153 protein-coding genes and 1 pseudogene (2 of these 154 only partly in view) are annotated in these 105,555 nt (G+C 54.8%); 125 read left to right on the top strand and 29 right to left on the bottom strand.

The genetic code is table 11. The features are described 5' to 3' along the window. The 25 genes from DKB71_RS36875 to DKB71_RS36995 all read left to right on the top strand — a co-directional run. On the top strand, positions 1-91 hold the end of the coding sequence (locus DKB71_RS36875; RefSeq protein WP_408601559.1) for a hypothetical protein. Its footprint begins 266 nt before the window's first position; the window shows 91 of its 357 coding nt (coding positions 267-357); the start codon falls outside the window, past its left edge; it ends in the stop codon at positions 89-91. A 42-nt stretch (positions 92-133) separates the two neighbouring features. Beyond that, on the top strand, positions 134-643 hold the full coding sequence (locus DKB71_RS36880) for a hypothetical protein (RefSeq protein WP_408601560.1): 510 nt from the start codon (positions 134-136) through the stop codon (positions 641-643). A gap of 59 nt (positions 644-702) precedes the next feature. Then, entirely contained in the window at positions 703-966 is a 264-nt protein-coding gene (locus DKB71_RS36885; RefSeq protein WP_408601561.1) for a hypothetical protein, read from the top strand. Then, positions 950-2,167, top strand: a complete 1,218-nt coding sequence (locus DKB71_RS36890; protein WP_408601563.1) for a hypothetical protein — start codon at positions 950-952, stop codon at positions 2,165-2,167. The genes DKB71_RS36885 and DKB71_RS36890 overlap by 17 nt, the downstream gene beginning before the upstream one ends. Further along, the gene (locus DKB71_RS36895; RefSeq protein ID WP_408601564.1) at positions 2,160-3,191 is read left to right on the top strand and encodes a hypothetical protein; all 1,032 of its coding nucleotides are present in this window, start codon (positions 2,160-2,162) and stop codon (positions 3,189-3,191) included. Before DKB71_RS36890 ends, DKB71_RS36895 begins: the two co-directional genes overlap by 8 nt. Continuing rightward, complete coding sequence (locus tag DKB71_RS36900; protein WP_408601565.1) at positions 3,181-4,053, top strand: hypothetical protein; 873 nt, start codon at positions 3,181-3,183, stop codon at positions 4,051-4,053. The genes DKB71_RS36895 and DKB71_RS36900 overlap by 11 nt, the downstream gene beginning before the upstream one ends. Then, the gene (locus tag DKB71_RS36905; RefSeq protein ID WP_408601566.1) at positions 4,050-4,217 is read left to right on the top strand and encodes a hypothetical protein; all 168 of its coding nucleotides are present in this window, start codon (positions 4,050-4,052) and stop codon (positions 4,215-4,217) included. The genes DKB71_RS36900 and DKB71_RS36905 overlap by 4 nt, the downstream gene beginning before the upstream one ends. After that, on the top strand, positions 4,214-4,999 hold the full coding sequence (locus tag DKB71_RS36910; protein ID WP_408601567.1) for a hypothetical protein: 786 nt from the start codon (positions 4,214-4,216) through the stop codon (positions 4,997-4,999). Before DKB71_RS36905 ends, DKB71_RS36910 begins: the two co-directional genes overlap by 4 nt. A 3-nt stretch (positions 5,000-5,002) precedes the next feature. Then, the gene (locus tag DKB71_RS36915) at positions 5,003-6,031 is read left to right on the top strand and encodes a hypothetical protein (RefSeq protein ID WP_408601568.1); all 1,029 of its coding nucleotides are present in this window, start codon (positions 5,003-5,005) and stop codon (positions 6,029-6,031) included. Further along, a complete protein-coding gene (locus tag DKB71_RS36920) occupies positions 6,024-6,770 on the top strand; it encodes a hypothetical protein (RefSeq protein ID WP_408601569.1) in 747 nt (248 codons plus the stop codon). The genes DKB71_RS36915 and DKB71_RS36920 overlap by 8 nt, the downstream gene beginning before the upstream one ends. 110 nt (positions 6,771-6,880) lie before the next feature. Next, positions 6,881-7,174: a type II toxin-antitoxin system RelB/DinJ family antitoxin gene (locus tag DKB71_RS36925; protein ID WP_408601570.1), complete on the top strand. Its 294-nt coding sequence runs from the start codon at positions 6,881-6,883 to the stop codon at positions 7,172-7,174. Positions 7,175-7,401: 227 nt separating this feature from the next. Next, positions 7,402-7,863, top strand: coding sequence for a hypothetical protein (locus tag DKB71_RS36930; protein ID WP_408601571.1), 462 nt, complete (start codon positions 7,402-7,404; stop codon positions 7,861-7,863). Next, on the top strand, positions 7,860-8,354 hold the full coding sequence (locus DKB71_RS36935; protein ID WP_408601572.1) for a DUF1643 domain-containing protein: 495 nt from the start codon (positions 7,860-7,862) through the stop codon (positions 8,352-8,354). Before DKB71_RS36930 ends, DKB71_RS36935 begins: the two co-directional genes overlap by 4 nt. Further along, on the top strand, positions 8,354-9,103 hold the full coding sequence (locus tag DKB71_RS36940) for a hypothetical protein (protein ID WP_408601573.1): 750 nt from the start codon (positions 8,354-8,356) through the stop codon (positions 9,101-9,103). Before DKB71_RS36935 ends, DKB71_RS36940 begins: the two co-directional genes overlap by 1 nt. Further along, the gene (locus DKB71_RS36945) at positions 9,100-9,312 is read left to right on the top strand and encodes a hypothetical protein (protein ID WP_408601574.1); all 213 of its coding nucleotides are present in this window, start codon (positions 9,100-9,102) and stop codon (positions 9,310-9,312) included. The genes DKB71_RS36940 and DKB71_RS36945 overlap by 4 nt, the downstream gene beginning before the upstream one ends. Next, positions 9,305-9,970 carry a hypothetical protein gene (locus DKB71_RS36950; protein WP_408601575.1) on the top strand — a complete coding sequence of 222 codons (666 nt, stop codon included), beginning with the start codon at positions 9,305-9,307 and terminating at the stop codon, positions 9,968-9,970. Before DKB71_RS36945 ends, DKB71_RS36950 begins: the two co-directional genes overlap by 8 nt. Before the next feature lie 48 nt (positions 9,971-10,018). Next, positions 10,019-10,258, top strand: coding sequence for a hypothetical protein (locus DKB71_RS36955; protein WP_408601576.1), 240 nt, complete (start codon positions 10,019-10,021; stop codon positions 10,256-10,258). A 92-nt stretch (positions 10,259-10,350) separates the two neighbouring features. Beyond that, on the top strand, positions 10,351-10,695 hold the full coding sequence (locus tag DKB71_RS36960; RefSeq protein WP_408601577.1) for a hypothetical protein: 345 nt from the start codon (positions 10,351-10,353) through the stop codon (positions 10,693-10,695). 21 nt (positions 10,696-10,716) lie between these two features. Further along, the gene (locus DKB71_RS36965) at positions 10,717-11,202 is read left to right on the top strand and encodes an RNase H1/viroplasmin domain-containing protein (RefSeq protein WP_408601578.1); all 486 of its coding nucleotides are present in this window, start codon (positions 10,717-10,719) and stop codon (positions 11,200-11,202) included. Between the two features lie 120 nt (positions 11,203-11,322). Next, positions 11,323-11,547, top strand: a complete 225-nt coding sequence (locus DKB71_RS36970; RefSeq protein ID WP_408601579.1) for a hypothetical protein — start codon at positions 11,323-11,325, stop codon at positions 11,545-11,547. Positions 11,548-11,662: 115 nt separating this feature from the next. Then, on the top strand, positions 11,663-12,913 hold the full coding sequence (locus DKB71_RS36975; protein ID WP_408601580.1) for a hypothetical protein: 1,251 nt from the start codon (positions 11,663-11,665) through the stop codon (positions 12,911-12,913). 83 nt (positions 12,914-12,996) lie between these two features. After that, entirely contained in the window at positions 12,997-13,302 is a 306-nt protein-coding gene (locus DKB71_RS36980; protein ID WP_408601582.1) for a hypothetical protein, read from the top strand. 46 nt (positions 13,303-13,348) lie between these two features. Beyond that, complete coding sequence (locus DKB71_RS36985; protein WP_408601583.1) at positions 13,349-13,567, top strand: hypothetical protein; 219 nt, start codon at positions 13,349-13,351, stop codon at positions 13,565-13,567. Next, positions 13,567-13,794 (top strand): hypothetical protein, encoded by a 228-nt coding sequence (locus DKB71_RS36990; RefSeq protein ID WP_408601584.1) that lies wholly within the window; start codon positions 13,567-13,569, stop codon positions 13,792-13,794. Before DKB71_RS36985 ends, DKB71_RS36990 begins: the two co-directional genes overlap by 1 nt. Next, positions 13,791-13,994, top strand: a complete 204-nt coding sequence (locus tag DKB71_RS36995) for a hypothetical protein (RefSeq protein ID WP_408601585.1) — start codon at positions 13,791-13,793, stop codon at positions 13,992-13,994. Before DKB71_RS36990 ends, DKB71_RS36995 begins: the two co-directional genes overlap by 4 nt. Before the next feature lie 48 nt (positions 13,995-14,042). Here DKB71_RS36995 and minE read toward each other — a convergent pair whose 3' ends face one another. From minE to minC, 3 genes are all read right to left on the bottom strand, one after another. Further along, positions 14,043-14,300, bottom strand: a complete 258-nt coding sequence (gene minE, locus DKB71_RS37000) for a cell division topological specificity factor MinE (protein ID WP_408601586.1) — start codon at positions 14,298-14,300, stop codon at positions 14,043-14,045. A gap of 3 nt (positions 14,301-14,303) precedes the next feature. Beyond that, the gene (gene minD / locus DKB71_RS37005; protein WP_408601587.1) at positions 14,304-15,116 is read right to left on the bottom strand and encodes a septum site-determining protein MinD; all 813 of its coding nucleotides are present in this window, start codon (positions 15,114-15,116) and stop codon (positions 14,304-14,306) included. Positions 15,117-15,317: 201 nt separating this feature from the next. Continuing rightward, positions 15,318-16,055, bottom strand: coding sequence for a septum site-determining protein MinC (minC, locus tag DKB71_RS37010; RefSeq protein ID WP_408601588.1), 738 nt, complete (start codon positions 16,053-16,055; stop codon positions 15,318-15,320). A gap of 155 nt (positions 16,056-16,210) precedes the next feature. Between minC and DKB71_RS37015 the strand changes: the two genes are divergently transcribed. The 20 genes from DKB71_RS37015 to DKB71_RS37110 all read left to right on the top strand — a co-directional run bounded on the left by DKB71_RS37015 (position 16,211) and on the right by DKB71_RS37110 (position 24,921). Beyond that, positions 16,211-16,555: a hypothetical protein gene (locus DKB71_RS37015; RefSeq protein WP_408601590.1), complete on the top strand. Its 345-nt coding sequence runs from the start codon at positions 16,211-16,213 to the stop codon at positions 16,553-16,555. Positions 16,556-16,587: 32 nt separating this feature from the next. Next, positions 16,588-16,992, top strand: coding sequence for a hypothetical protein (locus tag DKB71_RS37020; RefSeq protein WP_408601591.1), 405 nt, complete (start codon positions 16,588-16,590; stop codon positions 16,990-16,992). Next, on the top strand, positions 16,952-17,332 hold the full coding sequence (locus tag DKB71_RS37025; protein ID WP_408601592.1) for a hypothetical protein: 381 nt from the start codon (positions 16,952-16,954) through the stop codon (positions 17,330-17,332). The genes DKB71_RS37020 and DKB71_RS37025 overlap by 41 nt, the downstream gene beginning before the upstream one ends. After that, positions 17,332-17,715, top strand: a complete 384-nt coding sequence (locus DKB71_RS37030; RefSeq protein WP_408601593.1) for a hypothetical protein — start codon at positions 17,332-17,334, stop codon at positions 17,713-17,715. The genes DKB71_RS37025 and DKB71_RS37030 overlap by 1 nt, the downstream gene beginning before the upstream one ends. A gap of 119 nt (positions 17,716-17,834) precedes the next feature. After that, on the top strand, positions 17,835-18,299 hold the full coding sequence (locus tag DKB71_RS37035) for a hypothetical protein (protein ID WP_408601594.1): 465 nt from the start codon (positions 17,835-17,837) through the stop codon (positions 18,297-18,299). 66 nt (positions 18,300-18,365) lie between these two features. Further along, positions 18,366-18,593: a hypothetical protein gene (locus DKB71_RS37040; protein ID WP_408601595.1), complete on the top strand. Its 228-nt coding sequence runs from the start codon at positions 18,366-18,368 to the stop codon at positions 18,591-18,593. Then, positions 18,590-18,859, top strand: a complete 270-nt coding sequence (locus tag DKB71_RS37045) for a hypothetical protein (RefSeq protein ID WP_408601596.1) — start codon at positions 18,590-18,592, stop codon at positions 18,857-18,859. The genes DKB71_RS37040 and DKB71_RS37045 overlap by 4 nt, the downstream gene beginning before the upstream one ends. A gap of 106 nt (positions 18,860-18,965) precedes the next feature. Beyond that, entirely contained in the window at positions 18,966-19,136 is a 171-nt protein-coding gene (locus DKB71_RS37050; RefSeq protein ID WP_408601597.1) for a hypothetical protein, read from the top strand. A 299-nt stretch (positions 19,137-19,435) separates the two neighbouring features. After that, the gene (locus DKB71_RS37055; RefSeq protein WP_408601598.1) at positions 19,436-19,771 is read left to right on the top strand and encodes a hypothetical protein; all 336 of its coding nucleotides are present in this window, start codon (positions 19,436-19,438) and stop codon (positions 19,769-19,771) included. 188 nt (positions 19,772-19,959) lie between these two features. Next, positions 19,960-20,139, top strand: coding sequence for a hypothetical protein (locus tag DKB71_RS37060; RefSeq protein WP_408601599.1), 180 nt, complete (start codon positions 19,960-19,962; stop codon positions 20,137-20,139). Next, positions 20,139-20,822 carry a hypothetical protein gene (locus DKB71_RS37065; protein ID WP_408601600.1) on the top strand — a complete coding sequence of 228 codons (684 nt, stop codon included), beginning with the start codon at positions 20,139-20,141 and terminating at the stop codon, positions 20,820-20,822. Before DKB71_RS37060 ends, DKB71_RS37065 begins: the two co-directional genes overlap by 1 nt. A gap of 229 nt (positions 20,823-21,051) precedes the next feature. After that, a complete protein-coding gene (locus DKB71_RS37070) occupies positions 21,052-21,303 on the top strand; it encodes a hypothetical protein (protein ID WP_408601601.1) in 252 nt (83 codons plus the stop codon). A 17-nt stretch (positions 21,304-21,320) separates the two neighbouring features. Further along, positions 21,321-21,578 carry a hypothetical protein gene (locus DKB71_RS37075; protein WP_408601602.1) on the top strand — a complete coding sequence of 86 codons (258 nt, stop codon included), beginning with the start codon at positions 21,321-21,323 and terminating at the stop codon, positions 21,576-21,578. After that, a complete protein-coding gene (locus DKB71_RS37080; protein WP_408601603.1) occupies positions 21,575-21,889 on the top strand; it encodes a hypothetical protein in 315 nt (104 codons plus the stop codon). Before DKB71_RS37075 ends, DKB71_RS37080 begins: the two co-directional genes overlap by 4 nt. Positions 21,890-21,962: 73 nt before the next feature. Then, positions 21,963-22,490 (top strand): hypothetical protein, encoded by a 528-nt coding sequence (locus tag DKB71_RS37085; RefSeq protein WP_408601604.1) that lies wholly within the window; start codon positions 21,963-21,965, stop codon positions 22,488-22,490. Beyond that, the gene (locus tag DKB71_RS37090; RefSeq protein WP_408601605.1) at positions 22,487-22,795 is read left to right on the top strand and encodes a hypothetical protein; all 309 of its coding nucleotides are present in this window, start codon (positions 22,487-22,489) and stop codon (positions 22,793-22,795) included. Before DKB71_RS37085 ends, DKB71_RS37090 begins: the two co-directional genes overlap by 4 nt. Next, the gene (locus DKB71_RS37095) at positions 22,792-23,091 is read left to right on the top strand and encodes a hypothetical protein (RefSeq protein WP_408601606.1); all 300 of its coding nucleotides are present in this window, start codon (positions 22,792-22,794) and stop codon (positions 23,089-23,091) included. Before DKB71_RS37090 ends, DKB71_RS37095 begins: the two co-directional genes overlap by 4 nt. 84 nt (positions 23,092-23,175) lie before the next feature. Then, the gene (locus tag DKB71_RS37100; RefSeq protein ID WP_408601607.1) at positions 23,176-24,240 is read left to right on the top strand and encodes a hypothetical protein; all 1,065 of its coding nucleotides are present in this window, start codon (positions 23,176-23,178) and stop codon (positions 24,238-24,240) included. 64 nt (positions 24,241-24,304) lie between these two features. Then, the gene (locus DKB71_RS37105; protein ID WP_408601608.1) at positions 24,305-24,589 is read left to right on the top strand and encodes a hypothetical protein; all 285 of its coding nucleotides are present in this window, start codon (positions 24,305-24,307) and stop codon (positions 24,587-24,589) included. Beyond that, positions 24,586-24,921, top strand: a complete 336-nt coding sequence (locus DKB71_RS37110; protein WP_408601609.1) for a hypothetical protein — start codon at positions 24,586-24,588, stop codon at positions 24,919-24,921. The genes DKB71_RS37105 and DKB71_RS37110 overlap by 4 nt, the downstream gene beginning before the upstream one ends. Before the next feature lie 82 nt (positions 24,922-25,003). Here the strand turns inward: DKB71_RS37110 and DKB71_RS37115 are convergent, their stop codons facing one another. The 3 genes from DKB71_RS37115 to DKB71_RS37125 are packed head-to-tail and all read right to left on the bottom strand — an operon-like array spanning position 25,004 to position 25,949. After that, positions 25,004-25,378, bottom strand: a complete 375-nt coding sequence (locus DKB71_RS37115; RefSeq protein ID WP_408601610.1) for a hypothetical protein — start codon at positions 25,376-25,378, stop codon at positions 25,004-25,006. 10 nt (positions 25,379-25,388) lie between these two features. After that, on the bottom strand, positions 25,389-25,616 hold the full coding sequence (locus tag DKB71_RS37120; protein WP_408601611.1) for a DUF1778 domain-containing protein: 228 nt from the start codon (positions 25,614-25,616) through the stop codon (positions 25,389-25,391). 24 nt (positions 25,617-25,640) lie between these two features. Further along, positions 25,641-25,949 (bottom strand): hypothetical protein, encoded by a 309-nt coding sequence (locus DKB71_RS37125; RefSeq protein WP_408601612.1) that lies wholly within the window; start codon positions 25,947-25,949, stop codon positions 25,641-25,643. A gap of 127 nt (positions 25,950-26,076) precedes the next feature. On the opposite strand from DKB71_RS37125, the gene DKB71_RS37130 reads away from it, so the two are divergent. The 3 genes from DKB71_RS37130 (at position 26,077) to DKB71_RS37140 (ending at position 27,900) form a co-directional block, all read left to right on the top strand. Next, on the top strand, positions 26,077-26,877 hold the full coding sequence (locus tag DKB71_RS37130; protein ID WP_408602311.1) for a DsbC family protein: 801 nt from the start codon (positions 26,077-26,079) through the stop codon (positions 26,875-26,877). 70 nt (positions 26,878-26,947) lie between these two features. Further along, a complete protein-coding gene (locus tag DKB71_RS37135) occupies positions 26,948-27,283 on the top strand; it encodes a hypothetical protein (RefSeq protein ID WP_408601613.1) in 336 nt (111 codons plus the stop codon). A 233-nt stretch (positions 27,284-27,516) separates the two neighbouring features. Beyond that, positions 27,517-27,900 carry a hypothetical protein gene (locus DKB71_RS37140; protein ID WP_408601614.1) on the top strand — a complete coding sequence of 128 codons (384 nt, stop codon included), beginning with the start codon at positions 27,517-27,519 and terminating at the stop codon, positions 27,898-27,900. Positions 27,901-27,933: 33 nt separating this feature from the next. Here the strand turns inward: DKB71_RS37140 and DKB71_RS37145 are convergent, their stop codons facing one another. After that, the gene (locus tag DKB71_RS37145) at positions 27,934-29,154 is read right to left on the bottom strand and encodes a GYF domain-containing protein (protein ID WP_408601615.1); all 1,221 of its coding nucleotides are present in this window, start codon (positions 29,152-29,154) and stop codon (positions 27,934-27,936) included. A 334-nt stretch (positions 29,155-29,488) separates the two neighbouring features. On the opposite strand from DKB71_RS37145, the gene DKB71_RS37150 reads away from it, so the two are divergent. From DKB71_RS37150 to DKB71_RS37290, 29 genes and pseudogenes are all read left to right on the top strand, one after another. Next, entirely contained in the window at positions 29,489-29,650 is a 162-nt protein-coding gene (locus tag DKB71_RS37150) for a hypothetical protein (protein ID WP_408601616.1), read from the top strand. Positions 29,651-29,674: 24 nt separating this feature from the next. Beyond that, positions 29,675-30,220 carry a hypothetical protein gene (locus tag DKB71_RS37155; RefSeq protein WP_408601617.1) on the top strand — a complete coding sequence of 182 codons (546 nt, stop codon included), beginning with the start codon at positions 29,675-29,677 and terminating at the stop codon, positions 30,218-30,220. Positions 30,221-30,241: 21 nt separating this feature from the next. Continuing rightward, positions 30,242-30,775 (top strand): hypothetical protein, encoded by a 534-nt coding sequence (locus tag DKB71_RS37160; protein ID WP_408601618.1) that lies wholly within the window; start codon positions 30,242-30,244, stop codon positions 30,773-30,775. Between the two features lie 11 nt (positions 30,776-30,786). Beyond that, entirely contained in the window at positions 30,787-31,218 is a 432-nt protein-coding gene (locus DKB71_RS37165) for a hypothetical protein (protein WP_408601619.1), read from the top strand. Next, entirely contained in the window at positions 31,215-31,466 is a 252-nt protein-coding gene (locus tag DKB71_RS37170; RefSeq protein ID WP_408601620.1) for a hypothetical protein, read from the top strand. Before DKB71_RS37165 ends, DKB71_RS37170 begins: the two co-directional genes overlap by 4 nt. A gap of 108 nt (positions 31,467-31,574) precedes the next feature. Continuing rightward, positions 31,575-32,324 carry a DUF262 domain-containing protein gene (locus DKB71_RS37175; protein WP_408601621.1) on the top strand — a complete coding sequence of 250 codons (750 nt, stop codon included), beginning with the start codon at positions 31,575-31,577 and terminating at the stop codon, positions 32,322-32,324. Positions 32,325-32,364: 40 nt separating this feature from the next. Further along, positions 32,365-32,688, top strand: coding sequence for a hypothetical protein (locus tag DKB71_RS37180; RefSeq protein WP_408601622.1), 324 nt, complete (start codon positions 32,365-32,367; stop codon positions 32,686-32,688). A 55-nt stretch (positions 32,689-32,743) separates the two neighbouring features. Next, positions 32,744-33,058 (top strand): hypothetical protein, encoded by a 315-nt coding sequence (locus tag DKB71_RS37185; protein ID WP_408601623.1) that lies wholly within the window; start codon positions 32,744-32,746, stop codon positions 33,056-33,058. A gap of 114 nt (positions 33,059-33,172) precedes the next feature. Next, positions 33,173-33,436, top strand: coding sequence for a hypothetical protein (locus tag DKB71_RS37190; RefSeq protein WP_408601624.1), 264 nt, complete (start codon positions 33,173-33,175; stop codon positions 33,434-33,436). A gap of 82 nt (positions 33,437-33,518) precedes the next feature. Next, positions 33,519-35,015, top strand: a complete 1,497-nt coding sequence (locus DKB71_RS37195; protein ID WP_408601626.1) for a hypothetical protein — start codon at positions 33,519-33,521, stop codon at positions 35,013-35,015. Between the two features lie 32 nt (positions 35,016-35,047). Continuing rightward, the gene (locus tag DKB71_RS37200; protein ID WP_408601627.1) at positions 35,048-35,329 is read left to right on the top strand and encodes a hypothetical protein; all 282 of its coding nucleotides are present in this window, start codon (positions 35,048-35,050) and stop codon (positions 35,327-35,329) included. A gap of 145 nt (positions 35,330-35,474) precedes the next feature. Beyond that, the gene (locus DKB71_RS37205; RefSeq protein ID WP_408601628.1) at positions 35,475-35,807 is read left to right on the top strand and encodes a hypothetical protein; all 333 of its coding nucleotides are present in this window, start codon (positions 35,475-35,477) and stop codon (positions 35,805-35,807) included. A 109-nt stretch (positions 35,808-35,916) separates the two neighbouring features. Then, the gene (locus tag DKB71_RS37210; RefSeq protein ID WP_408601629.1) at positions 35,917-36,747 is read left to right on the top strand and encodes a hypothetical protein; all 831 of its coding nucleotides are present in this window, start codon (positions 35,917-35,919) and stop codon (positions 36,745-36,747) included. A 45-nt stretch (positions 36,748-36,792) separates the two neighbouring features. Then, the gene (locus DKB71_RS37215) at positions 36,793-37,734 is read left to right on the top strand and encodes a hypothetical protein (RefSeq protein ID WP_408601630.1); all 942 of its coding nucleotides are present in this window, start codon (positions 36,793-36,795) and stop codon (positions 37,732-37,734) included. After that, positions 37,731-37,961, top strand: a complete 231-nt coding sequence (locus DKB71_RS37220) for a hypothetical protein (RefSeq protein ID WP_408601631.1) — start codon at positions 37,731-37,733, stop codon at positions 37,959-37,961. The genes DKB71_RS37215 and DKB71_RS37220 overlap by 4 nt, the downstream gene beginning before the upstream one ends. After that, entirely contained in the window at positions 37,954-38,205 is a 252-nt protein-coding gene (locus DKB71_RS37225; RefSeq protein ID WP_408601632.1) for a hypothetical protein, read from the top strand. Before DKB71_RS37220 ends, DKB71_RS37225 begins: the two co-directional genes overlap by 8 nt. Before the next feature lie 312 nt (positions 38,206-38,517). Continuing rightward, the gene (locus DKB71_RS37230) at positions 38,518-39,408 is read left to right on the top strand and encodes a hypothetical protein (RefSeq protein WP_408601633.1); all 891 of its coding nucleotides are present in this window, start codon (positions 38,518-38,520) and stop codon (positions 39,406-39,408) included. Positions 39,409-39,647: 239 nt separating this feature from the next. After that, positions 39,648-40,160: a hypothetical protein gene (locus tag DKB71_RS37235; RefSeq protein WP_408601634.1), complete on the top strand. Its 513-nt coding sequence runs from the start codon at positions 39,648-39,650 to the stop codon at positions 40,158-40,160. A gap of 215 nt (positions 40,161-40,375) precedes the next feature. Next, on the top strand, positions 40,376-40,600 hold the full coding sequence (locus tag DKB71_RS37240; RefSeq protein WP_408601635.1) for a hypothetical protein: 225 nt from the start codon (positions 40,376-40,378) through the stop codon (positions 40,598-40,600). Then, entirely contained in the window at positions 40,600-41,142 is a 543-nt protein-coding gene (locus DKB71_RS37245; RefSeq protein ID WP_408601636.1) for a hypothetical protein, read from the top strand. Before DKB71_RS37240 ends, DKB71_RS37245 begins: the two co-directional genes overlap by 1 nt. A gap of 144 nt (positions 41,143-41,286) precedes the next feature. Continuing rightward, positions 41,287-41,745 (top strand): hypothetical protein, encoded by a 459-nt coding sequence (locus DKB71_RS37250; RefSeq protein ID WP_408601637.1) that lies wholly within the window; start codon positions 41,287-41,289, stop codon positions 41,743-41,745. 38 nt (positions 41,746-41,783) lie between these two features. Beyond that, entirely contained in the window at positions 41,784-42,065 is a 282-nt protein-coding gene (locus tag DKB71_RS37255) for a hypothetical protein (RefSeq protein ID WP_408601638.1), read from the top strand. Between the two features lie 41 nt (positions 42,066-42,106). Further along, a complete protein-coding gene (locus DKB71_RS37260) occupies positions 42,107-42,370 on the top strand; it encodes a hypothetical protein (RefSeq protein WP_408601639.1) in 264 nt (87 codons plus the stop codon). 127 nt (positions 42,371-42,497) lie between these two features. Beyond that, a complete protein-coding gene (locus DKB71_RS37265) occupies positions 42,498-43,049 on the top strand; it encodes a hypothetical protein (protein WP_408601640.1) in 552 nt (183 codons plus the stop codon). Further along, a pseudogene (locus DKB71_RS37270) lies at positions 43,037-43,135 on the top strand (IS607 family transposase); the annotation flags it as partial. The gene DKB71_RS37265 and the pseudogene DKB71_RS37270, both read left to right, overlap by 13 nt. 101 nt (positions 43,136-43,236) lie before the next feature. After that, entirely contained in the window at positions 43,237-44,823 is a 1,587-nt protein-coding gene (locus tag DKB71_RS37275) for an IS200/IS605 family accessory protein TnpB-related protein (protein ID WP_408601641.1), read from the top strand. Positions 44,824-45,241: 418 nt separating this feature from the next. Then, the gene (locus DKB71_RS37280; RefSeq protein ID WP_408601642.1) at positions 45,242-45,427 is read left to right on the top strand and encodes a hypothetical protein; all 186 of its coding nucleotides are present in this window, start codon (positions 45,242-45,244) and stop codon (positions 45,425-45,427) included. Position 45,428: 1 nt separating this feature from the next. Then, entirely contained in the window at positions 45,429-45,761 is a 333-nt protein-coding gene (locus DKB71_RS37285) for a hypothetical protein (protein ID WP_408601643.1), read from the top strand. Next, the gene (locus DKB71_RS37290) at positions 45,761-46,522 is read left to right on the top strand and encodes a hypothetical protein (protein WP_408601644.1); all 762 of its coding nucleotides are present in this window, start codon (positions 45,761-45,763) and stop codon (positions 46,520-46,522) included. The genes DKB71_RS37285 and DKB71_RS37290 overlap by 1 nt, the downstream gene beginning before the upstream one ends. Here DKB71_RS37290 and DKB71_RS37295 read toward each other — a convergent pair. The 6 genes from DKB71_RS37295 to DKB71_RS37320 all read right to left on the bottom strand — a co-directional run bounded on the left by DKB71_RS37295 (position 46,516) and on the right by DKB71_RS37320 (position 49,700). Next, positions 46,516-46,845: a hypothetical protein gene (locus tag DKB71_RS37295; protein ID WP_408601645.1), complete on the bottom strand. Its 330-nt coding sequence runs from the start codon at positions 46,843-46,845 to the stop codon at positions 46,516-46,518. The two genes, DKB71_RS37290 and DKB71_RS37295, sit on opposite strands and share 7 nt — an antisense overlap. 37 nt (positions 46,846-46,882) lie before the next feature. Continuing rightward, positions 46,883-47,065: a hypothetical protein gene (locus tag DKB71_RS37300; RefSeq protein WP_408601646.1), complete on the bottom strand. Its 183-nt coding sequence runs from the start codon at positions 47,063-47,065 to the stop codon at positions 46,883-46,885. Positions 47,066-47,180: 115 nt separating this feature from the next. Further along, positions 47,181-47,450: a hypothetical protein gene (locus DKB71_RS37305; protein ID WP_408601647.1), complete on the bottom strand. Its 270-nt coding sequence runs from the start codon at positions 47,448-47,450 to the stop codon at positions 47,181-47,183. Between the two features lie 102 nt (positions 47,451-47,552). Beyond that, positions 47,553-47,939, bottom strand: a complete 387-nt coding sequence (locus tag DKB71_RS37310; protein WP_408601648.1) for a hypothetical protein — start codon at positions 47,937-47,939, stop codon at positions 47,553-47,555. 352 nt (positions 47,940-48,291) lie between these two features. Continuing rightward, entirely contained in the window at positions 48,292-48,591 is a 300-nt protein-coding gene (locus tag DKB71_RS37315; protein WP_408601649.1) for a hypothetical protein, read from the bottom strand. Between the two features lie 41 nt (positions 48,592-48,632). Then, positions 48,633-49,700 (bottom strand): hypothetical protein, encoded by a 1,068-nt coding sequence (locus DKB71_RS37320; protein ID WP_408601650.1) that lies wholly within the window; start codon positions 49,698-49,700, stop codon positions 48,633-48,635. Between the two features lie 679 nt (positions 49,701-50,379). Here DKB71_RS37320 and DKB71_RS37325 point away from each other — a divergent pair. From DKB71_RS37325 to DKB71_RS37350, 6 genes are all read left to right on the top strand, one after another. After that, the gene (locus DKB71_RS37325) at positions 50,380-50,970 is read left to right on the top strand and encodes a hypothetical protein (RefSeq protein ID WP_408601651.1); all 591 of its coding nucleotides are present in this window, start codon (positions 50,380-50,382) and stop codon (positions 50,968-50,970) included. Between the two features lie 337 nt (positions 50,971-51,307). Next, entirely contained in the window at positions 51,308-51,724 is a 417-nt protein-coding gene (locus DKB71_RS37330) for a hypothetical protein (RefSeq protein ID WP_408601652.1), read from the top strand. A 68-nt stretch (positions 51,725-51,792) separates the two neighbouring features. Next, the gene (locus tag DKB71_RS37335; protein ID WP_408601653.1) at positions 51,793-52,425 is read left to right on the top strand and encodes a hypothetical protein; all 633 of its coding nucleotides are present in this window, start codon (positions 51,793-51,795) and stop codon (positions 52,423-52,425) included. Positions 52,426-52,534: 109 nt separating this feature from the next. Then, on the top strand, positions 52,535-53,371 hold the full coding sequence (locus tag DKB71_RS37340; protein ID WP_408602312.1) for a VWA domain-containing protein: 837 nt from the start codon (positions 52,535-52,537) through the stop codon (positions 53,369-53,371). Positions 53,372-53,442: 71 nt separating this feature from the next. After that, positions 53,443-54,222, top strand: a complete 780-nt coding sequence (locus DKB71_RS37345; protein WP_408601654.1) for a hypothetical protein — start codon at positions 53,443-53,445, stop codon at positions 54,220-54,222. After that, positions 54,219-55,334 (top strand): hypothetical protein, encoded by a 1,116-nt coding sequence (locus DKB71_RS37350; protein ID WP_408601655.1) that lies wholly within the window; start codon positions 54,219-54,221, stop codon positions 55,332-55,334. Before DKB71_RS37345 ends, DKB71_RS37350 begins: the two co-directional genes overlap by 4 nt. Before the next feature lie 6 nt (positions 55,335-55,340). On the opposite strand, the gene DKB71_RS37355 is transcribed toward DKB71_RS37350, so the two are convergent. Next, positions 55,341-55,655, bottom strand: a complete 315-nt coding sequence (locus DKB71_RS37355) for a hypothetical protein (protein WP_408601656.1) — start codon at positions 55,653-55,655, stop codon at positions 55,341-55,343. A 121-nt stretch (positions 55,656-55,776) separates the two neighbouring features. Here DKB71_RS37355 and DKB71_RS37360 point away from each other — a divergent pair, with 121 nt between their 5' ends. From DKB71_RS37360 to DKB71_RS37370, 3 genes are read left to right on the top strand one after another with little or no spacing between them, the layout of a single operon-like run. Continuing rightward, on the top strand, positions 55,777-56,901 hold the full coding sequence (locus DKB71_RS37360; RefSeq protein WP_408601657.1) for a hypothetical protein: 1,125 nt from the start codon (positions 55,777-55,779) through the stop codon (positions 56,899-56,901). Position 56,902: 1 nt separating this feature from the next. Then, positions 56,903-58,024: a hypothetical protein gene (locus DKB71_RS37365; protein ID WP_408601658.1), complete on the top strand. Its 1,122-nt coding sequence runs from the start codon at positions 56,903-56,905 to the stop codon at positions 58,022-58,024. A gap of 6 nt (positions 58,025-58,030) precedes the next feature. Continuing rightward, positions 58,031-59,197: a hypothetical protein gene (locus tag DKB71_RS37370; protein WP_408601660.1), complete on the top strand. Its 1,167-nt coding sequence runs from the start codon at positions 58,031-58,033 to the stop codon at positions 59,195-59,197. A gap of 39 nt (positions 59,198-59,236) precedes the next feature. Here the strand turns inward: DKB71_RS37370 and DKB71_RS37375 are convergent, their stop codons facing one another. After that, positions 59,237-59,572 carry a hypothetical protein gene (locus tag DKB71_RS37375; protein ID WP_408601662.1) on the bottom strand — a complete coding sequence of 112 codons (336 nt, stop codon included), beginning with the start codon at positions 59,570-59,572 and terminating at the stop codon, positions 59,237-59,239. Positions 59,573-59,941: 369 nt separating this feature from the next. On the opposite strand from DKB71_RS37375, the gene DKB71_RS37380 reads away from it, so the two are divergent. From DKB71_RS37380 to DKB71_RS37390, 3 genes are all read left to right on the top strand, one after another. Continuing rightward, positions 59,942-60,112: a hypothetical protein gene (locus tag DKB71_RS37380; RefSeq protein ID WP_408601663.1), complete on the top strand. Its 171-nt coding sequence runs from the start codon at positions 59,942-59,944 to the stop codon at positions 60,110-60,112. 772 nt (positions 60,113-60,884) lie between these two features. Continuing rightward, positions 60,885-61,601: a hypothetical protein gene (locus tag DKB71_RS37385; RefSeq protein ID WP_408601664.1), complete on the top strand. Its 717-nt coding sequence runs from the start codon at positions 60,885-60,887 to the stop codon at positions 61,599-61,601. A gap of 26 nt (positions 61,602-61,627) precedes the next feature. Further along, positions 61,628-62,065 (top strand): hypothetical protein, encoded by a 438-nt coding sequence (locus DKB71_RS37390; protein WP_408601665.1) that lies wholly within the window; start codon positions 61,628-61,630, stop codon positions 62,063-62,065. Here the strand turns inward: DKB71_RS37390 and DKB71_RS37395 are convergent. The 3 genes from DKB71_RS37395 to DKB71_RS37405 form a co-directional block, all read right to left on the bottom strand. Beyond that, positions 62,024-63,652: a hypothetical protein gene (locus tag DKB71_RS37395; RefSeq protein WP_408601666.1), complete on the bottom strand. Its 1,629-nt coding sequence runs from the start codon at positions 63,650-63,652 to the stop codon at positions 62,024-62,026. The genes DKB71_RS37390 and DKB71_RS37395 overlap by 42 nt on opposite strands. Before the next feature lie 27 nt (positions 63,653-63,679). After that, entirely contained in the window at positions 63,680-65,257 is a 1,578-nt protein-coding gene (locus DKB71_RS37400; RefSeq protein ID WP_408601667.1) for a hypothetical protein, read from the bottom strand. Between the two features lie 179 nt (positions 65,258-65,436). Next, complete coding sequence (locus DKB71_RS37405) at positions 65,437-67,002, bottom strand: prepilin-type N-terminal cleavage/methylation domain-containing protein (RefSeq protein WP_408601668.1); 1,566 nt, start codon at positions 67,000-67,002, stop codon at positions 65,437-65,439. A gap of 317 nt (positions 67,003-67,319) precedes the next feature. On the opposite strand from DKB71_RS37405, the gene DKB71_RS37410 reads away from it, so the two are divergent. The 18 genes from DKB71_RS37410 (at position 67,320) to DKB71_RS37495 (ending at position 80,220) form a co-directional block, all read left to right on the top strand. Then, positions 67,320-68,198: an SIR2 family NAD-dependent protein deacylase gene (locus DKB71_RS37410; RefSeq protein WP_408601669.1), complete on the top strand. Its 879-nt coding sequence runs from the start codon at positions 67,320-67,322 to the stop codon at positions 68,196-68,198. Positions 68,199-68,448: 250 nt separating this feature from the next. Continuing rightward, positions 68,449-68,721 carry a hypothetical protein gene (locus tag DKB71_RS37415; protein ID WP_408601670.1) on the top strand — a complete coding sequence of 91 codons (273 nt, stop codon included), beginning with the start codon at positions 68,449-68,451 and terminating at the stop codon, positions 68,719-68,721. A 31-nt stretch (positions 68,722-68,752) separates the two neighbouring features. Beyond that, positions 68,753-69,133 (top strand): hypothetical protein, encoded by a 381-nt coding sequence (locus DKB71_RS37420; RefSeq protein ID WP_408601671.1) that lies wholly within the window; start codon positions 68,753-68,755, stop codon positions 69,131-69,133. A 10-nt stretch (positions 69,134-69,143) separates the two neighbouring features. Further along, positions 69,144-69,467, top strand: coding sequence for a hypothetical protein (locus tag DKB71_RS37425; RefSeq protein WP_408601672.1), 324 nt, complete (start codon positions 69,144-69,146; stop codon positions 69,465-69,467). Then, entirely contained in the window at positions 69,464-70,363 is a 900-nt protein-coding gene (locus tag DKB71_RS37430; RefSeq protein ID WP_408601673.1) for an SIR2 family NAD-dependent protein deacylase, read from the top strand. The genes DKB71_RS37425 and DKB71_RS37430 overlap by 4 nt, the downstream gene beginning before the upstream one ends. Before the next feature lie 129 nt (positions 70,364-70,492). Beyond that, positions 70,493-70,984 (top strand): hypothetical protein, encoded by a 492-nt coding sequence (locus DKB71_RS37435; RefSeq protein ID WP_408601674.1) that lies wholly within the window; start codon positions 70,493-70,495, stop codon positions 70,982-70,984. A gap of 201 nt (positions 70,985-71,185) precedes the next feature. Further along, positions 71,186-72,385, top strand: a complete 1,200-nt coding sequence (locus tag DKB71_RS37440; protein WP_408601675.1) for a hypothetical protein — start codon at positions 71,186-71,188, stop codon at positions 72,383-72,385. 12 nt (positions 72,386-72,397) lie between these two features. After that, positions 72,398-72,595 carry a hypothetical protein gene (locus DKB71_RS37445; RefSeq protein ID WP_408601676.1) on the top strand — a complete coding sequence of 66 codons (198 nt, stop codon included), beginning with the start codon at positions 72,398-72,400 and terminating at the stop codon, positions 72,593-72,595. Positions 72,596-72,608: 13 nt separating this feature from the next. Then, positions 72,609-74,081 (top strand): DUF6384 family protein, encoded by a 1,473-nt coding sequence (locus DKB71_RS37450; RefSeq protein ID WP_408601677.1) that lies wholly within the window; start codon positions 72,609-72,611, stop codon positions 74,079-74,081. Further along, complete coding sequence (locus DKB71_RS37455) at positions 74,082-75,485, top strand: hypothetical protein (protein WP_408601678.1); 1,404 nt, start codon at positions 74,082-74,084, stop codon at positions 75,483-75,485. It begins immediately after the preceding gene. A 49-nt stretch (positions 75,486-75,534) separates the two neighbouring features. Next, positions 75,535-75,825, top strand: a complete 291-nt coding sequence (locus tag DKB71_RS37460) for a hypothetical protein (RefSeq protein ID WP_408601679.1) — start codon at positions 75,535-75,537, stop codon at positions 75,823-75,825. 127 nt (positions 75,826-75,952) lie between these two features. Beyond that, positions 75,953-76,738 (top strand): hypothetical protein, encoded by a 786-nt coding sequence (locus DKB71_RS37465; RefSeq protein ID WP_408601680.1) that lies wholly within the window; start codon positions 75,953-75,955, stop codon positions 76,736-76,738. Then, positions 76,738-77,682, top strand: coding sequence for a hypothetical protein (locus DKB71_RS37470; protein WP_408601681.1), 945 nt, complete (start codon positions 76,738-76,740; stop codon positions 77,680-77,682). The genes DKB71_RS37465 and DKB71_RS37470 overlap by 1 nt, the downstream gene beginning before the upstream one ends. 112 nt (positions 77,683-77,794) lie before the next feature. Then, entirely contained in the window at positions 77,795-78,610 is an 816-nt protein-coding gene (locus DKB71_RS37475; RefSeq protein ID WP_408601682.1) for a hypothetical protein, read from the top strand. A gap of 10 nt (positions 78,611-78,620) precedes the next feature. After that, positions 78,621-79,241 (top strand): hypothetical protein, encoded by a 621-nt coding sequence (locus tag DKB71_RS37480; RefSeq protein WP_408601683.1) that lies wholly within the window; start codon positions 78,621-78,623, stop codon positions 79,239-79,241. Positions 79,242-79,253: 12 nt separating this feature from the next. After that, positions 79,254-79,514: a hypothetical protein gene (locus DKB71_RS37485; RefSeq protein ID WP_408601684.1), complete on the top strand. Its 261-nt coding sequence runs from the start codon at positions 79,254-79,256 to the stop codon at positions 79,512-79,514. Between the two features lie 58 nt (positions 79,515-79,572). Beyond that, positions 79,573-79,839 carry a hypothetical protein gene (locus tag DKB71_RS37490; protein WP_408601685.1) on the top strand — a complete coding sequence of 89 codons (267 nt, stop codon included), beginning with the start codon at positions 79,573-79,575 and terminating at the stop codon, positions 79,837-79,839. 87 nt (positions 79,840-79,926) lie between these two features. After that, positions 79,927-80,220 carry a hypothetical protein gene (locus DKB71_RS37495; protein ID WP_408601686.1) on the top strand — a complete coding sequence of 98 codons (294 nt, stop codon included), beginning with the start codon at positions 79,927-79,929 and terminating at the stop codon, positions 80,218-80,220. A 47-nt stretch (positions 80,221-80,267) separates the two neighbouring features. Here the strand turns inward: DKB71_RS37495 and DKB71_RS37500 are convergent, their stop codons facing one another. Then, complete coding sequence (locus tag DKB71_RS37500) at positions 80,268-81,338, bottom strand: hypothetical protein (protein ID WP_408601687.1); 1,071 nt, start codon at positions 81,336-81,338, stop codon at positions 80,268-80,270. A gap of 149 nt (positions 81,339-81,487) precedes the next feature. On the opposite strand from DKB71_RS37500, the gene DKB71_RS37505 reads away from it, so the two are divergent. Beyond that, the gene (locus tag DKB71_RS37505) at positions 81,488-81,790 is read left to right on the top strand and encodes a HigA family addiction module antitoxin (RefSeq protein ID WP_408601688.1); all 303 of its coding nucleotides are present in this window, start codon (positions 81,488-81,490) and stop codon (positions 81,788-81,790) included. Between the two features lie 521 nt (positions 81,791-82,311). Beyond that, on the top strand, positions 82,312-83,022 hold the full coding sequence (locus DKB71_RS37510) for a J domain-containing protein (RefSeq protein WP_408601689.1): 711 nt from the start codon (positions 82,312-82,314) through the stop codon (positions 83,020-83,022). 109 nt (positions 83,023-83,131) lie between these two features. On the opposite strand, the gene DKB71_RS37515 is transcribed toward DKB71_RS37510, so the two are convergent. After that, complete coding sequence (locus DKB71_RS37515; protein ID WP_408601690.1) at positions 83,132-83,506, bottom strand: hypothetical protein; 375 nt, start codon at positions 83,504-83,506, stop codon at positions 83,132-83,134. A 138-nt stretch (positions 83,507-83,644) separates the two neighbouring features. Between DKB71_RS37515 and DKB71_RS37520 the strand changes: the two genes are divergently transcribed. The 8 genes from DKB71_RS37520 to DKB71_RS37555 all read left to right on the top strand — a co-directional run bounded on the left by DKB71_RS37520 (position 83,645) and on the right by DKB71_RS37555 (position 89,409). Beyond that, complete coding sequence (locus DKB71_RS37520) at positions 83,645-85,408, top strand: ATP-binding protein (protein WP_408601692.1); 1,764 nt, start codon at positions 83,645-83,647, stop codon at positions 85,406-85,408. A 138-nt stretch (positions 85,409-85,546) separates the two neighbouring features. After that, positions 85,547-85,897, top strand: coding sequence for a hypothetical protein (locus DKB71_RS37525; protein ID WP_408601693.1), 351 nt, complete (start codon positions 85,547-85,549; stop codon positions 85,895-85,897). A gap of 362 nt (positions 85,898-86,259) precedes the next feature. Continuing rightward, a complete protein-coding gene (locus DKB71_RS37530; protein ID WP_408601694.1) occupies positions 86,260-86,688 on the top strand; it encodes a hypothetical protein in 429 nt (142 codons plus the stop codon). Between the two features lie 169 nt (positions 86,689-86,857). Continuing rightward, positions 86,858-87,526 (top strand): hypothetical protein, encoded by a 669-nt coding sequence (locus tag DKB71_RS37535; RefSeq protein ID WP_408601695.1) that lies wholly within the window; start codon positions 86,858-86,860, stop codon positions 87,524-87,526. A gap of 130 nt (positions 87,527-87,656) precedes the next feature. Beyond that, positions 87,657-88,019 (top strand): hypothetical protein, encoded by a 363-nt coding sequence (locus DKB71_RS37540; protein ID WP_408601696.1) that lies wholly within the window; start codon positions 87,657-87,659, stop codon positions 88,017-88,019. Positions 88,020-88,026: 7 nt separating this feature from the next. Then, positions 88,027-88,590 carry a hypothetical protein gene (locus DKB71_RS37545; RefSeq protein ID WP_408601697.1) on the top strand — a complete coding sequence of 188 codons (564 nt, stop codon included), beginning with the start codon at positions 88,027-88,029 and terminating at the stop codon, positions 88,588-88,590. Between the two features lie 41 nt (positions 88,591-88,631). After that, positions 88,632-89,054: a phage protein NinX family protein gene (locus DKB71_RS37550; protein WP_408601699.1), complete on the top strand. Its 423-nt coding sequence runs from the start codon at positions 88,632-88,634 to the stop codon at positions 89,052-89,054. 76 nt (positions 89,055-89,130) lie between these two features. Next, complete coding sequence (locus DKB71_RS37555) at positions 89,131-89,409, top strand: hypothetical protein (protein ID WP_408601700.1); 279 nt, start codon at positions 89,131-89,133, stop codon at positions 89,407-89,409. Positions 89,410-89,487: 78 nt separating this feature from the next. Here DKB71_RS37555 and DKB71_RS37560 read toward each other — a convergent pair whose 3' ends face one another. Both DKB71_RS37560 and DKB71_RS37565 read right to left on the bottom strand, forming a co-directional pair. After that, positions 89,488-89,784 (bottom strand): hypothetical protein, encoded by a 297-nt coding sequence (locus DKB71_RS37560; protein ID WP_408601702.1) that lies wholly within the window; start codon positions 89,782-89,784, stop codon positions 89,488-89,490. A gap of 151 nt (positions 89,785-89,935) precedes the next feature. Next, complete coding sequence (locus DKB71_RS37565; protein ID WP_408601703.1) at positions 89,936-91,105, bottom strand: hypothetical protein; 1,170 nt, start codon at positions 91,103-91,105, stop codon at positions 89,936-89,938. 451 nt (positions 91,106-91,556) lie between these two features. Here DKB71_RS37565 and DKB71_RS37570 point away from each other — a divergent pair, with 451 nt between their 5' ends. Together DKB71_RS37570 and DKB71_RS37575 are read left to right on the top strand one after the other, a co-directional pair. Beyond that, on the top strand, positions 91,557-91,844 hold the full coding sequence (locus DKB71_RS37570) for a helix-turn-helix domain-containing protein (RefSeq protein WP_408601704.1): 288 nt from the start codon (positions 91,557-91,559) through the stop codon (positions 91,842-91,844). A 23-nt stretch (positions 91,845-91,867) separates the two neighbouring features. After that, complete coding sequence (locus DKB71_RS37575; protein WP_408601705.1) at positions 91,868-92,260, top strand: hypothetical protein; 393 nt, start codon at positions 91,868-91,870, stop codon at positions 92,258-92,260. Here DKB71_RS37575 and DKB71_RS37580 read toward each other — a convergent pair. From DKB71_RS37580 to DKB71_RS37590, 3 genes are read right to left on the bottom strand one after another with little or no spacing between them, the layout of a single operon-like run. Beyond that, positions 92,257-92,607, bottom strand: coding sequence for a hypothetical protein (locus tag DKB71_RS37580; protein WP_408601706.1), 351 nt, complete (start codon positions 92,605-92,607; stop codon positions 92,257-92,259). The two genes, DKB71_RS37575 and DKB71_RS37580, sit on opposite strands and share 4 nt — an antisense overlap. Continuing rightward, positions 92,604-92,894, bottom strand: coding sequence for a hypothetical protein (locus DKB71_RS37585; protein WP_408601707.1), 291 nt, complete (start codon positions 92,892-92,894; stop codon positions 92,604-92,606). Before DKB71_RS37585 ends, DKB71_RS37580 begins: the two co-directional genes overlap by 4 nt. Before the next feature lie 58 nt (positions 92,895-92,952). Further along, positions 92,953-93,375: an Hsp20 family protein gene (locus tag DKB71_RS37590; RefSeq protein ID WP_408601708.1), complete on the bottom strand. Its 423-nt coding sequence runs from the start codon at positions 93,373-93,375 to the stop codon at positions 92,953-92,955. 281 nt (positions 93,376-93,656) lie between these two features. Here DKB71_RS37590 and DKB71_RS37595 point away from each other — a divergent pair, with 281 nt between their 5' ends. Beyond that, positions 93,657-93,941, top strand: coding sequence for a hypothetical protein (locus DKB71_RS37595; protein WP_408601709.1), 285 nt, complete (start codon positions 93,657-93,659; stop codon positions 93,939-93,941). A gap of 509 nt (positions 93,942-94,450) precedes the next feature. Here the strand turns inward: DKB71_RS37595 and DKB71_RS37600 are convergent. The 4 genes from DKB71_RS37600 to DKB71_RS37615 form a co-directional block, all read right to left on the bottom strand. Further along, positions 94,451-95,029, bottom strand: a complete 579-nt coding sequence (locus DKB71_RS37600; RefSeq protein ID WP_408601710.1) for a hypothetical protein — start codon at positions 95,027-95,029, stop codon at positions 94,451-94,453. A gap of 71 nt (positions 95,030-95,100) precedes the next feature. Then, positions 95,101-95,592, bottom strand: a complete 492-nt coding sequence (locus DKB71_RS37605; protein ID WP_408601711.1) for a hypothetical protein — start codon at positions 95,590-95,592, stop codon at positions 95,101-95,103. Positions 95,593-95,678: 86 nt separating this feature from the next. Next, complete coding sequence (locus DKB71_RS37610) at positions 95,679-96,236, bottom strand: hypothetical protein (RefSeq protein WP_408601712.1); 558 nt, start codon at positions 96,234-96,236, stop codon at positions 95,679-95,681. A gap of 19 nt (positions 96,237-96,255) precedes the next feature. Further along, positions 96,256-96,867 carry a hypothetical protein gene (locus tag DKB71_RS37615; RefSeq protein ID WP_408601713.1) on the bottom strand — a complete coding sequence of 204 codons (612 nt, stop codon included), beginning with the start codon at positions 96,865-96,867 and terminating at the stop codon, positions 96,256-96,258. A 311-nt stretch (positions 96,868-97,178) separates the two neighbouring features. Here DKB71_RS37615 and DKB71_RS37620 point away from each other — a divergent pair, with 311 nt between their 5' ends. The 5 genes from DKB71_RS37620 to DKB71_RS37640 all read left to right on the top strand — a co-directional run. Next, positions 97,179-98,921, top strand: coding sequence for a hypothetical protein (locus DKB71_RS37620; RefSeq protein ID WP_408601715.1), 1,743 nt, complete (start codon positions 97,179-97,181; stop codon positions 98,919-98,921). Positions 98,922-99,072: 151 nt separating this feature from the next. After that, the gene (locus DKB71_RS37625) at positions 99,073-100,812 is read left to right on the top strand and encodes a hypothetical protein (RefSeq protein WP_408601716.1); all 1,740 of its coding nucleotides are present in this window, start codon (positions 99,073-99,075) and stop codon (positions 100,810-100,812) included. 184 nt (positions 100,813-100,996) lie between these two features. After that, a complete protein-coding gene (locus DKB71_RS37630) occupies positions 100,997-102,892 on the top strand; it encodes a hypothetical protein (protein WP_408601717.1) in 1,896 nt (631 codons plus the stop codon). A gap of 95 nt (positions 102,893-102,987) precedes the next feature. Further along, complete coding sequence (locus DKB71_RS37635; RefSeq protein WP_408601719.1) at positions 102,988-104,859, top strand: hypothetical protein; 1,872 nt, start codon at positions 102,988-102,990, stop codon at positions 104,857-104,859. Between the two features lie 14 nt (positions 104,860-104,873). Continuing rightward, on the top strand, positions 104,874-105,555 hold the start of the coding sequence (locus tag DKB71_RS37640; protein WP_408601720.1) for a hypothetical protein. 1,052 nt of this gene lie beyond the right edge of the window; the window shows 682 of its 1,734 coding nt (coding positions 1-682); the start codon lies at positions 104,874-104,876; its stop codon lies beyond the right edge, outside the window.

The following is a 105,555-nucleotide window of genomic DNA, read 5'->3' on the forward strand; positions in this document are numbered from 1 at the left end:
GGTGATCAGCGTCGAAGGTGGTAACCCGATCATCAAGACTGGCCCGATCTATGAAGTTTCAGCGTTCATGGCCAAGAAGCCGCAAAACTAAACCGGCTCGCCGCCATCCACCCCACAATACGAGAAAAATGACATGGATTCCTCGCAGCAAACCCCAGTCGCCACCAAGCCAGTCGTGAAAGAGCGCTGGGTACTGGTTCCCGTGGACTGTGATGACAGCATCGCTGAAGCCATTGCCGGCCCGGCTCGCTGCTGCGGGGGCATTGCCGACGACATCTGGAATGCAGCACTTCACGCTGCACCAGTCCACCCGATTTCTCAAAACCCCCACAACGTGGAGCGTATGCGCGTTTGCGCCCCTGGGTACATCGGCCCGTCCAACCTCGATGTTGTGCACGCCGGTGATTACGACGCACTGCTGACGCTACTCGATGACCCTGAGTACGCCCCGAAGCATGCTCGCAGGCTGATTGCGGAGTTGAAGGCTAAGGTTGCTGAGCTGGAAGTCGAAAAGAAGCGCATGGATCATATGGAGAAAGTCTGGTTCTACCAGAACTCTGCAGGTGGAATCGAATTCATGGGTGACGAGCGTTGGGTGAGCAAATATCCAACCCTTCGTGAAGCTGTCGACGCCGACATCTAACAGCAACCGGCAGAAAGGATGATCAAAAATTGACGACTCGGTGGCCTTTGGCGGGCAAATTGAAAACCCTACTTGCTTTCGACATCCATGACCTCGGCGTCATGATCGGCGGAGGATTTTTTTGTAATGCCGCCGCGAATGTACTCTCTAAATGGGTTTTCGGTGCACCACCAAGCCATCACCTGTCGCTCCTGATCGCATTTTTTGGATTCCTGGCCGGTGGCCTGCTATCTCAGCACGTAAGACGTAAACAGCAACTCAGCAAAACTACTCCTCCACAAACCCCCGACAAGGAAGCGACTGACCATGCCGCACGAAAATAACGGCTCACCCATCCACCCTGGCTCTCACTTTGCAAGCTCGGCACCAATGGGCGGCATGGGTAAAACCACGATCCTGCAAGACGTCAATGTGAGGGCGTCGGCGTCCACTGAAGCCAAGTTCCCCGGCCAGGCGGCTAATCCTTCTTCCGGCCTGTTCAAGGTAGTACACGGGCCGCTGGGTACCGATGGCCTGCCGGTTCACGTCCGGTTGGAGTCGCTGGGGGAGTGGGATATCGAAAATCTGCCAGCGGGGATGATCCTATCCGCTGATGCCAGGCTACCGAAGGGTACTGATCTTCACGAGCGAGCTGCTTTCGAGCGGGAATTCCCGCCTCATGAGTACGTTGAGTATTCGGACAAGCACAGCCGCTACATCTCGACCCGTAGCGATGCGCACTTCGACAAGGCCGCAGAGATGCACACGGCACGCTGGGAGGTATGGCAATCCCGTACCGCCACAGCTCAACGCCAGAGTGCCCGTGAACAAGACAGCTGGAAGATCCTCCACGGTGCGATTCAGCTACAACGAAATCACCACCGAAGTGTCGCCGATATGCTTCGCCTGAGCCTCAGCCAGCTCAACAGCCTGATGATCGAGTCGGTCGGGATGGTTCGCGGTGTCGTGGGCAACTGCGATGACGAATTGGCAGATCGTATTGATGCAGCCCTGGTGACCAGCGCCAGCGTCCTGAAGTCCAGCGATGCCGCTGCCGCCATGGCCAGGGTTGGCGTTGTATTGCCAGAGTTCGCCGGCCAGCCTGAAAACACGGTCAAGCGCTACGAATTCGACCGTTTTGGCGACAAAAAGCTCTCCGACACCGGCCAGTATGTGTTGGCCACTGATTTTGACAAGCTCGCTGCCCAGGTGATTGTCCAGGGCAAGGTACCGCCAGCGGACGCCATTCTGTACCACGGTCAGCCAGGCAATGTTGCCCTGTTGTTCCCGGATCAGCCGGCGCCATCTGGTTTTGGCTGGAGTGTTGTGCGTAAGTGGGAGCTTCGCCGTAGCGCCTACTCGTTTGAGGCAATGACCGCCAAGATGGCAGCGCTGGAAGGCTTGGTGGCGCGGGGCGAGAAGCTCGTTGCCTACTACTTGAGCTTCGAGAAGATGAATGGCCCACGCTACGACATGTCTATGAGATTTGTTAAAGACTGCCAGGCTGCCAAGCTGCCGGTTGATGGAGTATCAATTCATGAGTAATCAATCGGCTCAGGTAGAACCTACCGTCGACCGGCCAGCCGCCTACATCGAGCAATACGAGCTCGATCAGTTTCAAGGTGGTCATTCCCTGTGGACTACGGCTTGGCGGGAGGGTGGTACAAGCCCTAATGGTCAGGAGCGTATCGCAGTTTTCACGCGCCCTGATGCCGAGCTTGCCCGCCTGCGCAGCCGCGTGGCCATGCTTGAAAAGTACGAGGGTGAGTGCCTTCGTCTGGTGCGTGATGCTGAGGGCGAGCGTGACGCCCTGAAGCTTCTTAACGCGAAGTTTGTAGACCTGCTGGAAACCAGCTCCCATTTCTTGTACGACTATGGCCGAACCGATGCGATGGCGGCTGCCGAGGAGATCGATGCAGCGCTCAAGGAAGCGAAAACGGTTGTAGCAGTCAGTGAGCCTACTGATAACGAACTTCTTATCGCGCATCTCGCCAGCAAGATCGAAGGCAAAACGGTCAGTCTGGATATCTCGACGGGCGATCATGACGCCGGAAATCGACTTTTCTGCACTATCGCTGAGGTGATGCGCGAGGGTGACAGCTTCACCATTCTGGCTGTCGATCCAGAGCCGAACTACATGCACGAGGTTAACGCCCAGCCAGTGGCCAGGGTTGTGGACTTCGGCAACAAAGAAGGCTGGGTTGCCCAAGGGATCACGCTTCAGTGGTGCTCGGACGTTAACAAAGAAGCCCATGTCGGCGCCAAGCTCTTCGCCAATGAGGATGCCATGGAGTTGCTCCGCCTCCAGGTCGGCACCCTGAAGCTGCAGAACCGAGGGTTGATGAGGAAGCGTCACACCTTGCGGGCCCAGGTCGACGAACTGGTCAGCGCCGTTCGGTCGATCAATCACGGTCGTCACCATGAAATTCGATGGGGAGGCGCTGACGAGCCTTGGTATGTGCAGCGTAAGGAATGGGTGGAGTGGGTGCTGGAGCTTTGTGAAGGTCTGAGCCCAATGAATAGTCACCCGGTCGCAGTAACCACCATGAAGGTGTCCAATGATGCGTAAGGAATGGAAGCTGGTACCGGTTGAGCCAACCGAAGCAATGATCAAGGGAAGTGATTTCATCTCGCGCCGCTCGGCCATTGAAACCTGGGCCGGTTATTTGGGCGCCGTCCCTGAGGCCCCGAAAGCCTGCCTGGATAATTCACTGGCTCTGATGCAAGGCCTGCTGGATTGGAACCGTGCACAGCCTCAGCCGCCAATCGCTGTTGGCTATGAGTACGGCGTGGCCACGGCTTTGGCCGGGATGATGCCGCAGTATGACGGTCAGCCCATGGGTGTGGTCGAGGTTTGGAATCAGGGCACATCTGCCGAATACACCACAGTTGATCTCATCGGGCCCCCACTTGCGCACGGGACGAAGCTTTATCAGCAGTCCAATGCAAGTGAAGTGGATGTCCTGAAGAACATTGCCGAGAGCGCTGCTGAGCGTCTTCGGATAGTCGAGCAAGAGCGCGACAGCCTTCTTGCCCTGGTGGCTGCTCAGGCTGAGCGTTTGCGCCAGTACGAAACCAACCCTGATGCTCCCAAAGCTGATGTGGCGGTTACCGGTTGCGAGCCTGCTGGGGAATCAAAGCTGGCTGAAGTGGCGGTGACCTTACAGCGTGTTGCGACCTTTCTGGAGGACACCAGCCTTAAGCGCCGGGAGACCCTGAATCGCAATCCAAGTGGCAGGTATGTGGCTGCCAATATCGCGAGCGTGGCCCAAATTGCCGCCCGGTTCCTTCCGGATATTCAATCGGCGAATGCTGTTGTGTCTGAGGAGATCCGTCGTTTGTCGTTTCGTGGCGATCCTGCTGGTTCGGGGGGAGTCGTTACTTCAGCGCCAGGCGCTGCCTCGGTTGTGTCTGAAGGTAAACATTCATGAGCAAGCGCATCGTGCATGTAGGTGTGCCCTACAAGACTGAAGTTGCCTGCGGTATGCAGGGGGCTTCCGAGAACGGCTCCGTACGTGAGTCGATCACCTGCCGGTTGTGCAAGAAAACCGAGCACTACAAAAATTTGGGTAACGCCAGGAAGGTTAAGCGATGAGCGTTGAAGAGCAGATCAAGAAAGCCCAGGACGTTTCTGATGAAATCGACCTGGTGAAAGCTGTTCTGAATGGCTATCCGCAGTCGATGGCGCGTTCTGACGCCCTGCGTGCGCTGCGTGTAATCGCTGACTCTCACACCAAGAGCACAGCCATCCTAGGGGCGCTGCCAAGTTCTGACGTGCAGACAAAGCCGGAGCAGGTCGCTCCCACTGGTGGGGTGGCGGATCCTAAGCCTGATATGGCGGAAAGCCTGGTTGAAGTCGCTTGCACGCTCCAAGAGTTGATGAGGTTCCTGGAGGACACGAGCCATAAGCGCCGGCCCGACAAGGATTTTGATCTCCTTGGAAACTACACAACCGCGAATATCGCCAGCGTGGCGAAGATGGCGGCTTGGCACCTTAAGAGCATACAGGGGGCCCATGGGCGCCTACATGACGTGATCCTGGAATTAAGCCCTGGCATCGACTTGTCTGAGATCGATCTCCTGCGCCAGCAAAGCGCAGAAGAGGTAGTTAAGCTCAAGCGCCGCATTGCAGAGCTGGAAAGCGTGCCGCCACTCTACGCTGCGGTCGAAGAGGCTGCTGGCGCTCTCCCGAATGGTTGGGAGATACGCCTTTGCGTTGAGCTGGGCGCCGGCACCGTCGAGCTGTTCGATCCGGATGGCGTTGAAAGCGACTTTGCGACCAACAACGAGCGCCTGGATTTCACAGTGAAAGACGCACTCGATGCGGCCCAGTCGATACACCGCGCCCAGCAACCCGCGCCAGCCCAGGGGGAATAGGACATGGAGCAGAACACCCAAATTGAATACATGTCCTTTCCGGTTGAGTTGGCCAAGCGGCTGATGGGGGATCTTGCCGAAGAAAGCGAGAATAGAATCGAGCTGAGAAAGCATCTCTCCTGTTGGAGCGAGCGCAGGGTGACGAGCGTTCGGGTGCCGGCTTATCGTTACGCCAGTACCGAAGACACTGAGGGTGAGTTCTTTGCTCGGGGCTGGAATGCTTGCCTCGAGAAGGTCAAAAGCCTTAACACGCTTCAGAATATCTGCACTTTGCAAGGTGACGGCACTGAGCCTGAGGTGTTTCTGCATGTGCACGAACTGCTGTCCAATGGAGGCGGCGTATGGCTCGGCAACAGCAGTGAGGAAATTGTTCGCAAGTGTCACGATGACGGTGAAACAGGCCCCGATGTCATCGCGGTGGTGCGCCTCTCGGATCACCGTGAACATGTAGCTCCGCTGGTGGCAGAGATTGCCTCCCTGCGATCCGAGCTTGAGGATGAGCGATCCATTCGATCCCGGTCGATGACTGAGGAGGAGCTTGCCAGCCTGTCGAGTCTGGAAGTGGTCGGCCACGGGGTGTTCCTGGTCGAGAATGGTCAGAAGATCTCACATCTCAGCACTGAGGGGCCTAGAGCCCTTAAATTCGGTCATGATTGCGCCTTGGGCTTGTCAAACATCCCAAGCTCCGGAGTGACTGAGGTTTCGGACGTCGAGCCATTGGTTCGTCTTTCGGGCGTTCGTCGTCTGGTGGCTGCTATGAGAGCCTCTGCTGGCGCGGACTTCGAGCCGGACGCGTTGCGCTGGCGGGCGGTGATCGGTTGCGCCAGGCTCCGGGCCTTGGGTTCATCTGGGCTTACCTCTGATTTCGACTTCTACGGGAATCCCCACGGTAACAACGCCCACATTGGCCTGGAGCTATGGACGATGCACGACGCCGGCACTGAAGAGCTTGGCGTCCGGTGGTTCAACAAATTAGCAGATAAGGCCGTGGCCGTCATGCTGGCCAAGGCAGAAGGTAAAGTTCATGATTAATCAGTTCCCGCATCACTTTCTTTCCGTACCGGCGCCAGCGATGTCGCACCTGGAGCTGAGCCTTGGTGGCTCGGTGGCCAAAGCGGCGACTGAACTGCTGAACAGCATGGATTCCGACACCTGCTACGAAGTCGGCCCGCTGCAAGAAGCCCTGGAAGCCTGGTCGATGGGTAAACCCGCTGCCGATGCGCCGGAGCTGTTCAAGACCTGGTACCGCAGCACCCAGACCCATGGGCGTCAGTGGTACAACGGCGCCACCGGCAAAGTCGAGCCTCTGTCTGAGATCCCGGACTTATTCGCATTCGACAAGCGCGGTGATTACGCTCGCGACGACGTCCAGAAGGCATGGGAGGCGTTCTCGGCTGCCTTGAGCCTGACTCATGGTGAGGCAAGTATTGATCTTCGCCGCGACCTGGAGGGGCTTCGTGCACAAGTTGATGCCCTACAGGATCCTGAGGTGGTGCTGGTAAACATGCTCCGGGGGAACATCGCCAAGCTCTCGGCGCGTTCAATCAGCAAGCTCTATGGCGACGTGATCAACGGCGACGAGGCCCAGCTGGCTGAAATTGCGAGTCTGCGTGCCTTGCTGGCTGAAGAAACCCTTCGAGCGGATACCGCAGAAAAGGATCTTGAGAGCGCCCGTGATTGGATTGGCGGGGCTGAGGAGCTGATGAGCGAGCTGAGGAACGAAGTTGACGACGGACATCAGGCAAGAATTGACGAATTCGTCGAAGGATAAGACACCTACCGGACAATGCTGTCAATTTAATGCATATAAGTGCTGTCGAGGCTGTGATATTGTGGCTCAATAGATGCCACAATGTGGCTACACATGTCGAGATCAGCACCATGGCAAAGACTGCAACCGTACGCGCACGTATTGACGATGAACTGAAGGAACAGGCCGAAGCTGTCCTAGCGAGCTATGGCTTCACGATGTCTCACGCGATCATCATGATGATTCGCCAACTCGTGATTCAGCAGAAAATCCCTTTCAGCCTGGAAGGTGTGATGCAGCCGAATGCCAGGACTTTGGCAGTCATGGAGGCAATTGATAACTGCGAGATGCCAACGACCTCTTACGACTCACCACAGGATTTGTACAGGGCGCTTGGTATCAGCGGGCAGGGGAGTCAGTCATGAGAAAGTGTGCAAACAACTGTCCAAACGAGGCCTGCAGGCCGAGCGGGGGCGGTCGCGTCGGCAAGCTTTGCAGAGAATGCAACGCCAAGCGCCGGGTAAAGCAAGCCAACAGTGCGGCTCAACCGAAGTGCGCGTGCGGGAACTGCTTGCCGATGGGTGAAACCCAATGCGGAGGCTGTTCCAGTATTACGCGCCAGCGAGTGATTCAGTTGCGACATGATCTTCGGATGATCAATGAGCCAGTAGAACCTTCGGAGCATTCCGAACCGCCTACTGTGTCGACGTTAAACGAGTGGTTCCTGTCCCTGGAGGATGGCCGGCAGGCTGTGCTGCGCGAGGACAAGTGGATGTTCGCGGACAACGCGTTCGAGGCCGGCAAAGCGCTTTCAGCGGCTGAAGTGGCGCGTTTGAACGGTGCCCTGCAGATCAACGTGGATCGGATCAACGACCTGGAGGCTCGCATCGCTGAGCTCGTAGAGGAGCGAGATCTCGCGTTGAGATCCTCACCGACTGGCCAATACCGGCTACTGAGGGATGGTGAACTGGTGGGTGCAGAAGACGAGTTTCTTCATCAGGATGCTCAGGTTTGGAGCGTTAACGGGCCAAAAAGCTCGTGGCTTGGCGCCGTCTTCAACTCCGGCTTTCACATGCCGATGCGCCGTCGTGAGTTGTCTGGGGATCCCTCATGAGCGCCATAATTAGCCCCTGCGGGCTTTACCGGCACCGCCTGGATCGTGAATGTTGCGATCCATTCCCTGGAAGCAAAGTATTTGCCTACTTCGGAGTGAATCCTTCGACGGCTGATGCCAGCAGGGACGATCCCACCGTACGCAAATGGCGTGGCTTTACCCAGCGAAACAATGGACACAAATTTATCGTTGGTAATCTCTTCAGCTACCGGGCGACTGATGTCCGCGAATTGGTTAATGATTCCGGGGATTGTGAGGCTGTCCATTGGGCGCATATTCATCAGATAATCGCCGAGGCTGACATCCTGGTGCCTTGTTGGGGGAATAGCGCGAAAATCCCGCGTGCCAAGCGCCATGCTACGAGCGAGTTGATGCAGGTGCTGCTGGCGTCCGGCAAACCTGTATTGCACTTCGGCACCACTAAATCCGGTGACCCATTGCATCCGCAGATGCTTGGTTACGCCACTCCATTGATTCCATGGGCTTCATGATGAACGAAATCACCAAATTACCTCGAGAGTACGTTGAAGCAATGGCCCTGGGGTTTGTTTCTCTGGCTAAAATACAACCTGCCAGCGCAGAGGGTCGCATGCTGGCGCGTGGATACGAGGTCAAATCCAAGAGACTGATCAAATATCTACAAACCCCAGAGGCAGAGATAGATCTGGAGGATTGCCCATGGCCGAGACTGCTTAAGCCGGCCAAGGTTGGCGGTGGTCGTTTCCAGTCGGGGGTATCGACTCGCTTGGTGGTTGAGGCTGCCCAGCGTCTGTACGAACACGAAGTCACCCCTGAGAAAGAGGCCGAGCGTGTTGCTCGATGCACCGCTTTCGGCGACAGCATCCATCCTCAGGAGGGTTCTCAGGAATCCACCACGGAATGCCAGCCCCTTGATGCCAAGCCACCAGCAGACCAGGCCCAGCCACCCTATAAGCCGGTGAAAGAGATGCGGGCCGCTGATTGGGCAGCCTCCTTGCCTTCAAGTGGCATGTCCGCATCCGATTTGTTGGCCATCCATGAAAACCAGCCTCCGGTACCATCTGGCGACCTCGCTTTCGGCAGGCTCAAAGAGCTGGAGACTTTCGAACGTCGATACATGCTGCTGCATCATGCAGTCGCTGGCGACAAGTTGACCATCTCGATTGACCACGGCGACTACACCCAGTACATCGACTCCGGTGCCGAACTGGATAGCTCGCTGGACAATCCAAAATCGGTTCTGCGAGGCGTTCAGTCATGAGTACATACGCGAGCGCCTATGTGGACGCAATCGCTCCTGAGCACGAGCGTACGTCCTGTGACGACGACAACCTGCACAACGCTGCCTACGGCATGGATGATCATGGTGGCCATGGACGCTGCCGGCGCTGCACGCTCTTGGCTGCCGCCCACAGTGGCCGCGAAGGAACTGAATTTCTGTCAAAGGATAAGGAAAAAGACGATGAGTAATACGATGATCTGCCTACCTCGGATGTGGGCGCAGCGAGCTATCAGTGATTTCGAGTTGCCTGGAGATGCTCAGATCATGGAATCCATTCAGGGCTTGCTCAAAGAGCCTGGTGAACTCGTTGATCCGGAAGTCGTTGCCTGGCTTTACCCGAGCGGGGAGACCCTCGGTAAGGCCGATATGCCTGAAAGCACTGCGGCGATGATGAGCGACCCGACATTTAACGGAAATGTTGAGAAGCTGATTCGCCTGAAGGAATTCCTCAAGCTCCAGGCTCAGATGCAGCAGCTCAGGGTTGAGCTGGAAGCCGAATCGAAAGGCGCGGACACCGTCGCTGAGGATGTTCTGCGTCTCCAGCGTGAAAACACCGAGCTGCGGGCGACTATTGCGAGGCTGACGCCCCCTGTCAGGCATATCTCGCCTGGTAATGGCCCAAGGCTTGGAACGGTTCAGCGGGCGCTGATGAAGTGGATTACCGAAACCGGATACACCTTCATTGGTGGTGGTACGACCGATCATCAACGGTATGGCCTGGGCGGTCGTGATCTGAATGAAATCAAGCGTAGCCTTGACGCGATGATAGAGCGAGGCCTGATAAAGGAGCACAAGCCAGGCTTTTACTCCCTGCCAGACTGGGTTCGTCCTGCGGAGCATGTGTAAATGGCCGAATTGAAATCATGCCCGTTCTGCCTGGTTGAGGACTGAGATATGGAAGAAGCAAAGATCTGGTTGGTGTTTTTGGGCTGCATGGCCTTGCTCATCGGCGCCGCCCTTGCCGTGGTTGCCATTATCGTGGGTTGGTTGCTAGGTATCAGCGACTATTACGAGAAAAAGGCTTTCAGCAGAGCAGTAATCGCCTTTGTTATTCCACCTTACGGGATTCTAAATGGCCTTATGTTCGTGCTCAAAAAACGCTGCAGGCCCGTATGCTGTGGGAATTACGCGTAGCCGGGCCGACCTGATAAAACGATGTCTGATCAAGGAGCAGAAGCCCAGCTTTTACTCTCTGCCAGACTTGGTAAGACCTGAGGAAGAAAATGATGTCAGTAGAATTGAAGGCGTGCCCGTTCTGCCAATGTGCCATGCAGGTTAAATCGAGCTACGGTGCCTACAGGATCGACGGTGATCACGCCGAAACCTGCATTTTCTTCGGTGAAAATGGTGCTTCATCCTGCCGTCCGAGCGAGGAAGAGCTCAATAGGATGGTTGAACGCTGGAACACCCGCGCACCTGATCCACAGGTTCTGTCGGCTCGCGGTAATGTGTCCAATGCACTCAATCTCGTCGGCCAGATCCGCCAAGGCTCCAACATCCCGGCTCAGGAGCTGTGGGATGCCTGCGAATACCTCGACAAGGCGCTCGTGGCCCTGCCGAGGCCGGCGTAACGGCGCCGATAAGGACGAATGATGGGACACAAGTTTTACGCGGTAGTGAAGGGCTTTGAAGTCGGGATCTATGAATCCTGGTGGGGCGGGGCTGCTGAACAGGTCACCGGCTTCCCGAATGCGATCCACCGGCGCTTTACCAACCGGCCTGATGCCGAGAAGTGGTACAAGTGGATGACCAAGCCGTCGCTCTCGCCCAAACGCGAGCTGACTGTCGCCGAGCGTCTAAGGCGCGGTTATGCGGTTATGGTAATGCTGCAACCCACCGGCGCTGGCGCTGAAGCCATGGTTTCTTTGGGCTCAAACTTCTTCGAAGGTGTGTCTGAGCAGGTGGCGGAGGAGCGCGGGCTGGCCCAGTTTTGGTCGGACGAGCATGCCCAGAAGGGCGCACCCGTGGTGCACACCGTATTCCTGGAAGGTCATGACGTGATTTTCTTCGAGGAGGGTGGGTATTCGATGGATAACGTCCCGATGTGCCGGCCTGTTAAGGGGCGCTGGGTTTGTTGAGACATCGGGGGAGTCGTGATTTCTCGCGAATGCGAGGCTGAGAGTTACGTTTGTCGGCTTGCCTTGATTTCTGGATCGGGTAAGCCATATTTCATCGAGCACGAACCTGTGGAGCCCGCCATGTCGAACGCGATGGACAGAAAAGCGCCGCTATACACCATCAAAAAGTCAGGGAAATTCCTCAGGGGATCCTCTTACGCCACGGGATACGGACATTCGTTCTGCTGGACGAATGACCCCGAGAAGGCCCGGCACTATCAGCCGGACAATCCAAAGCGCAGTGATGCTGGCGCCCTGGAGTCGCATCGTCAGTTGACCGGTGGCAAGGTCATTCGACTGAACTGAGCCGCGTTGCGTCGTGGATCTGCGTCACTCTCCATCGGTAACATGGGGAATAGTCGGTAGATGGCTTGTAACAGCTTGCGCCGACGTTTCCTGTGCACCCTGGAGAAAGTCCGCAATGAGTCCTGGCATCGATTACGCCCAAAAATTCCTGGCCGGCGAGCTGACGGCCTTCGAGCGACCAATCGAGGACACCGAGGCTTTCGCCAAACTCTCCCAGGCCTACAGCGAGAGAAACGCCTCGATTGAGTCAGCAGTGATGGAGCTGGCGCATGGCTCGTGCCACGACCTGACTATCGGACTGGCTGATGCGCTGAGTCAGCAGACGGTGCTTGCCATTGTCGATGAAGCGGGGATGCCGGTGCACAGCGCCTTGTACAACAGCACTGCCCAGCTGCTGCTCGATGCCAATGGCGTGCACACCGTAGAAGGGGCGGTGGCGTTCTGGAGCGGGATCACGCGCCAGCAGTGCAGTGCACGGCAAATGGAGGTGGAGCAGGTGTATTTCATCTCCGGGTGCGATGAATCAGCAGCAGAAGTCGCGCTTGAGGATTTCTCGCTGATTGCCGAGTTCATCGAGGAAGAGCTGATGCCGGCAGCCGAGCCCGCTCCGGAAGCTTCAACGCCAGGCATTTCAAAACTACCAACGCGCAAAGTCGATGCCCTGTGGCACTGGGGATCCCTCGATGCCGCCCAGAAGTTTGAGCGGGGCCCGAGCTATGAGGGAAACCTGTTCTCCATGTCGGCCTGCCCGGAAGCTTGGCGACAGATCTGCAGGTTTGGTGGCAAACAGCTTCACGCCAAGGCGGATAGCACCACGCTCCTGGATATGCACTCGATCCTTCATGGGAAAACCAAGGCTGCTAAGGCCCTAAAGCAGGAAATCTCTGACTGGGGTATTGCCCAGGGCCTGCTGGAAGAGAGGGCGATTTTTAAGGTCACCTGGTACGACGACGAGTTGGAGGATCACCTCAGCAGTGACTTCCTCTCTCGAGCTGAAGCGGAGGCGGAGTTGTATGAGGATGAGGAGGGCGGGAGGACGCTGACCGAATCACTCAATTTTGTCGGTACCCGAAGCCTGTTGTCCAAGCATGGCTTCAGGGGACACGAGATCATAGGTGTGGAATTCGCAGTGATTGAATGGGCCCAGGCGAAGTTTCCCGGCGTCCTGGACGGCGTGTATTGGGCTGAAATACATGATCCGGATATCTACAGTGCACCGCGTGCCGGCCTGTTTCCATTCAACTTGGCCAGCCTTACCGAGGCTGAGTTTGTGCCTGATGATGACGAAGCGCTGGAGGGGGTTTCCAAGCCGAAATGGGTCGATTACGGCAGCAAGAATCGCGGGCTAGACGCTCCGTCACCGTAACATTGGACGATTATTGCCGGCCAGCTTGACGATAAATCTCTAGAGGCATACACTCGAATCTACATTCAGATCGGTGTTGCCTCATGTCGTCGAAGCGTTCCTCCTCCAGCGAGCAAAAGCCAGTTTTCACTGGTCGATTGACCCTCAAAGCAGTCAACCAGGCCCTGGCCGACGCCGGCGCCAAAGAGATCCTTGCGCGAGGTAATGGCTACCACTATTTCGCAGAAGGCGGTGCTGCTCGCTGGCCAACCTCGATGGTGTTGAAACCAAGACTCTCCGATTACACGCTGGAGCAATGGGTCATCGTTTGGCGCAACATGCGATCCGACCACGCCCGGAATCTCGAAATGTCCTATTTGGGTGATCCAAGCGGGTTCCGCTCGTACTAAGCCTAAGCTAGTATTCCTGCACTCATCGACCAATACGGAAATAAAAATGTCGACCCACGCCAAGACCCTGCCTCAGCACAAGATCCACAAACCAGCCCCGGCTGACTGTACAGAAGGCTATCTGGCTGGCTGGGAGTATGCCGACTGGTACGTATCCAATGGCGGTGCCTTGCCCGCTGATACTCCGGACAGCTGGCCAGACGAGAAGAACAACGGCTTCTGCGACTACCTCGCTCAGGCGCTGCGCGAAAAGGCGACTGCATAATGGCTGAGAATGTGCGTGAGGCCGGCTATTACTGGATTCTTCCGGAGGGCTCGGAGGAGTGGGTGATTGGCTTCTGGTATGAAGGCCCGGTGGACGCCAGTGGCAGAAAGGGCCAAGGCCACTTCGACTGCTCAAACCACTGGAATTCAGACTTCGCCATCGTTTACTCGACGACCGAAGTAGGGGAGCGGCTGGTGCGCAAGACCTCAAAAAAGGCCAAGGCATGACGACTGCCACCACAATCACCTCGACCGGGGCTGACAAGTCCGCTGCCAGGAGCTTCCTGGACTGCTGCTACGACGAGTCACGTCAAATGCCAAACGCTGACAGCCTGGAGCGGCTTGTGCAGCTTGGCTGGCTGGAGAGGCTGCCCAACGGCTACTTCGCCGAGACGGACACGCTCAAGAATCTCGATCTGTACGCATAAAAAAGCCCCGGAGCTGACTGCTACCGGGGCTTTTACGTCCTGCTGACCTTAACGATCCGGCAGGGTGATGTTCAACTCCAGGATCGAGCAGCTACCCTGGTTCTCAAGCCCAACCTGGACTTGATCGGAGTCGATGTTGACGTACTTGCGGATTACCTCAACCAGTTCCTTTTGCAGGGCTGGCAGGTAGTCCGGGCTGTCACGTTGACCGCGTTCGTGCGCCACAATGATCTGCAGACGCTCTTTCGCTACCGACGCGGTGGCAGTGGTCTTTTTGTTGGTGCGAAAGAAGTCGAAAAGGTTCATGGATCAGTTCCCTCCGAATAGGCGCTCGAAGAAGCCTTTCTTCTGCACATCAAGGAACCGATGCTCCACGGTTTTACCCAGCAGGCGGTCAACGGCATCGCTGTAGGCCTGGCCGGCGTTGCTCTGGTCGTCGAGGATCACTGGAACGCCCTGGTTGGAAGCCTTCAGAACGGCCTGGGATTCCGGGATCACGCCAAGCAGAGCCACCGACAGGATCTCTTTGACGTCTTCGACGCCGAGCATTTCGCCCTTGGTGACACGCTCAGGGTTGTAGCGGGTCAGCAGCAGGTGTTCTTTGATCGGGTCTTCGCCACGTTCGGCGCGACGGGACTTGCTGGCCAGTAGGCCGAGCATGCGGTCGGAGTCACGAACCGAGGACACTTCCGGGTTGGTAACAACAACAGCTTCATCGGCGAAGTACATGGCCAGGTGCGCACCGGTCTCGATGCCGGCAGGGGAGTCGCAGACCACGAACTCGAAGGTCTCTTTAAGCTCCATCAGAACTTTTTCGACGCCTTCTTTGGTCAGGGCTTCCTTGTCACGGGTTTGGCTTGCCGCCAGCACGTACAGGTTGTCCAGGCGCTTGTCTTTGATCAGCGCTTGTTGCAGGTTCGCTTCGCCGTTGACCACGTTAACGAAGTCGTACACCACGCGGCGCTCACAACCCATGATCAGGTCGAGGTTGCGCAGGCCAACGTCGAAGTCGACGATGACGGTTTTGTGGCCGCGCAGAGCGAGCCCGGTACCGATGGCGGCGCTGGTAGTGGTTTTACCAACACCACCTTTGCCGGAAGTAACCACGAGAATCTTGGCCAACGTGTTTTAACCCCTAAGGAATAGGGCTTTTCAGCCCCAAAATTACATCGCTCTGTACGAATGCAGGTGAACAGCCTTGGTGGGCGATCTTCTGAAGTCAGGCTTTACTTCCTGCAAACACTGACTGATTGATGATTTCCGAACAGGTTTAGTCTGTTTTCGTGCGCGTTGAGGATGATTGGAAAGTCGCGTGAGTATCCGTTAAAGCCGGTTGATGTTCAACATCTCTCCGGACAAGCTGATCTGCACGCTTGAGCCCCACAAAGGATCGCGGCGCAGGTCTTCGGCGACCTTGTACTTACCCGCGATGGAGATCAGTTCGGCGGTCAACTGCTGACAGAAAACTCGAGCCTGGGTGTTCCCCTTGTGGCCAGCAAGCGCCCGGCCACGCATAGGCCCGTAAACATGGATGTTGCCGTCAGCCATAAGCTCCGCACCGGGGCTCACGGGGGCAATTACCACCAGGTCGCAGCCTTCGGCATAGATGGTCTGGCCACCGCGCACGGGGGTGGTGATGATCTTGGTTGGCTTAATCGTTGGCTCAGATGGCGCCTCAGGTTTCTGTGGGGCGACAGCTTCTACTGGTTCAACCGGACGCTCGCGGGCGCCGGACGGTGGCAGCACGGGCAGGTCGATGGCGATGGCTGCGGCAATATCTTCGATACGTTTTGCGCGGATTGCCAGGGTACGCAGACCATGTCGGCGGCACAAACGGATCAGGCCCGGCAGATCTACCAGTCCTTCGGTGGGCGGGAGTTTGTCCAGCGCCAGCACCAGCGGCGCGTTGCTGAAGAAATTCGGCGCCTGGGCAACCTTGGCAGCCAGCTGCACGTCGAGGCCTTCAGGGTCGTTACGAGTCAGCTCCAGTGTCGTAATGGCGAGCATGCTGCCCTTCAGCTGGAACACTGGATCGTGGTTTGGCGATTCGTTTTGGCTCATGGTCGGTTCGACTTCATTGAACGGCGAGGAGGGGGATGATCACACGACAAACATTCGACGTAAATTGACTGAATCCTTGACGCTCGATTCCCAGGAACCTATTTTGGCAGATTGTGCGGAAAACCACGAACATCTACACGCCTGAGAAATCCGAGATGCTGACCAAAACGAAAAAGATCCTGGACAAGATATTCGACATCGTTCCGCCAGGTGAACTGGCGTTGCTTACGATTCCAATCGGTGCCGCGATCTTCAGCGAGCCCCCTTGGTACGTTTTCTTCGTGTTCAGCCTTGCCTTGTGGATTTTGTACGGCACCGTCACCTTTCTGCTTGGCCTTTTGTTGCCGGCCAAGTTCCGATTCTCGTTACGCGAGTGCGCCACCAAGCCTCTTTCCAGTTTGCTGGAGCTTCTTGCGCTGAGAATAGCGATGTCCATCTTCGAAACCTATGGGTGCGATGACACCGGCCACCCAGCTGAAACGGGCCCACGCAAGGATTAAGGCGGCAATGTCGAAAAAAGCCCTGGTGGCTCATGATTGAGCCCTGGATTGCGATCATGGTGCTGGTCGTTGGGAGCATTCTGGCTTGTGCCGTATCGCACTTCCATGGGCTTTATCAGCAACGCCAACAGTGTCGCGATTCCTCTGTCCTGGGGCTACGAGAAGGAATGCCAGAAATGAAGCTCTATCAGGAAGGCGACAAAAGCAGGGCCATCTGCGGTCACTGCGAAACAGTGGTCGCAACGACTTTCATGTGCCGGGATGTCCCCTTCAGCGACGGCAAGGGCATCGCCAAAGCGATTTTGGTGGGTGTTTGCGATACCTGTAGCCAAGTCGTCTCGATCCCGGCGCAATCCACGCCCGCGATCCAACAATTACTAAGCCCAGGAGGCCATTTTGAACAACAGATCCAAACCAACGACCTCGGTCGAGTATAAAAAACCCAGCTTTCTCAGCATTGTGCTCAAACAGCCGGCGCTCCCGCTGTTGTTAGGTATCGGCGCCTACATGCTGACTCATGCCTACAGTACAGGCTTGGAAGGCTCCAAAATTCGGGAGCAGGTCGACACCTGGGAGACTCAGGCAGCAGCTCAGACCGAACCATTGTCCATCGAGGTAGTGGCTGCTGATGCAAAGCGCTGCGAAGAGACCATGATGTTGATGGCAAAACGCGGTTTGGAGATCGCAATCGCTGGTGAGCCGGCCACGATGGGGAAAATAGCCAAGGCATGCGAAGGCGGCAAGGCCCAGGTGACGATTCTCAAAGGTGGCAATTGATGTTCAACGTTAAGAAAGCATCTGTCACAGGTCTGATTGCTATGCTGGCGCTGGTCTCTCTGCCGGCGATGGCCAAAGAGACGGTTCTCGGGCTGATCAAGCAGGACGCCCGCCACAGTGGGATGAATGTAGCTTGGGAGCTTGATGTCGACTGGCTGCTTGAGAGTGACCAGGTTAAAGCGCTTGAGGTCGTTCCTGAGGGAGATACGGGCTACCTGGCTGGAAAGGCAATCGACCTGGTGCGAAAGGGCAGCTTCGTCAGCCAGCTTGACCCGAGCGCCCGGCCTGTCGTGTTTGAGTGCCCAACGTTTACTGTGGTTGTCACCACGGCGGCGGCAGGCAAGTCGCTCAAGAAAAACTGTACTCAGGTCAGCAACCTGTAGTTGCAAGTAAAGCCCTAGAAGCATACAATCATCACACAAATGCCCCGCGCCCACAGAATGGCTGGCGCTACTATGCTTAGGTTATGCTGCCTGAAAGGGAATTCAAAAGGATGGGCCGGATGAAGAAGATGAGTGATTTTACCAGGTTGCGGATCGGCAATATCGAACAGACGATTGAGCAGTGCAAAGACCAGGACACCCGGCTTAAATCCTTTGCATTCCTTGGTGCCTACTACATGGCGTCTGACTGCTATCACTTCATGGTGAGGAACAAGCCAGAAGAAACTGAGGCCATCGAGAAACTGCATTCGGTGTACAAAGCAGCTGAAAAGTTGCCATTCAGTAATGAATTTAAGTTTACGCCCGATACCCTCAAAGAGACCCTCAAGGAAACCGTGAATCTAAGGGACACGGTCAGCGATTTTGCCTACAAGTTCGCGTATCGCAAGCTTGAGGATTTTGTGGCCTGGGCCAAAATCAACAAGCGAGGCCCAGAGGTTATCAAGCAGTACGCCGATCACCTCAAGGGCTTCAACAAGGATCGCACGCAGAATCAGAGTGAGCCGACAGGCCCTTCGATGTAGCTGTCCGGAAGGGCTGTAGCCTCTCGTACGACCAATTTAAATTGTTGCTTATCGTTAAGGATGACCATGTCTACCAATCCAGTTACCGAGATGGACGCTATCCAACGCAGGGATGCAGCGCTCGCACTCGCTTTCGAGCACGGCCTTACCGATGGTCTTCACCACAAAACCTGGTTGCTCGATCAGATGTGCCAGATCCTGCTCGGTGATGAGTACCAGGAGTGGGTCGCGAAGATCGAGACCAATGAGAATGGGGAGCGCACGCGTAAGTGGGAACAGGGGCTTGTCCCTTGAGCCCGGTGTCCTCCGATCCCACCAAGTGGAAACCGATTGATGCCACCCGCGCTGTGCGCTCGGTTAAGGCCGGCGCAACGGTGTGGAAGCTTTTCACGCCGTTCTTCTCTGGCGGGGCCACTTATGCCCATGGGCTGAAGACTGCCCGTGGCACCTGCTATGTGGTTAGCAACTGGGTGATGTCGTCGGTAGAGGCTGCCCAGGCTGAAATGGCAAAACAGGCGCCCGTTGTCAGAACAACCGAAACACAGAGCCCGGAGCTCTAGGAGAATCATGGCAAGCGTATATTCGATCAGCTGTCCCGAACTGATGCTCAACCTCCGTGTAGGCACGTACAGGTTGTGGAGAGGCAAGGATGCAGGCGTAGACCGTATGGACATCCTTGAGGAGTTCCTGCGCGTTATCCAGGGCAATGCACTGGTGTACCACAGCGAGTGCGATTCAACGCCTTCGATGCTGGATGATGTCTACCTTGAAGAATTCGAGATGGGCCGGGATTATCGGAACAACCCAGTGGTGCCTTCGAACGAAGACGCAGACTAAGCCTCTTGCCGAGAGCAACAGGAGATGATGTTGGACACGCTTTTTTGGATTTCTCTCTGGTCGGTTGTTGCCGGAGTCTGCTGCTTAGCCATTTGGCTGGCCATGAACGCCTGGGAAAAAAGGCGTATCAAGCGGGCGATGATTCACCTGAAAGGGATGAACCGAGGTCTCATGGATAGCCCAGACTGGTTTAAACAGAGATGGCAGCATGACGCCGGGGAGGGCACGCGGCGAGCGTTAGCGATATCCGGCCAAATCGAAGAGTTCGCCGGTGTTAAATCAATCGGGAGACTTTCCTAATGGCCACAAAAACTAAGCCTCTCGCACAGATGACTCCATCGGAGATTGCCGAGATGGAAAAGGACTTTCGCGACTGGGTGGACAGCCATCCGGCGCCAGGGTCATTTGAAGCGGCAATTGAACATCTGTGCCAGCAGCATTTTGCTGAACCGCAGCAGATGGAAATCCAGATTTCGTCAGCGGTGATGAACGTCCAGTCGAAGGAATGGATCGTTGAAGGCGTTTTCGAGAGTCAGGAGCAGTTCATTGGCTCGCCGGCTGACCTGGGTCTTACCCCGCCCGCGTCACGATGTAAGTCTTGGGCCCTGAATTCGGCCCGCTGGAGGCAAATATAGTGATTTATAACCGGTTATAGCCTCATCAAGCTATAACCCCCTATACATGGCTATATTTCGCTATCTTTCGCTATACATCGATATCAAATCCAGCATCGCTGATGAGCAAAATTGACTTGCGTATAAAGCCCTAGAGGCATACAATCTCTCCATTCCCTGCAGACCGCAGGAACCACTTGGAGAGCGTCATGACACCGAAGTCATTCGAGATTCTTTACCACCGCGAAGGCGCCAACTGGGATTGCGAAGTCCACACCTGCGACAAAGCCGTGCGCGACGGCGATGGCTACGATGAAGTCAAAGCTCGTTTCCTGGAAGAGAATCCTGACGTGACTGTTTGGTCGATTGATGAAGTCGAGGCTGCCTGATGCCATTCGGAATTTTTGAGCCGGCCTCCACGCCGCCAGTCTTAGTCGAAGTCTATACCGGCTACCCGCGCTCAGTTGACGTACTGGGGCTGACCAAGCAGGGCGAGCAGATCGTTGTCGTCTACTGCCAAACCGATGATGAACCGGATCTGTACGGCTGGCGGACGACCTGTCGCAATGCCTGGGACGTGACTGACGAAATCGTTGGTTGGATGTCCCTGCCTGCGCGTATCGTGCGCGGCGGCGAGATGGATGACTCCACCAGGGTTGAGCAATCGAAGCAGCTCCAACAGCTCATAGCTTCACTCACAGAGGCGCGGGATAAGATCATCCTCCCGTTGATGCGCGATCTCCGGAGTTACGCTCCCGAGCAGCTCGAAGAACTCCTCCACGGGCTCTCGGCAGGTTTTCTCTTCTCGGAAACACGTTCGACGTTGTCCAGATGCTCCTCGCCATATTCGAGCCTCATGCACCTACCGGATTGGCTGAGGCAGGAATGCCGGGACGAAATCCGCAAGCATGGCTGGCCGAATGAGGGCAGGGTGGCATTCGTTAAAAATCAGGCCAAAGAGTTCGGATACCGCTACGACTTCGCCACAAACGGCTTTATGTACGTCGGCCCCGAGCCTGAGCCAGTCACCGATCCGCGCAAGACCATCAGCGAAACGGGTTCCAAGTCGTGAACCTCCCTGACTGGGTGAGGGCGGAGTGCCGTAAAGAAATCAACAAGCCCACCCCCTCGATGGCGGATCGGGTCTCCCGCGTGAGGGAAGCCGCCTACAGGTGCGGCTACCTCTACGACTATGAGGAAAAGGCTTACGTGTACGTCGGCCCAGAGCCTGAGCCCATCTCAGATCCTCGACGGGCCAAATAACCGTTATGCTTAGCGATCAACAACCCCAGGACGGAAAGATGAGCAACCAATCCCCAGCAACCGCACTCGCAGCCCTGAAAATGGCTACTCTCGCGATAGAGGAAGTTATTTCCTGTGGCGGGCTTCCTGCTGGTGATGAAGAAGCTGACATCGGCGGCGAGGCTCAGGTTGAATCCGTGCTGGCGCTCGCAAAGCAATACGCGGGTAAGAGGGTATCCGAAGAGGCTCTGGTGGCAGCCATCGATGCGATGTCTCCACTGTTCCCAGCACTGGCAGTAAGCTGGAAATAACTGATAAGGAATCGAACATGCCGTACACCGAACTTAAAGACTACCCAGCCGGCACCCGGATCAGTATCGGGGAGCGCTTCTTCGTGCGGGCAAATTACAGCACCTTCTGGACGGAGGAGCACGAGATCCCTGGGAACTGTAACTCCAGGCCCTCGGCAAGCCTCCAGAACTTGGAAATCTCTTTGAACACCCGGCATATCGTTGTGCTTGGTGATCTTGTTGACCGGCACGACCCTGACCTCGAACAGACCCAAAGCGAAAGGAATCCAGCATGAGCATGCTCGCAAGATTGAAGTCGCTGTTTCGGCGCCAGCCGGCTGCGGTAGATCGTCAGTACGAACCCTACGCCAGCGTGATCGAATCGGCGTTGTCCAAGCGTGGCCAGCCGGGCAATATGGCTCAAGACCCTGTGTACCGGGTGCCGGTGTATGTGGTGCGCATGTGCGAAGCTTTGGCTACAAAGATCGGCGAAGCGGGTAACGCCAAGGTCGGCGTCCAGGATGTGCTCAACATCGAGCGAACCGCCTGCGGCCACGTCGATTACTTCAACAAGTTCGCCATGCGTTGTGCGCAGCTGGCCCGGTAATTTGTGCCTTTGGGGTTGCAAATAAAGCCCTAGAGGCATACACTCGGATGCATATGAACAAGGATGCTGAGCGATGAACCTACCACCCAATGCTGTCGAAGTATCTCGTGAAGCGCTTCAAGCAACCGCGCACATCATGGGAGCGCAATCTGCGGCAGCTCTTGCACTGAGCGATGCAATGGCTCGCGAAAACGCAGGGGAGGCTGTCGCCTTTTACAAGGCTGGCAACACCATCCTTGTAGGCCCTGCGCGTGCTGCTGAGCCGGTCAAGACGGTTACCAACGAAATGCTGGTCAAGGCCGGCTTTGTTGAGGGAGCTCCATCCGACCTGGCCACAGGCTGCGCGTTCGTGAAGCGTACTGTCGTTGGTGAAATGCCTTATCTGAACGAGCACGTGGCCGGCGACCTGGACGTCACTGAGCTCAGCATTGTTGTGCTGACCATTTCGGATGACCGTGAAGTGTCCTTCCGGATCTACTCGGCTCACATGAACCCTGAAACCCGCACGATGCTCGGCGCCCTTTACAGCGAAGGCCCGGTCTCCATCGACAGCGAAGAAGGCCTGGGCATTATTCGAGACGCGGGTGTGGTGCTCCAGTGAACGGCAAAGAAGCCAAAGCCATTGCGCAGATCCTCGCGGTCAACGTTGCCGACGATGACTTCTGCCAGGGGATGTTCAAGATCGATGATCGGATCGAGGAGCACTACCTCGAAATGAGGGAGGTGGTGGGCGACCTGCGTAAGGTTAATGCACACTACCACCGCCAGATGCGCGATCAGCATGGGCCTGACTGGGAGTCGACAGCGACTGAAGCTGAGAAGGCTGCCGGGCTTGAGGTGAGTCGCAAGCTGATCTACGGCGAGAGCTATGATCCCAGCTTGTTCAGCGAGGAGGGCGCCCGATGAACGCGCAAGATTGCGACAGCATTGGTTACGTCCTGGCTGAGCACGAAGCCTCCGAGTCCGTGCGTAAGCAGTTCTACACTCTGGATCCGCGTATCGAAGGCGAATACGAGGCCTACAGGAAGGTCTTCGACCGTGATAACCAGGTTATGGCTGCTCATGAGCGCCGGCTGGTCGAACGCTTTGGGCCCGATTGGTGTATCAAAAAGGCGTGTACCCCCGAGATTCAGCGTGAATCCATGGAAGAGGCGCGTAAAGAAGTTTACGGCGAGGACTACAGTCCTTCGCTTTTTCGATAGCATCATACCAACGTCGTTGTTAGTGCTGGTAAAGTGAAAAGTGCGGGTCTTCCGCCTTCACAGATTAAAGGGAAGAGGTAGCAAATGGGCGGAAATGCACTGGCTCCGTATGGCGCCAAGAGAGTATCGAAAGAAGTGGCGGGGTCGATGCTTCAAGGCCTGCAAAGCAATCTTGCCCTGTTGTCGGCGGCGCACGGCATCACTGCTCGATGCGAACCGATCCGTGCCTATCGGGATAAACCAGACTTTGGTGATCTCGATGTCCTTGTCGAAAATACGCTGTTCAAGGTCTTGCCGTCCGAGAAGATCGTTGCGGCACTTCAAGGTTTTTACGATGCGGAAATCCCGTGGATCAAGAACGGCCCGGTATTGAGCATCGGTCTGCCGTTGGAAGAGGGCGGGTGCCTTCAAGCTGACCTCATCAGCACTCCAGCTGTATCGTTCGACTTCTCTGCAGGATATTTTGCGTGGAACGACCTGGGTAACCTGGTTGGCCGTGTAGCTCACAAGCTGGGTGTTAAGCTTGGTCATGATGGTCTCTGGCTGCCAATGCGCGATGGGACAAATCTGTTTGATGAGATCCTGATCACCCATGACTTTGAGGAGGCAATCGGCTTTTTGGGCTTCGACTCCGAGGCCTGGGCGCGAGGTTTCGATTCGCTGGATCAGATCTACGCGTTTGTGGTTGAAGGCAGCCGCTTCAATGCTGATATCTACAAGCTGGAAAACAGGAACCACACCGCCAGGGTGCGAGATCGTAAGCGTCCTGTGTACATGGGATTCCTCCAGTGGGTTGAGCAAAAATCGAATCTCAATGCCTTCGAGTGGAACGCTGACAAATCCGTTTACCTGAAAGATATCTTCGCTGCGTTCCCTGAGACCGAAAAGCTGCACAAAGCCAGCCTGGAACGACTCGCGAAAACGCAGGCCATGAAGGGTCGGTTCAATGGTCAGATCGTGTCTGATCTCACAGGACTGTCTGGCAAGGATCTGGGGCATTTCATGGGTCGGTTTAAAACAGACCATGCCGCCCTGCTGGGAAGCCTGGAAACAGTGTCTGACGCCGAGCTGGCAGCTGCCATCAAAACTGCATTCCAAGATGGCGACTTCAAACAATCGCCCAAAATTGATGACTCGCCGTCACCGTGATTGGGTTGCGAGTACCGGGGCGAAGGCTAAACACCTTCGCCATGTTGGATAAGGTGGCAGGAACATGAGCAACGAAGAAAAGCAGAAACAACTCAAGGCAGATATCGACGCCTTCATCCAGAAACACCTTGCGAAGCTCTGCGGAGAGATCCTGCATTGGCGCAAGAGAGGCTTACTGCCAAAAGACAGTGCGTTTGCTGTCCTCGCTGAAATGCACAGCCAGACGCTGCCTGAGGACGCCAGGCATGATGATTCGTTCCAGATGATAGAGCTACTGGTCACGCTCGCGGCCTTAGAAGCTGCAGCTGCGACAAAACCCAATGAACCGGAACAGCCGAGGGGCATGTGACACACCATTTTGACATCGACGAAGGATTCGTTCTGATCCTGGAAGAGATATCCGGCGAGGGAATGCCCTCCGACGTGACGACGGCCCTGATCGGCTGTCGCGATCAACTGACCGAGCTGGCTGAAGCCTGCCGGCAAACGGATGCGTACCTCGGTGCAGTGGGGGAGGTTGAGGCTGCCCGTGCTGAGATCGCGGACGAGTGGGAGCCGAAAGACCACCTGTACCGTGCCTGGATGATGCTCCTGGAGCATTTCGCTGGGTCGTCTGGTGACAAGCATCAGGCAGTTGTGCGGCGATACGTTCCGATGGTGGCCGGCTTTCTGCCTGCGTAACCACCGTCAAAATGAAAATGGCGCCTACCCGGCGCCATTTTTAGTTCTGAGCATCAGCCCCAGTTGTATTCTTCTTCAATTTTCATGATACCTCCTTGGGTTTGATCTCGATAAGTCCAGGCCATTGCTCGTCAGCACGGGGCTTTGACGGGATATCTGCAAACACAATGTCCCCCTCAAAAGTGAATGCTGGGCCTTCCGGGTACTCCCCAGCAGGCGCAATTTCGATTGGCCCTGTAAATGGTTTCAGCGGGTATGTTGGGGAAGGGGTTGCGGGCTCGCAATCATCAGGGTCGGCACGTCGAAGCGTCTTCATCACCTGCTCGAATTCTTCCTGACCTGGATGACCTTCAGGGCCATACCTTCTCAGGGGCCCCTGAGTCACACCTTTGATTATGAGCTCCCCGATTGGTGCAGGGTCGATGGCGCTCGAAACAGCAGGATCACCGCTGCTCATACAGCATCCATCAGCACGGGGAATACGAATCCAGGGCATCCTCAAAGGCCTTGGCACGCTTCAGCCGTGTTTCTTCGTCAGGGCCGTGCAGAAGGACTTCCTCGGCCCGCTTTGTGGCCGCCCCCGTGATGAATTGCGTACGGTTCACGCCTTCAAGGTCGGCGGCGATGTCGATCAGGCGAACTTTGTCCGGATGGACGCGCATGTTGATCGGGACTTGCGTGTTTTCAGGGGGCATCGGTACTTCTCGAAGAGGCTGGTTTTACGGTCGCTGGTCGTAAGGGCGCAGGGCGTCGACCTGATCGCCGACCTCGTCCGGAGTTTTTCCATTGAGCATCTGGATGTACTCCTTCTGAGCGTCCTCGACCTTCTGACCCTTGTAGATCCGGCGCTGGAAGTAGCTGTTCAGCCAGGCCATGTCCTGACGAAGCTTCTCGCCCTCATTCGGGGTCAGCGTTTGGTAGAGCGAGTTGAGCGAGGTATTGAGCGCTTCATCCGTTGTGGCATCGATGGTGGGGCCTTTAGAGCAGGCAGCCAGGAATACCAGAGAACCGAACAGAACAGACTTCACAAGCGGGCGCATGGATCACCGAAAGCGTTAGTTTTTTACAAATCTGGGTGTCAATATATACCGTTCATCAGTGCCAACATAGAGCGTCAATTGCTCATTTGGTTCCAACCTCGATGCTGGAGTGTTTATGTCCCGTTCTTTTTTCCGCAAAGGTCTCTTGGCTTGCTCTATCGGCATGCTGTTCACTGGTAACGCTATGGCTGCTGCGACAAGTTCCGGCCCGGCGACTCCGTTGGCGCCAGCAGCCCAGGTGAGCCAGCTCCCCAATGCCGACAAGATCATCAAGACCATGGAGGCCATCCAGACCCAGATCAAGATCGTCAGCATTATCAACTCACCATCACCTGATCTGTATACGCTGAAGCTGGAGGATGGGAGCGAGGTCTACGCAACCAAGGACGGAAACTTCATCGTGGCCGGTCAGCTGTGGTGGGGCGTCGGTGGAAAAGCTGAGAACCTAACAGAGCTGGCCCAGAAGAAAGTTTCGCTGGAAAAGCTGGCCAGCGTGAAAGAAAGCGACATGATCATCTACCCGGCTGAGAAGAAGAAAACCGTCATCACGGTGTTCACTGACGTGGACTGCCCTTACTGCCAGGTACTGCACAAAGACGTGCCGAAGCTGAACGCAGCAGGCATCGAAATCCGCTACCTGGCCTACCCGCGCATGGGGCTCAATACCGAGACCTACAAGAAGATGGAGCAGGTCTGGTGCTCCAAAGATCGCCGCCAAGCGCTGGACATCGCCAAGTCCTCTGATTTGACTGCAACCGACACCTGCGAGAACCCTGTTGCCGACCAGTACCACCTCGCCGGGAAGATGGGTATCCGAGGTACGCCGACAATCTTCCTGGAAAACGGTGAAAGGGTTGGCGGTTACGCGCCACCTGAGCGACTGATCAAGATGGCGCTCGACGCACAAGCTAAGTAAGTCGACAGATCTGCAGGCTCTCCAGGGCCTGCAGTTCGCTGCACATAACAATAAGAATTGAGTGTCCGGCATGCGTACCCGAAATAAATTTATCCTATCAGTCATTCTGACCCCGTTATTGATTTATCCGATTGACTCACTTGAAAAGGCTGGAATGCTCATAGTGCTGGTTTTGGCGGGAACTTTCGGGTCTAACATGCAATTCCGACGCCTTCGTGTAACTCGCAAGGTTAATCAAAAGTATTCACAGATGGGCGATACATACAGGAGGCGAATTATCGATGCTGTTATTGAAGGCGCCAGCATCGATGACTTCTCGATTGAGGATGGATGGTTGAAGATGGGCGACGGCCCTACAGCCAAATACTCAATGCCTGATGGAAGCTGGGAAAGCATCCATTTATAGGCTGTCGGGCATCTCGAATACATAATTTTGGAGTAAGCGATGAGTATCGAATTTCTGATCATTGGAGCGATTTTTGTTTACGGGTTCGCTTACCTGTTAATAATGCATCCAATGGTTATTGAGGGCATAGTCGTATTCTTTGGAGTTGCTTCATCTGGTGCGAGATCTCTTATAAGAGAGAGAAGGTTAAACGAATCAGAGTAACTCTTGATGTTGACAAGAAGTATTCCGAGATGAGTGAGTCGCAAAGGCAAAGAATCGTTAATTCGGTGATGGATGGCGCCAGCATTGATGACTTCTCACTCGAAGATGGGTGGCTTAAGCGCGGGCATGGCGACAAGGCTAGGTATTCGAAGCCTGGTGGTAACTGGGGATACAAGCACAACTACCTGGATACTCATCCCCTCTACGCCAAAGAGAACCACATCCTCCAAAAAGACTTCGCGAAATTCAATTTGTCCGACGCTGAGACCCATGAACTGTGCTCGCTGATGTACTTCAACTGGGTGATCATGGGTATGGACGAATCCAACGAGGAGCTCCTGGTGTCGCTTACCAGGCGTGGAGAGCACGTCTTTAAGCGCTACAGACGGTTGACCATCGAACACGCGGAGTGAGCCTGCTCCGCGTGTCTGTTACGGAAGGTACCGCTACTTCAACGTGCTCCAGAGGGAGGCTTTGAGTTTATCGACCATAGCGTTGGAGTAGTCATAGGGTATCGACTGGACTGCTGCAACTCTCCAAAATGCGGCGCCAAACTGAGAGACTTGGACATTCACACGGGCATTCTCGCTAGAGATCATAGTGCCCGAGGCTTCCCAGAATTGGCGTCCGTCTCTTTCAAAAATGCGTCCACCGTCCGAGAAGCTCATATTTGCGGCGGTTCCTTTCTGGAAGGCCTGCGCATATTCACTCAATGAGTAGCCTGGGAATTCTTCCATGGCCAGAACCACCACAGCATAACCAACAGCCTCGGTGAACACATAAGTCGAAACACCACTTTTCCCTGGCTGCGTGGTCAGTTTCCACCTGGAATCAATCTTAATGCTTCTAAGGGTTTTTGGATTCTCCCAGGAATAGTCTTTCTGAGCAGAGATTAGCCGCTTCTCGCGTTCAGCATTTTTCTCAACTTGATTGAGCGCAGCCATAAACCCGAAGAGGCAAATGAACGCTAATCCGAAAGCGATTTTTCGTATCCAGTTTGGCGACTTTGATCGAACAGTGTAGCCCGATGCTTCGTCGTAACTTGCTTCCTGCCCCTTACCAAGTCTTGATGATTGTACTGACATTGTAACGAGGTTTATAAGCGGCAGCCCTAATGCAAACCCTTTGACCCAAACGAATAAATTTCGAACAAAATAGTCCATGAAGCCTAGGCGTTTCCCGTCTACTGTTCTTACTTTAATTCCGAGCAGGGCTTTGCCGGGTGTATTGCCAAGCACCCGATACAGAATTGCGTCTAAAATGAGCGCGAACGGCATGCAGATGATTCCGTACATCTGGCTGGCACCAGTAGAATTTATCCACCCTACAAACGGAGCTGAGTAACGACTTAAAAAGAAAGCCGAGACCATTACGACTAGAAGTGTTTCCCACCACACATCGAATATACGTGCAAAAAATCGAGCCCAACGATTTGTCATTGGGTAATCTAAGTCGTTGACTGCTTGTTTTGACGGAAACGGTGGTGGTATCACTGCCAACAATGAGCGCAACTCATCTACTTCATCTATGTGTTGCCAGGCATCCATTCCCTCGCGCCACACCATGGTTTTAACTCCAATAGTCCCTGCCTGGATCAGCTTTTTAAGTTCACTGACTTCAACGGGGCCTTTTTTCTTGTCCTTTGTTACATACCACCATGCGCTCATTGTTATTCCTTTGTATTATTCGATAGTTGTGCGTGACAGGGTCTTAAGATCATATTTTTGAGCGATGTGTAAATTAATCAAAAATAGCAACGTGGATTTCAGCATAAAATTTCTGTTTTGTCATTTGACAAGATGGTGCGGTTCGCATCCAAAACGGTCTCGAAGGGAGCCGAGATTTGCATCCAAAAGCAGGCGCTTCGCGAAGAGGCGACTCCCCGAATGATTCGAGGCTGGCTGCGTTTGTGGTGTGTGACTAGGGCCATTGATAAGCTGTCAATTGACGATAATTGTTTGTCGGGTATACTGTTTCTATACCTGATACACGGAATCAACCATGCAAACGCCACAGTCCAAACACTTGGCCGGCCTTGAGCTGGCCATTGAAGCGCTTCGAGCCCAGAGTGCTGTGCTCAATGCAGGTGCCCTGCAAATCCTGAGGGCTTTGCGCGAGCAGGCCATTGTTGAATCGAACGTGCCGGGTCGCGACTCGTACTAAAACCCCTATGCCAGGATGGTCAAGATGCTCATACAAACCAAGGTGGTCACCCAGATCATCGTCAGCGGCGCCCGGACGGACAAGCAAGGCTTTCTCCCGATAACGCTGATGCTGGAGGATGTTGAAGCGAACGCGGGCAGGATCTCGATCACCCACGACGGTGAGACCTGGAACGGGTACTGGGGAAGCATGGGCTGCAACAGCATCGCCCAGTTTTTCGTGAACGAGAGTGCGTCCTACCTGTCGGGTAACCTGGGTGCGCCACCCTATGGTGAGTACGACCTGAAGGGCACCCGCAAGTATGCGGTAGAGGTACTCAAGGAACGTAAGGCTCAGCGTGAGATCGATCATGCGACACGGATGCGCCTGCAAGTCGCCGTCAGCGCCGGTATGCACGATCCTATGGCTGAGCACGAGCTGATGACAGAGGTCTTCGGCCCAGACTGGCCCCAGTTCTGCAAGCAGAAGCCGACTGATCGGTATCTGCATTTCATGGAGCTGATCAAAGTTGTCCAGAGTGCTCTGCGTCAGCATCTGAACCTTACTCCAACCGTCTACAACGCTGCCTGAAGGGGCGTGAAGGTGATGAAAATGCGTTTGAAACCGTTAACGGTCGCCGTCTTTCTTGCAGGCATTGGAGCCAGCGGCTTCAGCTTGGCGAGCCCGACAGACAGCATTTGTTCAGGCTACTTCTACCCGACAATTTACCCTGAGCCGGTTGGAACCTGGAATGGCTTTGAGCTGCTCAGCCTGAAGGAAAACCCAGACAGCTCTGCTCAAAAAATGGAGTTCAGGGTTGGCACAGCGTGCTTTTCTACTCGATCAGGCAGCCGTTTTTCTTTCGAATATTCGACTGAGAAAAATGACCTGGGGATCCGGCGCTTCAGCGTTGAAATCACCCCTGAGCTTCGCCCTGTTGGTGATGTCGCCATCAAGGTCGAGACATTCATGACTGATACTCAGCCGCCAAAATCGGCGCTGATTTCAAGCACCACCCATTACCTGGCTCAAGGCACAAAGGGACTGTTTGAACTCCCAGTCACCCGTTTTGGGCAGTTTGGACAAATGGCTGAAACTGAGCGAAAAATCACTTTCAGCGCCACACCTATCAGGAACGCGGATTAAAACCGAACATCATGAAAATTACGTTGGTTACAGGTGCCACGGGCGCCGGCAAGTCTCAAATGCTGCACGCACTCAAGCGTGAGAAGAACATTTTCTACGTCGACCCGCTGGCGGTGGATCTGTCATTCCATGCGGCCTGGTCTACCCCAGGCGAGGGCGTAGAGGGTGTCGTATTCGACCATATCATCCATATGGTGAAGCCTTCCGCCCAGATCCGCGAGGCGATGGCCTGGTGTGAGGCGAACGACGTGCCGCTGTACCTCTGTGACCAGGAACGCGACGAGATCGAAGCCCTGAACATCGTGCTGCCGGTGGATACGCCCGAGCTGAACGTTCGCGGGATCTCGTTCAATGCAAGGCTTTCCACGCCTTCGTACAACGGCAATTTCAGCCTGGGCGACAGTTCCATCGCGACTGACCTTCAGCGGACAGGTGCGGTATGACCAAGGCACCTGAGAAATCGCAAGGTCGTATCCTGGAGTGCATCGGCTTTCTGTTGCTGGTGGTTGCCCTGACGACCTTCATCGCCTCTGTCATTACCCACCCTTCGTTGCAATGCGGAGGGGAGTGCAGCCTTGCTGGGTTGTACTCGACGTTCACCTACATGGTGGCTGGCTTTAACGTGCTGCTCAGCCTGGCGTTGATCTTTGCTGGCCGGCACTTGAAGCATCGGTTGCAATCGTTGGGCTGACCTCTCTTTGCGGGGAAATTGCTTGCATGTATGCCTCTAGGGCTTTATAGTCTCTGGATGGACTGAGGGGAACCTCATGCAAGCACAACCAGCCCGAGGCTCCCCGGCATGGAAATCACAGAATCACACAGCTTTCTCTCGGCGTTCATCTCAGATGTCTCGTCCGGCCTCCTTGTACCTGCAGCTATGCAGCGCCCGTACCAATGGGAAAAGGGCGACGTCGAGGCCCTCTGTGTTTCGATCATGAGCCGATTCCCTATCGGTGGCTTCCTGCTCTGGCAGCCGGGCCTAAAAGCTGACCTGAAACGGCTGGCTAAAGACCGCCTAGGCCCAGTGGGTGGCCAGTTCACGGTAGGGGGTTGCGCACGCTCTCCAGCTTGCCTGCTACTCGATGGCCAACACCGCTTAGCCACGCTGGCCTGGATGCTGCTCCAAGGGGCAGCTCCTGAGGCCGATTACTCTCCAGCCGAACGACGTGTATTCCTCGGCGATGAGGTGTTGGTCTTGGATCACGCTTCCGCCTCCATGAAGTTCGTCACTCCAGAAACCCGTGATAACACGCTGTGCTTGCCGGCGTGGACGGCTCTGGGTCATATCCCGGCCAACCGTAGCATCACGCCGATGAAGTTCATGCGCCGATACATGGATGAAAACCAGCATTACGGCGAAGATGCGCTCGATGACATGGCGGAGCTTCTCGACCGCACCACCAGGGCATTTGCTGGCGCCCGCGTATCTGCAACGGTCATTCGTGATGCCACTCCAGAGGAGGCCAAGAAAGCCTTCCTGCTGATCTCAAAAACCGGTGTGCCGATGAGCGCAGAAGACTTTGATCGCGCCGTTGGCTGGCAAGCGTGATCCCCACACCACAACCCCCAAAAATTCTCGGAGTAAACCCATGCCATTCTTAGCCGGAGTGATCTGTTTTGTGCTGTCGTTCGCGTTTGGAGTCTTGGCCAAGCTTCCCAAAAAAGGAGCTGATTCAGAGGACTTTGCCGTCCTTGTGATATGCGGCCTAACATCAATAATCATTGGCTTTTCCTTTTCATTGATGTTGCTGGGTATGTTCGACCTTCTAGATTTTAAACTCAGAGGGTTTGCCCCAGTCGCGTTTGTGCTGGCCATGAGTTCTATGCCCGGTGCGCTTGGACTCATTCTTTCAGACGCGGTCAAGGCGAAAGCAGCCGAGCTGGAAGGCGAAGATTCTTGTGATCACAGCTGAAACGTAAGCTTCTCTGGGTCACACCCCCGCTCAATCAATCATAAGGAAATGCCAAATGCTCAACTGTCTCGCCGTCATTCTTTTCGTTTTCTCCGTCATGAGCGGGTCTTTTACGCGAACCGTCGCCAATCCAACCGTTTTTGATCACTCCGTTAACGCCTTCTTTGGATTTCTTTCCATCGTGCTGGGCTTCTTTTTCTGTGTATTGGTGATGTTCTTGTGGAGTGGCGGGCCTTTTGAGTTGCATGGCTATCCAGAGCACTCTGGCTTGATGATCGCAGGCTGTGTTCCAGGCTTCCTGGGTTTGTTTGCATCGACCTGGTTCCACAACAGAAAAGCCCGCGCCGCCCAGTTGCGAGCGGGAGCGTAAGCGATGTCATCCCGAATAGAGATTGCAGAATCCGACGTCCCGCGTGAGGTTCGCCGGTCTACTGAGCCTCGCGAGTATTTTGCGTTATTGAAGCGGGATGGTGTGGATGTCGCAGTGCATCGCTTTTGGGTGCCGCACAGAACGAAGCCTGGTGGCGCCAGGGCGCATTTCAGCCTGGCCATGTACATTGAGCGGGAGTGGCGCCGTTTCACCGCCTACAAGGCCGCAGAGTACCCTCCAGTGTGGGCGCATGTGGAGTGGATCGAAGAATGCTCAGTCGAAATCGCGCCCGAGCTGCCATCTTTCTCCCACGACACCCTGTGGGACATGTACGTCGCCATCGGCTACGACATCAAGAAAAAGCGATTCACGTCCTAAACATTGATAGTAAATTGACATCTTCGTGGTGAAGCCTTAATATTTGCCTACGAAAACACCCTCATTTCGCAAGGAAGACGCCATGAAACCAGAAGCTCCCTCGACCGTTATCGGTCAGCTCCAAGACATGCTGGCTGACCAGGGAATTACCCAAGAGCAGCGGCTGGCGCTGAAAAACAGCATTGCCACCCTCCAGCAGCTGGATAACGACCTGAACATCACGAAAGGTCAGTTCAACGGTGAGCAGATCCGTGCGGTCGAACTGGCGCAGAAGTGCGAAAACCTCGAGCTCAAGTGTCTCGAACGCCAGTGGGAGCTGGACTCGGCCAACATCAGCACCAAGGTGTCTCGCCAGCTGATCGATGCGCTCAAGCAGGCTTTCACGAGCAGTGCAACGGTTCACTCTTCCTGGGTTATCGACTGGCTGACCGGCACGCTGTCTAAAATGCGTTTAGAGCACCGCAATGCTTTCCGTGACTCATTGGGCGTGGAAGGGGAGCGCTTGGCCCAGGCGGTGCCTTCGGAGACCGCTAGCGCTATGCATACCGCGCCACTGCCGGGCTCGAAGTTCACATTGGTCGACACCCAGACCCTGTACGACTGCCTGGATCTGATCGGCTCTGACAGCTTTGGCTTCAAAAAGCAGTTGGCCACGAACATCCGGGCAGCCCTGGGCCGCACCCCGGCGCCGCGTGAGGTCTCCCAGGAAAACATGATTCACGTCGAGTTTGCCAGCGATGCCATGGATCTGTGGCGCTCCCTGGAGAAAGACTTCCCAGGCCAGTACGCCAACAGCAAGCTGGTTGAGCAGTTCTGCGTTCTGCACGCTCAGATGAGCGCTCGCCAGCCACTGCGCGAACACTTCATGATGTCCCTGGCAGAGTACGCAACGGATCCGCTGGGCATGTTTTGCCGCCTCAAGCAGGAGGATCGGCTCTCCGGCCTTAAGCCGGCTATGATCACCATGATCCTCGATACGCTGATCCAGATCGCCCGTGAGGACGCCTGCCGCAAAGTCGGTATCAAGCTGCCGGAAGCTGGTAGCCTGGAACAGCTGTCTGAGCAGGCCCTGTTTGAGCTGGAATTCGAGCGCCTGCGCCACTACAAGCCCGTCTGGAACGGCGAAGACTCCTACCAAACGCTGACCGAAGAGAATGCCTGGCAGTTCTGGCAAGCTCGCGGTTACTTCGAGAAGCTCAGCCGTGGCCTGGCCACCGCAGCCCCGGAGTTGTTCCTGGACAAGATGTCCGAGGAGCAGCGTGCGAAAACCAAGGCATTCTGGGCCAAGTTCGACAAGGACACGGCACCGGTAGTTGATGATCAGCATGTGGTCTTGCAAAAGCAGCAGGTGCTGACGATCATCAAAGACGCCGACGCCAAGCCTACGCTTGATCGTGACTGGTGCTGCGTGTCTTGTGGCGCCTGGGCTCCGCACGATCATGCTGAGGCGCACGAGCACGAAGAAGGCTGTCAGGCTGTAATCGAGGCTCAGGCTCTCAGCAACTGGCGCCAGCGCCTGCGTGAACTGGTTGAAGTCCCACAAAACTCGAACCCAGCCACCGCAGCCCCTGAGCGTTAAGACCGAAGAAGGCTAAAATAGGAAGGTAGGCAATGATCGTAGACATACAGCGCCAAGGCAAAAATACCCTGATTGTCTTTAAGGAAAAAGACTTTACGAATTACAATGACATCTTGGGTATTGCCTGTGGGGTTGCGGCAGGAAATTACTGCTTCGAGGCTGGCTCATTGTTGAGTCCTGACTTTGTGCAGTTTATCGAAAACATAAAACCGCGAATCAAGTATGGAATCCTTATTGGTCATGACAACCACGGGAAGCCGTTGGTTCGCTGGGGTCGGCTTCAAGGCAATGTCTTAACATCTTCTCAGATGTAAGAAAAAGCAGTGAAAACCTGCCAATCGATTCCACTTCGATTCCCATGCCGTAAGATCAGTTTCTGAACACACAGCCCTGCCATGCAGGGCTTTTTCGGTAGCGGGATGCGGATTTCGTGTTCCAAACTCACAAGGGAATCCGTTTATGGGTCAGGCAAAAAATCGTGGTACGCGGGAGCAACGGGTAGCGGCTGCAGTTGAGGCGCGACCTACGAGTGCAAAGGTTCATGCGTTCATTAACGAGACGCGGATGGAAAGCGTAATTCTGCCAAAGTTTCCTTGTGCAGAATGCGGAAAGCTCATCACCGCTGATCAATCAAGAGATCAGGTGCTCTTGGTTCCGGTTCGGCATGGTGTCCAGTTCGGCGACTGCCAAAACTGTGGCGCAACCCATTTTGTAGTTTCGGCATCCACAAAGGCTGATTGCGTAGCTCTAGAACCTGTTTTTGCGGACATGAAGCGCTCGATGGGAATTTAAGAGAGGCTGCCTCCTCGCGGTGGTTTTTAGCGTGAAATGAACAATGAACAATGGAAAGCCAGTGTTCAGAAGCACCAGCCGAATTTTCAATAATTGTTAGGGTTTTTTAATGATCGCTCTACCGCCCCTGTCGTCCTTGATCCAGCGCACCAAGATCAGTTCCTGGAAGCATATTCCTGCTGAATTTGGAGATCGCTTCTTCTCTCTGGACGGCGGGCGGATTGCGCGAGGTGATCGCCTTACTTCAGATGAGCGCACCCCGGCGCTGTTGAGCAATGCCAAGTCGACGCTGGGGGATCTGATCCCTCGGACGTCTTGGGGATCCAGCCTGTCCAACCTGCTGACCTGGGACTCTTGGAATGCCCTTCGCAAGCCGCTGATTGCCCGTAACAACAACATCTGCGAGCTCTGCGGTTCAATGGCCCGTAGTCTTGATGTACACGAGGTCTGGAGCTACCACTATCCCGAGCGGGGAGTGGCTTTTCGCTCCAGCACCGGGCTGAAGGTCGGCGTTCAGCGCCTGGAAGGTCTGATGACGCTGTGTTCGGACTGCCATAAGTGCTTCCACCTTGGCCGAGCCCATATCGAAAATAAGTTTGATCAGGTCATGAAGCGCCTGATGGGACTTAACAACTGGGACAAGGCCCAGGCTGACAAGTATTACCAGATGGTCTCCAAGCGCTGGGACAAGTCGAACCAATACGCGTGGTTTCTGGATTTCTCGGGTGTCGACCATCCGGCTGGAGTCTTCGAGGTCAAACCGAGCTGGAGCCGGCCAAAGGGGGAGAGAGGGACGCTTGGGGCGGAGAACAAGTTCGGCCCGCCAAACTACACCGCGATTCTCAACCAAAGCTGGAAGATTTACGGGGAGACGGCTGTTGAACCCGCGCAGTCCTTCGAGCAAGTCGTCGAGCGACTCGATGTTCGAAAGCGTGCCTAAGCAGGCGAGCGTCGACCCGAAGTAAAAAACAGATTGGAGCATGACATGAACAATGGAGCACCCAGCGTGCCGGTGGCCGAGGACGTTAAGGAGGCACTGTATTTGAGTGCCAACGGAAAGACGGAGCAGGAGCGGGTACTTGCTTTGGCCTATTGGCTGGATCGACAAACCTTTCAGCCGGCTGCACTGAACTGTGCTGCCGAAACGCTTCGATCATATGTAGAGCGCTTTGGCACTCAAGACGACTCGGCACTGGCCATTGAGAACGCAACCCTACGTGCTCAGCTGGCTGGACGGGATGCGTTGCTGAGGCGAATTGCAGGACATCACATTGATGGAAACATACGCCCAACCGTCCGCGACTGCGTCAATGGTCTGCCGGACGTCCAGGACATTTACGGCTATTGCAACGAGATTGATGCCGAAATAGAGACCGTCCTGTCCGCAAGTGCAGAACCTGAGGAAAAAGCCCTGAACACTGAATTCAAGCACTTCGCGATTTGCGACACCTGCGCCGCTGAAACTTGTTGCCTAGAAATCGGCGATAACGAACACATTTGCAGTGGGTGCCATTCTGCACCGCAACAGAGGGCCGAGCGCGAAGCTGAATTGCAAAAGTACGCCGAAGCCCAGGCCACCATCGTTAAGCTTGAGGCTCGGATTGCAGAGCTGGAGCGTGGGCAGGTGAAGCCGTATGCCTATGAACACGAATGGGCGTCCTGGATAAGCACGGAAGGCCCAAAGGACTTCAAGGTCTGTATTGAGCGGGACATGCCGCCTCATTGGGCAATCGCCTCGGGTCAGGCCAAGAACATAAAGGCGCTTTACACCGTGCAGCCGGTTCCAGGCGCTGTTGCGTTGCCTGGAAGGGTGGACGAGGAGTATTTCGCGAAGCAAGGCTACAGCAAAGATTTGTGGGCGGATCTGGTAGAGACTCACAACGGAGTTATCGACGCCACCGCCGCGCTCAATGAGGTGAAAGCATGACTACAGAACGCGAACCATACCGCCGCGTGCCCAATGACTCCGACCGAATGAACCTGCCGGAAGGCATGACCTGTGGCGACTGCGTGCATTGCCGGCGTTGCACCATGATGTACGGCCACATCTCTGCAGACGAGGTGTGCGACTGGGCTCCGTCGCGGTTCTTGCAGACTGCCAGCCTAAAAACTGCCGCCATCCCTGAGAAATCGAAAGGTCAGAGCCATGAATGAGCAGGCGTTCAATGACCTCAAGCTTAAGTGCACTGAGGCTGGCCGGGCAGACAAAGCGGAAGGCATGCAGCTTGCGCCTTTCCAGTCCGAGCGCTTCAAAGCCTTTATCCACGGCCTGACCTACAGGCAACAACAGGTGATGGTCACTGAATATGCCGTGGGTTATCGAGGCTACAGGCTGGACATCAAAAAGCTCCCTGGCATGTTCGCTGACAAGGCTTATGCGCGAAACGGCAATCGTTGACCGCCTCCCAGGCAATCTTGGCCAGCTCAGCGACATTAACTGCCGTTCGAGCAGTGCTTAAGTGACCAGGATGGATGATCGCTCACGCCTTCCGAACTACACCGCGATCCTCAATCAAAAATGGAAGATCGCGGGGGCTGACGTCGAGCCTGAGATCATCTTCGAGTAGGCCATCTAAATTCTCAGTGCTTCGCGTGAAAACGCCAATTTTGATTTTTTTGAAAAAACGGATGAAATACTGTAAATCGGTGTCATATGATTCTTGTGCGGGCCAATTTCGGTGCTTCTGCAAAATAGGATATGAGGTTTTTTTTGGAAGTTTTTCTTGATAACTGCGTTGCTACAGAGTTGTTTCCGACTGAGTGGAATGCTAATTCCTATGATGTTTCTGAGGAGTACTACAGGTACGCCTGCGATGGAATTATTAAAGGGCTAACGTCTTACGGCAACTCGCTATCATGCGATGCAACCTTGTTTTATGAATACAACAAAGGGTCTGGAAAGGAACCGGTCTGGATTCATCGTGATATGAAATACACAGCGAAATGCGACCCATCAAAAATGTTAAAAACAAAGTCAGATTTTGAGTCGGTGCATTTTGATAATTTCAGCCTTTTCGATACATTGTTGAAGCAGATCGAGGCGTATCTCGGAGTAGATTTCGAGAATCAGACTCATGAGGAGATTGCAGATATCATCGGTAGAAGATTCAAGATGCCGAAATCTCATACTTACGAAATTTTCAACGCTCAGGGTCTGGCTGGCCGTGCAAAAATTACCGCACGACCCGTTAAATTCAATGGAAAGCTTGTTATAAATAATAACTTTAGGGTCTTTGATCTGGTTGAAGGATACTCTCAATCAGTGCGTGTTCAGGCTTTTATGACGTACATCTTGGCGTCGGTATATCTGCGGTTTAAGGGGGATTCGGTATTTCCTCTAAAGCCTACCGGGAAGAAACGAGATAGAAGAACGAGTCTAATAAATGATTTTTTGTACATATATTTCATAATGGATAGGCAATGCATATTTGTAACCAGCGATAGAGCCCTGGTGTTCAAAGCATCCGCAACCCTAAGGATGTTGAGAAAAAAAGATGTGATAATGCTTGAGCTCGATGCAAGGCGCTACATAACGATACAGGCGAAAAAACTAAAAAAATATGCTGCAAACCATGCAGTGGAACAGACCGCAACCACTTGACCCTATCACCGGATGGGGCTTCAACCTTCGGTCACGTGATTTTAGGTGGGCTTGTTGGTGTGCGTGATTCATAAGAATTGCCAAAATAGCAGGAAACGCTGGCAATTTATGGTATATGATTGCCGCCGTTTTTAAGAAAACCCCTGATTATTCACCGTGCAGCTGATGCGCCACGTCCCGAGAGGATCGGTGTTCGGCCTGCGCGGCTAACTGATTATTCGCATACAGGATTATCCCGGATGAAATCTCTTCTGCTCATGGGCCTGCTGTCGGCCCCGGCCCTTGCTTTGGCACCAGTTACTCCAGTCTCCGCCGCTGAAACTGCACCCAAGCGCGTTTTCATCGAGGCCAGCCTTGTATACAACGGCGAGGCCCCGGTGAAATTCAGCAACCCTGTGGTGTCTGGTGGGCGCTTTGAGGTCAAAGTCCTGGATGTCCCGGTGCGTTATATGGCCGAGAGCACCTGCGGTAGCGGGCTGTGCGAAGAGGTTTGGAAGGAAATGGAAGTCGGTCAGACGCTGGCCATCTCTCCGAAAATCCGGGCAGACGGCAAGATCGATGTTCGCACTGACTTCAGCATTCACAAAAAATCATCGGGGCGTCAGTTGAGCTCCGTACCACAGATGGAAATCGCCTATGAGGCGCATGACGCTGTGCTGACCACCGGTGAGAAGAGCCGAGTGGTGGTGCTCGATAAGCGAGCAATCGATGCTGGCGCCGTCCTGGAGTTGACCGTGAAGGTGATGGATTGACCCGCTTCGAGCAAATCCAAGGGATCCCGACCGCTGAGGTGGTCTCGCCTTTTGCCGGCGAAGAGGATAAGAGATTCCCAAAGCAGGGCAAGGCCGCGAAGCTGCTACTTAAGCGGCGGACGCTCCAGGCTCATCGCCGGCATCAAGCGCATTGCGCGAACCTGTCAGGCTGACAAGATCGGCAGCTCCGGCTGCCTGTAGGGGAGGATGTCGAGATGATCTTGCATCGAGAGAGAAACCACACACCGCTGGAAAAAGTCGTGCACGCCATGGGATTCCTGGTGTTGGCGGCACTGATGATCTCCGTAGTGCTGTTGCGGTGGACGGCGCTGGCCAGCATTTACGCTTACGAGCAGCTGAGTGCGTTGGCTGTTGGGTACTTGAACTCAGATCGGAACCACACGCCTGATCAACCTAAGCGTCTGGAGCCTCCACGCTGATGGGAACCAACATCTACGTGGCTATCGAGCAGCGCCAGGCTGACGGCTGGAAGTGCATTCACGCCGAGAATGAAGCCGATATCGACTGGGATCCGGAGGTCGTGACGCCTCTGAGCACCGTTTCCTGGCAGAGCTACGAGGTTTTCGGGTTCTTGGCCGGCGTAAGAGGCCGTACACTGAATGACGCGATTGCGCGGCGGCGAGGTCTACCCGACGACACGACTGAAGCGGCACTTAATGCGATGGCCCCCTATGCTGATTCTTCTGCTGGGGAGTCCGGGTATGGGGGATGGGCGCATCCAGCGCCAGCAGCAGCAACCCCGAACGAGCGTGCCCATGCAGACAGTGAGCGATATGGTTTTTCCTGGGTCGGCCTGAGCGAGCTTGTCGAATTCGATTACGACCAGGTGGTTACCTTAAAACAGGGGGCGACAAGCACCTATCGGAAAGAGCTTAGTCGAAGGTTTTTCGAGAACCTCAAAGCGTTGAAGGCAAGGGCGGAACACGGCGAAATCAGGCTCCTGTTTTGCTTTGATAGCTGATGAACGAAACAAGCTAGAAGGCCCGGCATTGCTGGGCTTTTTGCGTTTTGGAAGCACGAAAATAAATGGCCATTTAATTGCATTCTATTGGGTATAGTATTAATATACTTATATTGTCACTCACCACCAGCAAGGATTGTTGTTATGAGCAGCGCATTGGAACACGAGATACCTGAATTGCTTGAGACCGGCGAAGTCCTGTCTTGGATTCGTGACGTGTCTGGAGCTGACCTGGTATTCCCCGGTCACCCGGTTGTAATCGCCTGCGCAATCATCGCGCTGTACGGGGCTCTTCCTCCGGTGATTCGTGTTACCGAGCAAGGCTCTATGGAGGCCTTGGCCGATGGGCGCGTTCCTGGTACTGGTGATTGTGTCCGTGTTGCGCTGCACGCCTTGCAGAGTGGCGGTACCGTCAGTGAAATGCTTGATGAGATGCGCCGCTACTGGTCGAGAAGCCAGGCCGGTGGGCACATGGGGAACGTGGATCCGGGCATTGCCCAGGCCATGAAGCTCGAACCGTACTTTCGTGAAAACGTTGAGCCTTGGCTGGCCTTGAGCTCCAAGCCTCAATACTCTGGATCTGAACAAGGTAAGTCGCAATGAGTAGAGCACACACGCTCCCTGCTGAGCTGGAATCGCTGGTGACTGAAGTCACTGCTGCGCTGCGAATCGCTAGCGTCAAAAATTCTGACTTCGGCTCATCCGCCGTTCGTGAGCAGTGCCGTTTGATCGACCTGGCTGACGAGGCAAATGAGCCTCGAGCGCAGCAACCAGCGACCTACTCGCTGTACGGCATGCTTAAGGCATTTGCGATCTGTGCAGTGATCACCAACGAGCAGTTGGAAGGGTTTGGTGATCGGATTTACAGGCCGAAGCACCCAGCACAGCCTGAAATCAAGCCATTGAAAGAAATCAGGCACTGAGTTGTAAACTCAAAGTTGACTACTGAATCCCGGAGCTTCAAATGGCAATTCAAATGACTGGTACCGCACAAATTGTCGCCGACATGGCCGAAGAACTGCGGCGTCGAGCTACTGAGCTGGATCGCATTGCGACTGACATGCTGACTGAGAACGACCCCAAGATGGCGGTTGAGGCGTTGATGAGCGCTACCAATCTGGTCAACCTCAAGATCGACAAACTTGTTCTGCTGCCGATGAACCAAATGCTTCGCGAGATCGAATCGCTGAAAGCCCAGGTGCTGGCCAAGAACGAATCTGAGGGTTGAGCCTGCCGGGCTCACTTCTCGCAACCAGAACGTAGCCCTCACGGGCTACTCGTCATGTCGGGCGGTGGTGTAGCCCGTAGAGGTTACTTTTAGGAAAGTAGCCTCCAGAGGTTACAGCGAGGTCGAAATGGCAATTACTCAGGCCGAGAAGCGGCAGAACGCCAAAGAGTGCAAGCAGATAATCAAGGATATCGAGGTCATCTTGGCTACAAAAATGGCACAAAAACACCAGCGCGTGGAGCAGGTGAATCAGGTCATCCGTATTATCGCTGACCACGGTCGTCGCTTCTTTTACAACGCGGGCAATCAGACCTACGCCAGCATGCACATCGATAAGTTCGGCAAGATCTGGTTTGTCGATGACTACACCCAGAAGGCGATCCTGACCCAAAAGACTGCCTGGGGTGGGCGATGGAAGGGCTTCTCGAACGGCGGCACGCTACGCGCCCTGGTAGAGGCCTTCCGGGACTATATCCGCGATGGAATTCCCCTACCTCTTGGTTTCCTAGGCCCTGAGCGCTTCAACGACTCTAACGTCTGGGGTTACGACGAGCAGGGGATGAAGGCCGTTCGCGAGCAGGCCGGTGCGTTACCGGTGTTCAAGCAACCCGCCAGCCCGGTGGAGTCGCAGGATGCAAGCCACAACTCCGTTCATCAAGCTCAAGTGAAAACCGCCTAGTGGCCGATGTTATCGAACTCATGACCGTGTTCTCGGCAAGGCTCTACGGCGCACGTTCCAGGAAAAATCGGCAGCTCGCTGCATAGGATTTGACAGCCTGACAATTCATCGTTATGGTTTCTGTATGAATATACAGCTTCCAACCCGAACCACGACGATTCAGACACGCCTCCCGCGTGGTACTGACGTGTCCGTGATCGCCGCGTTGGACGCCTATGCCGAGCTCTATTCGCGCCTGGAGCGGGTCGCGATAGCGACCCGTTCAAAGGGTGAGAAGGTCGACAAAAACGCTTTCCTCAAGCAGAACGGCATCACCGGGCGGCAGTTCAATGCCCTGAGCCGTAATGCAGATGGCAAGATCGACTCGCAACTGAGCAACCTCGAACACTACATCGCCGAGTGCCGGGCCAAGATCGCCCGGCAAGCCAAGCGCATCGAGCAGAAACGCACCCTGCTGGACAGGGCTCTGTTGCCGGGCAGAAAGGCCCGGCTACTGGACAACATCCGCCAGCACCAGGTGCGCATTCAGCGCCTGCGGGCCCGCCAAGTCGACTTCGAGCGCCAGCTCGAGGCCAAGCGCCCGTCGATTTGCATGGGTAGCCGCAGGCTGTTCCGCCAGCAGTTCAACCTGGTCGAGAACGGCCTGACCAGCCACGCGGAGTGGCAGCACCTGTGGCGCCGGGAGCGCAGCAGCCAGTTCTTCGTACTCGGCTCCAAAGACGAGAACAGCGGCTGCCAGGGCTGCGTGCTGCTGCCGCAGGATGATGACCTGTACACTCTGAAAATCCGCCTACCGGACGCCTTGCAGGCCGAGCATGGCCAGTATTGCTACGTCACCGACGTAGCTTTCAGTCACGACCGCCGCTGGCTGGATGAAGCCTTGCAGTCGAATCGGCTGCGCAAGCAGCTGCAGGCGGACTACCGCCTGCTGGCCAAAGACCCTGAGTTTGTTGGGCCGTTGGACAAGGAATCGCGTTACCTGGAAGCGGCTGGCCAGGCCTTGAGCTATCGCTTCGTCCGCGACGAAAAACGTGGCTGGCGCGTGCTGATAACCACCGAACGCAGTGGCCAGACGATCACAACCGACCGGCGCAATGGCGCCATCGGCATTGACCTGAACAACCACCATCTGGCGGTGACCGAAGTCGACCGCAAGGGCAACAAGGTCGGCTGCGCCGACCTGGTGTTTCGCACTGACCATGATGTCACCAGCCCGCAAACCGCGACCGCGTTGCAACTGGCAGCGGTGCAGGTCGTGGCCCAGGCCAAGCTCACCGGCAAGCCGCTGGTGATCGAGGATCTCGATTTTCGGGTGAAAAAACAGAATTTGCAGAAGGGTCGGGCCGGCGACACCAAGCTGAACAAGGTGGTCAGCGCCCTGGTGTACCGAAAATTTCGCTCGACGTTGGAAACCCGCGCCTTCAAGGAAGGTGTGGAGGTGATCGTGGTCAACCCGGCGTACACTAGTTTCATCGGCAAATTGAAGTACCTGAACCAAACAGACAACAGCGTTCACTTGGCCGCAGGCCTTGTGATTGCTCGTCGCGGAATGGGTCTGAAAGACCGCCTGCCGCGCAAAAGTGTTGTACCTGTCATGCGTCGACCTTGCACTTTCCAGGCGCCAGAGGATGCCCGGAAAGACGAAGCCAAGTGTCTCAAAAAGGCCATGTCAGCGTACGGAAAGTGGTACACGTCAACGCGGGTTGAGGCCAGGAAACGGACAAAATTGTTCCGCCTCCAAATCTCAGCCAGCCTGGAACAAATTCCGTTCTAGGCGCAACGTGTCTCAGCCACCAGACCTCAAAGCGCGCTCGGAGGTCGACCTGAACAAACCGAAATGAGTAGGTTTGAACGGGATATTAGGAGCGGCCTACGAGATCGTGAAAGGCCGTTCGGTTCAAGATCCTTCATGAGTCTCGGCTGGCTAAATCCGATAGTGACCAATGTTGATGGTCGGGCGGGACGGATCGCAAGCGAGCGCCTGGTAGTCCTGTAAGGTCTGCGAACACCCTGTAGTACAAGCCAGTGGCGCGATCAGCTCGATAACCATCGTCGTAAACGTGGAGCGGATCAGCACCAAGGCTGGCTTTACTGTTTGGTGCCGCTCTGGTGTTTGTGAGAAGTGTGTGAGCGACATCGTGAGCGGAAAGCGCTAACCTTCATTTTTGGGTCATTCAGCGAAAGGAAATCTCATGAAGATCGAACCAAACACCGAATATCGCTTCAAGAAGAGCGGCAACCTGGTGATTACTGTCGAGCCAACCAACTACGGCGGAGAAGGTAACTGGGAAGTTGTTCGAAGCGACACCGGCAAGGAAATGATCGTGCACGGTGATGCTTTGGTTGCAAAAGACGATCCGAACTGGAGTGAGGGCTGAGATGGCCGAGGTTAAGGCAAATCTTGATCAGATGATGGATCTGATCAAGAGGCTGGATCCCCGTGATGGTGAAGTCATCGCCATTGCGATGGAGGAGATCGAACGTTCGCGCAAGCAGGCTAAAAATCTTCAGCACTACGGGAAGTGGTATCAATGGCTGCGGGATCGAATCGTTTTCCGCACCAACTGGAGCGACGATAAGCGAACCTTTCTGGACATCACCGGGTCGACCTTCCTCCTGGGAAGCCATTTAAACAAAACACATGACTCAGTCGATGATTGGGTAAAAGAAGCCATGAAGGCTGAACAGAAATGGGGCAAGGGCAAGAAGTAATGGCAATTAATGACAACCAACATGTGATCCTGTCTGGCACTCAGCTCAATGCTGAGGTGGCCGGCATCATCAACGAGATCACGTTGGATATCCCGGTCAATGATGGGCGTACACCGCATGCATGGCTGGTCTCGCCGGCGCTCGCAGAACGCCTTGCTACCGTGGCCGACAGCTACGAATTCCCCATCCGGCCCCTGGCGGACTCGATCATGCGTATCGATCCAAAGCGGCTGGGTGAAGAGGTGAGGGCGCTGAGCCCTGAGTACGAAGACGGCGAACTGGTCGGTTACCTGTTCAGTCACTTCCTCATGATCCGAATCCATTGCCTGGCACGCGCTACCTCCAGGCCCACTGTTGCCTTTGCCGATATGTCCGGAACCCCTGACGATGAGCTCTACGAAGCCATCGACCAGGCCGTTATGAACCCTACCGAGAACAAGCAAATGACCCCGAACCTGAAGACAGTTGGTGAATCCGAAGAAGAGCTGATGGCAGCCTTCGAGAATCACGTGGCCACCGAGAACCTGGGTTGCCCGCTGGGCCGACGCGATGGGAAGTCGGGTTATCAGGCCCTGGAGACCGATTGCTTGTTCGAAGGCTTCAAGATTGCCCTGGGAGTCCTGCGCAAGGATCTGGCAGAAAACCCGGCTGAAGCGCCAGCAGTTGATGCGGATAACCGCATCAAGAAGCTGATTGAGATGGTTTCGGCGCAGCTGAAGGTTGGCCAGGCTGCGCTCGATGCTTCAGCAACGCGTCACTGAGCTGGTTTTTGGCGGCGTGCTTGTGCGTAAGCAGACGCTTTAGCGAGCAGCGCACCACCTGCCACGTAGGAAGTGATCGCGCCCACTGAGATGAACAAGGCTACGCCCAGAATCTGATAGGTGAGCTGCACTGAGTCTGCGAAGGTTTCCAGGCTTGGGAGGCAGTCCATAACCTGAATCCCGAACGCCACGCTGCACAGAATGGAAGCAAAGAAGGGGATGCACCCGATGCAGTCCCACAGAATCGTTTTCCGTGCAGCTGCAAGCTGTGTGAGTGCGCACGTTAGTGTCGCAAGAAACAAATAGCCAATAATGGCGAGCATTGCTGTACTTCCTGGTGGTTTGCCGGTGGTTGATGGGTCAGGCGTTCTTGTTGGGCTTCTTACGATAGTTGCGCAGGAAGAGGTAGACTGAAAAGCCAATCGCCAGTGGTATGCCGATGTAGAAGCAGGCAGCGCCGGCCCAGCCATAGCGATCTATCAGCTGGCTCGGGTCAGGTTTGGTGATAAATCTGAGCAGCAATTCACCGAGTAGAGTCAGCATTCGCTTTTCCTCAAAGCATTTTTTGCGAATATAGCCGAATAATTGTCAGGCGACTATCCTCCCTCCCAGAAACAGAAAACCCGCCAACGGCGGGTTTTGTCGTGCTGCGTGCCGATTAAGCTGCGGCGGCAGGTGCAACCTGGTCTGCTTTCGACTTGATCACGTGCTCGGACATGAGGAACACGCCGCGATAGAAGGCTGCGCCGGTGAAGAACGTGGCCACGGAGCTGAAGGCGAACAGGATGGCAAACGGCATGTAGACGGACGAATCCACGCCCCAATCCCCGACGTTCAGCAGGATCTGACCGAAGACGAAGAAGATGGCCAAGGCCAGGCCCATCAGCGCGGTACCGAAGTTCTTGCTGTAGTTGCGATTGTAGCTCATGAGTTTTTTCCTCATTGTTGGTCTTATTTTAAGGCCAGGTTACCAATGAGCTGTTGCCAATGGAACAGTTACGGAAACTATTCTTAGTTTGCGGCGCAGGCATCAAAAAACAACGTCGTACAAGTCCTTACCTTCAAGCTCCCATTGAACTACTTGTTCAACGCTGTAGTGCTTGATCAGCTGCTGCCGATGCTCCCGGTATTTCAATACCGCGTATTCGGCACGCGAGAGCATCAGCTCAGCGCCGTGGTTTGCCAAGATGTCCCCAATCGCTGAGCCCCAGGTATCACGGGATGGAGCTTCCTGATACGTCTCGTCTCGTCCGGCAATGATCGATTCGCCAACCTCGCAAACCATCAGCTCTCCGACCACATCGCGGATCTCATAAACGGTGTTTGGTTTGAAATTATGGGAGCGGAAAGAGGCCCCTATAATCAAGCCGTCCTTATCATCGCATCCACGAAAGATGAATCGACCTACTGCTTTCATCAGGTTGTTCCCCCCTTGTTGACTAGAGCATGAATTCGGAGAGATCTGTATCCCGCTTATACATCCCAGCGGCAACGATGAAGATCCCATAAGGCGGGATTATCAGGCTGAAAAATGACTTTTTGTAGTGTGATTTGTAGCAGTTGTACACGACCGAAGTGACCCACAGGTAAATGGCGGTCAAAGTGAGCAAAACACTTGCAACGAAGAGCAAAAAATCGAGAAATCCGGTTGGCATATTTTTACCTTTGAAGAATCCAACGCAAAGGAAAACGAGGATTGAGCAGGCCGTTTAAGCTGGTCAACCCCCAGTTTCAGGGAATAGGTGAATCAATCAAACATAGGCGCTCGGTCAGAGCTTCCAGCTCGCCGAGCGAAACAGCGACTCAGCGGCACTGCGGGCGGGCTCAATGCGAATGCCGGTGGGTGCCTGAGGCTGGCCATAGCGGTTGCTCAGGAATTGGTAGGCCATCAGCAGTAGACCTGCCACCGGTACCAGGAAGCAAAGGAGACCTCGCAGCATCTTCCCTTGTTGAAACGCCCAGATGAACGAGCCGTACCAGGTGACCGCAAGAACCCACAACAGCGCAGCCACAACAGCATAGGAAGCCAACTGGCCAAAAGTCGCCATGGCTTCAAACAACATTTGCATCTTTCGAATCCTTCTCATCGGGCGAGTGCCCGGCACATAAATTAGTTTTGCTGGCCCATCAGCTGCTGGAGCAGGCCTTGGGGTTGAACGGAACCGAGCGGCGCATCGAGAACCTCGGTCTTCTGCTCAGAACTCTTCAGGAACGACATGACCTCATCGTGGAAAGCATTGAGCTTGTCGGCGAGCTTGGTGAGCATGGCGATCTGGGTGTCGGAGAATGGTACCACCAACAGGTTAGATTCGCTCTCCGCCAATCGGAAGGATCTATCTTGCGGGTTCTGGTGATTGGCTTTGTCGAGGTGGAACGACTTCGACTGATCCAGTTCGCCGTTGGCTTTGGCCAGGTAGTACTGACGACCAAAACGGTAGGCCACCAGGAATTCGAGGTAGTAGGCCGAAGTGTTCATGGCGTGGGTGCTGCAATCGCCACGGATCCCTTGGATCAGCTGTGCCTCTTCCTGAAACTTGGTCAGGCCTTTGATGACAATGACCTTCTCACCAGCCGATTGCAGCAGGCGGTACTGGCGGTACAAGGCCTTGGCCATCCCGAACGGGGAGTCCGGTACATCCTTGTTAAAGGAGTTGCGGATCTCTTCGATGGTGTCGAACTGCAGACCCACGTTACGCGTTTCGCCGGCAACCGCATTGTGCGGATAGGCTTCAACGCATTTGCGGAAGCGGTCGAATAACTCCTGGTCGACCTTAAGTTCAATGAAGTCCATGTCGCGCAAGAATCGCTTGTCGAGCAGGACGACGAACTTCTCGTTCTTCGTGTCGTAGAAAATGGGTGTTTGCTGGGAATGAACCAGCTTCTCTGCGCAAAGACCGTGGCGGTGCACCAGGCTCATCGGCAGCAGGCTGTTCAGCATCAGGGTCTTGATGATCTTCAGGCCGGTGACCTTGGTCGAGGCGAACTGCAGGACATGATCACGCGCAGTCGTTTCGGATTCCGAGGTGAAGTTGCCGGTGACGGTGCTGCCGTCTTGAGCGGTTCGAGTCACTTTCCCATTGGGATCGCGAAACATGTGCAGCAAAACGTCGTCGCGAGGCGTGGCACCAAGGACGTCCGTGTAAGTGTCGTTGTCTAGTTTGTCGTAGGGAACTGGCATGGTCATGAATCCGGATAGATATTGATAGGATTATGCCATACTTTAGAAATCTGTCAATTAATGGCTATTGTGGCTGTTGCAAATTCAACTTGGCTCTGTAAAAATCACCCCACGTCGTAAGCTTCCTGTGAAGGGCCGACGCTACGGCTTTACTACCCGAAGCGTCACAAACGAACCGCCTAAATGGCGGTTTTTTTGTGGGCGAAACTCTCTCATTACCCCTGGTCACAGTGCTACATACCCGCAAGGCCCCAAAAATCAAGGGCTGGCGGACTGAATTCGATTGACAATGCATTGCATATGTTTAGGATAATCAAGAACTTGCACCCCTCCGTTTCGGCAACTCAAAAATGTACACAAGTTTGATCAGCGACACTCTTTGGCTTGTTGCGCGTGTGGCTATGTCGCGCCGCGAATTTGAGCGCCTCATGAAGTTGCCTGGAATTGGAATGGACAGGTTCGTGAAGCCGGCTTTCAAAGTGACCGTAGATGCACCTGTGCCGCGCCTTGCACAACTGTCGATGCCGCCGTTTGATCGGGCATTTGTAGGGGTGGGCGTTGCTGAGAGAGGAGTCGGTATTCCCAGCCCGCTGGGCTAGTTTTTGTCTTCTGCTGATCGATTGGTTCCAACCTAAAAACAACCAGACCTTTAACCAATTTCACCATAGACTTCACCGCCATGATCCGCAAAATCGGCTTAGTAGTAGGGCTTATCTGTATTCTTGTCGGTTGCCAGGGTCAAAAATACCTCCCGGAGAGCTTTTCTGTTCCGGTTATCCAGCTGGCGCCGCTGACGCAACCTCCGGTCGATGAGGCGAGCTTCCTGGGCGCTGCCTGTGAGGCTGATGAGCCGAGCCATGTAATCGAGCGCGACAGCCGTTTCCGGTCATGCATAGACGGCACCTGGAAACAGGTCGGCAAAGAGGAGCTCGAGTCCCGCGTGGTGACATACACCATCCCTCATGTTGAGCTGGTAGGCGCAGTGCCCGTGGGGCTTGGTGCTGGGGCGAAATACGGCCAATGCCTGTACTCCATCAGCTACACCTCCGACTTCATGGAGCGCCAGTTCGTCGATAAGGTCATCAAGCTCGAATACGATTGGGTTGTGAAGATCGCTGTGAGACAGGATAAGCCTGCGGCTACCGCCGTTGACTGCGAAATCCAAACCAGCGAAGCTGCCTTGGCCGTGATCCAACAAAACTGGAATATTGACGCAGATAGCCAGAGAATCCTTGGCCGCAAGCGTAGTGACGGGTTCCAGCTGAACTAATACCGAGGTGCAGTGTGTCGAGAACAACGAAATTTTTAGCGATCCCCATGGTAGTTGCCCTGGGCGGCTGCAGCGTACAACCGCCTGAAACGGCGCCAACCTTTACCCCTTTGGTTTACACGCAGCACACGGTTGAAGAGGGCGTCTGTGAGAAGGTGACGCAGGTGGTTACCTCGTTTGATCAGTTCGGCACCGAGGATAGCGGTTTTATCTCGGTTCCGAACATACGCACGACCATTGTCCCGGCGCCGTGTGATGTAACCTCCAAACCGTATGCGCAGCCAGGCACCATGCGAATGGTACCTGTGGATCAGGCTCCAGTTGAGGTGCAAGGCCAATGAACAAGCCGAGCTCTGAAGATCTGCCAGGGCTGATTTACGCTCTGGATCTGCTCCGTGAAGGCCCTGGACTCGGCGATAACGGCGCGTTCGGCGGTAGGCTGAGACAAGCCATCGAGCAGGCTGAAGCGGCCTATGGGCGAGAGCACAGAAGCTCGCCGCCTATCGACTACCCAGAAGGTGCTCCAGAGTCGGCATCAGCCACGTTGGCAGGCAAGCCGTTCGAAAGTATTGATGGGATCCCGTTACCGCGCTGGCGCGTTCGTTTGATCAAGATAGCTCGTAGCGAGTTTGTGACCGGGTTGCTTAAGGCACATGGTCATTTACCGGTGCCTTTCAGGGTTGCGATCCTGCTGCTCCAGGCCACGTTGCTGGGTGTTGTTCTTGTTTCCGTGATTGGATCGGCATTCAAATAATCTGATTTGTTAGCGGTGCCGGCGCTGGAATCTAACCACCAGCCTGGGCCAATTTTGAGGAAATCCCCATGGAGGAAGTAGTGTCCGAATCTAAGAACCAATGCTCGTCAGCCGTAAACGCCCTGCAAGTGCTTGGGGCTGTAGTCGCAGCCATTATCGTGTTGAGTGCTTTCGTCTACTTTGCGTGCATGAAGACGGTTGCGGTGGAGGAAGGCTGGGCGGTTGTGCTGATCGATAAGCCTTACCTCTTTGGTCGTGAGGGAGTAAGGCCGGAAGCGATCAAGACCGGTACGGTCACCGTCTGGAAGTCGACAAAAGTCGTCTCGATCAATATGGGTCAGCTCCAGAGCAACTTCCGCACTGACTATGTTCGTGCGAAAGACCTTGGCCGGGAACCACGTTCATATCGCAGCGACGACTTCGATGTCTCGGTTGATATCCGTGCTCAGATCACAGATCCGATCATCTACGCTCAAGACAGTTCGAAGGACTGGTTCGTAGGAAATATGGATTCCACCTTCAGGGACAGGGTCGTACAGGAATACGCGGCTTATACGCGTGCTCAGATAAATGACTTCCCCACGTTTTCCAAGAAGGTGAACGCGAGTTTGCTTCAGGCGTTTAACGAAGAGCTTCGCAAAGCCGGCGTTCCGGTTACTGTGCTGGATGTCAGGGTGAAGCCTCAGCCTGAAGTGCTGTAAAGCAGGCGCGGTTTGCCGAGTTGAAACAATTTGAGTATATTGACAGGCCCTAGCATAAGGGCCTGTCTTGTTTTCAGGCCCGGCATTCTCCACTGACAGGAAGGCATTGATGGATTCCGTAACTGATAACGTCGAAAAACAAGCTCCTGAGTTAGTCCCGCTGGTCAAGGCGGTGCGACTGACGCTGAAGAAGCACAACCTGGAAGCTCACACCGCTCGCGTAGTGCTGGTGCTGGACATTTCTGGCTCGATGGATCACCTGTACAAAAAACGCAAGGTTCACGATCTTGTGGCCCAAACAATGGCACTTGGACTCCAGTTCGACGACGATGGTGAAATTGATGTCTTCGCCTTTGGTGGACAATGCCATTATATTGGCGAATACGGGCTGTCCAATTACAAGCAGTGCGTCGACGACATCTTGAGCCGTCACTCCCTGGAACACACCACTGCCTACGAAAAGCCTCTGCAGGCGCTCATCGACAAGTACGGTGACAGCGATCTGCCGGTTTACGTGCAGTTCGTAACCGATGGCGAAACCAACAACCCTGACCGTGTTGAGCAGGTAATGCGTGAGCTTTCGAAGCTCCCGGTGTTCGTGCAGTACATGGGTTTGGGCGTTGATGTCCGTCCTGATCCTGTTGAAGAATCGTCCACGGCTGTGCAAGCCGAGCCAGTGAAGAAGGGCTGGCTGTCCAAACTTTTTGGTGGGAGTTCTTCCGAGCCACAAGCCGCTGCCAAGCCAACTCCATCCCGCCGAGCGACTTCGGACGGCTTCAAATTCCTCATCGGCCTGGACAACCTCAAAGGTCGCAAGGTCGACAACGCCAGCTTCTTCGCCGTCGAAGATCCGGCCACCGTACCGTCGAGCGAGATGTATCGCTTGCTGATGATCGAATACCCGCAGTGGCTGAAAGACGCCAGGGCGGCTGGCATTTTGCGTTGATCGTTCGCAAGTAAACAAAGGGGCCTTCGGGCCTCTTTTTTTGTCTAAAAATAAGCCATCAGGAAGCCATCATGCGTCTGAAACAGCTGCACGACTATCTCGGTAAACTCTTAGCCGCTGGCGTCGACCCGAACAAAATCGTGTGTATCCACGGGCGCACTGAAGGGACGGGCGTCGAAGAGCTGTCTGAAGTGAGCAGCGCCAGGTTGGTCACCGGGCCATTCCTGGGCGACCCATTGCCAAAGATGCCGGCTTACCTGGCCGGCAACGAGCAGGTTCTTCTGCTGCGAACGTTTACCCTGAATTACGACAAGCACTTCGGGGCTACTGGAGTTGATGTCGAGCGCTTGCCTACCAGGGATCCAGAGAAGTCCTGGCCATACGGTTATGGGGTCACCTGCCCGGATCCGAGCTGCCAAGACAACCCACACCCTTGCGTTACTCCGAACGGCTGCCCGCCGCCGAAAGCGCGCCCTGGGCTTCAACATGACGAGATTGATCTGAAAGCAGCGCTTAAACCAGCTTTTGAAGCTGGCCAGGGTGTCATCCAGATTGGCAAGAAAATGTCCGATGAGGATGTGGGGCTCTTTGTGCGGATGGGCTTGCAGCTCAGCAAGGGGCACTTGGTGCAGGTGGTAAGTGCCGAAGTCCCGTCACTACCTTTCCTCGAAGCCTTGACCACCGATGCCGAGCGTTACCGCTGGCTGCGCAACCCTGATTTTTACCAGCCTGACGACATCCTGGGCCCTGACGGCACCATCATTGTCGGTTGCATGGGGCACGATGAGGCGTTGAGCCTTGAAGAGCTCGACAAGGCTATTGATGTCAAACGCCTGGGCAACGCGGGTTGAACATCCCACAGGCTGTGCCGGTCACAAGGCGCAATAGCGGCGACTATCACAGCCACTTTAAGGCGGCTCGGGAGGGTGAGCGGCGCAAGTTTGATGGCTTTGTCGCCCAGTTCAATGGGCGCCAGGCTGATCTTGACCGCACAATGCATGATGCGGCGAAGTACCTGCTTGCCACCCGGCTCTTCAAGAACAATCAGATGTCCTTCAGTGGGCCGGACTTGATGGCTGCGAAGCAATTCCTCCGGGATATGTTTGGTCATAACGGCCTGTATGCGAACGTTCGCATCGATGAGATCGCCTTCAAGCCTTGCGAGATTCTCTGGGCGCCACTGATGCACCTGGTTGCCGCCGACAGAACCTGTGCGCTGGCGCTGCAAAAGCCACTTTTCACCTACTTGGGCCGGTTGCAGCTCGAAGACGATACTCCGGTAGGTAAGGCGGAGTTGGCCAGGCTTAACCTCAACATGACGCTTATCTCTACGCGGCTTGGAAAGGTCGATCACGAGAGTCTTATGGAGGAGGCCAGGGAGCAGTTCTGCGATTACATGCTGGGTCACAAGACCCTGCCGATACTTTTGCCTGCTGGCCGGCTTGAGCGTTTGGAGTCCTGGGGCGTTTCCCTGGCGAATGTAGCCGATAGGGCCATCGAGGGGATGGTCGACTCGCAACCGTATCCGGCGATGCTCAGGACGATGACCGAGTCGTTGAATCAGCTGCTGGCCAAAGTGTGCCAGGCGGGGGATCTACTTGATGGCGAACGCTTCGAGCTGGCGCTACTGAGGACTGGTCTCAATACCTACCTGATGCGCCAGTGGGACAGGGAGGAGATCAAGGGCTTGCTGGGGGAGGGAGTCGTGGATTGCCGCCAGGTGCTATCGGTTGACCAATGGGTCGCTGTCTTGGATCTGACTGCTTCCGACCAAGCGCCTGAGAGCGTGCTGGAGGCGCTTCAGGCGTTTCCCTCAGCAGATACTCTCGAAGCTATCCAAAAGGCCTTCTGGCCTGAGCATAGGTCGCGCCTGATACGGTTATGTGGTTTGGAGGGGGAGGTGCCTCGCCAAGAGATGCTTCACCTGGACGGCAAGGCATTCATGAACGATCTTGGCGTGTAGCTGGGCTTAACGGTCGCGGTCAGCTTCCGGGTATTCCTCTTCATCATCCTCGGCGGTCACGAACTCGGCCACCTCCTGGAGAAATCTCTGGGTTGCGTGGCGGTCTTCCTGGGTGCGGGCTCGATACACCACGTAACCTGAGTCTTCGTAGTCTTTCTTCATGTTTTCCAGCGCCAGCTCGGCGTCTTGCTCTGTCTGGTGGGGGCCAGAATCCTTGTGCAGCTGGTGGGAAATTGTCGCGTTGGTGTAGATGAAGAACCAATCATTGTTGCGGCTCGACTGGATGGGGCCTAGAACGGCAACATTTGGGAAAGCTGGCATGGGAAGTTTCGTCCTGCTGGCTGGTGGTAGGGATTGTGGTTTGACTTAAGGTCTAAGCGTTTGTGGAACCGCTGGCTCCCCGGCAATAATAGGGAATTCTTTGATTTTTTGAAGCCCCTTTATGACCACCGAAACAGAACCACCGTTGCCCAAAATCGATAAGGGCATGGGCAAATACCTTGCTTCCTGCCTTGAATTGGCAAAGTGGAGGGCCAAAAGTCTCAGGGAATCCTCATACCCGAGCGATGAGGATCGCCAGGCTGCCGTAAACCTGGCTGCCCAGCGGATGATGTCCACAGCCTTTGACTTCGACAAGACTGATGATCATCGAAGCATCGCCAGCCTCGTCAATATCCGAAAGTTCCTGGGGAATCTGTTCTTACCGGGTGGTGTCTTTGAAGATGCCAGGATAAGCCACTCTGGCTACACGAAGAGCGAGCTATGGCTGGCGCCGATGTTACACCTGACACTGAGCGACCCAGGGGGTATGGCCGGCGTGCACGAGATTTCGGTGTACAGGGTTGGGAGGATCTACTTGGCTGATGACCCGGCAGACAAAACCACCGTGGCTTGGTTGCTTGAGCGTGACCTGCGTCTGCTGGCGAGTGAGCTTGGGGCTGTCGAGCACAAGGCATTCATCACTGATGTGATGTCGAATTACGACAAAATCGCAGACGGCTATGCCGCGCTAGAAGCCATTGCTGATGCCGGTGGTCTTTACACGGTTACGTGCTGGGGCGTCGACATTGATGCCTTGTCGAAGAGCGTTACCAAGAACATGCATGAGTGTAAGGCCAGGCCACCGATGTATAAGAAAATGGTGGACGTGTTCTTCGGCATGATGACTTACCTTCAGGGGCTGGGGGTCATCACTCCAGAGGAGGCCACGAACCGGAAGGGGCTGCTTCTGCAAGCAGGCCTTGAAGCCTGTGGCCGGCTAAAGCTGAAGGACGATCCGAATTGGAAAGAGCTCTTTTCCCGTGTGATTGACTGCGCCAACCAGCCACTGTCTCCACGTCAAAGCCTTTGCTTCCTGCGGTTTGCGCCACCTGGCCCTGATTATGATCGGGTTATGGCCGACTTGAAGGCCATGCCGGCTAAAGACCTGATGAAGGCCATCAAGCGCGATTACGACCAGGCTGAGCAATCGCCGGTGATACGCCTGCTGGGCATCGAAAAACAGCTCAACCCAGCCGCAATGTTCCGTCTGGACGGTTCCGCATTCATTCAAGAATTAGGGGTTTGATATGACTAACTACCTCGGCCTCGACCCTGAGTTCCTGGCGAAAAAGAAAAGGCTCAAAATCGACGACTACTACGACCTGCTGGTAAACCTGCAGATTCGTCAGAAAGCGAATTTGGAGCAGGTGTACGAGCCGGGTGAAGTGGCTGAAAAGATGCGCTCTGCCGGCAGAGAGCTGCTTTACGACATCTACGACTACGAGGATCCGAGTGATCCTGGCCCTGACGTGTACCTCAACAAAGGCCTGGAGCTATTGCGCAAGCTTTACCTGCCTGGCGGGCCGTTGCATGACACTCCAATGACGCCTGTGTGGTACATCCCAAAGGAAGGCGTTGTGAAATACGCCCCGCTTGTTCATCTTGTGATGACGGAGCCTCAGCATTTTGGGCACCTTCAGGACGCGGTATTCGAGACCCTGATGACCGCCATCCTCTGGAAGAGGGCTCTGGCCAAAGGCGTCGGAAAACACATTAAGGCAATGGGGGGTAAGGAGGCGTCTGTACAGTACACTGAGCTCATCGAGCACCTGTGCAAAAACACCCACAAGTACGTCAACTCGTACTCAAGCGTGGCGGGCGTGCAGGATCTCGGTGGCCTGCAATGGCTTAAGGATAGAGGGGCGGACATTCCAAAATGCCTTGATCGCTTCCTCGATGGGATCGAAACCACTGAAGCAAATAACAAGTCCTTTGGCCAGATGTTCCGCGTCACCATGGACTGCATCAACGAGCTTGAGTCGACCGGGCAACTAAGCCCTGAGGATGCCAAGCTCAAGCGTGGTTCAGTGCTGATCGGTGCCCTGGAGGTCTCAGGGAGACAGAAGGCTCGAGATGCCGAGTTCTGGCGCCCGATCATCAAAGAAGCGATGAGCAACAGCTCGGCACAACCAGATGCCCGGCAGATATTGAGTTACGCCTTCTGCACACCCGATACGGAAGTGGACAAGGCGCTCTGCCTGCGTTTGTGCCAGGATCAAGTTGCAGAGGTGAAAAAGGTCATCAAGCGCGACTTTGGAGGGGAGGCGGGTTATCGAGTCGTCGTGTCTGCTGGTATTGAGAGCCTCTTCAAGCCAAACGAACTTTATGTGTTGATGGGTAAGACCTTCACCGCCGAACTGGGGGTTTGACGAAAAATGACTAACTTTGTGCCGCTCCCCGCTGCCGAGCACTCGCGCAGGCTGAATGACCTGGGGCTCAGGGCTCTCAACATTGGGAACACGCTCAAGCGCGCTCCTGATGCGTTGGCGCATCGCGATATGCTGATGGACTACCTCAAAGGGGATGATGAAGAGCTGGCGAGGTTGTTCCCAAGGGGGAGCAAGGATTTCGACGAGCAGTGGAGGGGCTCCGGCATGATGGTGCTCATGTCCTACTCCGGGATTCCCCAGGACAAGCTCTCGACTCTTCTGATCGACGAAACCATCACTGAGCTGTTCACAGGGAAGGGGATGTTTGCGCCGTACGTGAGTGAGACCCCGGTCAGGATCAATCCGCCCGTTCCCAAATTGTTGGCGCCGCTTTACCGGATCGTTTTGAATGATCCTGCGACATTCGAACACTGGCGTTATCCCGTCATGCACGCTGTGTCGCGGCTGGTGCTACAGAATGGCCACGGCTTGGACTCGTTCCTCGACAGCCTGCAAGAGCTTGAGAAGGCCGGTCGTGGCCCGATCTACGTTGATCTGCTGCATGACATCGCGAGCGAAGTGCTCAATGGGATTGCCTACAACATTCCGGAAGAAGTCGTCCAGGCAGGCGGAGTGGAGGCGTTACTCCGTACCGGGGTCGATCTGGTCGCGCTTCACGATGAGTACCAGGAAGCCCTTCGGCTCAACAGCCATGCGCCAAAGTCATTCCCTGCGATGTATCAGCTTACAAAGGGCATTATCGGACATCTCGCCGACAAGGGGATAATTGAGGATGATCTGCGTGATTACTATCTTCAAGTGTTAGCGACCAACACTCTCGCCGAACTTAGAAGGCGTGATCCTGCAGGAAAAGTCGACAGTAATTTCTGGTCTGGGGTGCTGACAGAGATTGGCGGTGATCTTGTTATTGAAAAGCTGACCCTGGGTGACCTCGTTATTCTTGGAAAACATGCGAATGCAACCGACAAGTTGTTTGAGGCAGAGCTGCCAAATAACTTCGTTCCTGATGCCTTCAAGAAGAAAATCACCGACAGTTTTACGGAAGAGGATCGGTACGAAATGGTTCTGAAACTGCGGGCGGAGCATCTATACACAGAACCTGAAATGCTCAGGATCCGTGGATCGAAATTTCAAGCTGAACTGGGTGTTTGATCGACAACACCGCCAAGGCCCTTTGGCGGTGAATCGGCCCTAGTGTTTCTTGGCCAGTGCGGCGAGGTTGGCCCTACGGGCGGCCTCTTCAGCCTGCTTGGCGTTGAAGACGTCCACGATTTCGACGGCTGTCTTGCCGTTGATGGTCTTGAGCAGATCGAGCATGCGCACCCTGGCAATGGTCTGAGTCAGCACCAGCATCTGAATGGAGCTCTCAAACTGTTCGCGCTCTTCCCGGCTTAGGGCGCTTTTCAGACGATCTATTTCCATCCCCAATTGCGTGTTAGGCCCATATATCTGGGCGTAAATCTCGTCGGAGAAGATGTATTCGTCATTCTTCCTTTCCAGACCCTGGATGGTGGAAGCGATCTGCAACTTTGGCTCTCTTGCTCGGTTAATATCAAGGCATCCAGTCATCAGGAGCATGAGAAGCACAGAAATTAGTACCCTTGCACTAAACATCATCTGGCCTATCGGTTGGATTTTTGAATTGCGCGATTCTAACAATGTCTTTACTTAATATCCCTAGCTAATTGTTATTAATTGTCAGAAATAATTTGTGTACTGAACTACTTAATTTAAGCAAATGCACTGATCGTCGGACAACACATTCATTTGGATGGCTTAACACCCAATAAAATATGCGAACGACCCTGTTTGACGCTTTGTCAATTGTTGTGTATTGTTTGTGAAAATTTGTCGAGAGGACACGTCCCTCCGGCCAAAATCTGCTTGGAGCGACCTATGGCTGTCATGTGTAACTGCGCAGAGTGCGGGGGAGATGACCTCTACCAGCCGTGCGACAACAAGCTGCTGGAGATCCAGGGCGACATCGCCAAGCTCAAGAGGCGCCAGGTTTGGCTGATCGGACTGGCCTTCGTTCTGGTTGGCGCTGGCTTGCTGATTGCGTTTTAAAAGGTTCGTACTTTCAGCACCAGGTGCTGGCTCAAGAGGTTTGGAACGATTGGGGTGTATTGGCTGTGGAATTGGAAGATCACATTCGAAAGCTGGCCGTCGAAGGCCATAGCAAGTCAGCGGCTGCTGAGCAGCTTGGCATCCCACTTACCAGACTGCAGCTCATGCTAGATGTATTGCCTGATGTGGAATGGCCGAAAACCCGGACACCTCTGACGGCAGAGACAGCCGAGTTAATCGAAAAGCTATGCAAGCGTGGCCACAGTCGAGCGGAAACCGCCAAGATTCTCGGAATCCCTGAAAACAGGTTTAGGAGGCTTATCGAGCGCCTTCCAGATTTGAACTGGCCTACCAGGTCTTTGACTCGGATTGAATGCGATAGGGCTAGGGCAGAGTCCAAGGCCTTTGGATACGTTGAGCAAAATCGTCAACGCGCTTTAGAGGCCCGCAGGGAAAGTGCCAAAAGGACAGTCAGGGGCGTTTCAGGAAGTATCCCAGAGCTTCTCGCCCACTTCAAAATTGACGTGTCGCCCTCAACGATCCGGCGCCGGCTGGCGGAAGGGAAGACGATTGAAGAGGCGCTATTCGCCAAGACTGCCCCGCGCAGGCCGAAAATTAGAGATTGGTACGTCGGCTCGGTGCTTAAGTCAGGCCCGTACTACCAAGTCCCACGTAGCGCATAGCCGACAGATCTAAAAAGCAAATCTGTCCGGAAGCGGATAGCACCTCTAGTGAGACGCTGCGACACTGCGATTTTCCGGAAGCTTTCTGAATGAAGTCCATGATCGCATTGTTTGCAAGCGCGCTACTGGCCACCTCAATGCCAAATCAGGCACATGCCGATGACATGTCCGATGCCTTCCTTCGGAGTATCAGGACGGATCCTCTATCTGCATCCACAGTGGATTCGTGCGCAGACATGTCGCTCGCAAACTCTAGAAGAAAGCACCTCGAATCGATTGGCCAAACAGCTGAAAGTCGCAACATCGTAAAGCCGTATGCCATCGATATGATTGATAATAGCGAGCGTAGCTATCCCGTGGCCGTCCTCCTTGAGTCCACGGCAATTGCTTGTGGTCGCCTTGTCGAGATTGGTGCCGTTGAGCTTGTCCCTTACATCGAAAAGGAAGCGCAAGCCATTCAAGCGTCACAAACCAAGATCGCGAAAGCCAATGCTGACCTAGATAAGTACCTTGAAGATTCTCTGGTTGAAAATTTATTGGATTACGCTCGGACTGTTGAGCTGACCATTGAGCAGTCTGAGATGTGTGATCGCACAGTATCATCGGCTCCAACCTTTAACCTGCCGATGGCTGATAAGCATTTCGTTAAAAACTTTGTCGAAGATTTCGAGACCACCAAGAAGGCCCGTGCGATGGTCGAGGCGCGATGGATCCTCTGCAAGCGGCACAACAACGATGACGCCGCCAAGGTCTACGCGAAACTGGCTGTAGGGATCGACAAACTCATGAAAGCGGAAGGGAAATAACTGTGGAAGTGCGAGAGGGAATGCCTATGAAAACCTGGAACGAGATCGAAGCCGAAGTGGAGCTGCTGTTTGCGGACAAACCACGCCTCAAGCGTGAGCTGCTCAATCTCATTGCGAAGCTCGAGGGCCGTGCCTTCGATCATGTGCAGCTGGGGGACGTGATGGAATGGTTTGGTGACTGTACAAAGGACGAGGCTGCCATACTTTGCGGGAACTTGATCGCTTATGCATCGGGGGCCGCTGGGCTTCTCATAATGCGCTTTGAGCTCCACCATGAAGGTAAGGTGGTAGAGCTCAACACAGATGAGGTTGCTCTGAGCCTCAGGGACGTGAAGGATCTCAATCATCCGGAGCTGGGCCTTGTCCCGGATTTCGTGAAATCGACTTACATTTACTTCTCGCCTGGCCCAGGCGTCCCGACCTCAGATGCCCAGGGCGTTATGGAACGTTTGCCCGCGATCTAGTAGGTGCATTTTGATCAAGATCTCGGGATTGTCATCAGGATCAATCCCGGTCATGGTCAGGTGCTTGGCGGTGATGCCTGGCTGGGCAATCAGGTAGTCGATCATCGCTTGCTTGAACCCAGGATTTTGCGCGTAGGCCGGTAGAAAGAGCCGGTCTCTCGTGGCTTCAATGTCGCGGGTATTCATCGTGAAGATAGGCATGGCGGGCTTCTCAGGGTTTTCCAGAATGGAAAACGGCACGAGTTCACCATCCTCAGTCCTGTACGCCAGATCGTGGAGCTTCCCCTCACAAAGTTGGAGTAGGGTGCTCGGCAGGTAAGAGCCGAACTTCTTGTTTTTGATGATCATCGTGATCATGTCGGCGGCAATAATTCCGCTGACCTTGCATCCTTCCAGTGCCTCATCAATGACCGGGTGATGCCCGCCAACGCTTTCAACGAGGGTAGGGATTGTTCTGTTGGTGAATCCGCTGTGAGTGATGAGCTTCTCCAGATCAAAGCCTGGTACCAGTTTGCGTGCGTATTCGAACAGACGGGTTTCCCCAAACTTGCGGTCGACTTTCGTTATCGTCTTGGATATCGAATAGAACGCCAGCGGGCCGGCCATCAAAGCATTCGCGTCCGAGAACAGCATGCCGTACTCATGGGGCGTGGCCAGGTTACTGATGCCGAAGCCGGCACGGCGGAAATGCTCCGGGTGCGCAAAGCAGGCCGCTGCGACCATCTGCTCAACCAGCCTTTCGTGATCGGTGCGCCCTGGTGCAATTATTTCTGCCCAAACATCAGCTTTTAGGGTCAGGTTCTTGATGACCGCCTGCGTGTCCTGGTGGGTGTGCAGCAGTACAAAGGCATCGGTGAGGAAAATGCTGTCGAACTTCTTGTCCCTGTCCTCCATGGACACCTTAACCTCGAACTCCTTAAGCATGAACTTGTAATCCTCGAGGTCGAATTCATCGACCCCTGCGTTCTTGGCTTTAATCGAGCGGCTGTCGGCTAAAAAGTAGATCGAATCGTCGGACACCCCTGACACATTCTCCATCGCAGAGAACCAGAGTATGCCCAGCTGTTCCTTCACCATCATTCCGTTCTTGAGCGTTGTGCCCATGATGCTGGAGTGCTTCTCGATTAGTTGGCCAACCAGGTCGACGTACATCTGGGCAGACTTGGCGCCAGCGAGCAGGCCGCTGGTGGAAATAAACTGCTGAGGACTCATGGAGAGTAGGCGTTCAATCAACCCGTCGATATGCGGGTCGCCATTGCTGTTTTTTCTGCCGACCAAGTCCCAAAGGTTGCCACCCTCATGCGCAAATGCCAGGAGAAGAGGCAGGTCTTTGTAGTCGTCATCAATCGTAGAGTTGCTAACCAGCTTCGAGTCTTTAAAGGTCTCGTCGATCCTTGTGTGCCCTTTTGCCAGGAACTGACTGAGCAATCCTTTCTGGCTAACCTCGGCCAGCGAGTCGGCCATCTCAGGGATGCCATCCAGAAACCCTCTTAGATGGTCAGCAAATTTGTCGAGATGCTTCCTGTGATCCCAGGAGAGCAGGGACATGGTTTCGTCGTTGAATGGGCGTCGAAGAGTCTTAAGCATGGTCATCCTGGGCCTTGGTAAAATGAGTTAAATGCCGAGTTCTTGCACAAACTGCCTGCCGCGATCACGCACACCTAGCTTTTGAACGAGCTGTGGGGCGTTGTCATTGTCGAGGCCGGTCGCTGAGAGGTGAGCTTGCGTCAGTCCCTCAAGTGCATCCAGTCGAGCTATGACGAGCTCCTTGAAGCCTTTGACGGACTCGTAAGCAGTCTTGAACTTGATCGCAATGTTAGGTGCCACGTAGGGTGCTTCCTGCGCAACATTCAAGTCAGTGCCTGGGGCGTGCAGGGGGAAGTCGTTCATGTACGACTTGTAGATCTCGTACAGAGCTTCCGGCTTGTACCTACTAGCGACCCCATCGGAGTGGATGCGGTGAGCGATGCCAATACCTCTGACGGTTGGAAATGGCTTCGTAAGGACAAGCTCTTCCAGGGCCGGGTAGTAGCTGTCCTTCTCGATCATCATGAGCGCCAGAAGGGTACTGTGCTGAAGCCCATTGTGCCGGATGATGCTGTCGATGCTCAGCTCAGGCTCAAGACGCTGACAGTGTTCAAGCACATTCCGGTGCAGGTCTGGGTCGTTAAGGCCTTCGTACTGCATGAAGAAGGCAAGTGGCCCGGACAATATGCGCTGGTGGGCGCCGGTCTCATCGACGAAGCCTTCAGTGGGAAAGCCAACCAGGTTGTTGAGTCCAAACCCAGCTGCTTTGAAGTGCTCAGGGTGGGCGGTGAGGGCGCACGCGACCATCTGGTGAGCCATTGCCTCTTCGTCGTTTGGTGACTCCATGGTGCGCAGCGTAATCCTGGCTTTGGACAGGAGGTTATCAACGACCTGTGCTGTATCGCTGGAGCGCTCAAGCTGCAGGAAAGCATCGGTGAGAAAGACGTTGCCGAGCAGCCTGTAGTTATTGAGCGCCGGCTTGGCGTCACCGGCGTATTGAACCAGTGCCTTGTAGTTCTCCGCCGAGAAGCTATTGCGATCCAGACCCAGTCGCTGCGTCTCAGTAAGGGACGGTTTCAGGGCATCCGGAGGCGTCCACCGCAGCCTTTCAGCCATTTGGTGCACAAAGACGGTGGCAGAGCGGCGATGATGATCGGGAAGCCGTTCGACGATGCTTTCCAGATGAGGGGTGTAGGCCTTAAACAGGTGCTCAACCCAGGATAAGTACATCCGATTGGCCAAGGGGCCACCGATTAAGCCCTTACCGATGATGACGTGCTGAGGGCTATTCTCAAGGATGTCCTCGACAATGGCCTTCTCGTTGGAGCGTACGCTGTTTAACGGTGCGGATATGTTGATCAGATCGGATAACCTGCCACCGCCATGTACATAGGCCATCAGCAATGGAATATCGGTGCTGCCAGCTGTTCCGCCAGGGTTCTCGAGTGCCAGCACCCGGAAACCAGCCGGTGTAGTTGATTTAGGCAGACCTGCATTCTGGTAGTAGTCCAGCAGATACCCTTTGACCTGCATGTCGATCAAGCTATCCGCCTCAAGGCCATAGTGGTCGAGGTAGCGATTGATGTCCTCGAGCAGCTCACTCGCCCTGATCTTAGATTTCTCAGGAAACACGGCTTCGACAGGGGCAGGGAAGAGCGATTTCATGGTGGTCTCCAGATTTTGATCAGTATGGCATGTGCGTTTCTGAGGCTTCCACCGTACTGGGGTGCAATTCCAGTGGGGGAGTCGTACATCCCGTTAGGGCTACGTTCTTGGCGAGGGAATCGATCCCAAGCAGGCGTAAAAAAGCCGAGGACTGGCCTCGGCTTCTCATTCGATCTTTGTTACTCCAGGTAGGTGGCGACAACCCTAACGCCGTTGCTCCGACCCATGCCGGTCGAAGCCGTGGAGTAGTAGCAGAATGTTTTACCCCCGGCGACTACAGCACTGATCACAGAGTCCAGGGCAACGTCGGAGTACTTACCGCCCCACGAGCCACTTACGCCCACTTGAACACCATCGACAACCAGCTGTGAATCGCCTGGGCCAGAGGCCATGATCATGGCGTTTCGAGGGTTGGCGAAACACTGAGCAAAACTCGGGGTAAAACCGATTGCAGCCAGCACTACTGGAGCGCTGACGCTAAAGCCGTTACCCGACCAGATACCGCCCTGACATGACAGAACTTTACCGGTTGCGTCACTACCCATCTGGCCATTGGTAAGACAGCCCCAGCCGAGGGTCGCCCGACCATTGAGGTAGATGTACCCGTTGACGGAGAGGGCGGAGTTAACGCCGACTTCATCAGAGGTTAGGTACTTGATCGTACCGCTGTTTTTAACGTTGATGTCACGCAGCGTTGAGGTCGCTGCCGGCTTCATCTGATAGCTTCTGTCATCAGCATCGATGAACGTCGTACCCTCAACCTGGTGCGATGAAATCACAGCCAGCGCGTTTACGGTTCCGCTAAAATTACCCTGATGAGTGTTTACGCTATTGGTGAAATTACCGGTTCTGCCGTTTACAGAGCCTTGGGCAGTTACATCACCCTGTGCAGTTACATTACCGTCGACGTTGGCGCTTTGGCGTACGCGGAAGTCCCCGAGGATCTCGGTATTTGAGTCGACCACGACACTGGCGGTGGTCACAGGGGTCATTGAAGCACCAGATCCCAAGTGGAGCACTTGCCCAGTGAAGTTCTGAACCCGTGAGGCGCCAAGGATTTGCCGGTTGTTGCCATCGGTAGAGTCGAAATTCAGACTCGCGTGCATGGCGTTACCGCCGTCCGTGCGCAACCAGACGTCGGAGTCGGCACTGTTGCTGGCGATCATGGTCATCTTCGCCGTGATCGGATCAGACTTGTAGCTGGAGTCTGTTGTCGCCGTTAGCGGTGAGTTGCCCGATGAACCTGTCTGGAAGCCGGACATCAGCGCAGCAGCCGCAGAGAGCGTGGCCAGGCCTGAAAGGTCTGCCCGTACCGTAGGGTTACCTTGCGAATACAGGATAAACGGCGTCGAGGTCGTGGTTGCCTTAACCTTCCTGTTCGGTGGCGTGCCGGAGACTGTAACAGCGCTGGCAAGGGTCAAACGACCAAAAGAGATTGGGTCAGTAATGTCCGCAGCTGGAAACTCGCAAGGCAAGTATTCCTTGCCCACAGCAAATGGCCCGCCACACGACGAGTTTTTCAGCCAGGCGCTGCCGATGTTGTTTTGCGCAGTGGTGATGTCACCTTTCGCAATACGTGCTCGCACGGCGTTGTTGTACTGGAAGAGGAGGCCACCCACCTGACGGGCTCTAGCCTGCTCGAGGTCAGTCTGTTTCTCATAAAACGATAGCATGGTAGCTACGGCCATTAGCGCGAGCACCATGATCATCTCAATGAGGGTGACCCCATGCTGATTATTTCTCATCAAACACCCAATATTCTTATTTTTCTAGGGTTGCTGGCTTCTACAGAAGCAATGAAGTTGGCAACTAAAGTCACCAACTTTGTAGACATCACGCTGAAGCTTTACATGATTATGTTTTGAATTATGCCAGGGAATGACGATGCAATCATCTTTAGTCGGTAGACCATTTGCCGAATAAGATTCTCTTTGCAAGCAAAGGCTTAGCCAGTCGCAAGCGCCTGAAAGGGCGACTGCCCCTATGGCTACTGGATCATGTGCTTGCTCCGTGACAATATATCGCATTATTTTTTGTCAGCATTCCGCAACAGGATATCCGAATGAACATCATGATGATCACCGGCGCCGGCATCAGCACAGGAAGTGGCCTCAGCACTTACCGTGGGGCGGATGGCAAATACACCGAGATCGAGCAGCAAGTTGGTATGCCTATTCACACGCTGCTGACGCCCAAGACTCTGGAAGCGAATCCTGAGCTCGTTTGGAAGTACTGGCTGCAGTTTTCACTGGGGCTGAAGGGCGCAGAACCTTCGATTGCTCACCGGGCAATCAAGGACATCGCTGACCTCTGCGGGGCGTTCCTGGAGGTGACCCAGAACGTCGATGGCCTATCGCGCCTGGCCGGCCTATCCGATGATCAGCTCATCGAGCTCCACGGCACTTATCGCCGACACGTCTGCACATCCTGCAAACAGGAGCACCAGCTGGCGCTCACTGAAGAAATGGCCATTCCACCTCGGTGCTACCGCTGCCGGCCAAAGGAGATGAAAGACTTCTTCGTAGCCCCGGTAATTCGGCCAGCGGTGGTCATGTTCGACGAGCTGATTGATGAGATGAGCCAGATCCAGGCCTGCTCGTTCGCCAACGGTAAAGCAAACCTGGTGATCGTCTCCGGCACGTCGCTCCAGTTCCCGTACCTGATCGAGTTCATGGCCTATGCCGTCGCTGGCGGAGCACGCGTGCTCTACATCGATCCGGAAGCAACGTCAGACGTGCCGCTGTATATGCTGACCAACCCTGATCTGGATCTGCCGGGAAGGGTGACCTGCATCCGCAAGACAGCAGACGAGGTTTTCCCGTCGCTGCACGCATTCCTTGCCTGCCAGAGGGCTGCCAACGGAGACACCGGTGACTTCCATGTCGACCATCAGGCTTTCGAGGCCTGGGTTCAGTCCCACATCGCCACACAAGGATTTTGAATTTTGGCTATCCCTATGTACGCAGTTGGTGCCGTAATCTCCACGTTGAGCGCGGCCCCGTTGGCATATTCCGCAGGATTGAAATTTCAGAGCGCAATGATCGTGGTGATGACCTTGTTGGCCATGTGCCTGGATCAAGCGGGCTATACCCGTTTGGCTCCTTATATGTTCAGCATCGGGGCTCTGATCTTCATTGCGTGTGCCCCAAAGATCCTCAAAAGTAAGCCCGCTGCACATAAGGGATCTTAAAATGATCGAATTAGCCGTGGTAGCCATCTTCTGTGCAGTTGTTTCCTCCAGCATTGCCTTCTGGTTGGCCTCTGGAGCGGGTTTGAAATGGTGCGGCTGGGTGATCGTACTGATTACAGCTTTGTCGATAACAGTGATGTTTACTGATTATCACTGGGCCGGGCCCTATGGTTTTTGGTCGGCCAACTTTGTGACGGGGGTTATGTACTGGACAATGTGGCGAAAACGCCTTGTCACTTGGGTCAATCCAACGCCCAAAAGTACTGCTTTGTAGTTCTGAAATCCATTGAAAATGAGGTGACGCTGTGGGCACTGTTGTAATGATCACCATGGAGGATGTCGAGCCGTACAAGTGGTTGATCGCCATCCTCGGCCTGCTGCTGATGTACGTCGGGATTTGGATTTCCGGCCACAAATGGTTGAGCCTAATTGCTGCTCTCCCGATGTCGTTAGGCGTCTATTGGGCGTGTTGCACCAAAGGGTCGCTCTGGTGGATGTCGGGGTGGATGTGGTACGACCGGGAGCAGGAGGTGATTTTTATCCTTTATGGATCCGTGGTCGCTTTGCTGTGCGGAGTATTGGTCGTCCTGGAAAGGATCTTTTGCCCTGAAGCAAAGGAGGAAGCGGACACGCCGGAATCTGGTGAGCCCAAAGTGAATTCTGAATCGGCGGCGACACCAGAATAGGGGGTACACCATGGAAGCGCTTGGCATCTGTTTCATTTTGTTCATGGCGGTTGTAATCCCCTGTTGCGGCCTGTGGATGGCCGGGTTCCGGGTCGGGAGTGTCGTAGTCGGAGTGATGGTGACGCTTGGGCTTGCGATGATTATCACCGGCATTGGCCGCAGCTTTTTCTTCAAAAATGATTGGTACGCCTATCACCTTACACATCAATCAGTAACCTTGGGCGGCGGCATGTTCATGATGTGGTACGCAGTCGTGATACTGCGACACATGCTGTTCTCGGAAACTATGCCGTGGGCCGGCGAACATAATAAGAAATCGGAGAAAGCCTCTTGAACATTACCTTTTTTACCGGGCCTGGCTTGAATGCTGACCTTGACCTGCCAACTTTCCAGGGCAGGGGAGTGAACTCCACGGAGCCTGAGTACACCGGCGTTGAGTCCATCCGAATGCCGACATCCGAAGAGTTCAGGGCAGATCCTTGGGCTGCTTGGGAATTCTGGAAGGAACTGCGCCAGAAAGCCATGGAAGCTAAGCCATCTGTTGCGCATCAGGCGATCAAAGTGATCAGTGAAATCCCTGGATATGCCGTCAATGAAGTCACCCAGAACGTGGGTTGGGGGTGGCACAGGCTTCTAAGTAATGCCAATCAGCACAAGGCCCATTTCTGGGAGTTGCCAATTACTTACAAAACAGTGATCGAGCTGCATGGCACGCTTGAGCAATTCCATTGCTCGACATGCAGAACTAAGCACTCCCTGTCCATGACGGACGAGAAACTGGTGATTCCGCCGCTTTGCCGTGAGTGCGAGAACACCGGGGGAAACACGGGCCCTGGAGTCATCAGGCCATCCGTAGTGATGCACAAGGGCAAGGTGAATGCCATTCTCCTGGATGCCACACTCAAATACGCCAAAACCTGTGACGTCCTGGTGATTGTCGGGGCTTCGATGAGGCCGTACTACCTGGGTGAGGTCATTGAGCAGGCGCTTAAGGCCGGCGCCGAGGTGATTTACATCGATCCCCAGGCCAGCACCTCCAAGAATGTCTTTCTCGCGCTGGACTACGGCTTGAACGCCGCTGAGCGCGTAACCTGCATCCGTGCGCCAGCCGATGACGTCTTGCGGTCGCTCGGGGTGTTTCTGATGCAATCCCTGGGCAAAAAAATCACGAAAGTTGATATGGCCAGTTGGGCGTGGGACTGGGCTCAGAAAACAAAGAGTAAAAATTGACATCGGGTATATTGAACCTATACTGTTTGGCCATCATAATGGTGGCCGACTAAGTCAATTTCGAAGGGGTGGGGCGTGAAGACCGATTTCAAGTTTCGATACGTGCAACGCCTCATCCCGGCTCAACCTATGCCCCAAGATCTGCGCAGCGCCCGATTTGGCGAGGTCTACTCGTTGGCCAATATGGGCTACTTCGAGTACGAGCAGAACGCATTCCCGGATTTCCTCAGGGCCATGCAAGAGCTCAACGGCCCTCGTGACACGCGTTCGTTCTGGGAAAAGCATGTCCTGCGCCGTCCCGCGCCGGTAAGCCAGTTGGTGTACTTCCGGAGCAAGATCGCCGGCGTGATGGTTTACGGTGTGTTTGACTCCAACAAGAACACGTTCGAGTCAGTACGCAAGGAACTCATCAACATTTCCAGGGGCCGGGCACACCTCAAAGGCTCGGCCTTGTTCCCGCCACGGGAGGGTGATCTTGCCGGCCCTATGACCGTAACGGCCTGGGCTGAGATCAAGCAAAACGTGATCTGGAGCCTTCACGATCTGAGTCATTTTGGCGACTGGATCAAGAACTCTGTACAGTACATGGATTCCAGATCGAACCTGATCGCCTGCGGGTAGTAGGGGAGTCGTTATTTCGGCCCAGCCAGGCTAGTTTTTAGCTGTTTGCTGGGCTGTTTTGCTACTGGAAAGACAAGTTTTAAAAAATGTTCTGTTAAACGATTGTAATGAATTGACGATGTGTCAATTCATAGTATAATTCAGCAACACAAACCTCCCTGGGCCTTTGCCCGTGGGCTTATCTGATACGGACGACAATAGATGACAGTTCTCGTAGCGAATCCGGTGGAAACACCTGCTGCTGGCGTAATGGGTGCAGCGCGTAAGTACCTCGACAAGGCGATGACGACCTACACCGAGTTGGGTTTGAAGTCGGACTCCGCTGACCAACCGGTGCAGCGCCTGATCTCCACGGTTGCACGCTTTGGTGAAGACCAAGCGTTGACCATTTCCAGTGTTCTGGCTCGCCAGAGCGCGTTCAACGAAATGGCGCGTGACCAGATCTCCGGCATGGAAATCGCCGAGCGTTACAACGGCATTTCCTCGAATTTCGACTCGATTCGCACCGATGCCAAGAATCAACTGGCTATCTGCGAGCGCGGTAAAGTCACTATCGTTGACCGTTTCCAGACTGGCTGGATGAACGTTTCGCGTGGCTCGATTCCGAAGCGCTTTACCAAGATCAAGCAACTGTACAACGCGGTGTCCGCTGCGATGGGCGACCAGATCGAGCGTGAAACGCGCATCCTGGAAGCTTACGCCGACTACCGCATGGCAATGAAGGCTGCCGGTGGCGAAGCTCTGAAGCTGATGGCCAACGCCGACGTTGAGTTGACTAAGGTGAAGAAAGAGCTGGAAGACGCTCAAAACGCCGTGACCAACGCACCTGAAGGCACCCCAGCATCGACCATTTCCGACCTGGAATTGGTTCGTGACGAGAAACTGCGCGAGCAATTCCTGGTCGACGAGCAGTATCAGGTGGCAAAAGACCTGGCCGAGCAAATGGGTGTTGCTTACAACGCATCGGAATTCGTTTTCGCTCGACTGAAGCAGTACTCCACTGTCAAAAAGCGTCTGTACGACCAGACCGTGGTGTTCTTCACTACCAACGAAATCGTCTTCACCGGTATCGCTGCAGCGACCAACTCCAGCGCCGGTATGGTTGAAGGTACCCGCACCATCAATGCGATGCGTGACGGTATCAACAACAGCCTGGAAGACTTGGCCAACCTGGGCGGTAAAGCGCTGGAAGACGGCCTGCGTGCGGGTTACGGTTCCTCCATCGCGGCCAGCTCGATCAAGAAACTGATCGATGCAACCGTCGACTTCCAGGAATCGAGCGTCAAGCTGATCGGCGAGCTGCGTGTAGAAGCTACCGAAAACGCAACCGAAGTTGCTCGACTGAGCGAAGACGGCAAGCGTCGTTTCGCCCTGGCGCTGACCAAAGTCGCCTCGCACTAAGGAATATTGAGCATGGCCGATTCACCGATCACTGCCGATGTGCTGCGTAATCTTCAAAGGGCTGCCGTAGATTTTGGGGCAACCAGCCGTCAGATCATCAGTGAATGCCGTGCTCAGATGTCCGAAACATCAGCCGAAATTCAACGTTTGTCTGATGAAAAGCGATCCACCGTAAAAACGGCGTCTGTTCCGACAGACGCTGACCAATAATTCAGGAGTCGCCATGTCGATCTTGCAATCCCGCGCAGCTATGGAAGCCACGGCACTGATTGATCAGTACCGGCATGAAAGCATGGCGCTTCAGCGTTACCTCAATGTAGATGCCGACCGTAAAGAGCTGGCAGATGCATTGCGCGAATTTTACATCCGCCAGGGTGTGACTGACGTCACCCAAGAAATGATCGATGCCGCTGTCGAAGCATTCCAGCGTGATCGTTTTACTTACCGTGGCTTCCAGGGCGGCGCTCTGGCCAAGGCGGTGGCTAAGGCCTACCTGGTCGTGAACAAGAATTTCGGCCCTATCGTCTTCGGCCTGTTCTTGGCATCGACCGCTATCGGCTTTACGGCTTATGGCAAACAGCAGCTCGAAGCCAGTCGCTACACGGATCTGGTCAAAGAGATCACCAGCCAGCAAGAGCAATATGCGAACGCTGCAACAAAGGTGAAGCGCTTCGTCGATGACCAGAAGGCTTGGCTGAACGCAGTCAAGAAAGACAAGCCAACCTGGGCTGTCGACGTCACTCAGACCTCGCTGGTTCAGTACGAAGGCCTGCTGTCGAACATTGAGAGCAAAGTCTACGGCCTGGTAAGCAAAGTCGACGGCGGCACGGATCCTGCGACCCTGGAAAACGTGACTGCTCACTATGACCAGTACAAGCAGGCGTACAAAAACACCTCTGCTGAGCTGAAGCCGCTGCATGCTTCGCTCCAGAAAGACATCGATACTCTGCTGCAGACGCGCCAGTCCCTGGAAGCGCTGTGGACTGCCGACAAGTCGCTGAGCGCCTTGATGTCGACTCAGAACTACCATGAATTCGGCGATGACCCGAAGGTGCAGTACCGCCTGGGCTTCGTGGAATCGGCGCTGATTGCCGGCAAGGCTGACGAGGCCAACAAGCAACTCGGCCTGCTCAAAACGACTTTGGCCAGCCGTGGAACCTCCAAGGCGCTGCAGGCCGGTTACACGCTGCTGTCGACTCAGTACGGCAACACCTTCAAAGATGCCGAGGGCATGCGCCGTGCCGGCCTGATCCTGGCTCAGGCACGCAAAGCAGCGGAGGAGGGCAAAGAGCCTGACTTCATGCTGGCTGGCACTCAACTGAAGGCTTTGGCTCAGTACGTCGACATGGATCTGAGCATTCGTCCTACTGACGGGCCAATGTCGGGTGTGAAGCGCACCCCGGACAAAGATCCACAAGGCATTGGTCGCAGCTACATCATTCTTCAGGTCGTTGACGCAGCGGGCCGGGTAATCCCTCGCGAGGTCTACAACCAAGAGAAACAGAAGGTTGAGGTCGTTACTTCTTGGGGCCAAGAAATCAGCGCGACTGAGTTCCAGGCCTTCAAGGCTGACAAGTTGAAAAATGGCTTTGTGAGCGATCCAGACTTTGGCCGTAAGCCTTCTGGCGACTACGCACTGACGTTCAAAAAGCCTGTTCTTAAGGGCACGATTACCAGCTGGAAGGATGGCAAATAAATGAGCATGACAGGACGTACCGTCAAAGAGCACGTATCGACCCTGGTGGACAACCTGGCGCTGGAAAAGCGCACGGCTGAAACCTCGCTGCACAGTGCTCAGCGCCAGCTGGAACAAAACCAAGGCAAGAAAGCTGATCAATTGGCGATCATGGCCAAGGTTCACCTGAGCGCAGTAATGGGCGGTCAGGACGATCTGCGCCCGATCAGCAGCGAAGTTACCAGCCTGCTGGCCAAGCGTGACAGCGACTACAAACAGCTGCAAACCAAGCTCGAAACCGAGCGGGAAGCGCTGTCTCAGGCTGACGTTGCCTTGCGCACTGCTCAGCAGATGGTTGACGGTCGCAAGAAAGACACTGACGCAGCACTGGCCAGCAACCCTGAGCTGAAACAGGCCCGCGACGAAGCCGCTCGCTTGCAGGCTGTCTTCGACAGCCAGTCTGAAGTGCTGAATGGCATCCAGGCAGAAGCTGCTGGTAAGTTGAAAGCGTTCCTCGAAGATCCGTTCTTCAACCACTTGCAGCGAACTGGCTTCGGCACTGACGCCCCGAAAGGTCGCTGGATTTTCCGTGGTCTTGATCAATGGCTGGCCAAGCGCATCAACTATGACCAAGCAGCGCGTGACTACAAAACGCTGATTGAGCTGCCGACTCGTGCCAAAGCGGATTACGAAGCAACTGCAGGCCAGCTGAACAATGCCCGCGAGAAGTCCGCTCAGATCATGGAGGGTATCGACAAGGATATCGGCCTTGGTCAGGCGCTTAACCGACTGGAAGCCGCTCAGCAACGCCTGCAAGAGCGTCGGACGATGATCAGTACCGTACAGGACGAGCTAAATCGCCATATGGCCGGTACCGATGGCTCGCTGAAGAAAATCAGCGACGTGATCACCAAGACCATGCAGGCAATGAGCTTGCCTACCCTGGATCGCCTGACCCGCGAAACAGAGAACCATGAAGATGAGCTGGCGCTGTCGACGTACCGCAGCCTGGTGGAGTCCGACGAGCGTCTGCGCAATGAAGTCGCGAACATGCAAAATCGCCTGGAGAGCGTTGCTTTGCGCTTCCGTCGTGCGAAAAGCCTGCGCGAGTACTGTGAAGACCAGGGTTTCGAGAACGGCTCTCGTGTTTTCAACCGTGGCTTCGATCTCGCCGGTCTGGTTGAAGGCTACATGCTGGGCAAGATCGAGCAGTCGACGTTTGGACGCAAAATCGAGTCCTCGTCGGAAATCGAGCGCCCGGTCTACGAAGCACCAGCTTACACGGCACCGACCTACGGCAGCAGCGGTAGTAGCGGTAGCTCGGGCTTCTCCAACTCGGAGTCCGTCAGCAACAACTCTGGTTTCGGGAACAGTGAAACGGTATCGAACGAGCCGACTACGTACCGAAACACCGATTCGTTCTGATTTATCCAAGCCGGACGCTCCTGTCCGGCTTTTTCGTGAGTGTTCCACAATGGAAATCAACAGTAATTCCGATGACATCAACGTGCTGCTGGAAACGGCAGCCCTTTGTGCTGAAAGGGCGCTGATCAGCATCACCTGTTTGGGCCGCATGCCGGCAAGTCCGCAGAACACCCTTAAGATGGGTGCCCTGGCGTATGCGATCCACAACTTGCCTGCGAACCTTGGCGGTCGGTATTCCAAGCCGGAGACTGATGAGCAGAAAAAGCGCCAGATTTTCTACCTCAAATTGGAGATTAATGGCTATCTCGAGGCTGCCAAGCTGCCTGAAACCGAGGGCTAAGAAACCTCTGCACAGAGATGCCGCCGATGGTGGCATTTTTATGTAATTAAAGTGGTGTATAACATTCCTTGTATATTGACGTGATGGCTTTTTGGCGTATAATTTCCGGCATCCAAAGGAGATTCCAATGCGCTATATCACTGAAGAAAACCTGCTCTACGTCAGGGACAGACTCGCTTCGCTTGAGACTTACCGCGAAGTGGCATTGCAGGCCCAGGGTGATGAGCGCATCCGCGAATCCGTGCTGGCCAAGATCAAGAAAGAGGCAGATGCCTTGGGCGCCAGCTTCTTCGAAAAGGTCGACGCCAATGGCACGACCCGTGTCCGCCATCCAAGCATTGCGGTGATTGAGATTGCGCACGAAATCCTCCCTCAGCCTCGCCGGCTGTGGGGCAACAAGATCAAATCTCTGGTCGCTTACACCATCGAGGTGTCACTGGCTGATGCGCTGATCGACACCGAAAGCGTGATTCGTTACGAGCCTTACGAGCTGGTAGGGCGCTTCACGGTCAGTGAGAACACGTTTAACACCATGATGGCTCAGAACGGTAGCCGCTCGCTGCCGGTGAACATCGAGATGCTCAAGGGGCACTCGGTTGAGCCTTCCATCCCGGATGTGTTCGAGGCAGAAGCTCGCATCCTCGGCGCCAACATAGATCGTTCGCTAAATTCCCAGGGTAACCGGATCACGAAATTGATCGCTGCACTGGAGGAGCGCAGCCAGAAAGGCGGAAAACTGCCTGCAAGCTCGATTGAAGAGTTCGCCAAGATTGGAGAGGTGCCGTCGCGCATCAAGGGCGATACGTCGCACCATATCGGCGAGCTTGCTGAGTTCAGCCATGAAGTGATCACCGCACAGCGTTTGGAAGTCGAAGCGCTCATCGTGCTTCATCGCCAGCAGGAGGCCAAATAATGCGTCATACAGACCGTGTCTACGTTCGTGAGCTGGGCTTCACTGCGGAGGAGCTCGCCTTTTTGAAGCCGCAGGCTGAGGCTATGCTTGAGCCGTTCTTGAAAAAGGCAACGAAGGACATGTACGGCGGTAAAGACAAGAAGTTCTACGACCTGGTTCGGGAGAAGAGTGTTGCAGAGCTCCTTGGTAATGACCCGATTGCACGGCTGCAGATTGAAACTGTCCACGCTATCGCGAAGGCAGAGCAGGGTGACGAGAGCAGTCTGATCCAGGAAACGGTGCTTGCTGATTCAGGTTTTGCCCTGCAACACAGCTCTTTCGGGACAATGGAAGTAGGAAACCCTACGGGTTTAAATCACCATACAGTTGGATCCCCCAGCATCGGCGATCAGAATAAATCGCTGACGTTCAAGACAGCATCGGCGACCTTGTCGAAAGAGTCAGCGCCTCGGCTGTACGGTGCTGCGCGTGAGCTGTTGAGCCTGACCCTCACGTTAGAGCAGTTCTGTATGATGATTCGCGGCAACAAGGGTGTGTTGACCCCTTGTGGCGTTTCCTCAACCCGGCACTGGGCCGACTCGGTACCGAATCTGACGAACGCGAAAGTCACGGTGCGCGATCTGGAAGCGGAGATCTGGGTGGCTGAAATGCCCCTGACTCGCAAAATCCGGGCATTCACCAAGCTCCTTGAAGCCGGTGCGAGCAAAAAGGGTGACTACGAAGCCCTGATTGATGCTGCCAAAGAGGCCAGGGCCGCGTTTGAGGCGGTTCTGGGGGATATCTCGGCCATCGCCATGGAAGCGGGCATCAAAGAGGGTGAAATCGCCCAGAAGCAGTTCCAGAGCGATCTGAATGAACGCCTAGGACAGCTGAAGCTTGGAAGCGGCTTCACTTCGATGATGCATCTGCTTACACAGGACGCCGGCAAGCAGGGCGGAAAGTAAGTTTTAAGTCGCGGCCTGGAGCTCTGGGCCGCTTACCAATTCTGCGCGGGTGGCTTCCATCGAAGGGGCTCGGCGCATAGACCCCTTTTTGATCAACCTCCGGATTACAGTCATGACGAAATCGTCCAACCTCGTTCCAAAGCGTTATCAGCCTCGTAAGTGGCCGGTAGGGAAGAAGCCTGCAGCAAATATCGGTGATGATTTTGGGGCTCCTCGTCATGGCCATGGTGAGTTACGGCTGGACATTGCCTCTGGTATTGACGATCTCCTGGCCTACTTACGCGATAGGCTGCCAGGTGTCGATGTGGTCGAGCACTCGTTCACCAGAGGCCAAATGACAGGTCGCTCAATGAGGGACATTCACCCGATCTGCTTCGCCTTTGGCGAACAAACGATGATGCAGATACGTTCACTCGACCAGGGCGCCTTGAACAGCGCTCAGGCGGTGTTCTACCGTGCAAAGGATCGTATGGCTGGTTTTGGTACGGCAGAAGACGTAGCCACCAATGAGGCGCTCAGAGAGGCGGTGTGGCATTACGTCATGAACACTGAGAAGCTTAAATCTCCGGCTCCAATGCCGAAGCCCCGGCCTCAGCCAGAGCCTCTCGATCCTGAAGCGGTCTCCCGGCGTGATGCGTTCCTTCAAGCCGCTGCGTACCACGATGCAATTGTCGAAAGCTGGACGAAGGAATCAAAGCGCGCTGAAGCTGCGTACAACGAAAGTCAAGATCCGAAAGACTTAAGCGATTGGGAGGCAGCCTCCGTGAACTCCGCCAACCACTACGACTTTGCCAACGACATGCGCCGGATGGCTGAAGGCGTGAAGCCCCGCAACGCCCCCATGGAGTTCGCTGAGCAGACTCAAATGGGCACCTGGTCGGGACGGCTGAAGAACCTCCAAGTAGCGTCTCCAGCTGCTCCTTGGTGAGGGACGTTTTGTGAACAATGAAGAAAAATGCACCCGCCTTGAGCTGGAAAACGCTGAGCTGCGTGAGGCATTGGCTGACAAGCTGGTTAAGCAGACGTTGCTGAAGCGCTTGGTTGCAGAGAATGGCGAAATGAAGCTCGAAATGGAGGGAGGGGCGTGCCGGCTGATGGCCGAAACGTTCGGCACGATGCTCCTGGAAAGCAAAGCTGCGAATTACATCGAGACCATGTTTGAGCTGGGTGGTGTCGAGGGGCACCCTAAAGCTGTGATCCTGGTCACTGTTCAGCGCGGGGAGGGCAAGACACCTCACCAGTTGCGTACGGAGGCTGAGCAGGGGCGTGATGAGTCCGGCCAGACCATCCGTGCGTTCCAGGCTGGTATGCCTGTGACTGCCAAGTGGCCGAAGTGGGCGAATTACTGCCGCCTCGGGCCCAATGCCTATTGGTTCTACTACGAAACGGTAGGAGAGGACGGCGAAGTGGATCCCGAAGGCAAGTGGGGTGTTGCTGGCGCCGCAACCGAGGGCACGCCACCTGACTGGGAGGGGATGTTTGTCTGCAGGTCGCTAATTGAGGCGCTGCCGAGCTGCTTGAGTGGTGAACGTCCCCCGGCAACTGAAGGCGAACTTTAAGGAATCACCGCAATGTTCGAAGGTAGAACGTACACCCACGAAGGCGGCTACAAAGGCACCGCGATCCGCTTTGAGGGCGCGACCAAGCACAAAGGTGTGGCCACCACGTCGTACAGCTACGGCATGTCGGACGAGGAGCGGTCAGAAATGGCCAGGCGCATCACGGCAGCGCTGAACCTCACGACGAGCTTCACCGTCGAGCAACTCGAAGCGGCTGTTCAGCTTAAGCGCAAGCGTGATGCAGAGAAACGTGGCTCACCAGGCACCAAATAAGTTTTAACGAAAGAGCCCCATCCTTGGGGCTTTTGCGCGTTTACAATAGGAGAACGAAGTGGCTCACCAGAAATTTATCGACAAATGCAAAGAGGCGAGTCTTGATCATGGAATCGAGTACTTTGCTGTCGGCTTGATCGTCAGTTGTAACATGGAGAATGGCGTGCCGAACCGCTCCGGAAAAGACTACTGTGTCGAGTACATCGATCCTTTCGGTCACCATCAGATGGCCTGGCGTGCCAGCGACGAAATCGAAATCACGCCAATCGACGAAGATCACCATATGTATTTGAAGCACTGCTACGAGGTCGCCCAGGCGGAGTAATGTAGCTCGCCGGGTGGATTGCCAGGAAACCGACTACCTGGCAATATTCCGCAATAGTTTCTAGGCCAAAGAAGAGGGGAAACCTCCATGCAAAGCAACAAACCTGATACCAACGTAGTTACGCCAGCGAATGCTGAGGAATTGCATTCCAAGGCCTTTGGGATGGACAGCCTCTGGGTACCTGTGGTCGTCGGCGGGCAGGCAATTGCCGCATTCTACCTGGCCGAACAGATTCACGATAAGACAGTGGGGACTCAGGCCGCAATTATAGCCATCGTGGTGCTGTCCATGGTTTTCCCTATGGGGCGAGACATTCACGAGTTCTTCCTGCGTCGACGCGACCGAAAAGCCAAGCGTTCTGCTGAAGCAGCCAGCGCCTAAACGACAAACCCCGCCACGAAGGCGGGGTTTTTGTTCATCCGGATAGCTTAAAGCGCCGGCCCGTCTGGTACTTGTCGGCTCAGCAGGTTACGCTCCTTCACCATAGCGGTTAGCTCAGTCTTGAGCGGGTTGATAATGGAATCGACCATCTCCAGTGCTTTGGCGGGCTCCTCGTATCCCTCGATACCATCGATGAACTCGCTCATCTCCTTGACCAGCATCGCCCTCAAGAGCCCAACTCGATCAAGGTTACGTTCACCTTTTGAGCGCTGAGCGGCGGGTTGAATCGTGATATCAAGCCAGTGCATAGCCTCAGTCATTAACTTGAGACTGTGCAGCCCCTTAAACACCTCATCGTATCCTTGAGGTAGCTCGCCGGATTGCTTGTACTCGCGGGTGGCCTTGTAGCCGGCCAGCTTATTCTCGCCCAGGAACTTGTGCAGGCGATCACTGATGATCCCTTCGTGTTTGGACAATGTCCGTTTGCACGCATAGGGCACCTTGGCGTCCTCAGGATCGAGATCGCCGGTGGAAAAGAACACGGCATTCCCATAAACCTGGGTAAGGTGATAGGCATCATCCCGTGTATCAGGATCTGGCGAATCCAGTGCATCAAGGTGGGGCTGAAGACCCTCAAGCAGGGGCTCAATCAGCTTACGCTGGGCCTCGGCATCGATGGGGTACCGGGCCTTGATTGAAGGCTCAGCGAACATCAGATCAAGCGACTCAGGGGTGGTGACGAACAGTGAAAACTTCATTTTCACGGGTTCCAAAGGCGGGAGGTCTTCACTCCTTTGGAATAACGACCTTTCGCGTGGGATGTCCTGAATGCTGTGGGTGTAAAGCGCCTCCTGGAGTTCTTCCAGGTTTTGGGCCTTGCTGGCGGCTGCGAAGAGGGCGGAACGGACGGCCATGCTGTTGCCTTCGTCAGGGGCGACATGGAACCCATCCCAGATGCCTTCGATAGGAAGGCTTGCGATTCGGTAGCGGTCTGCTGAGTCGCAGATGAGGTAGGTGATGTTCTCTTCATCGCGGGCCTCTGTCATCAGGTACGCGACAACGCGATCACCCTCTCTGATCGGGCGCCCGGTAATGCAGTCTGAGAGGGTGATGGCCATCGTTGATCTCCTGAAAATCGTTTTAACAAGTATAGGGATGCCGCAACGCCGGTGTCTGGCAATGCATGTCCTCGATAACAATCATCATATATTGACACTTGCGCATTGCGCAAGTAGCATACGAATTATCAAATTGAAGGGGATTCCCAATGAGCAATTCTGCACCCGGCCAGATCCTGCGCCGCCGTTTTCTTGAACCGCTGAACATCACAGCCACTGACTTGGCCAAAGCCATGGGTGTCTCCCAGTCCGTGATCAGCCGGATCATCAATGGTAAAAGTGGCATTACCGCAGACATCGCGCTTCGCCTTGAGCTGGCGCTTACGCCTTCTGCCGAAACCTGGATGAATCTGCAGACCAACCATGATCTGGCCATGGCCAGGCAGAAGCTGCAGGAGACCCCTGTGGAGGTCGTTCGTCTGTACGGCGGGGACATGCCGGATGCCGGCTAAGTCCATGTTGAAAGATTCCCGAGACCGCAATCTTGCTCGGGCGATGCTCATGCTCATGACAAGGCGGGACGTAGAAGCCAGCACAAGGCCGATCAGGGTGAGTTTTGCACCGGGCGGGTGTGACGCTCTTGGTATGGATGAAATCTGCAAGAAGGGCGGCTGGGAGCCTCAGAGGGTTATCTACCAGGCCAGGGTTCTCCATGCGATTGCACGCCACCTCCATGAATCAGGTGTGCTGAGGCGCTGGACTCCACGCATCGGATCGAAGACTTACTCCTACAGCTTGGCAACAGAATGGCTTAAGCGGTTGGCGCCGAGCAAGTGGAGTGACCTGTCGTGCGAGCTGGGCGAGACGTCGACTCCAGCCCGTGAAATGGAGAGGCTGCTGGACTTGGTGTATCCGGTAGGAGGAAGCCCACAAGATCCAGTCTTGCTTTGCGAAAGTCAGATCCCATCCGGAGGCAGCGTCCCAGGAGTACGCGTAGCTCATCAACCAAACCAAACTCAAGCGCACTGAAGCCATGAAAAACCCCCGTAATCATTACGACAATCTCAAAGTCGACCGTACAGCCTCAAAGGCTGACATCAGGAAGGCTTACCGCCGACTGGCAAGTGCTCATCACCCAGACCGGAATGCGGGCTGTGCTACATCCCTCAGCGCGATGCAATGCATCAACCTGGCGTATGAGGTGTTGTCGAACGAGCGGTCACGAGCACAGCATGATGCTTGGATTGAGACGAACGAAGCGGCCAGCCGGCAGAATGCTCAGCAAGGCGAGCAGAAATCTCGGAAAGAAGAAAATTCCAAGCCACAGCAGGAGTCGTCATACAGCCAAAATCAGACCGATGAGTCCAATGACTTCAGCTCAGAGAAGTGGGATCGTTTCGAGTTCGTGCGGCCCCAAAATTTTGATGAAAAGCACTACGATGATTTCCTCAACTACAACACAGTCATGTGGAAGCTGTTTAGGGAGCTCAGGCTCTCATACCTGACTCCAGAGTTGATCTACAGGTCGTTTCTGATCGACAAGCAATGGGGAAGGGGAGCCCCAAAAACAATTGCGAAAGCTTACGATGCCATCACCAGGGGGATGGATAGGCCGGAGGACAGGAGCTTCGACAAATTTGCGGGTCTTTACTTCAACCTAGCACCTGCTGTGCAAGGCGCCCTTGTGACAACCGCTTTCTTTGCGTTTGTGGTGATGCCGGCGTTTTGGTTGTTCAAGCTCTAAGAGACTCGGTACTTCGCACGGAGAGCGCCTACGGTTCAGGATTCGCACAGCGTTAACGCAGGCGCTGTGCGAAAACTTCGATTCTCTCGATTGGCCAGCCTGTAGCCTGTCAGAGCAGATTCAGGATGACGTCGAAGCCTTCCGGCCACATTGGGACGGTCGACATCTTGGCGCGGATCTGGATAGGCGGGGTTTTGGAGACAATGCCGTTCTCCACCTGGCGGGCGATGATGGCTTCCAGGGGCGGCTCTTTGTGGGAATAGCCTTCGTTCTTTTCAATTTCCATGAACATGCAGGTCATCACCTGGTTGGCGTAGTCCTCTTCCCATTCGCAATAGGTCGTCGTCCAGTCTTCGCTGCTGAACTGAATCACAGCCCTGGAGGAGCGGACGCGGATTTGGACATGACGGGCTTCGGCTTTGCGAGCTGCCATGAGGAGGCTGTTGAGCGCCTGGTGCGCGGCTTCTGGCGTGATGGAACTCATGAAAATCACCAATTCTTGTTTTTCTTATCTATCGATTCTATCTCAGAAAAAAGCCTGAGGGGTAGCAAAAAACAAAGGCCATATATTGACAGTTATCCGACCTGCGGTATGCTCTGCGCTCGGTTAATGGAGCACTACATGAGCACTGTCGATAACGTTTTGAAGAACGACGAGCCACTGCATATGGTGGATCGCGCCGTATCGCTTAAGCATTACAAGGCTATTGAAGCCGCAAGCGAGCTGGCAGATGATCTGGGAATGGGCATCCGCAAGGTCGCTCATGAAGGTCACGATTGGTTGTTGATCCCGCCTGCACAGGCCCGAATCGCTATCCATGCGATGCTGATGGATCAGTCGCTGCCATGTACTGACACCTCGCACTACATCTACGAAAGCCACTACCCAAAAGCAGTGCGCCTGGACTTCTTCAAGACGCATTTCCACGAACTGGTGATGAACTGCGCTGCTCGCAACACCAAAGAAGCTGATGTATTGGTCGATGTCGTCAGCAGCCTGAACAAGATGAGCTTCGCTTGGCCAGAGACTGACGCCGACACCATCGGTTTCGTTGAGTATCTTGTCCTGCTGACCAAGCAGAAAGAACAGCTCGTGTTCGACAGAAAAATGAACATCGCCTGGAAGCTCACCCACGTAACGATCCGTCGTACGATGAGCGGACGTGTGCTTGCCGCTTACGGCGAGGCGCTGCTGCCAATGGGCAAGCGCATTGCGCAGGTGAACATCTCCCATCGTGAAGGTGAGTTCCTTAAAGCACCTCTGGGTGAGATGCGTCTGGTGCCGCTGACACCAGAGATGCTGGCTAAGCTGGCGGCTGATGGCAAAGCAAAACACCAGGAGTTCATGGCTGAGGAAATCAGCTACCGAGAGTTCAAGGACGTCGGTTACGTTCCTGGCTTCATGGGCTCTAAGTTGCCGGTTTCTGTCGATAGCCGTGTCATTGTTGACCCTGCCGGCTGCCGTGAGATGGAACCAAGCAGGTTTAACAGCTTGCTCGGCCTGTTCGACATCTCGATGGATGAAGATGATGATGAAGAAGTAGCAATCACCGGTACGGACAGTGATTTTGCTCGACTCATCAAAGTTGGTGTTTTCTTCAACCTGAGCAAGTCGCACTGGTTCGTCGCTCAGCTGGAGAAGTCGACGCCGATCAAGTTCCGCAGCGATGCTTTCGAGCATCTTGTGCTTGATCCGAAGTTGAAGAAAATGATCAAAGCCATCGCTGTTCACCGCGCTGGGGACATCGACCTCATTGCTGGCAAGGGTGGCGGCGCCATTTTCCTCTTGAACGGCACGCCTGGTACCGGCAAGACTCTGACGGCGGAAGCGGTGGCTGAAGTACTGCAAAAGCCGCTTTACAAAGTCGGTCTGGGCGATTTGGGCACTGACGTAGAAGTGGTGGAGGAGCGCCTCGGCAACTTCTTGAAGTTTGCTGAAAGATGGCACGCCTGCCTGTTGTTTGATGAGGCGGACACGATGATGGAGAAGCGTGACGTCAACTCGCTTCAGCGAAACGCCATGGTCGCGATTTTCCTGCGTCTGCTCGAGTACTACACCGGTGTGCTTTTCCTCACGACCAACCGTGGTGCGAACCTCGATGAAGCATTCCAGTCTCGCATCACCCTGGCGATCCACTACGAAGATCTCGATGAGGCCGGTCTGCGTAAGATCTGGGAAGGTCGCCTGGCTGCAAACAAATATGTGATTCAGGATGGTGATATTGATCGCCTGCTGACTTACAAAACCAACGGTCGTGAAGTGAAGAACGCCATCAGCTCGGGTATCTCCCTGGCGATGGAAGAGGGTGTTCAGCCGAACGTGAGCCACCTGATCGACATGCTGGAAGTCAGCAAGACGTTCAAGAAAGGCCTTTGCGCTGAGTAACACCTAGCGGTACCGAAGAGCCCTGGGGAGACCTGGGGCTTTTTGTTCTTTGGCATTAAGTGCCATTATTCCATCTGTTTCATGCGAAAAATGCCAGAATAATGGCACTTAGCATGACGCCAACCCATCGAGGTACACATGAGCTCTACAACCTCAATGCTTGAAAACGCTAAGCAAGAGATCGCACGCGCCTACTTCGAGGCGATTGAATCGATTGGGCGGGGAGAATCCAAAAGGTGGCACCAGGCACACTTCAAAACGACCACGGATGTGATCGTGCTGAGATTGAAGCAGGCCCGGATCAACGCCGCTGAAGCTCAGGCCGAGATCGACTCGCTGGCGCCTATGCTGGAGAACTGCGATGTCGAGCCGGCGCAGCCGAAGAAGGCGATAGCGTCCTACATCAGGCCATTGCTGTACTGCGTTACGGGTAGCTTGATTTGCGTAGGGCTACTCGTCCTGATCGACCTGATCCACAAAGGCGCTTAAGCAGCTATAGGCGCCATCAGGTGTCTGTACCTGGGCGTTAGCTGGAGCGGGCCATCGTTCCGCTCCTGGATGGCTTGTACCTGGCAATCCTTGCGAAAGCATTCGACCAGGGAGCCCTTCACCCCATTTTGGCTCCAAACGCCAACTTGACCCATCCCCATGCCGTGAACCGGGCAGCAGCCGGCCAGAAGCCTTCTGCGGCGGTCGCTTGCTGATTGTTTTGCCACGCGGATCTCCTTGATGATGCGGGGGATCTTAGCGCTGCGGGTCGCGATCTGTAAGAGGAGGGCGCTGGCGCCTCCCAGGGCACCTTGGCCAACCTTGGTAGCGTGAGACATACTGGAAGAAAAGAGGCATTAAACATGATTCGTTTCGACAGCCTTCCAGAGGATATGCAATCCCTGATTTCCGATTTTGTTGAAGTTGATCGAGATAACGTTCCGGCCATGCTGCCAACTCGCGAGGTCAGGATTGCCGACATCCCGATTGTCCGCCTTTGTGAGTTCGATAGGGGGACAGCGTACGCAAGGGCACTGACCCCAGAAAACGCGCCGCCACTGGTCATCGCGGAAAACCACTTTCTCGACGGCAAGCACCGGTGCTTCTCGTTCCGGGAATTGGGTGTCGAGAGCTTCATCGCTATCGACCTGACCGGCATTGCCTCGCCACATATGATTGAGATGAACTCGATGGGCGAGCTTTCGGGTCAGTCAGCTCTTCAGGTTGAGGCGCCTGCTAAGCCAAAACGTCGGATAGTCAGTCTAGAGTCAGACGGGCCTGGAATGAGCTAGGGATGGCTGGAAACTTCCCTTGTTCCGTGAGTGCTTTTTCATGCGCTCGCAGATTCAAATAAGGTAACTCAGTCTGATTTTTAGTGCAACTAGTAAAATTTAAATTTGTTGGTTTTCTCATTTTTATATGTTTTCATACACCCACTGAAAGCAACTATGGAAAGTGAAGATGAGAGATCGCGAAGTTCAAATAATGATGTTTGAGATGTATGGGCTTCTAGTTGATTGCTCTAAACTAACAGAACGCCAAATAAGCATGTGTCTCGATATTGGCCCAGCTCGTAAAATCGAGGACTACCCAACCCTTGGGGAGTTTCTTCGCGCAGTATTCGGGAAAGATACCAAGCGGGTTCCAGTGGCAAGCGTGGATTTTGAGTTTTTCCCCTCAGATACCCCAATTGAGCACCTCCAGTGCCCTCATTTTTATCAGGAATTGGTACGTTCAACTCGTGCCAATGCTCGAAAAAGCAACGCGAAGCTTGAGCTCATGAAGGCCCAGGGGCGTACTGCGTTAGATGCAATTAATAGCATGCACCGAGCTGAACTTGCTAAGAGTGAGATGAGGGGCTATGAACGAGGTCTTGCTGACGCTGAAAAAATGCTTAAACGAAAGTTGCTAGTTGAAGCAAATGCAGCGCATCAGGAAATAGAAGAAAACCTTGCAGCCTATACTGATGGAGTTCGCATCGACCTAGGGGAATGCATAGAGCATCTTGAGCAAACCCCTGATGATCGCACTTCCGGTGCTTATATCTTCATCATGGAGCTATCGAAGCGGTTTACCAAACGACTCAAGGTTTATTCTGGTCGCCGGCCCCCGGATGACACCGAGGTCTGACCAGGGTATTGGCTCATCGTGAGCCCCGCTGCAGGGCCCATATTTAGGGCTTTCTCACTAGACAATGATGTTAAATTGACATAAAATGCGAGGCAACAAAGGAATACCCCTCAAGAGATTGGAGTCGAGCATGGAACCTCAAGCCGTTGTACTGCCAGTAGGGCAGGATCACCCTGTCTGCGATCCGAACTTCGTGATCGATCAGGACAGTCACTTCGAATTCCAGGAGCGAGCAGCCGTCCTGGCCATTGTGAAAGCCATGGTCACCGAGGACTGCTTCTTGGACATTGAGCGTGCGATGGCCGACAGCTACAACCGTAACTTCAAAATTGTCGACCAGCCAATTGGCGAGGGCGAGGATCAGGGACACTGCTTCGGCGACATCTTCGTTCACCAGACCACCAATGGTGGTTTCTCTGGGGACGATTATGCGGGTACCATCGGCATCCCGCTGCCCAACGGCAAGTTCCTGCAGTTCGACTACTGGATGTGACCACAGCATGAGTAACTTTCTGATGATGGAGAATCCACTCGCGCAGGTCGTGGTCGACTTCCTGATCAACGTCGGCCTGCCGGTTACGGTGGTGCCTGGCGCCAAGGGGTTTATCGACGACGTGGCCATCGTCGACGGCGAGCTGCATGTCGATCCAAAGTGCCGGCCCTCCGGAATTCTCCATGAAGCTGGCCACCTTGCCGTGATCCCCAAGAAGTATCGTGCGTGGTTCAGTGGAAACCTGGACGCCGGTTGGAAGAGGGTGTTTGCGGATGCCGACGTCCTTGCGCTGGGCCCGGATCATCCTGTCTCGCGAGCCCTGATGCAGGCCAGCGATCCTGAAGTCACGGCCTGGGCCTGGGCGGTAGGCAAGCACCTGGGCATCCCTGATGAGTCGATTATCATGGACGACGAGTACGACAACGGCGGTGAAGTCCTGCGTATGCAGCTCAATGGCCACGCGTACATCGGCATCAACGGTCTTTCTCATGGTGGTTTCTGCGTGCGCCGTGCGAACCAATACACGAAACTGCCTGAATACCCGTTGCTTCAGTTCTGGCTTCAGCCTTAAATTCTCGCATCGACTGGAAAGGACGCGATATGAGCTGCGAAATGATCAAAATCCAAAGCGAGCTGCTCGAGGGCGATGCTCTGCGCTGGGCCGTGATGAAAGCTGAAGGTCTAGAGCTGCACCCGATTTTCAAAGAGGGGCAGTTTTCAGTTTGGTTTACACCGGATGACGGCATGCCCTGGGGCCCCAGCTTAACGGCCTACGATACTGACTGGAATCAGACCGGGCGGCTGATCCTCAAGTACAAGATTGGCATCGGGGAAGTCCAAATTGGTGTAGGTACAGCCAAGGGTGATCAATGGGCGGCACACCCGAAACGCCTCAACGAGCCTACGAATTGGAGCTTTGCTGCTGATCCGAGGGTCGCAGTGTGCAAGGCAGTGGTCATTGAGGTTCTCGGAGCCATGGTTGAGATCCCAGCATTTCTGGCTCCAGGGCTACAGCGGCCACTACGCTCGGTTTGACTGCAGGCGCCTGGATGGGGGAGTCGTAACTTTACGCCGGCAGGCGCTGGCTAGTTTTAAAAAGGAATCGGCGGATATGAGTAAGGGAAAAGGGGCGGGCGTCTACATGACGGCCCAAGAACTTGAGGCCATTGATAACGCTCTCGATTTGATCTCAACAACGCTCGAAAGAGCCAGCGTGATTCCTCCCGAGCTTTCTCAAGCCAGTGAAGGTTTGCATAGCCTCATGGATAAATTCCACGCAGCCACCCGGCGAGTAGGCGCTCGCAGGAGACAGAAAAGCGAACCCAATGCGGTTAGCCGAGCGCTGGCGATGATTGCAGAAGAAGAGAAGGCTGCCGGATCCAGTGATTGAACCCGGCATTCGATCTTAAACGCCTAGCGCCTTGGTGAATATCCCGCGAATCCCCATCGTGCTTGAACATAAACCCCGTTATTCACTTACCACCAAAAAGCGTTCGTTTTCGTCGTGCATTTCCGCTACACGCCGTTTGTACTCCGCGACGTCGATCAGATTCGCATGGAGCAGGGCCGTCAGCAGGCCGACGCTCACGCCGTGATACATAGGGATCGCTGCTATGGCAACGTGATCGTGGGGGTCGGATGTGACTTTTAAGGAGTTGATACGAGCCTGTTCGCGGGAGTCAACGATGGCAGATTCCAGGCGTTGCTGCAGTTGTTTGGCATCGACTGGCGGCAATGGAGCAGCGTGCTGCGCGTCAGTAGTCATAGGGCCTCCAAGGCGTTATATGGGGTTTTATACAGTGTACCCGGATGATTTCTCGAAGTCACCAGACGAGGTTTCGGCTGGGGGCTAGCGCTCGCGATAGGTGCTGAGGACGAAGGGAGCCGGATCCGTGGGCTGAACCCGGCAGTAGCGCTTAAACCCCTAGCGCCTTGGTGAATGCCCAGCCGCGAATCTCTCCAACATGCTTGGAGATCTCCTCGTCGAGCCCCTTGTTCACAAGCTCGCGCCCGATATCGCCCAGTTCGACCTTCTCCTCCAGGAACTCGATGATCCTTGGAAGGCAGCCAGGGTCGATCTTCAGGGCTTCATTGCAGGCCTCTACGATAACCTCGGCCCTAGTCTTCGGTGGAAGCTCATCCAGAGGCGGCAGGTACGCCGGCTCACCTTTGACCAGGAAGAACACGAGCTGAGCTACAGCTGGGCTGTTCGATCCGTCCTTGCACTCCCGGAACTGCTCAGCATGCCATTCAGGGTCTTTGACGACTCCGTGTGCTGCCAGGGTGAGGAAGTGGTCTGGGCACTTGTATGAGCCCATAGCGACGTCCATGCTGGCGCTGTATAGCTGGTTGAGGCCAAGTCGCTTGTACTCGTTCAGAAGGGCGTAGGTGCTGCCTGGGAGGCCTGAGGCACTCTCGTTCCTAACATGCTTGGCAAATACAGCCTCATGCTGACGTAGGAGGGCGACCAACGCATCGGGGATGTGCTTCTCTTGGGATGCGGCCAATACTTTGAGAATCAGCACCGAGATGCGTCGACCGACGTTGATAGCTAGCGCACATTCGAGGTCACCGAGCATCCCATCACGCCTCTCGGCAGACATGTTCTGCAGGGGAGTATCCCTGACGTTGTCCTTGTCCTGGGTGAGATAGCCGATCAGGGCTGTGAAGTCGTCCCAGTTGCCGGTCTCCGCCACTTCCATCGCGCATTGCGAGACGTACATCGGCTTGAGGATCGACAGGTAGGACATGAAGCTGTTCTGTGGGGCTGCCAGGGTCTGGCCAGGCTGCATCATGGAGGCAGCAAAGGCCATGAACTCGATTCGACTACGCAGCAGGTCGTAGCCGCTCTTGTCGAGCTGACCGACACCCAGGCCGGGGCGGGCGGCAATGTTCTCGACAGCGTTTTTCAAGGCGCCGAACTGCTCGACGTCGCCGACGTGCAAAGTCTGCTGGATCATTTCCTGGACGCGTGCGAACTCAGCCAGGGGCATCAACGTGCGGTCTTTGCTCCGGTGCGTCTTGATCCTCGCAAAGCACTTCTCCACGTCAGTGATGCTTGGGAGGGCGTTATTCGGGCTGGTCATGGAATTCCCTTTTCGGTCTTTTCACCAGCGTACCAGGCGCGTTGGTGCTTAAACCATGGGGAGAACTCATCGAGTAGCTAATCTGCATTTTAATGCCGAAAAGTCGTGGAAATCTCAGAACATAGGCAATATAATGCCGAACAATAGGCTTAGAAAGGCCTTTGTCTGCAATAAAATGCAGATCAGGGGTTGCCTGAATCCGTAGAGCCACATCATTGAAGGCATGAGCACCATGGCAGAAGTTAAAGCACCCAAGATGTCCAAGCTTAAGAAGAACTGGGGGTGGCTGGCACATAGTCCGTCTTCCGTTGCGCTAATTTTCGGGCTTGTACTGACGGTCGTGGCCGGCTCCGCAATGTACGTTGTTGAGTACACCCGCGAACCGGGCACGCCTTCGCCGTTCGAGAGCAAATGCAATATGTGGAATCGCTGCCGATAACGGAGTTGCATAGTGAGCGTAGTCAGTACTCTTGAGCGAGGTCAGTACCTCGACGATCTACTCAGCAAGCTCTCTGCCGGCACGGTCACCCATGGCCAAGCCATCAGGATGCTGCGTAAGGACGTCACCGGGTTGGATCAAGTCCGCTTCGCCAGGATGTGCAAGATCTCGACTCGCACCCTGAGGAACCTGGAAGGGGACGAGGGTAATCCCACGATTGGCTCCCTTAACGCAGTATTCCAACCTTTCGGGTTTCAGATGGGTGTGGTCAAGCGCGTGCGAAAATTCCCGTACGCATAAAACTCGATTTAAGGATGAATTTAATGTCTGCAAAAACCCTCTTCGGCGCAGCTGGCCTGGTTGTTGAGCGTGTCGTATTTGCTGAAGCGCCAAACTGTGGGTCGTCTCAGATGACTTTCGTCATGTCTCCGAACGACCTGAAGGGCACCCTCGGTGACCCTGAGATGGTGCCAGGCGAAAGCCCTGAGGCATGGGGGGAGTGGACGTGGTCGTTTAAGCTTCCGGACGGAACGCACGGCTCGATCCGTAACTATCGCCGGGGAGGCTTTCGGTGGTACCTGATGGTTGAAGAGGGCGAAGGTCGTGATCAGACTCATGACCGCTCCGTAAAACTTGTGGAGGCCCTCGTTGATATCTTCGATAAAGCAGGTCTTACACTCTTTCCGAACTGGTACCTGCACCCGTTTGTACCTTAGCTCGCGGCACAAAACTCAGCTTTAGGCGCCGGAAGTGGGGATTCCACATTTTTCCCGAGGATCTGGTCGACTGCTTCCGGATCCTCAAGCCGCATGCAGACTCTGACGTTTACCGAAGCGATGGTTTCCTTGCGCCCGAGGATCACATCAATCAACCACTGTCCTTTTTCGCCATGCTTGGCCACGTAGGCGGCTTCGATGTGCTCAGGCACTGAAACCGTCAACCCGGCCTTCCGCACAAAGGCAAGGTTGGGGTACATCGGCGCCAGCGCTTCCAGGACTGCAATACCGATCTGGATGTCAGCAGGGGGGACTTCGTGAATTCCTGGTAGGGCTATCGTATTCATACGTCCTCTTGAGGTTTGGTCTGCTTCTTTCGGCGATCTGTGGCGAGTTTCTTCAGGTAACTGGCGTGCTGATCTGCATAGTCATAGCCACTCCAAGTCAGAGCGGTAACCTGAAATCCTGTGCTGACGTTGTCGGCAAGGACGAGCCCACGACTGTGGAGAAGCCAGGCGGCATGCTGAAATTCGTCGCTGGGTACGCCGGGGAGTTCGGTGATGGGGCGTGCGCGGTGTGGTGCATCCAGTAAGGCCTGGACGATTCCAAAAATAACTCTGAAATCTCGTTTCATGGGCGTTCTTTTTGTTGTTATCGAAACGAAAAGGCCCCTCGAAAGGGGCCTCGTAAGATCAGCTGTTGATCGGCACCTTCCGAGCTTTCTCGGATTCAGGTACGACCACGTTGAGCTTGACGACCAGCAGGCCGTCGATGAACGTGGCTTCTTTCACCTCAACGAGTTGAGGAAACTCCATCGTGCGCTCGAATGCGCGACGTGCGATGCCGCGTGCGAAGAAGCTGGTGTCTTCACTCGTGCCTTCAGGCGCTTTGCCCGTGATGGTCAGGTGGCTGCCTTTAACTTCGATGTCGAGCAGATCCAGGGAGTAGCCGGCCAGGGCCATCTGGATCTCGAAATGACCTTCGTCATGGGCGATGACGTCAGTCGGCGGAAAGCTGAAGACCTTGCACGCGTCAGTAGTACGAGCGATCTGGCGCTGGAAAAAATCAGCCAGAGCAATGCCGGAAATAGCGAAGAAAATGTCCTGCTTTTTCATGTTTTTGTCCCCTTGGGCGACAGATAGGATTCTCAGCCTGATGGCCTGAGCTACACGCGTTATGCCGTGTCAATTCATGCTAATTAGTTTCTGTTTTGGTTGCAACAGGTTGCTGGGCGGCCCGAGCTCGGGAAACCAGATGGGTGGGACAGAAAACACCCGCAATAACATATGCAAAGTATTGACAAATCTGGATCGATTCAACAGCATAGACCCTGCGGCATAACCCTCTCACGCAACCATAAAGAGAGGATCCGTCATCAACCAGATCTGGGATACAAATGAGCACTGCGAAACAAATCACCTCGTTCGTCGAGGCACTGAAGAACTCAGGCATCACGATCTCTGATGAAGCTCGCCTGAAAGACCGCCTGGTCTCCGCCGCCGAAAAGGGCGATGACGTGGAGCACGAATTCAACACGGTGTTCAGCAACACCAAGGCCTCTGGCGTTTCGTTCTACGCCGACGCCACCAAATCCAGTGAAGGGCTGACCAAAGCCTTCAAAGACATCGACTTCGATGGCTTTACCTGGCGCAATTTCCTGCAGAGTCTCAAGCAGCCGTAGGCATTTCTTCGCCACAGCTCTGCTGAATAGCTCGTCCCTAAGCGATTGCTGGGGGCGGGCTTTGTCGTGTCTGGATGAAACCAGCCGGCCAGCGGCCCGGTAGATCCGATTGGGGATTGACGTTCTCACCTGGTAATATGAAGTCGCAGCCCTAGGAACCTCCACTCCCGTGCCACACGAAACGGTGAAGAGACTAGGTTATGCGAGGCCCCGTTCTTCGGGGCTTCCTCTTTTCTGGTGAACAAAACACCCAGAAACGAGAAGGCCACCTACAGGTGGCCAGAATGAAGAAAGGTCTATACGAATAACGTAGGACGAAGAACGATTAAGGTGCGTCGGGTCGAGTGGGGCGTTGCGTCTGCCACTGATGGGTCAAGTAGCCAACCACTCTGAAGCCTACGACTGCGACATTTCCCAGTAGGGTTCTTCGCTCTCATGGGTCTCGTGAAGCTGCATGGTGTGTAAACGGCCTGTCCCTATCCCAAGTTTCGGGTCAGGCCACCATCAAATCAGCAGCCCAACATCTTCAGGATGGAAGCTTTGAAGTTGAATTCGATCTTCGTGCCGTGGTTCAGGCTGGAGATCTCACGATTGATCTCGTCCAGCTGCTTGACGGCTTCAGACTGGCGCTGTTTCAAGCTGGTCATCTCATCAGTCTGGACAACCTTGATCTGAACAGTGTTGATCGAATTGGCCGCGTTCATACGGGCAAAGACCGACTCAACCTGGCCGAACTCAATGGCGTTTTCGTTTTGGTTCTTGACCTGGCGTACCATGTCATTCAGCCACGCACGATGCTTGGTGACCAGATTCCTGCGCTTGAGGAGGATGTCGACCCCGGCCTGGGCATTACCATGGGCGATGGCTTCACCCAGGGCGATGGAGGCTTCGACCATCACGTCCAGTTTCCGGAAGTTTTCCCTCAGGGTAGTGCGGGCAGCGACGGCCTTGTTCTGGTCTTCAACCACGTTGCCTTTGATCGGGCGAGAAGTCTCGGCGATCTCGGCTTGCAAGACATCGATGTCGCGCTGGAGGGTCTCTCCGATCTTGTGCGCCTCGGCCAGGGAGAAGACAGTCTTCGGTTTCATCGCGTTTCCTTTGGAAGCTTAGGTAAAATCAACCGGCAAATCATAATGCAAAACGGGTGGCTGTCAATACATTACGATTGTTCTTTGAGCGGAGTAACGAATTCGCCATTTGGTCGCTGCAGAACCATCTTGTGATCACGGTAACTGACGTGCCAGGTCTCTACGGTTTGCGGGGCTTCTGGGGTGAAGTCCTCGCCTGGTTTTCGTACCCAGAACAGCCTCACGTTGATATCCCCATCGACAGCCGGGATTTGCGTGCACTGCAATATGTTCGCGGCGTAGGTGCGCTTAGTGCCTGGCAAGGTTAACCAGAATTTTGGATTGGGATCGTCCCTAAATTGCATCTGTGGGCAGTCATCAAACCCCAACACTGCAGCTTGATGCTCACCCACAGACATAATGGCGTAGGCGTCAATGTAGTACTGGGTGGGCGGAATCTGGTCAGCGTATTTGTCTGCAAAGTACTGGCCGACCCCGGCCAGAAAATCGCAGCCGGCCAAGGCCGAAAGAGCGACTGCCAGGCCACCAAGCTTGAGAGCTTGCTTCAATTGCCGAAATTGCATCCGGACTTCCTTCTTCGATAGCGCAAAGTGGGTGTGGCTGTGCTTGCGCGGATCGTATTGGAAGACTAGTGCCGGAGCAAGTGGGCTCAGATTCCGAGCTCTTGGATGAAGTGGCGGGCCGCGCTTGGCTTCCTGTTCAGCTCGCTTTCGACCCGGTACAGCGTTGCCTGCAATCGGGTGCGGGGGATAGGGGATTGGGCGCAGTTAACCGTGGCCTTCAGATAGGCGATGGTCACTTCGTGTGTGGCTTTGTCGGTGTGTTCATCGGAGAGCGTCCGGTTCCATCGCTCCAGGGTCTCAATTTCCTCGGTCGCAGCGGCGGCGTCGATCTCACACATTGGCAACTCCCACGCAATGCTCTCGGCGTTGAAGTACCTGAAGCCATCCGGGTCGGTGAGGGAGTTGATGCGGGCCATCAAGAACACCTGGTCTCCTTTCAGGATCTGAAGGCCGTGGGCCTCCTCAGTGCCAGGAGCGCCAAGCTTGTCATTGATACCCGCGACCTTGGCGTACGCTTGCTTGATGGCCAGTCCAAGGGTTTTCGCTTCGCAGAGCTGGGTCAGGTGGTAATCCTTAACACCGGCGTTCTCGACGTCGTTGATGAAATAGCTCGAAAGCATCACGCGGAAAAGCTGCTTGGACATGGCCGGTCTCTGGGTTCGGTTATCTGAAAAACTGGAGCTGTATCCAATCGGCGACTCGCCTGATGGCAGCTGCGTAAAATTCTACTTCTTTGATCTGCTTTTTGGTTTTGCAGATGCTTTTGCAGGTTGATTCGTAGTCCTTGATAGCTCTGTTCAGATTATTGATTAATGTTACACATTCGTCTTTGCTAGACAATTCAACTGCTGAGCCAATCCCTCCATGATCCCACTCATACATACACCCTTGAAGAATGCTGAAGGCAGCCCCTAAGTCTTCCCGCCCAGTATTGTAGGTTTCTTCAAGCTTCGATATTTCGCCGATCTTAATGAAAGCATCAGCGATCTTGCCGTCGGCTTGATGTTTGTTTTGCACAAAGCTGTATCGTTCTAGTTCACTTGGCTGTTTCAAGCCATGCTTGAGGAATGCATTTTCCGCAATACTCTTATCCCAGGAATACCAGATTTTCCCATCTTCCATTTGCCGTTCCTGTGCGTACTCTGCTTTCACCGGCTTGCCATCAGGGCCCATGACCTTAGCGGCTTTGAGCGCATCCCTGGCTTTGGGCATAGTAATGGCGAATTCTTTGGAAAGCTGCTTGATGCCTGCGTAGGATGGTTTGGCGGTTTTCATTACAAAGCCCTGTTATTATTCTTCTCCCTAAGCGGAGCAATGGTATGATTACTCTATATCGACAAATATTCAACGGCAAGATAAATGCTACTAATCAACTACACTTTGTTCATTAAAATGTCCTGATTTAGTTGAATTTGCAGGTGTTTTCGTCATTGTTTTTTTGACGAAAATATTTCGAAAACTAGTCGACTCGAAACGATTCGCTTGTGCACGTTTCGTTCATCTTTTGTCCCTCCGCACTCAAGCTGCTTGAGGTCATAGTGATGCCGGGGATACTCTGAACCAAAGCGAATGCGGGAGTGGTGGTTGTGTATTACTTAGAAACCGGGAAAGTGAGTTCTCAATCCCCAGAGTTCAAGCAGATCTGCCGAATTGTGCGTGATCATGCAGAGCCAGATACTCCGCAATCGCCGAGCGGCCTTGATCTTAACCTCGTTCGCAAAGCCCTGGTCGATCTCCCTGGCGGCGAGCTGGCGCCACTTGCGCTGTACATGATCTCCTATGGCGACATCGAGCTCCTGAAAGAGCTTTGGGCTGTCCGTGGGCCGTTCCAGGTGAACCTTAAGCGCGACCCCTACGAGAACACGTGCACGCTCAATGGGCATGACTTCGTGCTGCTCTCAGATGCTCCGAACCTGTTCGAGGGCCTGAATAAGGTCGAGGATTACCAGAAGCTGTTTCGCTTGATCTCGGACATGGAGTTCCGGGGTCTGATCGACATGACGCCGCAAGGCAGCAATCTGCTCGCCATGGGTAATTCTGAGGTGCTCAGGCGTAACACCCGGAGACGAACCCGGTTCACTGGTGAGTTGCCAAAACTGGATGCCGGCGTTGTGAGCCAGGGCGAACTGCTTCAGGCGTTGACGATGGGCGCCACCAAGCCTGGCATGCTAAAGCCGTACGAAAAGTTGCTTTGCTGGGCCACGCCAGAGATGGTCAGGCAGCATCCTGGGCTTCTGAAGCCCTATGCGGCCAAGCACGAGTTCGAAACCAATGGTGTGTTCTACCCGCCGAAGATGACCATTCAGGAGTGGTCTGAACGTTTCGAGGCCGACGCTCAAGCTGGTACTACTGGATCATTGCCTTCGAAGATCTGGATTCAAAACGAGTGTGACGATGAGCAGGACGTTGCGCGTGTCCTGCTGAGATCGATGGCAACCAACGAGGCGCAATACGGTTTCGATGCTAAGCCAGGCTATGTCCTGTGCCATACATCTGCTGAGTTTTTGTATGAGTTCCCATCTGCGCCTGAGGTGGACTCGGACAACCTTAAACAAGCATGCGACTTTGTCCGCAACTACATGCCCTTCGATTTGATGTACCTGCAGACCATCCCCGGCGCCCGCTTGAACGATGATGAGTTTTATCGTGGTCACACCTACCAGCAGTTCCTATGGCTGCTTGGTAGTGAGCCTGGGGAGGCAGCGGCGACCAAAAATCTCCTGACTCCGTCCCAGTTCAAGGCGATTGCAAGTGGAGAGAAGATAGAGGGCGCACTCCTGGCCGTGCTCAACAAGACCTTCGGCTTCGACAACCAGGGCATGAAGGTCAAACTCGCTATCTACGACATAGACACGCTGAAGGCCATTGACTTCAAATTCGCCGATGGAACGCAGATCGTGTCGGGTAAATCTTCCCCCTCGGCTTATCGCGGTATTTCATCTGCCGTCGACATAGACGCTATTCGCGAAGGCACAGATCCGGAGCCGACCTGGTCAGGTAAACAGACTGAGCTGGTGAAAGCCTATACCGGGTTGATTTCCCTCGGCCTGTGGCCCTGCGCCAAGATTCCTGAGCCTGCTTCGGTCAAAGAGGCGCTTACCCAGTGCACCCGCAAGAAAGACTTCGCTAAGCGGTACAATGAAGTCGCTCTTTCCCTACGGGGCTACCTCATCAACGCTGGCGCTGAAGCTTGTGCTGCCGTGGCCAAGACGCCGGCGCAGTGGGAGTACCTGGTCGACGCCCTGGGCCCTGAAGCCATGAAGCCGTATGTAGCGCAGATGCCGCACACGGCGAGGGGGACTGTTTTTACCTTTGAGCTCGGTGTCTGATGATCTGGACGATCAACGCGGCTGGCGCTTAAGCGTCTGCGCTACCTTGGCGGCTGAAGAAGTCGGGGAATACGTTGGGAAGGTACCGCAAATTTTCAAGTGAATTGAGTAGGGCTCAGTATCGAGCCCTCATGATTTTAACGAGGTATCAATGAGCAACCCAGACAAGCCGCCTAGCTTTAAAAAGGCGATCATGGCTATCAGAGCTCGCTCAAGAAGGACGCACCCGGTCACGCCCGAGACGACCGATCAGGATCTCAAAGAGTGGGAGCTGTTATTTGGCACTCTTGAGCATGAGGATCTGGCGGCGGTCATGGTTGATGCTCTCTGCCATGGCGACAACAAGTTCGCCGAGGTCTTATGGCAGTTGCGGGGCCCGTTCGAGGTAAGGCTCGTCACAGAAGCTGATGGCACCCATGTCTTGAATGGGGTGCCCGGTGACCACCTGCCGGCCAATGACAACATCCTTAACTCCAGCGGCAGCGTGAGTGAGCTAAAGCGGCTCCTCACCAATATCCGCGACATGAATGTCCAGGGCTTGATTGAAACCTCGCCAGACGCTGGCGCTCTGCTGATGAGTGATGGGTTGGGGGATGCGCTTGAACTGTGTCGAGAGGCCAGATTTGAGGGCAAACTTCCGACGTTGAGGAATGAGCGGCTCTCCCAGCCTGAGTTGGTGCTTGGCCTGATGGATGCCAGTAAAGACAGCATCGCCGGCACGACTTATGAGCACGTGTTGTGCTGGGCGGCTCCAGAGATGGTGAGCGCTTACCCTGATAGCCTTCACGCCTTCCACTCGCTGCAGAACGTTAGAGTTCTTGATGGCCGCGATGACTTCCAAACCTACGGATATGCGGAGTGGGCGCGGTTCTTCGAGACCGAAATCGGACAGCGGAAGGGTGTCAATAATCCCCAATCGTACAACTTGACCAGCGAAGCCTTGGTTGAAAACGAGATTGGCCAATTCCTGCTCCATTCGATGGGGTCGCCGCTGGCGCAACACGGATTCCTGGATAACGGCGGCATGGTTCTGTGCGCCACCACAACAGCCTTCCTGGCAGGTTTCGAGACAGCCGGCCCGTTGGATCCTGCGAATTTTCGCGAGAGCGAGTCGTTTGTTGCCAGCTACCTCCCGTTAGACCTGCTCTGCCGGCAGGCTGATAAGACCAACGATTGGAAGTACCCATTGATCAATGGCGTTTTAGGCGCTCAGAAGTCATCTTCGCTGATCAGCATCCTGGATACTGATGTCGAGCTCTCAGCCCGCGTTGCAGCGCTTTTGTCGCCGGCGCAATGGACTTCAGTTGCCAGCACGCTAACGATGGATGCGCCGATGCTGCTTGCCTTACAGAAGGCTGTTGGTATCGATAACAGCGGAATGTCAGCCCTGATCCGGTTTAAGGATTTCCCTATGCTTTACGAGCAGGGCTACAAATTCAGTCCTCGCACCGTACTCAAGGCCGGTGAAAAACAACATCCGAGCGACCTGCTGGATCATCGCGGGGATGTCGTCATGATTGAGCTTGCGAAGATTCACAGGGTCAATGAGAACACCGTGAATTTGCGCGACAAGCTGACGGACACCTACGTAAAGCTGGTGTCCATGGGGCTCTGGCCCGTCGACGTCGAGCGTGAGCCTACCGACCTACGTCAAGTACTGGCCGAGTGCGCCCGGCAGACGAGCTTCGCCGAGAAGCAAGATCGCAGGTCGTTGCTCTACCGGGCCTGGCTGGTGAGGGTCGGGGTAGAGGCGTGTGTAGCTGAGGCGAGATCCCCTCGGGAAATGACGCTGCTGGTAAACGTGCTGGGGGACGAAGCGATGCGCCCTTACGTCGACCGGGTGCCTTTTGCTACGAGAGGACAGATGTTTACTCGCGAACTTGGGGTTTAAAACGTCGCGTCGACCGGCAATGTAAAAGCCCTGTAATTACAGGCCTCAGAGAGTGAAAAACTCGTAGAGTTTCTGACATCCCAGGAACTGGGCCTGTAGTCGCGCCCTGACATTTAATGGGATTTGTTTGGGGGTTGGCTCACTCGGTATTCTGTAGGCAGAGCTCACGTACCTGGAATAAATCATGGCCGGCACTACTACTGCACTCACGACATCGGGTGCTGCCCAAGCCCCACGCGCCACACCCGAAGAATCCGCGATCACGAGTCGGTACCTGGATATCTTGACGCTGCGCCGCCAGCCGTGGGCTGAAAACCTTAAGTTCAAGAGCAATGAAGATGCCCTGAAGAAGGCACCGTTGCCGTGTTCTCCAGAAGAATGCGAACAAATCCTTCAATCGCTGCCCGAGAATTATCTGCCCGTTGCGCTGGCGCAGGCTGGATTCTGTGGCGACATGGAAATTGGCAATCGGATTCTCGAGATCCATGGGCCGATCCACACGGAGCTCTCTGTGCGTGGTTCCCAGACGTTTTTGAATGACGAGCCACTCCCTTACACCTGGGCCAGGGAGTATCTGCGCAACGCCATCTCGCCGGCGGATATTGCCAAGGTGATGGAATGGCTTCCTGAAGTAGGCATGGGCTGGATGGTCGGGAAGGCGAGTGAACATAGCCACCTGTTCCAAGGCGAGGCTTTGGAGCACGCCCTGAAGCACGTTAGAACGACTCAGTTCGACGGTGAGCTTCCGCACCTGGTGTCTGGCCTGGTAGAGCATCCGGAGTTACTGCTGGCGCTGCATGACCGCAAAAGCGGATCAAGCTTTGGAAGCGCCTTCGATAAGATCCTCTGCTGGGTACCGGAGGGAACCGAAACTCACTTTCCGCATGACCTCGTTCCTTACAAGATCGAGCAGAGTATGCATTTCAGGGACACGTTGAAGCATACGCGTGAGGATCAATCTGCAGTTATTCCGCTGGCTGATGTATCAAAGGCGTACCTCGACAAAGTGGTCAACCTTTGGACAAATTCCAATAACCCAAGTCTCACGTACGACGGTATTCGATTCCTAGACCTGAAGCTACGCACCACCACTGCACAGCCGTGCATCGATATTGATGGGGAGATGCTGCTTTCCCATCAGGCCAACCAGTCGATTAAGCACGGTTTCTGGGAGCGACCTGGGATGGTGCTGTGCCAGACGACAGTGGGGTTTCTGAGCAACTTTGAGCTCGGGCCCCAGGAGCCAAGAAATCAGGCAGCGAGCGAGAAATTTGTCTCCAACTACGCGCCAATTGATTTGATCGCCCGCAACTACGGCAGCAAGGATGAAGAAGATGCGCTCATCTACATCGGCAAAATTGGGTACGTTTACTCCGCCGACAAGGCAGTCAAGTCTTTCAACGATCTTGTGAGACACCTCGATGGGCCGGAGCCGCTAAGGTCTCAGATCAAGGGGGTCTTGAACAAAGATCTCATGAGCTTCATGACCAGCCAGCGTGGCAGCACAGAGGTTAACGTCATGTCGCTCCCGATACTTAAACGAGAGTATGGAATCGATAACCAGGGTATAGGCGTTCAGGTCTGGGGTGCTCATATCGATGCATTGCATCAAACTGGTTTTAGGTTCGCGGCGGATACCGACACGAAGTATTGCGAGGAGGCTAGGGACGCTATGTCCCCACTCAAGCCATCCCAAGTGGCTTTCGTTACCATTGGGATGATGGATATGTCCGACGAGCAACAACAGGACACGCATATCAAGGCACTCCAGATGGGATTGTGGGCTACGCCCATCAAGAAGCCGGAATCGATCCCTGAGGCGCTCACAGCGCTCGGACGGCGCAAGTGGAACACCAACACCGTCAAAGGTAAGTTGCCGCACGAGACCAATTCACCCGTTCTGGCGCTTCGAGCTTACGTGTATGAAGCCGGCGTGGAGGCATGTGTGAGGGAGGCCAAAACGACCGCTCATTGGGTTACGCTGCGGACGGTGTTCGGTACCGAGGTGATGAAGCCCTACCTGAAGGATGCGCCATTGCCTGCACAGGCGAAGCTGTTCACGAACGACTTAGGGGTGTAATCGAGGAGGGTGCCGGCGCCGGAGAGCGGTATCGTTGTTCAGGTACTGGCTCAGTGCGTATCCTAGAGGGATAGCTTACGCACCAGGATCTTGTCATGGCCGGTAACCCTCCATTCCCTTACAAAACTCACGAAGAGGCTGCAATCGCACATCCACACCTGCGATTGAACCGGCTGAAAGAGATTCTGACGCTTCGAAACCAGCCTTGGACGGAAAGCCAGTTCAAGTCGAAGGAAGAGCGTGAGAAGACGCCTCCGGATCCTTACACCGCCGACGAGCTCGAAAGCGTCCTGCAAAAACTCATTGCACCCCATATTGCTGAGGCGCTGGCGCTGTCGGCAGCTTGTGCTGATCTCGAAATCGCCAAGCGCCTTGTCGAAATCCACGGGCCAATCCCAGTAGATTTCGTCAGGAAAGAGAAGTACCAGGCCTCGCTAAATGGGGAGTCTATGTACCTGGGCAACCAGCCTTACCTTGGAAATGCCAAGACTACGGCTGATATGGCGAAGGCCATCGAGTGGATGCCAACCGTAGGCCTTGGTTGGATGCTTGGCGTCGACAGTGACCATGGGGAGCTCTACTCCAGCTCCAGCCTGAGCAAGGCCCTGGCCAAGACCAGAGAAGTCGAGTTCACGGGGGCGCTGCCAAGCATAGTCGGGGGGCAGATTGAGCATCCTGAGCTACTGGCGGCACTTTACGCTAAGAAGGCGGCGTCCTGCGTGCCCAAGGCCTACGACCAGATCTTGTGCTGGGTTCCTGAGGATCTTGTGGCCCATTTTTCGGATGAATTGTTCCCGTACACGTCAGTGCAAAACATCGTGTTTGAGGACAGCTACAAGCGGCAGGGGCAGGACAATGCCCAGGCTGTGCGCCTTGTTGATGTTGAAAAAAGCACCTTCGCCGATGTAAAGACCGCTGAGGATGACCGTGACCATCGGCTCGCGTTCAAAGACCTCCTGCTGTGCACTGTACCGAGTGCTGCTGAGCGGGATATCGTAAGCGAGCTGCTCCTGGCGCATCAGGCAACTGAGTCGATCCAGCACGGCTTCTGGAAGCATCCTGGGATGGTGCTTTGCCGCACGTCCGTGGAGTTCCTGGCTGAATTCGATTTTGGCCAGCCAGATCCAATGAACGAGCACCTGGCCAGAGAGTATGTGCACAGCTACGTGCCGGTCGACCTGATGGCCATGGCGTATGGCAACCTCGAGGACGTCTACCAGCGGAGCCTGGTTTCAAAGGTCGGCTTTGGAAGCTTGCGGGAGAGGCAGTCGTATTCGTTTAACCAACTGATCAAGCTCCTCAATACACCAGAGCCTCTAAGCTCGGACGTTCGCGGCATTCTCTCCAAGGATCTGGTGCAGTTCCTGTTGACCCTGAACAAGGATGCCGTGCAGGTAGAGACGCTGCCAGCCCTTTACCGCGATTTCGGGATCGATAACCGAGGCCTTTCGCTGAACGTGTGGTCAACTCATGTAGACGCCCTTTACGAGAGTGGCTTCAAGTTTGCGCCGGGAACGGTGACTGACGTGAAATTCCTGGGAGGTGCTGCGAAAGAAATTGAGGAGCAACCAAACCATGTGATCTTCACGTACATGGATACCAATACTCCGAGTGATCAGGCCTTCCAGGACATGCATACCAAGGCGATCAGCATGGGACTGTGGACTGCGCAGGTGAAACAGCCGGAAAGCGTCACAGAGGCGTTGGCGGGGCTTACACGTCGCAAGTTCCACAACGGCACGAACCTGGTCAAAGGAAAGCTACCGTACGAGGCAAATGCTCCCGTGTGGGCCTATCGCGGATACCTGGCGGTGGCCGGCGTCGAAGCGTGTGCTTTGGTTGCAAAGTCAGATGCCCACTGGAAAGTCCTGGGCGAGGTCTTCGATACCGATGTGCTCAAGCCTTACCTCGAGCAGGCATCCCTTCAGGCGAAGGGCCACTTGTTCATGAAAGACCTGGGCGTTTAAGGGGGGTTGAGACGATGAATCAGCCAAATACTCCAGCTTTTACTGAGTCCTGGAATTTCTTCAAGAACTCCGTTTACGACCGTTCGGAACCATTCGACGCGGGGAAGATTGCTTCTGACCCGAACTGGAACCTGGATCGAGCGGCTCTCGTCCAGGCATGTAATGGACTGCGCACCTCGGAACTGGCGCCAGCGCTGCTGTATGCGGTCTTCCATGGCGACGTAACGTTTACGGAGTACCTGTGGCGCGAGCGAGGCCCGTTTAAGACGCACCTCAAACACACCGGGCCAGGTCAGTTTGAACTGAACGACAAGCCTTATAAGCTCCCTACAGACAGGCAAGATCTGTTCGCCGGCATCAAACAGGCCTCCCAGCTCAAGGCGATGATCGATCTCATCTACAAGACCGAGATCTCGGGCCTGCTTGATGGGGCAGGCGCCCTGTTTCTGTATGGCCAGAAAAACACCGTGGTTAACATAGCGAGAAGGGTGAAGTTCAAAGGTGAGTTGCCGGTATTGAGCGGTGAGTACCTGAGTTCACCGGAACTCATGGTTGCCATGATCGAGGCATCCCATGGCTGCCGATATCGAAAATCGTATGACCCAATTCTTTGTTGGGCCAGTCCGGACATGCTCGAAGCTTATGCCGAGTTCTTAGACCCGTACGTCCCTGTGCATGGGGCGAAAATCGGTGATG

It is taken from the genome of Pseudomonas sp. PLMAX, from assembly GCF_046042685.1.
Taxonomy (GTDB): Bacteria; Pseudomonadota; Gammaproteobacteria; order Pseudomonadales; family Pseudomonadaceae; genus Aquipseudomonas; species Aquipseudomonas putida_AE.

Coding starts and splice junctions, on each gene's coding strand:
- DKB71_RS37545 (WP_408601697.1), top strand. CDS start 88,027: ATGAGTAACTTTCTGATGATGGAGAATCCACTCGCGCAGGTCGTGGTC.
- DKB71_RS36930 (WP_408601571.1), top strand. CDS start 7,402: ATGATCAATGAGCCAGTAGAACCTTCGGAGCATTCCGAACCGCCTACT.
- DKB71_RS37470 (WP_408601681.1), top strand. CDS start 76,738: ATGCGTCATACAGACCGTGTCTACGTTCGTGAGCTGGGCTTCACTGCG.
- DKB71_RS37085 (WP_408601604.1), top strand. CDS start 21,963: ATGAACCTACCACCCAATGCTGTCGAAGTATCTCGTGAAGCGCTTCAA.
- DKB71_RS37435 (WP_408601674.1), top strand. CDS start 70,493: ATGCCCCAAGATCTGCGCAGCGCCCGATTTGGCGAGGTCTACTCGTTG.
- DKB71_RS37115 (WP_408601610.1), bottom strand. CDS start 25,378: ATGAGCAGCGGTGATCCTGCTGTTTCGAGCGCCATCGACCCTGCACCA.
- DKB71_RS36970 (WP_408601579.1), top strand. CDS start 11,323: ATGTCGAACGCGATGGACAGAAAAGCGCCGCTATACACCATCAAAAAG.
- minE (WP_408601586.1), bottom strand. CDS start 14,300: ATGAACCTTTTCGACTTCTTTCGCACCAACAAAAAGACCACTGCCACC.
- DKB71_RS37595 (WP_408601709.1), top strand. CDS start 93,657: ATGAGCACTGCGAAACAAATCACCTCGTTCGTCGAGGCACTGAAGAAC.
- DKB71_RS37635 (WP_408601719.1), top strand. CDS start 102,988: ATGGCCGGTAACCCTCCATTCCCTTACAAAACTCACGAAGAGGCTGCA.
- DKB71_RS37335 (WP_408601653.1), top strand. CDS start 51,793: ATGGAGGAAGTAGTGTCCGAATCTAAGAACCAATGCTCGTCAGCCGTA.
- DKB71_RS37565 (WP_408601703.1), bottom strand. CDS start 91,105: ATGACCAGCCCGAATAACGCCCTCCCAAGCATCACTGACGTGGAGAAG.
- DKB71_RS37245 (WP_408601636.1), top strand. CDS start 40,600: ATGGGAACCAACATCTACGTGGCTATCGAGCAGCGCCAGGCTGACGGC.
- DKB71_RS36935 (WP_408601572.1), top strand. CDS start 7,860: ATGAGCGCCATAATTAGCCCCTGCGGGCTTTACCGGCACCGCCTGGAT.
- DKB71_RS36905 (WP_408601566.1), top strand. CDS start 4,050: ATGAGCAAGCGCATCGTGCATGTAGGTGTGCCCTACAAGACTGAAGTT.
- DKB71_RS37370 (WP_408601660.1), top strand. CDS start 58,031: ATGACTAACTTTGTGCCGCTCCCCGCTGCCGAGCACTCGCGCAGGCTG.
- DKB71_RS37200 (WP_408601627.1), top strand. CDS start 35,048: ATGATCGTAGACATACAGCGCCAAGGCAAAAATACCCTGATTGTCTTT.
- DKB71_RS37385 (WP_408601664.1), top strand. CDS start 60,885: ATGAAGTCCATGATCGCATTGTTTGCAAGCGCGCTACTGGCCACCTCA.
- DKB71_RS36955 (WP_408601576.1), top strand. CDS start 10,019: ATGGAAGAAGCAAAGATCTGGTTGGTGTTTTTGGGCTGCATGGCCTTG.
- DKB71_RS37465 (WP_408601680.1), top strand. CDS start 75,953: ATGCGCTATATCACTGAAGAAAACCTGCTCTACGTCAGGGACAGACTC.
- DKB71_RS37510 (WP_408601689.1), top strand. CDS start 82,312: ATGAAAAACCCCCGTAATCATTACGACAATCTCAAAGTCGACCGTACA.
- DKB71_RS37040 (WP_408601595.1), top strand. CDS start 18,366: ATGTCTACCAATCCAGTTACCGAGATGGACGCTATCCAACGCAGGGAT.
- DKB71_RS37155 (WP_408601617.1), top strand. CDS start 29,675: ATGCTCATACAAACCAAGGTGGTCACCCAGATCATCGTCAGCGGCGCC.
- DKB71_RS37550 (WP_408601699.1), top strand. CDS start 88,632: ATGATCAAAATCCAAAGCGAGCTGCTCGAGGGCGATGCTCTGCGCTGG.
- DKB71_RS37060 (WP_408601599.1), top strand. CDS start 19,960: ATGACACCGAAGTCATTCGAGATTCTTTACCACCGCGAAGGCGCCAAC.
- DKB71_RS37030 (WP_408601593.1), top strand. CDS start 17,332: ATGTTCAACGTTAAGAAAGCATCTGTCACAGGTCTGATTGCTATGCTG.
- DKB71_RS36925 (WP_408601570.1), top strand. CDS start 6,881: ATGGCAAAGACTGCAACCGTACGCGCACGTATTGACGATGAACTGAAG.
- DKB71_RS36950 (WP_408601575.1), top strand. CDS start 9,305: ATGAGTAATACGATGATCTGCCTACCTCGGATGTGGGCGCAGCGAGCT.
- DKB71_RS37300 (WP_408601646.1), bottom strand. CDS start 47,065: ATGCTGACTCTACTCGGTGAATTGCTGCTCAGATTTATCACCAAACCT.
- DKB71_RS37180 (WP_408601622.1), top strand. CDS start 32,365: ATGCCATTCTTAGCCGGAGTGATCTGTTTTGTGCTGTCGTTCGCGTTT.
- DKB71_RS37305 (WP_408601647.1), bottom strand. CDS start 47,450: ATGAGCTACAATCGCAACTACAGCAAGAACTTCGGTACCGCGCTGATG.
- DKB71_RS37135 (WP_408601613.1), top strand. CDS start 26,948: ATGCGTACCCGAAATAAATTTATCCTATCAGTCATTCTGACCCCGTTA.
- DKB71_RS36910 (WP_408601567.1), top strand. CDS start 4,214: ATGAGCGTTGAAGAGCAGATCAAGAAAGCCCAGGACGTTTCTGATGAA.
- DKB71_RS37340 (WP_408602312.1), top strand. CDS start 52,535: ATGGATTCCGTAACTGATAACGTCGAAAAACAAGCTCCTGAGTTAGTC.
- DKB71_RS36975 (WP_408601580.1), top strand. CDS start 11,663: ATGAGTCCTGGCATCGATTACGCCCAAAAATTCCTGGCCGGCGAGCTG.
- DKB71_RS36940 (WP_408601573.1), top strand. CDS start 8,354: ATGAACGAAATCACCAAATTACCTCGAGAGTACGTTGAAGCAATGGCC.
- DKB71_RS37520 (WP_408601692.1), top strand. CDS start 83,645: ATGAGCACTGTCGATAACGTTTTGAAGAACGACGAGCCACTGCATATG.
- DKB71_RS36920 (WP_408601569.1), top strand. CDS start 6,024: ATGATTAATCAGTTCCCGCATCACTTTCTTTCCGTACCGGCGCCAGCG.
- DKB71_RS37630 (WP_408601717.1), top strand. CDS start 100,997: ATGGCCGGCACTACTACTGCACTCACGACATCGGGTGCTGCCCAAGCC.
- DKB71_RS37080 (WP_408601603.1), top strand. CDS start 21,575: ATGAGCATGCTCGCAAGATTGAAGTCGCTGTTTCGGCGCCAGCCGGCT.
- DKB71_RS37380 (WP_408601663.1), top strand. CDS start 59,942: ATGGCTGTCATGTGTAACTGCGCAGAGTGCGGGGGAGATGACCTCTAC.
- DKB71_RS37600 (WP_408601710.1), bottom strand. CDS start 95,029: ATGAAACCGAAGACTGTCTTCTCCCTGGCCGAGGCGCACAAGATCGGA.
- DKB71_RS37285 (WP_408601643.1), top strand. CDS start 45,429: ATGGCCGAGGTTAAGGCAAATCTTGATCAGATGATGGATCTGATCAAG.
- DKB71_RS37145 (WP_408601615.1), bottom strand. CDS start 29,154: ATGAGCGCATGGTGGTATGTAACAAAGGACAAGAAAAAAGGCCCCGTT.
- DKB71_RS37050 (WP_408601597.1), top strand. CDS start 18,966: ATGGACATCCTTGAGGAGTTCCTGCGCGTTATCCAGGGCAATGCACTG.
- DKB71_RS37310 (WP_408601648.1), bottom strand. CDS start 47,939: ATGAAAGCAGTAGGTCGATTCATCTTTCGTGGATGCGATGATAAGGAC.
- DKB71_RS37585 (WP_408601707.1), bottom strand. CDS start 92,894: ATGAAACGAGATTTCAGAGTTATTTTTGGAATCGTCCAGGCCTTACTG.
- DKB71_RS37450 (WP_408601677.1), top strand. CDS start 72,609: ATGTCGATCTTGCAATCCCGCGCAGCTATGGAAGCCACGGCACTGATT.
- DKB71_RS37280 (WP_408601642.1), top strand. CDS start 45,242: ATGAAGATCGAACCAAACACCGAATATCGCTTCAAGAAGAGCGGCAAC.
- DKB71_RS36915 (WP_408601568.1), top strand. CDS start 5,003: ATGGAGCAGAACACCCAAATTGAATACATGTCCTTTCCGGTTGAGTTG.
- DKB71_RS37495 (WP_408601686.1), top strand. CDS start 79,927: ATGCAAAGCAACAAACCTGATACCAACGTAGTTACGCCAGCGAATGCT.
- DKB71_RS36990 (WP_408601584.1), top strand. CDS start 13,567: ATGGCTGAGAATGTGCGTGAGGCCGGCTATTACTGGATTCTTCCGGAG.
- DKB71_RS37170 (WP_408601620.1), top strand. CDS start 31,215: ATGACCAAGGCACCTGAGAAATCGCAAGGTCGTATCCTGGAGTGCATC.
- DKB71_RS37540 (WP_408601696.1), top strand. CDS start 87,657: ATGGAACCTCAAGCCGTTGTACTGCCAGTAGGGCAGGATCACCCTGTC.
- DKB71_RS37075 (WP_408601602.1), top strand. CDS start 21,321: ATGCCGTACACCGAACTTAAAGACTACCCAGCCGGCACCCGGATCAGT.
- DKB71_RS37390 (WP_408601665.1), top strand. CDS start 61,628: ATGAAAACCTGGAACGAGATCGAAGCCGAAGTGGAGCTGCTGTTTGCG.
- DKB71_RS37625 (WP_408601716.1), top strand. CDS start 99,073: ATGAGCAACCCAGACAAGCCGCCTAGCTTTAAAAAGGCGATCATGGCT.
- DKB71_RS36985 (WP_408601583.1), top strand. CDS start 13,349: ATGTCGACCCACGCCAAGACCCTGCCTCAGCACAAGATCCACAAACCA.
- DKB71_RS37395 (WP_408601666.1), bottom strand. CDS start 63,652: ATGCTTAAGACTCTTCGACGCCCATTCAACGACGAAACCATGTCCCTG.
- DKB71_RS37500 (WP_408601687.1), bottom strand. CDS start 81,338: ATGGCCATCACCCTCTCAGACTGCATTACCGGGCGCCCGATCAGAGAG.
- DKB71_RS37515 (WP_408601690.1), bottom strand. CDS start 83,506: ATGAGTTCCATCACGCCAGAAGCCGCGCACCAGGCGCTCAACAGCCTC.
- DKB71_RS37165 (WP_408601619.1), top strand. CDS start 30,787: ATGAAAATTACGTTGGTTACAGGTGCCACGGGCGCCGGCAAGTCTCAA.
- DKB71_RS37215 (WP_408601630.1), top strand. CDS start 36,793: ATGAACAATGGAGCACCCAGCGTGCCGGTGGCCGAGGACGTTAAGGAG.
- DKB71_RS37120 (WP_408601611.1), bottom strand. CDS start 25,616: ATGCCCCCTGAAAACACGCAAGTCCCGATCAACATGCGCGTCCATCCG.
- DKB71_RS37250 (WP_408601637.1), top strand. CDS start 41,287: ATGAGCAGCGCATTGGAACACGAGATACCTGAATTGCTTGAGACCGGC.
- DKB71_RS37070 (WP_408601601.1), top strand. CDS start 21,052: ATGAGCAACCAATCCCCAGCAACCGCACTCGCAGCCCTGAAAATGGCT.
- DKB71_RS37525 (WP_408601693.1), top strand. CDS start 85,547: ATGAGCTCTACAACCTCAATGCTTGAAAACGCTAAGCAAGAGATCGCA.
- DKB71_RS37345 (WP_408601654.1), top strand. CDS start 53,443: ATGCGTCTGAAACAGCTGCACGACTATCTCGGTAAACTCTTAGCCGCT.
- DKB71_RS37095 (WP_408601606.1), top strand. CDS start 22,792: ATGAACGCGCAAGATTGCGACAGCATTGGTTACGTCCTGGCTGAGCAC.
- DKB71_RS37265 (WP_408601640.1), top strand. CDS start 42,498: ATGGCAATTACTCAGGCCGAGAAGCGGCAGAACGCCAAAGAGTGCAAG.
- DKB71_RS37225 (WP_408601632.1), top strand. CDS start 37,954: ATGAATGAGCAGGCGTTCAATGACCTCAAGCTTAAGTGCACTGAGGCT.
- DKB71_RS37590 (WP_408601708.1), bottom strand. CDS start 93,375: ATGAAAAAGCAGGACATTTTCTTCGCTATTTCCGGCATTGCTCTGGCT.
- DKB71_RS37460 (WP_408601679.1), top strand. CDS start 75,535: ATGGAAATCAACAGTAATTCCGATGACATCAACGTGCTGCTGGAAACG.
- DKB71_RS37195 (WP_408601626.1), top strand. CDS start 33,519: ATGAAACCAGAAGCTCCCTCGACCGTTATCGGTCAGCTCCAAGACATG.
- DKB71_RS37360 (WP_408601657.1), top strand. CDS start 55,777: ATGACCACCGAAACAGAACCACCGTTGCCCAAAATCGATAAGGGCATG.
- DKB71_RS37425 (WP_408601672.1), top strand. CDS start 69,144: ATGGAAGCGCTTGGCATCTGTTTCATTTTGTTCATGGCGGTTGTAATC.
- DKB71_RS37100 (WP_408601607.1), top strand. CDS start 23,176: ATGGGCGGAAATGCACTGGCTCCGTATGGCGCCAAGAGAGTATCGAAA.
- DKB71_RS37615 (WP_408601713.1), bottom strand. CDS start 96,867: ATGAAAACCGCCAAACCATCCTACGCAGGCATCAAGCAGCTTTCCAAA.
- DKB71_RS37315 (WP_408601649.1), bottom strand. CDS start 48,591: ATGCAAATGTTGTTTGAAGCCATGGCGACTTTTGGCCAGTTGGCTTCC.
- DKB71_RS37320 (WP_408601650.1), bottom strand. CDS start 49,700: ATGCCAGTTCCCTACGACAAACTAGACAACGACACTTACACGGACGTC.
- DKB71_RS37020 (WP_408601591.1), top strand. CDS start 16,588: ATGATTGAGCCCTGGATTGCGATCATGGTGCTGGTCGTTGGGAGCATT.
- DKB71_RS37505 (WP_408601688.1), top strand. CDS start 81,488: ATGAGCAATTCTGCACCCGGCCAGATCCTGCGCCGCCGTTTTCTTGAA.
- DKB71_RS37365 (WP_408601658.1), top strand. CDS start 56,903: ATGACTAACTACCTCGGCCTCGACCCTGAGTTCCTGGCGAAAAAGAAA.
- DKB71_RS37400 (WP_408601667.1), bottom strand. CDS start 65,257: ATGAAATCGCTCTTCCCTGCCCCTGTCGAAGCCGTGTTTCCTGAGAAA.
- DKB71_RS36890 (WP_408601563.1), top strand. CDS start 950: ATGCCGCACGAAAATAACGGCTCACCCATCCACCCTGGCTCTCACTTT.
- DKB71_RS37575 (WP_408601705.1), top strand. CDS start 91,868: ATGTCTGCAAAAACCCTCTTCGGCGCAGCTGGCCTGGTTGTTGAGCGT.
- DKB71_RS37295 (WP_408601645.1), bottom strand. CDS start 46,845: ATGCTCGCCATTATTGGCTATTTGTTTCTTGCGACACTAACGTGCGCA.
- DKB71_RS37235 (WP_408601634.1), top strand. CDS start 39,648: ATGAAATCTCTTCTGCTCATGGGCCTGCTGTCGGCCCCGGCCCTTGCT.
- DKB71_RS37445 (WP_408601676.1), top strand. CDS start 72,398: ATGGCCGATTCACCGATCACTGCCGATGTGCTGCGTAATCTTCAAAGG.
- DKB71_RS37220 (WP_408601631.1), top strand. CDS start 37,731: ATGACTACAGAACGCGAACCATACCGCCGCGTGCCCAATGACTCCGAC.
- DKB71_RS36880 (WP_408601560.1), top strand. CDS start 134: ATGGATTCCTCGCAGCAAACCCCAGTCGCCACCAAGCCAGTCGTGAAA.
- DKB71_RS37105 (WP_408601608.1), top strand. CDS start 24,305: ATGAGCAACGAAGAAAAGCAGAAACAACTCAAGGCAGATATCGACGCC.
- DKB71_RS37055 (WP_408601598.1), top strand. CDS start 19,436: ATGGCCACAAAAACTAAGCCTCTCGCACAGATGACTCCATCGGAGATT.
- DKB71_RS37150 (WP_408601616.1), top strand. CDS start 29,489: ATGCAAACGCCACAGTCCAAACACTTGGCCGGCCTTGAGCTGGCCATT.
- DKB71_RS37475 (WP_408601682.1), top strand. CDS start 77,795: ATGACGAAATCGTCCAACCTCGTTCCAAAGCGTTATCAGCCTCGTAAG.
- DKB71_RS37605 (WP_408601711.1), bottom strand. CDS start 95,592: ATGCAATTTCGGCAATTGAAGCAAGCTCTCAAGCTTGGTGGCCTGGCA.
- DKB71_RS36945 (WP_408601574.1), top strand. CDS start 9,100: ATGAGTACATACGCGAGCGCCTATGTGGACGCAATCGCTCCTGAGCAC.
- DKB71_RS37185 (WP_408601623.1), top strand. CDS start 32,744: ATGCTCAACTGTCTCGCCGTCATTCTTTTCGTTTTCTCCGTCATGAGC.
- DKB71_RS36900 (WP_408601565.1), top strand. CDS start 3,181: ATGATGCGTAAGGAATGGAAGCTGGTACCGGTTGAGCCAACCGAAGCA.
- DKB71_RS37535 (WP_408601695.1), top strand. CDS start 86,858: ATGAGAGATCGCGAAGTTCAAATAATGATGTTTGAGATGTATGGGCTT.
- DKB71_RS36965 (WP_408601578.1), top strand. CDS start 10,717: ATGGGACACAAGTTTTACGCGGTAGTGAAGGGCTTTGAAGTCGGGATC.
- DKB71_RS37355 (WP_408601656.1), bottom strand. CDS start 55,655: ATGCCAGCTTTCCCAAATGTTGCCGTTCTAGGCCCCATCCAGTCGAGC.
- DKB71_RS37065 (WP_408601600.1), top strand. CDS start 20,139: ATGCCATTCGGAATTTTTGAGCCGGCCTCCACGCCGCCAGTCTTAGTC.
- DKB71_RS37410 (WP_408601669.1), top strand. CDS start 67,320: ATGAACATCATGATGATCACCGGCGCCGGCATCAGCACAGGAAGTGGC.
- DKB71_RS37290 (WP_408601644.1), top strand. CDS start 45,761: ATGGCAATTAATGACAACCAACATGTGATCCTGTCTGGCACTCAGCTC.
- DKB71_RS36960 (WP_408601577.1), top strand. CDS start 10,351: ATGTCAGTAGAATTGAAGGCGTGCCCGTTCTGCCAATGTGCCATGCAG.
- DKB71_RS37260 (WP_408601639.1), top strand. CDS start 42,107: ATGGCAATTCAAATGACTGGTACCGCACAAATTGTCGCCGACATGGCC.
- DKB71_RS37560 (WP_408601702.1), bottom strand. CDS start 89,784: ATGACTACTGACGCGCAGCACGCTGCTCCATTGCCGCCAGTCGATGCC.
- DKB71_RS37485 (WP_408601684.1), top strand. CDS start 79,254: ATGTTCGAAGGTAGAACGTACACCCACGAAGGCGGCTACAAAGGCACC.
- DKB71_RS37240 (WP_408601635.1), top strand. CDS start 40,376: ATGATCTTGCATCGAGAGAGAAACCACACACCGCTGGAAAAAGTCGTG.
- DKB71_RS37530 (WP_408601694.1), top strand. CDS start 86,260: ATGATTCGTTTCGACAGCCTTCCAGAGGATATGCAATCCCTGATTTCC.
- DKB71_RS37035 (WP_408601594.1), top strand. CDS start 17,835: ATGAAGAAGATGAGTGATTTTACCAGGTTGCGGATCGGCAATATCGAA.
- DKB71_RS37130 (WP_408602311.1), top strand. CDS start 26,077: ATGTCCCGTTCTTTTTTCCGCAAAGGTCTCTTGGCTTGCTCTATCGGC.
- DKB71_RS37610 (WP_408601712.1), bottom strand. CDS start 96,236: ATGTCCAAGCAGCTTTTCCGCGTGATGCTTTCGAGCTATTTCATCAAC.
- minC (WP_408601588.1), bottom strand. CDS start 16,055: ATGAGCCAAAACGAATCGCCAAACCACGATCCAGTGTTCCAGCTGAAG.
- DKB71_RS37210 (WP_408601629.1), top strand. CDS start 35,917: ATGATCGCTCTACCGCCCCTGTCGTCCTTGATCCAGCGCACCAAGATC.
- DKB71_RS37415 (WP_408601670.1), top strand. CDS start 68,449: ATGATCGAATTAGCCGTGGTAGCCATCTTCTGTGCAGTTGTTTCCTCC.
- DKB71_RS37330 (WP_408601652.1), top strand. CDS start 51,308: ATGAACAAGCCGAGCTCTGAAGATCTGCCAGGGCTGATTTACGCTCTG.
- DKB71_RS37325 (WP_408601651.1), top strand. CDS start 50,380: ATGATCCGCAAAATCGGCTTAGTAGTAGGGCTTATCTGTATTCTTGTC.
- DKB71_RS37140 (WP_408601614.1), top strand. CDS start 27,517: ATGAGTGAGTCGCAAAGGCAAAGAATCGTTAATTCGGTGATGGATGGC.
- DKB71_RS37175 (WP_408601621.1), top strand. CDS start 31,575: ATGGAAATCACAGAATCACACAGCTTTCTCTCGGCGTTCATCTCAGAT.
- DKB71_RS37580 (WP_408601706.1), bottom strand. CDS start 92,607: ATGAATACGATAGCCCTACCAGGAATTCACGAAGTCCCCCCTGCTGAC.
- DKB71_RS37455 (WP_408601678.1), top strand. CDS start 74,082: ATGAGCATGACAGGACGTACCGTCAAAGAGCACGTATCGACCCTGGTG.
- DKB71_RS36980 (WP_408601582.1), top strand. CDS start 12,997: ATGTCGTCGAAGCGTTCCTCCTCCAGCGAGCAAAAGCCAGTTTTCACT.
- DKB71_RS37205 (WP_408601628.1), top strand. CDS start 35,475: ATGGGTCAGGCAAAAAATCGTGGTACGCGGGAGCAACGGGTAGCGGCT.
- DKB71_RS36995 (WP_408601585.1), top strand. CDS start 13,791: ATGACGACTGCCACCACAATCACCTCGACCGGGGCTGACAAGTCCGCT.
- DKB71_RS37160 (WP_408601618.1), top strand. CDS start 30,242: ATGCGTTTGAAACCGTTAACGGTCGCCGTCTTTCTTGCAGGCATTGGA.
- DKB71_RS36895 (WP_408601564.1), top strand. CDS start 2,160: ATGAGTAATCAATCGGCTCAGGTAGAACCTACCGTCGACCGGCCAGCC.
- DKB71_RS37440 (WP_408601675.1), top strand. CDS start 71,186: ATGACAGTTCTCGTAGCGAATCCGGTGGAAACACCTGCTGCTGGCGTA.
- DKB71_RS37405 (WP_408601668.1), bottom strand. CDS start 67,002: ATGAGAAATAATCAGCATGGGGTCACCCTCATTGAGATGATCATGGTG.
- DKB71_RS37555 (WP_408601700.1), top strand. CDS start 89,131: ATGAGTAAGGGAAAAGGGGCGGGCGTCTACATGACGGCCCAAGAACTT.
- DKB71_RS37015 (WP_408601590.1), top strand. CDS start 16,211: ATGCTGACCAAAACGAAAAAGATCCTGGACAAGATATTCGACATCGTT.